This is a genomic window from Cytobacillus firmus, assembly GCF_023657595.1.
Classification (GTDB): Bacteria; Bacillota; Bacilli; order Bacillales; family Cytobacillaceae; genus Cytobacillus; species Cytobacillus firmus_B.
Genome location: NZ_CP098323.1, coordinates 4,835,895 through 4,951,237, shown reverse-complemented (window position 1 = coordinate 4,951,237; position 115,343 = coordinate 4,835,895). Strand labels below are relative to the sequence as shown.

Below are 115,343 nucleotides of genomic sequence, written 5' to 3'. Positions count from 1 at the left end.
TTTGAAGTTTGTGATCATTTATGTTCTTCTCATCCTGGTAGCGATGCAGATTATCGGAGTCTACTTTGTCAGGCAGCTGGAATCGACCTTACAGGAAAATTTCAAAGATGCCATTCAGGAGAGGGTTAATCTTCTTAGCTATTATGTGGAGGAACAGATGACCAAGGTAAGGCTTCCCGATGAGGAGGCCCCGTCCCAGGAGGAAGATATCAGAAGGCTATTAAGTGATTACAATTCGGCGGATATATCCGAAGTCCGTGTGGTTGATGAATCACTGAAAATTCTTGGCACCTCCGACCCCGATAATCAGGGGGTTGTCGGAGGAAGGTCTACCGATAACCTGATCAAGATGGCCATCGCCACCAAACAGCCGGTAACGGAGGATCTGGTTGACCAGGGACAGCGGATATGGGTTCTCGTCACCCCTATTAAAAATAATAATGGGGAAGTCAACGGGGCCATCTATCTGGTTGCTAAAATAGAAAACATCTATGAACAGATGAGAGAGATAAATAATATTTTTACATCCGGAATCGCTATTGCGTTAGCCATCACAGCGATCCTGGGAATACTCCTTGCCCAGACGGTAACACGCCCGATTTCCGATATGCGGAAACAGGCGCTGGCCATGGCAAAAGGGAACTTCTCCCGCAAGGTTAAAGTTTATGGGTATGACGAAATTGGCCAGCTGGCCATTACGTTTAACAGCTTAACAAAGAAGCTTCAGGAAGCTCACGCCACAACGGAAGGCGAACGGCGGAAATTATCCTCTGTTCTTTCCTATATGACGGATGGGGTCATCGCAACCGACCGCAAAGGGCGTGTCATTCTCATTAATGAGCCTGCAGCAAAAATGCTGAATGTTTCACGTGAAACGGTCCTGTCTTCACCAATTGTATCCCTTTTAGGACTTGAAGAGGATTATACCTTTGAAGAGCTGTTAGACGAGCAGGATTCAGTCATCCTGGATTATAGCAGCAAAACGAAAACGCTGATTCTCCGTGCGAATTTCTCGGTTATCCAAAAAGAAACCGGGTTTGTAAACGGCTTAATCACCGTTTTGCATGATATCACCGAGCAGGAGAAAATTGATATGGAACGCCGCGAATTTGTGGCAAATGTATCTCATGAACTTAGAACCCCGCTCACGACGATGAGAAGCTATCTGGAAGCTCTGGCGGATGGCGCCTGGAAAGATGAGGAGATTGCCCCGAACTTCCTGGATGTTACCCAAAATGAAACAGAGCGGATGATCCGCCTGGTTAATGATCTGCTGCAGCTTTCTAAAATGGACAGCAAGGATTACCGTTTAAGCAAGGACTGGATTGATTTCATTTTCTTCTATAATAGAATTATAGACCGTTTTGAAATGACGAAGCAGCAGAATGTTACGTTTGAAAGAAGGCTTCCTGACCATTCGGCTTTTGTGGAAATAGATGAAGACAAGCTCACCCAGGTACTGGACAACATCATCTCGAATGCACTGAAATACTCTCCGGAGGGCGGAAAGGTGACGTTTGGCATTGAGGAAAAAGATGAATTCATTATCGTCAGCGTTTCTGACCAGGGTGTGGGGATACCAAAAGAAAATATTGAGCAGATTTTTGAGCGTTTTTACCGGGTGGATAAAGCCCGGACAAGAAAGCTTGGCGGAACAGGCCTCGGTTTGGCCATTGCGAAAGAAATGGTGGAGGCTCATGGGGGAAAAATTTGGGCAGCGAGTACAGAAGGGAAAGGGACAACGATTTCATTCAGCCTTCCATATGTTCGCTCGGAAGAGGATGATTGGGAATGAGATATGAAAATATAAAATCCATCATACTGACCATTCTAGTCGTGACAAGTGTCCTCCTGACCTGGAATCTCTGGACCTACCAGCCGACTTTTGAGCGAATTGAAAAAGAAGCAAACACCATTCAGGAAGTAACAATCGCGGAGAAAAAAGAAATAAATCAGATTGTAAGACCGGACACCCTTTTATTCCATCTTGGGGAAAAACAGACCTTGGGGACAGTCAGCCCTGATGAGATTGATAAAGTAATAAAGGAAATCAGCGATTGGAATTTTGCTGACTTTGAAAATATTACAGAGGAAGCAGGCATCCTTCCTTCGTTTGTTCATAACGAAGGAAAAGCGGTTCTGGCATTTCCGGATTCTGTTCCGATTGACTTATACAAATCCGTCATCAAAATTGGCGATAAAGATCCAGCTGATTTTCAATTTGATCATATTGTCATTGATACCAGGCAAACGGATAAAAAGGAAGGAATTGTAGATTTTGTCTCATTGGATAACCGGCAGGTTTATCGTAGCCATGTGCCTGTTTCCTTTATTCAGAATTTCAAAAGCCAATACTTCAATCTGTCGGAGTATAACCCGGAATACAAAGCCTATCTTGCTTATAAGCCATCTGATAAAAGAACCATCTACCTGCCCGCACAGGATACCAAAATGCCAAGATATCAATATCTCGAGAAAAAATTGGACTCTGAACAATACAAAAATGCTTTGTTCAGTGATCCGAGTGTCGTGCAGAAAAGCTTTCAGCAATCAGAGGATGAATATAATGATACCTTAAGCCTGCTGAGGGTGAATTCTGATAAAAATACCCTTCGTTATATTAAACCGGCTGCCGGTGATAATCCGGCTTTTCCGTCAGGTGACCTCCTGAAAAGGAGCATTGACTACATTAACGGACATTCGGGATGGACAGATAATTACCAATTTGCCGAAATAGATGAAGTGAACCATCGGGTTGTATTCCGGATGTATGAATCTTCAGGCTATCCTATTTTCAGCGATGATCCGAAACTGTCTGAGATCCGCCAGATTTGGGGGCAAAATGAAATTTATGAGTATGTTCGAAGCAGCTTCCAGCTTGGTCTGAGTACGGAAACGCCAACAGAAGTATCTCTCAGTTCCGGAAATCGCGTAATGGAGTACCTGTTGGCCCTGGACGGATTCGATCCTGAATTGCTGGAGGATGTAAGACTGGGGTATCAGATGATGCTGGTCAAGGAAGCGCAGACCACCTTCATCCGTCTGGAGCCTTCCTGGTTTTACCGTTATGAAGGAACGTGGAAGAGCATTTCGCTTGATGAGACAGGGGGCATGAATAATGGATTGGAGTAAGATCAAAACAATCTTTATTTTAACCTTCCTGGTGCTGGATATTTACTTGATGTACGAGTTTTTCAAATTAAAGGAAGCCAGTGAATTTGAACCGGTCGCCCAGGCATCCCTGGAAAAACAGCTTAAGAGTGCCGAGATCACATTTGAGTCGCCCCTTCCGAAAAGCAACCCGAAAGACCGTTACCTGAGGGCTAAGCCGGTGGAATTTGATATTGAAAATCTTGAGGGTGTGAAAGATACAAAGCTTGAAGGCCAGGAGATCACGATTTCAGAAGGAACCACCTTGAATTCCATTTTGGATGAGCCGATCAAGATCAGTGACAAGTTCAATCCATCCGAATTATCCGCTTTTATCAAAAACAGGGTGTTATTCGGGGATCAGTACCGCTTCTGGGACAAGCCTGAGGACAGCAATAAAATTACGTATTATCAGGAATTCGAAGACAAGATGTTTTATAAGAATTTAAATGGCGAGCTCACATTTTATTTGAATGATGAAAATAAAATCGTCTCTTATACACAGACGCTCCTGGAAAAGATTGAGTCGAAGGAAGAGAGCGAAAAAGTCATTCAGCCGATAAAGGCTGTTGAGACCCTTTATAAGAATGGCTCGCTTCTGCCTAAATCAAAAATTACAAATGTAGAGCTGGGGTATTTTACCTTCGTGCATTTGAGTTCTTCACAACTATTGACGCCTGCCTGGCGATTTGTTATTAATGGCGAGGAGAATTTATTTGTGGATGCCTTTGAAGGCAAAATTATTCAGCTGAACAACGAAGAGAAAAAAATAGTGGAGTGAGGAGAACATGTCTTTACAATTCAGCGTTCTCGCGAGCGGCAGTACTGGGAATGCGATCTTTGTCGAGACGGAGGAACATTCCTTTCTGGTAGATGCCGGTTTAAGCGGGAAGCAAATGGAAGGATTATTTCAGCATATTGGCCGGGACATCGGCAAGCTTTCAGGCATATTGGTGACCCATGAGCATAGCGACCATATCAAGGGTGTCGGGATTCTTGCCCGCAAGTATAACCTCCCGATCTATGCCAATGAAAAAACATGGCTGGCCATGGACGGGCTGATTGGGCAAGTCCCGGTTGACCAAAAATTCCATTTTGATATGGAAGCGGTGAAAACATTCGGATCCCTGGATATTCAATCCTTCGGGGTGTCCCATGATGCAGCCGACCCGATGTTTTATGTGTTCCATCATAACGGGAAAAAGCTTGTCCTGATTACCGATACAGGCTATGTCAGCGACCGCATGAAAGGCCTGATTTCCAATGCAGAGGCATATGTATTTGAAAGCAACCATGATGTCCAGATGCTTCGCATGGGCCGCTACCCGTGGAATATTAAAAGAAGGATCTTAAGCGATGTCGGCCATGTATCCAATGAGGATGCAGCGCTGGCGATGAGTGAAGTGGCCGGCGACCGGACGAAAAGCTTTTATCTTGCCCATTTAAGCCAGGATAACAATATTAAGGACCTGGCAAGAATGTCTGTTGCCCAGACACTGGAAAGCCGAGGAATCATTGTCGGCGAACAATTTGACCTTTTTGATACCGATCCGAAGGTCCCGACGATTTTAACAGCCGTTTAAACGTAAATCATAAGAGGAATACACAGAGAGACAGCTGTCTTTCGTGTATTCCTCTTTTTCTTCTTGAGGAAATTTTAATAAAGTATGAACAAAGTCGTAAGATTGCGTCAGCGAGTGCGTTTTTGTTAGATTTCTAAAAACAGAAGAGTATAATATTGGGTATAAAGGAAGACTAAGTTTTAGCATTTATATTAAAAACAGCCGTTTTTTTGCAAAAGAAAGAAAGGATGGGTGCAGTTTGGGCTATTATGATCAAGATCATCAGAACCGTTATAAAGGGCAAAAAGGCAACAAGGGCGGATACTTTCTTGCCAGTCTTGTTGGCATCATACTAGGGGCCATTCTGGTCGTGGTTGCAGTCCCAAAGCTGGCTGACTACGACGTGCTCCCTTATACGGTTGAACCGGATGAAAAGCTGCAGGACGAAGCAGCCGGGGACAATAATGCCAGGACTCAGAATGTCTCACTTGATGTGACAACCGATGTAACCAAGGCGGTCGACAAAGCCGGGGATGCGGTTGTAAGCATTACGAACATCCAGACAGCCGGCTTCTGGTCCAATGAAGGAAACGGCAGTGCCGGACAGCCGGCCGGAACAGGGTCAGGCGTTATTTATAAGAAGGAAGGAAATACAGCCTTCATCGTCACAAACCATCATGTGGTCGAAGGTGCTCAGGAATTGGAAGTAAGCCTGGAGGATGGCACCAAGCTGCCGGCAAGACTGGTAGGCAGCGATATTTGGACGGATCTTGCCGTGCTTGAAGTAGAAGGAAAGGAAATCAAAACGGTAGCCGAATTCGGCGATTCAGACAAGCTGAAGCCAGGCGAGCCTGTCATTGCCATCGGAAACCCTCTTGGCCAGTTCTCCGGTTCTGTCACACAGGGAATCATCTCTGGATTGGAGCGTGCCATACCGGTTGATATTGACCAGAATGGGACAGTAGACTGGCAGGCAGAAGTTCTGCAGACAGATGCCGCGATCAACCCGGGTAACAGCGGCGGAGCGCTGGTTAATATCAGCGGGCAGCTTATTGGCATCAACTCCATGAAAATTGCTGAGAGTGCGGTAGAAGGAATTGGATTGGCGATTCCAATTAACTACGCAAGACCAGTCATTGATGACCTGGAAAAGTTCGGAGAAGTAAAACGTCCGTATATGGGCGTGCAGCTGGCATCTGTTAATGAGATTCCTGGCTACTACCAGCAGGAAGCACTGAAACTGCCGAAGGATGTAAAATCAGGTGTGGCTATCACATCTGTAGAACCGAACTCTCCAGCAGCACAGGCAGGACTGAAGGAAATGGATGTCATTGTCGAGATGGATGGACAGGAAATCAAAGACATCATCGAATTGCGCCAGCATCTGTATACCAAGAAATCAGTGGGCGACCAAATGAAAATTAAGTTTTACCGCGACGGCAAAACCCAGGAAGTAACGATGAAGCTGAGCGGCGAGACATTTTAATGAAATGGGAAAGCGATAATCGCTTTCCTGTTTTTTATTGTTTTGTTAGTATGAGATGTGGATAACTTAAATACATAACCAAATATAAAAATTATCCACAGATCGGATAAAAAAACAGGCGGCCAGCCTAAAAAGGAGTTAGCTGAAAATGATTTACTGCTGTGACGAACACGTTGATCTGGCAATAGATATAGTGGTGGATGAGTACGAAACATTCCCACAATTAACAAAACTTGAAGGTGATAAAAAGTTATCAACAACCTGTGAATATTGTCAAAATACCGCAATATATGTTGTAGCGAACGAATGATCTCATACAACATGTGGATGAAAAATGTGGACATGTGGATAACTTCTGTGGATATCTTGTTTGTAAAGTGAGGACATGCTGTGAATATCTCAATCATAACGGTTGGAAAGCTAAAAGAAAAATACTTGAAGCAGGGAATTGACGAATATCTAAAAAGACTGTCGGCCTACGCAAAATTGGACATCATCGAAGTCCCCGACGAAAAAGCCCCCGAAGAACTAAGCGAAACGGAAATGATTCAGGTCAAGCAAAAAGAGGGTGAGCGGATCCTGGCGAAGATCCATCCGGATGCCCATGTCATTGCATTAGCTATTGAAGGGAAGATGAAATCATCGGAAGAGCTCGCTGATACTCTTGATAAACTGGCTACATACGGAAAGAGCAAGATTGCGTTTGTAATAGGTGGATCTCTTGGGCTGAGCCAGGAGGTTTTGCAGCGTGCGGATGAGAAGCTGTCTTTTTCGAAGATGACGTTTCCGCATCAGTTGATGAAGCTGATCTTGCTGGAGCAGATTTATCGGGCTTTTCGGATTAATCGGGGTGAACCGTACCATAAATAAATGAGGTTTCTTTGACTAAACTTTCTTATTATTAATCATCTATCTTTAAATAGATGGTTTTTTTTTTACAAAAAATATCCATTTAATTAAAGCGTTAAGAAAGGGAAAGGTTCTCCTTTTGTAGAAATTAGTATTAGTAAATATGTAACTTAGAAAAAGAATTTGGCTTAGCAGGGAATACATCTCTTCAATTATCTATGTACAATGGATAATGAAAAAATGAAGTGCCCGTATATAAACTTATTTAAAAGATAAGAGATATAATTCATAAGTAAAGCAAATTTAATAGATTTAAAAAATAGATATTTCTAGAGGTGTCAAGAATGAGCATTGGAGAGAAGGATATTAAGAAATTATGGGGATTAGCTGCTGGAAGATGCTCTTTTCCAACCTGTGGTGTAGATTGTATCCCGTACTTAGATGAAGATAGTCCGACAATCATAGGTGAGATGGCACATATAATTGCTAAGAAACCTGGTGGACCTAGAGGTGTACCTGGTGGTGGCAAAGATAGTTATGAGAATCTAATTCTATTGTGTCCCACACACCATACTATTATAGATAAAGCACCTGCTGGAGTATACCCAGTTGAGTTGATTAAAGAATGGAAAAGAAAACATGAAGAGAAAGTTAATAATTTCATGTGCACCATTAGGTATTCAAGTATCAATGATGTGGCAAAAGCAATAAAAAGAATATTAATAAAGAACCAAAAGGTATGGGAAGAATTTGGTCCTGAGTCAAATAGAGCAAAAGAAAATCCGCTTAGCAATATCAGTAATTACTGGGATCTTATAAAATTATCAGTAATAGTACCAAATAATAAAAAAATTATTTCTTTAATTGAAGCACATGAGGATATATTTGAATTTGATGAATATGCAGTTTGTGTTGATTTTATTGTGCATGCTGAATTATTTGAGAAAAGTTGTTATACCGTAATAGAAAACACCAAAAGATTTCCACAGAAATTTACAGAGGTGATAGATAGGTATGTCTATGAGAAATAATTGGAATGTGCCATATAGCTCAATTAGCTGGTTTTATAAAGTACTGAAGAATCATACAAAGGTCGTTAGTGTTTCACGAGAGCAGGACATATTGTTTACTATTTCTGACGATGAAGATAGAACTTATAAGATTTTACTACTTAACGAATATAGAATGGGATCGGCAGCTGTTTTGAAGTCAATTGAAGAGTTTGGAATCATAGATTTTATAGTATTTGGAGGTAATTGGAATGCTGCTACCAGTGACGCATATAAGGTGGCCAAAGAAAATAATATTGCGCTTTTTGACTATTCTGGAATTTTAGGTGCACTTAATATGCAGGATCCTAAGGGGTATAAACAAAATGGACAGAGAAAAAATTCAGCTAAGCCTAAGGACGGTACCTGAAGATATAGATATTTATATTTTTGGTTCCTATTTATTTTCGGAATATCCGAAAGATGTTGATTTAATAGTAATTTACAATTCGAATATTTATAATGGAAAGAACATTTTTGATAAGTGTTTGAATTTAATTATTCAGCTTGAGACAAAAAGTGGATTGCCGGTTGATGTTACATATTTATCAATCATAGAAGAAAATGAAATTGGATTTTTGAAAATTGTAAATGCAATGCCTATAAAAGATGTTTTCTATATTCCAATTGAAACTAACGGTAAAACTTCACGCCAGATGATAAAATAATCAGAGAAAGATTTGGTTGTCGTAAAATATCAAAAACAATTGATATTTACGGACATGGTCAACCCTCTGCTGATAAGGAAGGCTGGTTAGAGGATAAATACGTTAAACATCTAATAAATATGCTACCTCTCATTAGATTACTAATAAATTTACTTTAGTGAGGTAGCATTGTTATTAAGCTCATTAAGCTATACATCGAGTTATTCTAGTTAAATCATTCATTCCCTATCATAAAAATATTTTAATTATTTTCTTAATGCAGATGCATAAACATCATTTAACATTGTTATCACAAGATTAAATAAACTCAACAGTCCCAAAAATAGAATGTTAATATAAAGTATTTTAACCAATTCCATATATTCTTGTTTAAGCGGTAGTTTAATATAGGGACCAAATAGAGATAGTAACCCTGTTATTAAAAACAATAAAGCTGTAAAAACAAAAGGACCTAAGAAGTCTATCAATGCCTGACCTGCTACACCTTCACTATTTTCATGATTTGCTAACCTTTTTAAATCTTCTTCATTAAATGCATTTTTCCCGGCAACAAATAAAGCTAGAGTTAATGTTAACCCTGTTGATGAGACTGAAAAATAAGTTCCAATTTGAAAAGACGAAAAGTCAATAAAATCAAAATAAAGAAACCCACCTAGTGTTATTAAAAGAAAAGTAATCCATAACAATATAAGGTAGATTGGCATTAGGTTTTTTTTTGATTTCCAAATCACCTTTAATGGATTATTGTAGAAATTCCCCTTCATAGGATTACTCTCCCTTCTTATGAAGTTTCATCAATTTGCCTTAATGTTTTAATCTTTTTATATATATTTTTTCCTTTAGCTGTTAGAGATTTTAAGTAACCCTGTTTCGCTTCGTTTTCTAACATTTCCTGGATAGGCTCCTTTTTTAATGGTCTACCATCCGCCCCTATAAGCTTATAATCAGCTTCCTTTGCTTCCGCATTTTTTAAGATATTATACCTATCCAACGGTGGATTTCCGTTTGGATAAACTATAGTGTAGCTTATTTCAGTGTATTCTCCATCCAAAGATATTGATTCATAAATAGGATTAATATTAATTTTCCCTATATGCTTGTTAGCAGACCTACTCCCATTAACAAGTTCCACCAAAGCAGTTATATAATTCTGCGCTGCTGTTTCAGATGAGCTTTTGACTAGTACGTGTTCAGTGTGAGGATTATAATAAGCGATCAAATCCAATGAGTTTATCACATTATCTTGTCGATGCTTTTCTAGGTATAACTTTATTTTATAAAATTTCCTCAGGTGTGTAATTCCTGTCCCTACTTTACTGTCTGATTCAATATTTGCATATATATCTACTTCTTCATCTGAAATTAATTCAAATGCCTTCATTATCCCGGGATATTTTTTTTCTAAAGACCTTCTTTTATTCATACATGTCTCATTTAAATCCAAAAAGTCTTTAGAGTAATGAATATCATGATTTTTTTTATACTGCAATAGAACTTGTTTATGGAATTCAAATAATTCAACAGTTTTTTCTTCTAGGTCTATAAATAATTTTTGAAAGGTTTGTTCATCGGTTTTATCTGGAATTAATTCATATAAACCATTACTTTCCTTAACCTGTAATACATTCTGAAAAGCTAACGGTATCATTTCAAAAAGTAAATATTTAACTTCATTGCTTTTTCTATAATTTAATAGAATATCAGGTTGAATGTTTATTTTAAAAACAAAATAACCCACATCAGCTCTCTCCCTTTTGGTCCTTCCGGTATTAACCTAACAACAAAAGATTCCGAATAGAAAATATCTAGTATTTAGTATATAGTGGCTTTTATACTGATAATTGTAATTATTATACAATAAAAATATATAATTGTGACCAATATAAGGAAGTATCCAATTAAAATGAAATAATGAAATCCTTCTAGAACTTAATTTAGGGAAGCAGATTTAAAGTGCCGGGGGTCAGGTACCATTTTTAGTAAGAAACCCTAAGAGGACAATTATTGCTAGATAAGAATGAACATATGTGGTGTATGGATTCTTTCTAAGTGCGCCATTAATATAACCGCCAATATGTTTGACGTGAATGTCATTTTAAACAATGCAAAGTGTTATTGAACACTAGTAGATAATTTCTTTAATTAAGTTTTCAACAATATCCATTTCCTTATAAATGGTGGTTAGCAAATTTCCTAAAGATGTACATGTTAGTGTTTCTACCATAATTTCGAAATAGTTTTCACCCAATGAAGAGTTGATCTCCTCAGAAAGCTTATAATGAAACAGATTATTTCTGAAAGTATTGCCATTAAATATTCTTTTATGTGTCTCTATTACTGCGGTAATTGTTTCGTGTTGTTCTTCTAGCTCTTCTAAGTAGCTCGAGCTAAAAGCGAAATCTATTGCTTGGACGGAGTAATAGTAAATCAATAATTGAATTCTGTATTTCAGTGGATGTTCGTCTATTAGTAAATCTAAAATATTGAGGGCAAAATTTAATTGACATTGCATATTCAGTAAATATAATGAAACTCGTTTATCGATAACGTTGTTAAAAATATTTCTGTGTTTTTCTTCGCTATAGATGTAATCTTGGGGAAGTAGGTCTTCACTATTTATATTAGTAATGTAATCTTCTTGCTTCAGATATGGTCGAGTTTTTCCTTCTAACACAGAATTAAACCCGTTTATGTACATTGCAGCCTGCATACTAAATTTCAATGCATCTTTCCCAACTTCCCTTACAGTTGAATTAAATGGTTTAATATATAAATTCATTTGACTGCTGTTGGCATACGGTTTGTTTTTGTAATAGAAAACACCTAAATCGTCTTGACCGAATGCTTTTACATATGCTAGTTGTTCTTCAGTATAATCTTTTATTAACTCATCATGAAATTTTTTTGTTTCACTATCTAGCATCTTTATTGAAGTTCTTAGGTTTCTTTTATCAGTAAGTAATTTCGAACTTGCTCTTATTTTTTTGATAAGCGTCGTAAAACTTTTTCCATTTATATCTTCAAATTTACTAGAGAGTACAACAGTATCTTGGGTTTGAAAAAGACTGTCAATGCCATCACATATCATTGACAAATACGGCAATAATGAAATTGAAATATTCGATTGAATATCTTCAGGTAAGTTTATTAATCGATAAATCATTTTTTTACTCTCGTATACTTCACTGATTAACTGGCTTCTGGAGACTTGCAATAAATCCATATATAACACCTCGATTAATATCAAGCTTGTTTATTCTCTTATGTTATCACTGGCTCTTTAGTCCGCAAATGGTGGCTCATTTTATCCGCTTCAATGGTTTAAAACTATGCTCTCATGGATCAATTCACCGCATAATCAAAAGAGGTTGAAATACTTGTTTAGTTATTTTGGTAAATTAAATCTTACTAAAAAACAAGAACAAAAAAATTAAGCTATAGTAATTAATATTACAGAAACACTTTCTAGATACACAGGGAAACACATCACATTATCAACATAAAAAAGTGCCCAACCCAAATGTTATAAAGGGAAAAGGCACTTTTCCTATTTTTCAATTCATCTATCTAATAATCCCCCTGATCCTCAGCCACTCTCAATACTCTTCCAGGCGAAACATCATTATAAGTCCTTGCTCGCTGCAGCCGTTCTTCAAAGTAAGCATTCAACTCAGGATCGGTACAAAATACAAAACAGCCTTTTTGCCCTCTGGTCATAAGTGTCCGGTAAGTATTGCGTATAATTTGATCAGCAACTGCTTGAGCTTTTTCCGAATCTTTTTTGGCAAGGGTTTTGATGCCCTTTAAGGACTGGTCCGTCTTGGCACGTTTTGTGTAATCAGTGATTACCTGGCAATTTTCATATCGCAAGTCGGGCCCAACGATGACTCCGGCATAATCGAATTCTAATCCTTGGGATGTGTGAATGCACCCTGCTTCATTTACTGAACTTGGATCAATAGCCCAAATGCTATCTGAAAGATTCCAGCTTATTTCAAAAGCATGTTCAGGAATGATGATATCTTTATGCTTTGTATCATGACGGCCTGCTGTTGGCCATTCCCAGCAGTACCCTGCCAGCAATCTGGACTTATTATTGATCTGATTAAGTCTCTCAATTTCTTTTAGCATTTCATGCGGGTTATTGTAGATCCGAAAGTCATAATCGACTCCATAAAAATGAGAGTTCGCTGTTTCTGTAATTTGGAGAACATCATCCAGCCATGATATGTAGGCATCTGAGCCATCACAGCGGAATTGTGACGTCAATTGGCCAGTAATTAATTCTGCCCTTGCTTCCTCTGCAAATTTCTTGATTAAATCGATGCTCCCGATATCTTTCATTGTTACCCTTTGGTTCTCATCGATGAAAAATAATGTGAATTTGGCAGCGCTGATTAGTTCCTTAACCTGATTTTCTCCCTGATTTCCGTAAAACCCCGACTTTTCATTTAAACGGTGGGCCTCATCGACAATAATGACATCAAATTCATTTAAAGTGGATTCTGTAAAGCTGCCGGAGCCCTTAAATAGGTTATCAATTTCTGTTTTGCGAATGGTGCCTTTCAATTTAGAGGCATACACATCTCTGGGGGCAGAGTTTTTGGAAACATATAGTGTCATAAGCCCCTGGTTTATTAAGTTGACCAGCAGGTTAATAGCCATTACCGATTTCCCTGTGCCAGGACCACCTTCGATTACCATCACTTGCTTCTTGTCATTTTTGACACATTCCAGGGCGAGATGAAGTGCTTCTTCATAAAATACCTTTTGCTCATCAATCATCAGAAACTCTTCATTGCCTTTTAACATGCTTGTCAGGGAATCCTGCAAAGATTTAGAGGGGCGAATCCGGCCATACTCAATTTGGTAGATGAGCTGATGATGGTCGCCTTTTTTTACATATTTCTTTATGAAGTCCCTTAGATTTTGGATTTCACCTTTTGTGAATACCGGTGCTTTTTTGAGATGCTCCTCGTAGTGGGCATCTATTAGAGGATCATCTTCCATTTTCCTATAATTATGCAGATAAGCGCACGGTTCCAGCTGTATTTGCTTTTCTTGGACATTTTCGTTGAAATCTTTAATGAGTGCTGCATAGGACCAGGCCTGATAGGATGGGTGAGGCAGTGTATTCATCCTTCCGCCAACGAATGTCTTCACGACGCCATCCTGTGAGGTTATTTTCTCAACCTCCGACCATTGTTTAAGCTCTACAATGACTACATGGTCTTGCTCCCCATCACTGCCGGCCACTATGAAGTCTACTCTCTTTGATGTATTAGGAATTTTAAACTCGATGGCCACACTGGCATCATGAGGGATTTCCCGGTCCTGCATGACATTGCACATTCTCTGCAGAGAATTTTCCCATGAGACAATCTCCTGCTTTGATGTACGTCCCACTTTCTCCTGGTAGGATTGGTAAAGGCGTTCAACCAGCAGTTCATTAATTACATCGGATATGAATTCTGTTTTGGTAGCTTCATATATGATCATAGCCGGCTCCTTACATTTATTTATTGATTGGGTACTTTATTGCGTTTTTCTCCATCTTTTTAAAGACTTCTTCTTCTAAGTCTATATCCATTTTATCAGCCAGCTGCAGCAGATAGATAAGGACATCTGCCATCTCTTCTTTAATGTTTTCAGGTGATGATTCTAAGGCCTCTTCACTGCTTTTCCATTGAAAGTTTTCAAGAAGCTCATTGGCCTCAAGAGAAATGGAAATAGCCAAATCCTTCTCATTATGATAAGGCAGCCAGCCTCTCTCATCCCGAAAATGTGTGATTTTCTCTATCATTTTTTTCATAAAAGAACCTCCGGACACATATTATTACATTTACTATTTTATCATTATGGTTCTGATGAGCGGCGAAAGAAGCCTCTTTTAAAAGCACTTGTTACACTATTTCATGCCAAAATTCCTATTCAACTAAATGCCAGAGTCCATTAAGATGGAAATAGAAGAAAATGGAATTTATAATGCGGAGCTGATTCTGTTGAAGGTTTTAGAAGCAGATTCCTTGCTTGCAGGAATCGACGAGACGAGCAATCATTTTTAGAAATCATAGAAGAAAGAGATAGTAACAGTTAATTGAAATTTTATAACAGAGGTTCCACAAAGAGCACATTAAACTATTAGATTCCCTGATTGGCTAAATCTCAGTCAGGGTTTTTTAAACATAGGGACGGTTCTTTTGTTTCCCTGATTCATGACGCATCAGGTCACGCGTTATTTATTAAGAAAGAAAACTGAATACGAGAACCGTCCCTTTGTTTTTTGTTTCCATGATTTCTTCCCTGGATGGCTGCACCGGAATTTAAGAGCCTCCCATGTGATACCAAATGCATTCATATCAGCGGCTGACTATTGATTTGGCTAATCCCATAATAGTGTACTTACCCTAACTGGCGTTTAAATGCTTTAATGGCGAAGAAGTAAGCGATGACCATGATGCCGATGCACCAGGAAAGTGCAATCCAGATATCGCTGCCAACAGACCCTTCATACAAGAGGGTACGAATCGCATTCACGATTGAAGTCACGGGCTGGTTCTCAGCAAACGCACGAACAATTTTGGGCATGGTTTCGGTAGGGACAAAAGCCGAACTGATAAACGGCAGGAAAATCAGCGGGTACGAGTAGGCTGTCGCCCCTTCCATAGATTTCGCTTTCAATCCAGGAATGACTGCAATCCACGTCAGTGCTAGCGTAAACAGCCCGAGTATCCCGGCTACGGTAAGCCAATCCAGAATATCAGCGCTAGAACGGAAGCCCATCAGGAGGGCAACAAGGATAACCACCACGACAGTAAGGGCATTGGAAACAAGCGAAGTCAACACGTGAGCCCACAATACCGATGAACGCTTGATAGGCATGGTAATGAAACGAGCCATCAGCCCGCTCTTTACATCGTTAAACAGCCGCAATGTAGTGTAAGCGACGCCGGATGCGATAGCCATCAGCAGGATTCCCGGCAATAAATAATTGACGTAGTTGTCAGTGCCCGTTTCTATGGAGCCGCCAAATACATAAACAAACAGCAGCATCATCATAATCGGCATAATTGCCACCGTGATAATTGTATCCGGGCTGCGCATAATGTTGCGCATTAAACGCCCCAGTAATACCCCTGTCTTGTTTTTCATTTACATTTCCTCCTTTTTGCCGATGATAGCGAGGAAAATTTCCTCCAATGTCGGCTGCTTCTCGATATACTCCACTTTCGCTGGCGGGAACATCTCTTTAAGTTCGGAAAGGGTACCGGTTGTAATGATTTTTCCGCCATGCAAGATGGCGATACGGTCCGCCAGTTGTTCGGCTTCCTCCAGGTACTGGGTCGTCAGCAAGATGGTCGTGCCGCTTCCAGCAAGTTCCTTTATGGTATTCCAGACTTCAATCCGCGCTTCGGGGTCAAGTCCTGTCGTCGGTTCATCGAGAAAAATAACGGCTGGCGTCCCGATCAGGCTCATGGCAATGTCAATCCGGCGCTTCATCCCGCCGGAATATTGGTCCGCCCGGCGGTTGGCCGCATCGGTAAGGCTGAATTTTGCAAGCAGATTGTCGGCGACTTGAGCGGGATTGGAAACTCCGCGAAGCTTGGCGATCATCATCAGATTTTCTCTTCCTGTAAGCATGCCGTCTAAGGCTGCAAATTGTCCTGTCAGGCTGATGCTCTGGCGAACATGATCCGGATGACGCTGGGAGTCAAAGCCGCAAATAGCTGCTTCGCCGCCATCGGGCTTCATCAGCGTCGAGAGGATGTTGACCGTCGTTGTCTTGCCTGCTCCATTTGAGCCCAGCAGTGCGAAAATTTCGCCACGCCGCACCTCAAAATCCACCCCCTTTAAGACTTCCTTGTCTTTATAGGATTTTTTTAACCCTTTTACAGAAATCGCTGCATTACTCATACTTTTTTCCTCCTTATAAAAGTGATGGAGCTTGATTGCCTAAAATACCGGCTACTTAGTCTGACTGATAATCTGTATTACTTAGTACTGGAGTAAAAATATAACTGAATAGTGAAGGTGGCACATTCATACTTGTAACCAGCTATTCAGTCGGACTATCTATTGAAGTTGCCTTTTTTCAAATCGATCTCATTCAAATCTTCACGATACTTGCCGGCAAAGTTATTAGCGTTTGCCACTGGTTCGCAGGCAAAGGACGTCAAGTCGAACCTGGTGCTGTCCAGGAGCTGTCTGTCTTCTGCCGCACTTGCTTCGAACAACTCAATTTATTCGTATCTGTTTAATGGAAGGAGGAAAGAGATGACATGCTTATTAAATTCCTTCTATTTTTTCATAGCCTTATCGACTTTTTGATTGATCGATTCTTGATAGAGATCAGCATAAGTTTTTGAGTCTTCAATAAGTGCATCGCAGAAAGCAGCAACGTCTGTTCCTGTGACTTCAAGCACACCTTTTTCAGCTTCTGCTCCTTCTTCAAAGAAGCTGAGAATGTCAGAAAGCAGTCCGATACCATTGTTTAGCTCAACAGGACCGACTTTGAAGAGATATTTTTGGATCTCTTTATAGACAATTTGGTAATCTTGTGGAAGCGCTTTGACACGTGAAACATGGGCTTTCCATTCTTTTTTGCCTTCAATGACTTTTTTGATGCTCATTTCAGTCCTCCTAATTTTTTTGCGACGTTCTTGTTGAGTTGGTCACGCCATTTATCTCTATAAGATTTTGCGCCTTCGTTACCAACAAGGGCTTCACAGAAGCCGTTGATATCATCTCCTAGTACTTCTTCGATGCTCTGGCCGTCTGCTGCTGTAACTTCAAGCAATTCAAGAGTACTGTCAAGGATGGGCATCAGATTACGGCCGGTGAAATCTCCGTGAATCCAGAGTTTAATTTTAATTTCTTGCCAAGCAGTTTGATATTCAGCTGGCAAGACTTTTGCTCGTGCTTCAAAATCTTTCATGGCTTTAGTTATATCGCTGCCGGTTATTTTTTCTAAAAAGTTCATTGTAGTCTCCTTTAAGATACTAAGCTATTCAGTACAGTTGTATTATTTAATCGCATCGTTGAGTTTTTGCCGTTGCTTATCAACCCATGATTTTGCATCACTGGCAAGATCATCACAGAAGGCTGCTACATCATTGCCAGTAACTTCTTTAACGGGCTTGCCATCGGCTGCGGCTTCTTCAAGAAGGTCGATGATGTGATTAAAGACGAATTTTGTTTCTTGCCAATCCACCACGCTGCCAGTGTTCCAGAGATATTTTTGCATTGCTTTGTAGGCTATGCAGTAGTCTTCTGGTAAGGATTTTGCACGGTTTTCCATTTCACGCCATGCTTTCTTTTCGCTAAAATCGCCAAAGATTTTTTCAAAAATACTCATCATATTACTTCTCCTTTTGATTTTATTTTTGTTTTGAGTTCGTTAATTTTGCTTGAGACGAAATCCCATTTTTTCCAAAAAGTTTCAAGGTGCTCTTGACCTGCTGCGTTAAGTGTGTAAAATTTTCTCGGCGGTCCCATAGTGGATGGCTTTTTCTCGATGTTCACTAGATTGTTTTTCTCAAGTCGCATGGTGATTGTATAAACTGTGCCTTCAACCACATCAGTGAATCCAAGTTCCCGCAGCTGTTGCGTGATTTCATAGCCATAAGTTTCCCCGCGGCTGATGATCTCAAGCACACAACCCTCAAGCACCCCTTTCAGCATTTCTGTGATGTTTTCCAAATTTTTCATCTCCATTTTACCGGTATTCTGTGTTACTTATTACTAGTATATAGTATGACTAAATAGCTGAATTGTCAATAAAACTTTTCGTCAAAAAAGCCCATTTTTATGAGTACAATGAACACCAGTACCACTCCATTGCTTCCCGAAAGCACTAAATAACTATACTCTGCATACAAAAAGGCCGCCAAGGGTAAACCCAATATAAAAAGGATGACAGATATGGCTTTCGACTACGACTTGGACTTTGATAACATAGATTTCCGCAAGAATCCTGAACTGTATAGGGTTGGCAGGGGAGAACAGGGGGTGCTGCTGGTGGAGCCTTATAAGAGCGAGATCCTGGAGCATTGGCGATTTAAGACTCCGGAAATTGCTGAGGAGTCATCCGATAAAATCTATCAGATGTTTCTCAATTATAAGGAGCAAGAAGATTTTGTCGGGATGGACATGGCGAGGAAATTTCTGCAGATGGGGTATACAAGAGCCCGCCGCTATACGAATTACAAAGGCGGGAAGAAATATGATGAGAATGGCAAGGTAAACGAAAGGCAGAATGATCCGGTGAAGGCAGAATCGGCGTCCATCTTTATGGAGAAATGGAAGCTCGCGCGGGAGGATCAGGATTATCTTAAGCGAAAAAAAGAGCATCAGAAGAAATATGGCTGAAGCAGCATGCACTTTGCACTCAGCATAAAGGATACATGAACCTGAACAACAGAGTCTTTGTTTTAAGGGGAAGATAATCATGAAAGTCTATACGATTGGACATTATAACCATTCGATCGAACAATTTTTAAAGCTGCTGGGAGCAGCTGAAATTAACTTTGTGGCAGATGTCCGGGCATTTCCTGCAAGCCGCAGGAATTCACACTTTAAAAAAGAAAATATGGCCCAGTGGCTGAAAGAAGCGGGGATTCATTATCGCCATTTTCCCGGTCTTGGCGGGAGAAGGAGAATGTCTGGCCAGGTAGGGGAGCAATTGAACGAAGGATGGAATAACCGTTCGTTTCACAATTATGCAGATTATACACTGACGGATGATTTTCAGTATGCTTTGGAACAGCTGAAGGAACAGGCCGCAGAAACGACGCTTGTCTATATGTGTTCAGAATATCATCCGGCAAGATGCCATCGCCTTCTCATCAGCAACTGGCTGAAGGCAAATGGATGGGATGTGCACCATCTCATTCCTGATGCTAAGGGAAATCCGAAGATCATTCCTCATGAATTGGGGAAGTGGGGAGCCATGCCAATCATTGAAGAAGATGGAACTGTCGTTTATCCGAAACTTTAATAATGGGAAAGGATATGTAGTGATAGCCGGAACCATGCCTGAACACAAACAGTACATTCGCGGGCTATCTATTAAAAATGCTTATGTGATTGTCGCTGTTTAATAGATTTTAGGCTGGAGTTAATGAAAACATGGGCAGGTTAGGATTCAGGCATTATCCAGACGATTTCACGAATACGAACAAAAAATGTAGAATCGTATTCTTGAATGACAACATGATCAGGCTTAGCATCAACAACCATTCCGCTGACTGAACCGCGTGTGGTATCAAGGACGGCTCTTTTTCCTTTTAAACTGCGCAGCGCTTCATAAACAAAGGGTTCTATGGCAATCACTTGCATAGGGCCATTCTGTGTTGTTTGCGGATTTACTCGGTAGGCATACATAGGGTCCATTCTCTTCCCTCCAAAGTATAGTGCTGTTTTATCTAATCAATCTATGCCAGTATAGCTTGACGCGTTCGGAACATAGGGACGGTTCTTTTGTTTCCCCTTTTTGAAACAGCTGCTGTATTGTGGATGCTTTTTAATTTGCAGTAGTTTTCACCTATATGGTTTCAATAAAATGGTATAATTTACAGTGAAATTATAATTTTTATATAAAGAATCTGCAGATTTTAAATAGAGAAACAGGAGTGGTTGAATTGAATTCAATGCTGCAAATGGGTGGAAATACAGTGTTAAGTTCCCCAAAAGGTTATGTGACCGTTAGCTACGATATGTCTCATTTGATCGATATTTCCTTAACTGCTTTCCTTTTATCGGATTCAGATAAGGTGCAAGGAGACAGCGGGATTATTTTTTATAATCAGCCAAAGAGTCCTTCTGGTGCAGCAGCCCTATTGCCGGCTGAAACTAAAGGAACTAGAAAAGTACATACTATTCAATTTGATATGAGTAAAGTCCCTGCAGGCATTCATAAAATAGCCATTACTCTGACAGAGGATAATCACATGGGGTTCTCGAATGTAAAGAATTTGAAAGCCGAGATATGTACGGGTCAAACCACTATTGAGTTAACTCCATCGAGTTTTACAAAGGAAAATGGGATTGTGGTTTTAGAATTATATGTTAGGAATGGTCAGATAAAGGCAAAATCAATCTGGCGCGGATTTGAATCCGGACTTGAAGGGTTATGTAAAAATTACGGTGTGGAAGTGGATTCCACTGAGGAAAATAAGCCTGCTGAAACTAAGGCCATTCAGTCTCTTCCTGCTGCTGCCGAAAACAAACAAATTCAAAACACGATCACCCTTGAAAAGGTGAAGGGCACAATCAGTCTCGACAAAGGTCAAAAGCCGGTGATCATTGAAAAAACACCACAGATTACCGCCACGGTATCCTGGAAAACGGGAACGGATTATGATATTTATGCTCTGGTTTATACAAAGGATGGCAGGCAGATCGATGTCGCCATGTTTGGTGCAAGCGGCACACCTCCACTTAGAAGTTTTGCAAACGGAGCAGTTGAACATATGGGGGATGTTAGAAGAGATTACAGTTCAACGAAGACAGAAGTAATTAAATTGAGGCTGAATAATGACATCCTGGCAGTCGTGCCTGTCGTTTACTCTGCCCAGTCTAATGGAACGGGTTCCTTCTACAGATACAAAGTGTCCATGAGTATAGATAATCACAGCGGCACCTCCGTTACGATCTCAGCTAAAAATGCCAATAATGATGACCGCATTTATACCTGTGTGCCCGGAATTCTCCATAATACGCCAGATGGAGTAATCATTAGTCCACTGGAGCTGTACAGTTCACCGGATTCTGAGTATAGACCTAAACTCAGAATGGGGCCTTCCAATATGGTAGAGGTTGTAATGGATGCAGGTCCCAGAAATGATTACAAATAAAAGAAGAGATATGATTCACAGAAATACTTAAAACTGGATTAGGGAGGATAACTAATTATGAAAAAATATTAATTATGAATGCTTTTTTATTCAGTGTAATAATCATTTTTTTTCTTTATAAGAATAAAAACAAACACAATAATATGTCCATTATGGTTGTATTACTTATCCTCCTTTCCGGTATATTTTCTGTAACAGCATATCTTATAAAATCCAACTATTCTATAATACTATACACTCTGCAATGGATATCCTTGCTGGTTGCTGTAATGTTACAACTTAGGGTAAAGAATTCTAAAGAGAAACTCCATAAGTAATATTAGAAAGGTGCCCGTCCCCAACCGGTCAGGCACCTTTTGGCTTTTTGTTAGAATTCATGATAATCTGCCAAAGAGAAATCAATTGCAGCGCTTGGAGTCCTCCAGAAACATATGAATCAAGTTTCCGCACTTATTATATGGGCTATGGCTATTTATATGGGATATCAACTGTATTCATTATTAAGTTATCATGAACTTTAGGAAGCTTTACCATAAATGCAAAGTGAATCGTATCATAAGCAGGTACGGTTTTTTTGAAACCCGATTAGTTACATGGTGGTCCCTTTTTGTGTTTCATATCAGTTAGAACAAGATTATACTAATTTGTAATATGCTATATAAAAGGGGGTCATAAAGTGAGGCAACTTAAAACACTCTGCTCTTATTCTTTTTTATTATTGCGAGGCATACAAAAGTCCTTATAATCATCTGTATAGGTAATAAATTTACAACTTTTAATGAGTTTTTTGTCGTTTATTTTCCATGTATGATATTCCGGGTTTGCTCTTCTTACGTACACTAGGTGATATCGGTCAGTCGAATATATTTTAAATCCATGTTTCACGCAATCGTTGCAAAACTTTACGTCCTCATTATTTGAGATGTTCCGAAACCTAACCTTATCGAAAACATTTCTTTTTACAATTTTTTTCCACCGCATACCCAATCTACAAACTGGTTTTCTTGATTTAGATTTCTGAGGTAAAGGGCTTTGCAGCTTTCGAAATAGACATAATGTGTTTTTTTCCCAATAATATCAGCATCGGTATAGTTAAATGCCAGCATCATATTGTTTAGATAAAGAGGAGCATAATAATCGTCGTCGTCAAAGATAGCAATAAAGTCACATTGCGTTTGATCGATTGCAAAATTCAGGCATTGGCCTAAGGATAAATTCTTTGGAAGTTGATAAATAAATATATTTGGATCATCACTTGCTTTTCTTCTCCATTGGGCCAAATCCATGTCATCCTTGTTTAAAATAATGATCAGCTCTTTTTCAGACCAAGTTTGATTCCAGTAGTTTCTGAATATATTATTCATATAAATTGGCTTATTAGTACAAGTGATAATCGATACCCCTTTCGCCTTTTTGGCCGTATTGGTAAATAGGGAACTTTGCATTTCATTCTGTCCTTTCTTTTGAGTAGGAATTCGAGATATGATCAGCTATTCGGATGGCCAATGCAACTGTGGTAAGAGTAGGGTTTGAAGCACCAATCGAGGAGAGTATGCTATTATCGGCTACGTAAAGGCCGGTACTACCATGGATTTGACCATAACGGTTCGTTGCAGATTGTGAGGGATCATTCCCTATACGACATGATCCTGATTCGTGGTAATCCTCTCCAGGCTCCATAACATGTATCTGAGCTTTTCCATTCTCGTGGACTAATCTTGCTCCCAGAACATTGAAAACCTGATGTAACGCCTCATTCATTTGGCGAATAATCTCCATGTCCTTGACAGAATAGGAAAAATTAATCTTTACTTTCGGCATACCGTATTCGTCTACACTTAGCGGGTCTAATGTTAGATAATTATCAAAGAGGGATTCAACTTTCCCGAAACCGACTACATTTATCAATCGTTTATTTATATATATTTGAAATTGGTAAGGGGTTTCGTCTGTCTGCGGTATTAAAATACAAATATTCTCTGAAATGTTCCCAAACTTTTTGCTAATAAATTCTCCTTTTGCCTTAATAAAAGAATGATTTGTTAAAAAGTGCCCAATTGTATTCCCTGGGATTTTTGAATGAAGCAAGAGGCGCGGGGTTTCCAGAGACCCAGCGGCCAATACGATTGTTTTTGTGCTCTTAGTACATGTATTTTTTTGTTGTGATCTCCTACTTTTAGACCTACTGGTTTTCCATTTTCCATAAGCAACTGTAACGCTCGAGCCTTTACCGCGAAATCAAAGGGGTGTTGTTTCCAAGCATTTTTTAAGAAGCATAATGAACTAAAGGTTTTCCCATGTGAAGTCGCACTAGGAATCGGCCTTGCTTCATGAAACCCTTTTGAATGAAGGTGTCGAAGTATGGATTGTAAGTGTAATGAATTTATTGAAGATGCCTGACGAATCTGCATGATATCTTCGGCAATCTGGTAATAGGTGTCTATTTCTTGTTCGGATATTGGCCAATTTATGAACTCGGATGCGTGCATTCTGGGAGTAACTGCTCCCCAAAATAACGTTCTTCCACCCACAGCGAAAACCTGCTCCGCCCCCAAAAACTGAGGAAGGCGCTGTCCGATAGGATTGGAAACTTCACTATAGTGTTTTTTCCATTTTTTACTTAATTTAGGGATGTTATGGATATGCGTGGGCAATAATAGATCACCAGATTCAATGACACCAATACTCTTCCGATTTTTCCGCCACTTTTCGCATAATCTCCAAAGAACAGCTCCTCCTCCGGCTCCTGTACCTACAACCAAAACATCGTAATTTTTCTCTTCCATATGTTCTAAAGATAGGAAAGGGATAGAAAAAGGATTTGATAATCCTCTTACCACTAATAATACCTCCATTCACCCTAATCATCTTGATAAAGCCGTTAATTCCCATTTCTTCAAGTTACTTTGCTTTTATTTTTAATATAAGCCCAACATCAATAATGTGTGATTCTAGATGGTTAAGTTCCATAATATGTTCCATAGTAACACCGTATTTTTGAGAGATTTCAAATAATGTATCACCTTTTTTTACAATGTATAATTTGTATTTTTGTTTTAGCAGTTCTGGATAATGGACTATCTTTCCGCCTTCATTAGATTTAATGTTATTGTTTAAAATCCCGTGGTCAATCAATACTTCTATTATTTTTTCAGCTCGGTGCTGATAAGTGTCATTTATCAGTGATTGTTTTGCCTGGGTTCTGATTTGTTCTCTTTTTTTATTATTTTTTAAATAGTATTTAATTAGTTTTACGGTTTTCCCAGGAGATGACGAAACGACTAAATCATGCTTATGTTTAAATTTACTTCTAACTGCAGGAGTATCAGAGGTAATCAAAAAACCTTCTGAACCAAGAATTTCATAAGTGCGTTGTGTTAATTGATCTATACAGTTTTGGAGCCCGAGTACGATTTTTGCTGAACTATAAACCTTGTGGGCTTCTCTATAATCCAAATATCCGTGTATCCAATCATCAGGAATTTTTTTCCCTAATAGATCCCCCATAGAATCCCAATTATCGCCCCAAAAGTCTACACGGATATTACTTTCAAGAAGAGGAGAGATTAGCGTTTGTATTGAAGAAAGACGAAAGGAGTCGGGGTGCTTTAAAAGAAAGTCGGGATACGCATTGGCTACAACAGCTACATCACAACGGTATTTTTTAAAGGGCTTTACACGATGATGGACACTTTTGTGATAAGCAAAATCTAAATGAGCTGATTTGAAACCTTGTTTATTATATAACTTGCAAATTGACGGAGTAACCGTGAATACGAAGTCTGGTTTCATTCTTTTTATTAATGGAATAGAAAATTTGTTTGTGTGCAATGGATCTTCCGTTGCCCAATAAACAAGAGGTATTTTTTTTTGTTTTACAACATCATGAATCCATATTTGCTTATTTTTTGAATGTTCTGTTGTCCATCCCATAGATATAATAAGATCTGGTTTGAATTGCTCTATCATTTCTTGAATATTTCCCTTAGTTAGTGATCCCGAGATCATGACAGTATGGCCTGCATCCATAAAGCCATTTGGCAATCCAAATATCCACATCGGATGACTCTCAAGGAACAGAATCCTCATGGTGATTCACTCCAATCACAAGTTTAACTTGTATTATTCTACGAATTACTTGAAATTTTGGCACGGCATAAATCTATAAGTGATAATGAGTTTATTTAAAGTACTAAATATCATTGTGAGAGGATTAAAATAGGAGTAGGGAAGGAGTTAGAGAGTAGACATTAATAGAATTCTTTGAGGACCTGCAAAATGCATTTTAATTCGAGCCGTAAGAGTGGGAAAGGTTAACCCGGGCCATAACGAACGGCAGTATGGAAGAAATCAATATTAGTTCCCTTTATTTACAGATTCTGTTAATTAGTTTTGGTGAACCGTATCATAAATAAAAAATGTTTATGCGAAAAAAATAACAGCACCCTCCAATATGATGGAGAGGTGCTGTTATTGTGAATGCCTAAATGTATTTGTTTGTATCATTGGCTGTTTTTGCTCTTCCCAGTGAACTCAATTTCTAACCTTAATACTCCCTTTTAATAACAAAAAACGACCCCCGAATAGTCCCCGCCAGTTTAGATTTCCGCCTGGCAAACTTAAACTTCCCTTCTAACTCCTTTGGTACTTCTATCCCCTCAGAAAGCTTAAAACCAACAGCGCGTTTTTTAGGGTCATCGACGGTATACATGACGTTGACACTAAGGCCATTCTCATAGAAAACGTAAGCCCATTTGATATTCTCCACTTGAAAACGCGACGTCTCTAAAGGTTTGGCTGCAAACTCTATATCACGTTCTTCTTTCAAAATATGGTTCACATAATTAAGGGTCTCCTGGCTTTTGCTGGCCGGTACAACCGTAAATTCATGCTTATATTTGTTCATGAAGTAACGGGCTTCATTCGCTCGTAAACCAGCAAGTGCTTCCGCTGCTGGTGAAGACTCTAAACCAGCAGCAGACACATTTTTAAAATTGACCAAATAGGACATTTAAATCCCGCCTTTTATCTCCTTATTTCCTAACAACAGGAATCCACATCTCGCCGAATACCATTCCATTTCGCTGCCCCATTTCAACAGAGGCATTGGGCCCGCCGACATAAGCGTAATCCGTTGCTTCCGGCAGTGCTTGGCCAAAGGCAATCCCTGTAAGCATATTGCTCAATTCCTCAGATGTTCCGGCTTCCCCTTTCACAATGAGGTATTCTCCTTCAGGAAACTGAATCAATCTGGTTGCATCCGGCAGAGATGCCTCTGTCATGACGCCTGCATAATGCATCATCTTGTTATTTACGGCTTCGTTTACGACAAAAATATAATCATTTGTGGCTACAGCCTTTAATTTGTCCAGCCTTCCATCCTGTTTGACTGCCTCCCAGAAGTCTGCTTTTTCCTGATTTATGCCTGCATAATCTGTGTAATCACTCTTCAATTCAGTACCAATGCCTAATACGGTAAAGCTTTCTTTTTCTTCCAGAGTATAATTTGCCATTTTCAAAACCATCCTTTTTTTTTAATCATTTCAAATGATTTGCCCATTTGATAAGTTTATAATAACGTTAAATCATGTCAAAAAATGATACTGTTTAGGGAGGACGCAATGAAAAAAGTGGAACGGATTAATGTGATGATGCGGTATATCAACAACCGCGCCCACTTTACTATCTCTGAAATCATGCGGGAATTTAACATTTCCCGTTCAACAGCGATTCGGGATATTCGTGAAATAGAAGCCATGGGGATGCCGCTTGTCGCTGAGGTCGGAAGGGATGGCGGGTATTTTGTCATGAACAATTCCGTCCTGCCCACTGTCCGCTTTACCGATAATGAGATCAAAGCTCTGTTTATCGCCTTTATGGCTACAAGAAATCTGCAGCTCCCCTATCTAAAGAGCCGTCAGTCTTTAGCTGAAAAATTGCTCGGCCTGATATCGGAAGCCCAGCAGGAAGATCTGGTTCTTTTAAATCAAATCCTGCTGTTTGAAGGTACCAACCCTAATAATCCCGATTTGCTTGATCTGTCAGACCTCCCCCATCCGATGCTGGAAAAACTCATTGAATCTCTTATTTTGGATCGCTATTTATGGATTTCCGTAAGAGAAGAGAAGGAAATAAGGTCTTATTCCATTTATCTTTTGCACCTTTATCGTGAAAAAAGCATTTGGAAGGTTGAAGCCTTTGACTTAAAGGAAGAAAAGAGACAAATTTTCCCGGTGGATAATCTCATCGGTGTCGAACCGTATCCTGTGAAAAAAAGAACAAGCAGGAAAAATATTTTAGAGAAACTAAGCATGAAGGACGAGGCTATCAATCTTGTCTTAGAACTCGGTCCGCAGGCGATTGCCCAGTTCAAAAAATACCATCCTATTAAGGCTTCTATTGCGTATACAAATCCTTACCAGACCACAGCCATTCTAAGAACTTTTATCAATGTAAATAATTCAGAAGAGCTGACTGAAATAATCAATTGGCTGCTTTTCCTGGGTGAGGATATCAATGTCAGGGAAATGCCTGAAGAAGTTTTAGAAGGCCTGCAGGAGAGATTAAGATTATTCCGTCCATAAGAAGATAACTGTGTATCTAAATAGAAAAGGATGATGCTTTCTTAATAGCATCACCCTTTTTCATTTTTATATTACTCCCTGTGCGACCATGGCATCGGCTACTTTTATAAATCCTGCAATATTAGCGCCTGCCACCAGATTGCCTGGATAGCCAAAATCCTCGGCAGCTTTGACGCTGCTCCGGTATATATTCGTCATAATTTGCTGCAGTTTTTCATCCACTTCTTCAAATGTCCAAGATAATCTTGAGCTGTTTTGGGCCATTTCTAATGCGGAAACGGCAACACCGCCTGCATTTGCCGCTTTTGCCGGGCCAAAGAGAACGCTGTTTCTCAGAAACTCATTGATGGCCCCGGATGTGCATGGCATATTTGCTCCTTCACCAATGGCTTTAACTCCATTGGCAACAAGGATTTCTGCTGCTGCCTCATCAATTTCATTTTGTGTCGCACACGGCAGAGCGATGTCACAGGGGATGGACCAGATGCCGGAGCATCCCTCAAAGTATTGGGCATGGGGATGTTCCTTCACATATTCCCGGATCCTTTCCCTCTCAACTTCCTTCAGCTTTTTTACTGTATCAAGGCTGATGCCGTTTGGATCATAAATATAGCCGTCAGAATCGCTGCAGGCCACAACCTTCGCGCCTAACTGTGCAGCTTTTTCAATCGCATAGGTAGAGACATTTCCTGAACCGGAAACAACGACAGTGCTTCCTTTTAAGGAAAGGCCTATTTCCTTCAGCATTTCCTGTACAAAGTAAACCGTACCGTAACCTGTCGCTTCAGTGCGGGTTAAGCTTCCGCCATACCCGATTCCTTTCCCTGTCAGAACTCCAGCTTCATAGCCTCCACGGATTCTCTTATACTGTCCAAACAGATAGCCTATTTCCCTGGCGCCGACTCCGATATCTCCGGCAGGAACGTCTACATCCGGCCCGATATGCCTGCTTAGTTCCAGCATGAAGCTTTGGGTGAATCTCATAATTTCCCCATCAGATTTCCCTTTGGGATCAAAATCGGCTCCGCCTTTTCCTCCTCCAATCGGCAGGCCTGTAAGGGCATTTTTAAAAATTTGTTCAAAGCCCAGAAATTTGATGATGCTGGCATTTACAGAAGGATGGAATCGTAAGCCGCCCTTGTAGGGACCGATTGCGCTATTGAATTGTACCCGGAAGCCGCGATTCACCTGTACTTTTCCCTGATCATCCACCCAGGGGACTCTAAAGGTGATCACTCTTTCAGGTTCTGCTATTCTTTCAAGAATACTTTGCTCCATGTATACGGGGTTTTTCTCAAATACTGGAACGAGTGAATCAAACACTTCTTTAACAACCTGATGAAATTCACTTTCATTAGAATTGCGCTTTTTAACTGTTTCGAATACCGCCTGAACATAATCCACCGCCTGTATTCGCTTCTCATTAATTTCTGTTATTGCAGTCATGCTGCCAATGGACCTCCCTTAATTTAAAATTAAATCCCTCAATAATTTCCAACTATTCAAAAATTGTATGATTCTCTCATTTTATAGTTGTGAATCAATCTAAACAATATGAAAATTAGATAATATTGATGCCAAAATTAGATGTATGGCGGAAGGGAGGAAAAAATCACATGGAATTAAGACAGATTAAATACTTTATTGAAGTGGCGAAAAGAGAACATGTAACCGATGCGGCTTTAGCTTTACATGTGGCACAATCTGCGGTGAGCAGACAGATTTTTAACCTTGAATCAGAGCTGGGGGTCAGTTTGTTTATCCGTGAAGGAAGGAACGTGAAATTGACGCCGATCGGCAAACTATTTTTAGAACAGATGGAAGAAGCCATAAAGGTAATCGATAATGCCAAACGGCAAGTCAAAGAGTATCTGGATCCGGAGCATGGCAGAATACGTTTCGGCTTTCCAAGCAGTCTGGCACTTTATACGCTGCCTTCCATCATATCTGCTTTCCGCGGGCGCTATCCTCATGTGAAGTTTGAACTGAAACAGAGCGCTTATCATGATTTAATCATCGGAGTGGCGGAAGGAGAAATCGATATGGCTTTGATTGGCCCTCTCCCTAAGAAAGAGAAAAAGGTTAAAGGGGATATTTTATTCACCGAGAAAATGGTCGCTTTGGTTCCTGCTGCTCACCCTTTAGCAGACAAATCTTTATTGAATCTGAATCACCTGAAAGATGAATCCTTTATCTTGTTTCCTAAGGGGTATGTCTTGCGTGAATTATTCGATGATGCTTGCAGTCAGCATGGCTTTCAGCCTAAAGTGTCATTTGAAGGCGATGATATTGACACGATTAAAGGTTTGGTCTCAGCAGGTCTGGGGCTGACGCTTATTCCGGAATCTACATTGGTTGACAGCCTGCCGCGTTCCACAGTAAGGCTGCCTGTCATGCCACAGATTACCCGTGCAGTAGGAATCATTATTCCAAGTGAACGCCAGCTGCTGCCCACGGAGAAATTATTCCATCAATTTATTCGTGATTTCTTTGCCGTTTTAGACCAATTTCAAAACTGACAAAGTCATAACAGGTGACTTTATCACGCCGGAGACCAGATTTCCTTAGGGGAATTTGAAAGGCTCTGCCACCTGAGAACCTTTTTCATATCATTCATATATATTTTTGGTCTTCACTTGGAGGATTTCCCTGCTGATTTAGCGAATTTGACTTCGATAGTGAAATGGGAGGCATGTCCCTGGAAAAAGGCTGGGGGAGCTGCCTTTTCAAATAGGAGGGGGGCTTATATGATTGATTTTAGAGAGATAGACCGTCACAATTTCTTCGATATCATTGATTTGCGTGTAGCAGAAGAGCAGAAGGCGTTTGTGGCGCCGAATGTGTTTTCGCTGGCGCAGGCTAAGGCGTTTCCGGAGTGTGAGTGTTTAGCGATTTATCATGATGATGTGTTAGTGGGTTTTACGATGTACTGCATGGATGATGACGATAAGGAATATTGGATTTACCGCCTGATGGTTGATGAGAAGCATCAGTCAAAAGGGTATGGGAAAGCAGCCATGAAGAAGCTGATTGAGCAGATTAAACAGGATCAGGCGCATAAGGTGATTTATTTGAGTTTTGAGCCTGAGAACAGCATGGCGAAAAGGCTGTATGAAAAACTGGGATTTGAAGCCGACGGCCGGGTGATTGATGGTGAAATCGTATATAAACTGGCGTATTAATCAAAAGAGCTCCTGCTGAGGGAGCTCTTATTCATGGAGGTGAACCCATTGCTTAAAAAGAACAGCAAATGGATTGCAGTCTTCTTAATCCTAATTCTTTTGATTGCCGGCATGCTTGATCTTAAGTATCAAGGGCTATTTTATCAGCTGCTGCCGGAGTCCATTCAATCAAAACTGACAGGTGTCTGATTCTCAGGCACTTTTGTTCAACGCCGGAAAAGGCCTGTCCCCAGTTCATTAAAAGCAATGGCAGCCAGTATAATGGCCGTGCCCAGCCACTGCATCGGGGTTACCGTTTCTGACAGGATAATGCTGGCTGACAGGATGGCGATTGGCAATTCAATGGAGGTTAGTATATTGGCAATTCCTCCTGAAACCAAAGGTGCACCAGCCGCGAAAAAAAGCGGTGGAAGGACTGCGCCAAAGAGCGAAACCCCGACGGCAATCGTCAGCAGATTTTCCTCCAAAGGCAGAACAGACGGGATATCACGCATGAACAGGATCAGCACCAGAATGGCTGATCCCGTCACCATCAATGAACTCCTTATCCAGGGATCCACATTCACAGCGACCTTGCCGCTGAAGAAGATGAAACCGGCATAAGTGATCGCGGAGAGGATTCCTAAAATAAAACCTTTAACCGGAAGGCCCTGTATGTCGCCATTTACAATATTAGAAGCGAAAAAGACCCCGATTAATATCAAAATGATCGAAAGCACGGTGACAGGCGCCGGTTTTATTTTGCTGAAGGCCCATTCTAAAAGGATTCCGATCCAGACAAACTGGAACATTAAAATGATGGCCAATGATGCAGGAAGATACTGCATGGAGCCATAATAGAAAATGCTGGTTAAGCCGACAAAGCAGCCGGTCATCATGATTTGCAGCATGTTTATCGTATGGAGCCCTTTGAAACTGGAGCGTTTTATCAATGTGAAAGACCATAGCAAAATGAAGGAAATAACCATCTGCGCAATCGTAATCTGTCCCAGAGAGTAGCCATAACGAAACCCCAACTTTGCAAAAATCGGTGTAAATCCGAAAAAGGAAGCACCGAGCAGTATATATAAAATTCCTTTATTGATTTTCAATTTGAAACCTCCTTGATGCAAACGTAAAAAAGGTGCTACACATGTATCACCTTTTTTAGCTTTATTGTGACATTAAACTGCCAGATGTCTGGTTTCCGCCTCTTTCTTCCCTTCCAATCTCCGATAAATAAACGCAAGCAGCGCCGCAGGGACCGTACATACCACCATTCCAATAAACGCGTATCGTGGTTCCACTTCATAAAGATACCCGCCGAAAATGGTAAAAAGGGCTGTGCTCCAGCTGAGGGCGAGTGCTGAGTAGACCCCTTGAGTAATGGGCACCTGTTCGTGAGGAACATATTTAATTAAATATTTCATGAAGGCGTAATGTGCCATGGCAAAAGAGAAGGCATGCAATATCTGGCTAATGCTGAACACAATGACATGCGGGAAGGCAAATACGAGTACCCAGCGGGCTGTGGAGCCCAATGCTGCCAATGCCAGTAATGAACCGATTGAAAACTTCCGGAAAGTCCGGTCCGCAATGAAAAAGAAAAGAATTTCTGCAATCACGCCTATATTAATAATGGCGCCGATTAAATATTTTGGTGCTTGAATTTCCTGTAAGTAAATATAACCATAATTGTAATAGGAAGCATGCGCTGCCTGCAGCAGAATCACAATGATGAGCACAAGGCCGAAGTGTCTGATGCTGAATAATTTCCTTATGGCTCCTTTGGTCTGGCCGGTTTTCGGCTTTTCAGATAGTACTGAAGGTGTATTCATGAAACCGAGACAAAGGACTACAAGCATGCCGAGTAATAATGCCCAGAAAATGGCCTCATCTCCGAACCCTCCTGTAAAGAAGGTCAGAATCATACCGGACACAACGAATCCGATTGAACCCCAGGAGCGGCTTTTTCCGTAATCTTTTAATTGTTTGTTTTGGACAAGAATGCCCGCAGCACTATCCAGTGCAGGCATCAGTGCCGGATAAAAGAAATGCAATAGCAGCGTTACCAGCAGCAGGCTGGCAAAAGAGTCGGCCGGAATATAGCAGAGAATGGCGATCAGGGTACCGGCTGACATCCCGTTCAGCAGGGTTCTGCTGCTGAATTTTCCTGATAAATAGGGAAAAGCAAAAAGTGTGGCAAGTCCCCGTACCGCCAGGCCCAAGCTCATGATCAAACTTGCCTGTGAAACCGTCATTCCTTTTATATGGATCATCCACCCTGTCCAATAAGGCAGGAAAATGCCCCAGGTCATAAAAAAGCTGAAAAACTGCCTGCTCATCCAGCTTTGTGTCTTCATAAAAATCCCTCCGATATTTGCATGATATCAGGAAGCTTCGTACAATAATATGAGATATCTCATATTTTGGGGTGGATGATGGAAACATACAAAGGAAAAAAAAGACAGCATTACCTGGAGAAGCACTCCATATCGCATTTATTTTCTTTTCCGATTGAAGAGTTTGTGGAAGTACGCGAATATAAGCGGGATGAATGGATTATTCGCGAGGGCATGAGACCGGATTATTTGTATTATGTCATCGAAGGTAAAGCCAAAATCTTTGTAACGTATCAAAATGGCAAGGTTTCTTTGATTAATTTTATTAATGCCCATGATTACATCGGGGAAATGGAGCTTTTACATGAAGTGTACTATACAAAGGGAATACAAGCCTCCACGAAAACGATCTGTTATGCGATTCCTTTGCATCACTATCGCAAAAGATTGCTTGAAGATACGACCTTTCTCCGGGAATTAACCAAGTTTTTAAGTGTGAAAGCGACGAAAATGGCTGAAAAGTATTCACAGAGCCTTTCCTTTCCGCTTGAAAACCGTCTGGCGGATTTCATTCTGCAAACCGCTGATGGAGAGGTCTATAAGGAAAAACATGTGGCAGTCTGTGATTTTTTAGGGGTATCTTATCGCCACTTATTGCATGTTCTTGTGCAGTTTTGCGACAAAGGGTACTTGCAGAAGGAAGGGCGCCAATATCGCATCCGGCAGACAGATGAACTGCACCGGCTTGCTGATGTGCTGAAGAATGAGTAAGGGGCAGGCTGGCTGTGCAAATGCCACATGGAAATAGCCAAGCGGCATTTGCATAAGCTCTCAAGAACGTGAGTGAACCTTTTCCCCTTGAACCCAGACTTCCCGAATATGCTCCGGACGGACAAGATACATGATTTTTTGGAAAATATCATCTAACGCTTCATTTTCTGTGAAGATCGGCAGGCTTGCCCCCGGCACTTTCGTATCGACAATTTGAACGTCCCATGCATAGTTCTCCTGAATTCGCCCAATTGGCAGACTCAAGCTTTCTCCGCCGCCTGCTGTAGCCAGGTAAAAGGCTTCATGGATGGAAATCCGTGAAGCCGGTACACCACGTTCCCCGGCAGGAAGATCCGGATTTACTCCGTCTTCCAGCATTCTGGAAGAGACAACAGCCTGTTTGGCATTATCATATAGACTTGGAGTCGCGCCAGCTGAAATATCCGTCCCCAGCCCAATATCAATACCCTTGCCCATAAAGCGCTTGATCGGAATCACGCTATTGGCGAAGTAGGCATTAGATAATGGGCAGTGGCTGATTGCAGTGCCTGTACTTGCAAACAGCTCTGCATCATGGTCATCCAGGAAATTGCAGTGAGCCATCACCGATTTTTCGCCTAATAATCCGAAATCATGCAGGGCAGCCGCATCATGCTTGCTGAAACGTTCCTGTACATAGCTGTGGGCCCAGTCACTTTCACTGCAGTGGGATTGTACATGTGTATCATACTTGGCAGCCAGTTCGCCCAGGCCTTTTAATGCTTCATCTGAACAGCTTGGAATGAAGCGCGGTGTAACAACAGGATACACGCCTTGTTTAACCGTTTTGGCCAGCTCCTTCACGGCTAAAATAAACTCCTCCGTATCGGCTAGTGCTGTTATCGCATCTGCATCCCGATAATAGTCCGGATTTTGTTCAGGATCATCCATGACGACTTTTCCCACTAAGCCCCTCTGCCCTTTTTCAGCACATATTTCCGCTAATAATAAACTGGCCTCTTTATGGACGGTTGCAAAGTAGAGAACCGTCGTGGTTCCATTTGCGAGCAGTGTATTGACGAGATCTTCATAAACCTTCTTGGCAAAAGCCAGATCTGCATATTTGGACTCTAATGGAAATGTGTATGTGTGGAGCCAGTCATAGAGGGGAATATCCAAAGCTGTCCCTGATTGAGCCCATTGCGGCGCATGGACATGCAGGTCCACAAAACCAGGCAGGAAATATTGCCCGTCTGCTAAGCGGTGAAAGTTCTCCTGTCCCTCATAGGCAGCCAGCAGGGATTGGTAGTCCTCATGCTCAGGACCCGCCATTTTTTCAATCATCCCATTTGAATTCACGAAAAATAAGTAATCCTTTAAAATATTTATTTTCTTAGGAGAATAACTGGAAAAAGCCGTTCCATGAAAAATATACGTATATTTACTCATAAACACCTTCCTAACGTTCGTGTTTTGTGCTACTATAGTCATTGTAAAGGAAAGAGTAATCTCAGTCTAGCAGAAAAGTATTCTAAAAAATCTTGTTGTCATTTATAGAAAAGTTATTGTAAGATAATTTCAATCAAAAAATTTAATAGTGTTTTTCATATAATCGTAGGGATATGGCCTACAAGTTTCTACCCGTTTACCGTAAATAAACCGACTATGAAAGGCAGGAACAGGATTTGACGCAGACTCACTCGGGATTCGTCTGTTCTTTCCGTACTTCGATTTTTTAAGCTCGAAGTATATGCTTTTTTACGTTTGGGGTAGAGCATATACTTTGGGCTTTTTTCTATTGGGCTGTTTAAGAAACAGAAATTATATGGATACCATAACACCAACAGGGGGTTCTTATGATGGATGCAAGGGCTGAAAAACGAGAAACAAACAGCAGTAAAGCGGGAAAAGAGGTTTCAGTTGGACAATCCATTTTTCTGGGACTGCAGCAAGTATTGGCGATGGATCTGTTCATTCCGCCGATGATTTTAGCTGGATTATTGTCCTTTTCCGTTCCGGATAGTGCACTGTTAATACAAATGACCTTTATTGCTTGCGGTATTGCCACAATCATTCAAGCAGGATTTGCCATGAAGCTTCCAGTCATGCAAGGGCCATCCTTTGTACCGCTTAGTGCCCTGGCAGCCATCGGCACAACATCTGGCATCGGGGCGATGATTGGCAGTTTGATCCCCGGAGCCTTGCTTGTTGCCTTACTGGGCTACCCGATGAAAGTTTTCAGCAAGGCCGTCAGGAAATTCATCCCTCCGATTGTAGCGGGGACGGTAATTGTCGTTGTAGGGCTTTCATTAATGCCGAGTGCAATCAATTCCATCTACTCGGCACCAGGGAACTTTGGAGAAAATATATTCGTTGCGGCTGTGACAGCGGCTGTGCTGATTTTCTGCATGTATATTGGCGAGAAGTCCCAATCAAAACTGAAGTACATTAAAATCGTATCGGTTATTTTATCACTGGGTATTGGATCAATTGCTGCTTCATTCTTTGGCCTGGTCGACTTCTCATCGCTGGGTAAGTCGGCGTGGATCCAGATGCCAAGCCTCTTTGCCTTTGGAGCTCCAGAATTTGATCTGCATGCGATTCTGATTATGGCAGCCATCTATTTTATTGTCACAATCGAAACAACTGGCACATGGTTTACGGTTAGTAAGGTGACAGGAGAAAATCTGGATGATAAACGCTTAAATGGCGGGGCATTTGGAGAAGGGCTGGGCTGTTTCATCGGTTCCTTCTTTGGGGGGACACCCGTAACAGGCTACTCTTCCAATGCCGGCATCATTGCCATTACAGGGGTGAAAAGCCGCAGGCCGATTATCGCAGGCGGTGTGATCATGATTATCCTGGGCATGATGCCGAAGCTGATGAATTTGATTGCATGCATTCCAGGGGTTGTCATTAACAGTGTGTTTGCCATTTTATGCGTTGTCATCACGATGAATGGATTTAAAGTGATTAAAGAAGTGGCTTTTACCGAACGGAATATGCTTGTGATCGGTGTCCCGATTATGCTTGCCCTGTTTGCCGTGCTGATGCCTGCTGATGTGTTAAAAGGGCTGCCTGATATTGCAACCTATTTTGTCTCATCAGGTACAGCAATTGGAGCGATTACAGCGCTGGTTCTCAATCTGGTTCTTCCGCAGAAGCTTGAAGATCGTGTGAAAACAAATGAAGTGACAGTACAAGCCAATTAATAACATGAAAGTGAGTGTCGACTATGCAGCAAGATCGATTATGGAATGAATGGCATCCAGTATGCAAAGCAGAGGAAGTATTGGAGGATCCCAAACAGGTATTTGTCCTTGGGGAACGGGTCGTTATTTTCCGCAATGAAAAAGGGGTTCACGCATTTAAGGATCTTTGTATCCATCGGGGTGCCGCCCTTTCCCTTGGAAAGGTGAAGAACGGAAATCTGGTCTGCGCCTATCATGCCTGGGAATACGATTGTACAGGTGCCTGTGAGAAGATTCCTGCCCTGCCGAGCGGCAGAGCCATCCCAAAGAAAGCAAGAGCAACCGTTTACCATTGTGAGGAGTATCTGGGGCTGATCTGGGTTAACTTAGGGGAAGATCCGGCGCCGCTTGTTTCATTTCCTGAATATAGCATGGAGGGGTACCGGACTGCGATTTGCGGCCCGTATGAGGTAAAAGCAAATGCCCCAAGAATTATTGAAAATTTCCTGGATGTTTCGCATCTTATGTTTGTGCATGAAGGACTGCTTGGCGATGAGGATCATGCCGAGGTTGTCGACTACAAAGTTGAATTTGCTGATAATCGTTTGATTACCAGTAAAATTCCGGTCTACCAGCCGAACCCTGATGGACGCTCCAAAGGCGGATATGCTAACTATGTGTATGAAATCCTCAACCCAACTACCGCCCGTTTTACTAAAACAACGGAAGGGTCGGATGATGAGCTGACGATTCTGCTTGCTGTCAATCAAGAGGATCACGAGAAGGCCAAGGCATTTATGCTGTTGACAAGAAACTATGATCTGGACATGCCGGATGAGCCTTTTATTGAATTCCAGGATACGATTTTTTATCAGGATTTAGATATCGTCCAAAGCCAAAAGCCGGAACTTCTTCCGCTGGACTTGCAGGCTGAGCTGCACCTTAAGTCAGACGCCCTTACCATCGCCTATCGCAAATGGCTAAATGAGCTGGGTGTGGAGAATGGCACAAACCCCATTCAGGATGAAGTCCGGAAAAAAGTATTAGTGAAATAGTGATCAGTGCCAGCTCCCCGTTTTACTGCAGTTTACAGGGGGCTGGCACTTCTTATGCACTCCTTTTTTATAAGAAATTTTTGAGGAAAGACTTGCGCAAAAACAATAGCACTGATATATTTTATATGTGAAGTATTTCACAAATAGTTATATCAATATTTTTTTATATAAGTATGTGAATTAATTCACGTAAATGAATCCACTCAAATAAAATGAAATGAATAGGGTTTTTTGTGAAATCATGTGAAATTATTCACAAATAATTATTGGAGGAACTCATTATGAATCTAACATTAGGAAACAAAGTTGTATTAGTAGGAAATGGCGCTGTTGGATCAAGCTATGCTTATGCCTTATTAAATCAGGGCCTATGTGATGAGTTAATCATTATTGATGTAAATGAGGAGAAAGCAAAAGGAGATGTCATGGATTTAAACCACGGCATTGCCTATGCTCCATCAGCTATGACGATTAGATTTGGTTCTTATGAGGATTGTAAGGATGCCGCTCTCGTAGTGGTCTGTGCAGGGGCAGCACAAAAACCTGGGGAAACCCGCCTGGATCTCGTGAATAAAAACGTTAAGATCTTCAAATCCATTGTAGAGAGCATTATGGACTCTGGATTTAATGGGATTTTCTTAGTTGCAGCAAATCCAGTTGATATCTTATCTTATGCAACCTGGAAATTCTCCGGCTTGCCTAAAGAAAGAGTCATCGGATCTGGAACCATACTGGATTCTGCCAGGTTCCGCTATTTATTGGGGAAAGAATTTGATACAGCAGCCGTAAGTGTTCATGGATATATTATCGGTGAACATGGCGACTCCCAATTCCCGGTATGGAGCTTCGCTAATATTGCCGGAACACCGGTAGCAGAGAGGTTAACAGAGGAAAGAAAAGAAGAAATCGCTGTTCATGTCCGGGATGCTGCATATGAAATCATTAACGCAAAAGGTGCTACCTACTATGGAATTGCGATGGGGCTGGTCAGAATAACAAAAGCCATCTTACGGAATGAGAACGTGGTATTGCCGGTTGGAGCATTGTTAGAAGGAGAATATGGCCACAGTGATGTGTTTGTCGGGATTCCGTCTCTTATCACAAGAAACGGTGTGAAGAATATTGTTGAGCTGTCATTGACCGAGGATGAGAAAAGGAAGCTGGCTAAATCTGTTCAAACCTTAAAAGACATCCAAAATTCAGCATTATGACGAGTTGACATCTTAGATCCAAAGGAGCAGATCATATGTTAGTGGAAACATTCAATCCTTTTCATAACCTGGCTATTTCATCCCTGGTGGCAGCCATCCCGATCCTTTTATTTCTGCTTTGCCTGACGGTATTAAAAATGAAGGGCATTCATGCAGCGCTAGTAAACTTAGCTGTCACTTTTTTCATTGTGCTAGTCATCTTTAATTTGCCATTCGGAGAAGCGGCAGGAAGTGTTATTCAAGGTGCTACATCGGGAATTTGGCCAATTGGCTGGATTATTGTCATGGCTGTTTGGCTATATAAAATTTCGGTGGCATCAGGCAAGTTTGATATTTTGCGCGGAAGCATCGCAGGAATTTCCCAGGACCAGCGCATTCAATTTCTTCTGATCGGATTTTGCTTCAATGCCTTTCTCGAAGGAGCTGCCGGCTTCGGCGTACCGATTGCCATTTGTGCTGTGCTGTTAGTGTCACTGGGCTTCAAGCCTTTACAGGCAGCCATGCTCTGTCTCATCGCAAACGGTGCTTCAGGCGCCTTTGGTGCGATTGGAATACCGGTCGGCATTGTCGATACGTTTGGAATTCCAGGGGTTACTTCCATGGATGTCTCAATCATGACAGCTCTGACACTCCCGATTATTAACTTTACCATTCCCTTTTTATTAATATGGCTCATTGACGGGTTTAAAGGAATTAAGGAAATATTACCGGCCATCCTGATCACTGCAGGGGTTTATACCGTTACGCAAGCAATCATTACACTATTTATAGGTCCGGAGCTTGCTGATATTATTCCTTCCTTATTAGCGATGGGTGTATTAGCTTTATTCCTGAAAAAGTGGAAACCAAAGAACATCTTTTTGCTCAATGGGAAAGAGTGCCAAGTTGAACAGCATTCATTAGGTGAAGTAGTTAAAGCATGGTCACCTTTTTATCTATTGACCCTATTTATTTTAATATGGAGCTTCTCGGCATTTAAAGGGCTGTTTACTGAAGGGGGCTTGCTTGAATTCACAGTCATCAATTTCGGTATACCAGGATCTTCTCTAAGTGTCAGCATCAGTTTAATCGGTGCTACTGGAACAGCGATCTTGCTGGCCGGCCTAACGACAATAGCAACGACAAAAGGCATCAGTATGGGTAAAGGCTTCAGCCTCCTCAAAAAGACTGTTTCTGAGTTCTGGATTCCTATTATTATGATTTGCGCCATTATCGGAATTTCAAAGCTCATGACTAACAGTGGAATGACCGTTACTCTGGGGGAAGCCGTTGCGACAACCGGAAAAATATTTCCGCTGCTGTCACCGCTCTTAGGCTGGATTGGGGTGTTCATGACAGGATCTGTCGTGAACAACAACACGCTATTTGCCCCCATCCAGGCGACAGCTGGTAATGTGATCGGAACCAGCTCCTCCTTATTGCTTTCTGCCAATACGGCAGGAGGCGTGATGGCAAAGCTCATCTCTCCTCAGTCCATCGCCATTGCCACAGCAGCGGTTGGCGAGACAGGAAAAGAAGCCGATTTAACGAAAATGACATTGAAATACAGCTTTGGATTGCTGGTGTTTGTTTGTATTTGGACCTTGATATTGTCTTTATTTTTCTAATTTCCTCATAACAAAAGAGACAGGCTCTGCTGTTGCTTGTCTCTTTTCTCTTATTTGAAAGCCTCAAACCTGCCTTCACCAGCTTTCAGGCATAAACAGAAATCAGCCGCTTTTTACTTATCCATAACCATTGCTTATTCCTTCTTTCCGGATTATAGTGTATACGAAGGATAAGCTATTACAAAACCTATAAATATCAGAAAGGTTTATATAAAGGAGAAGACGAATATGCTAGCAGCAAAGAACAGCTACAGAATCGAAAAAGATTTTCTAGGCTCTAAGGAAGTTCCGGCGGATGCTTATTATGGCGTTCAGACGCTTCGTGCGGTTGAGAACTTTCCGATTACAGGCTACCGGATCCATCCGGAGTTAATCAAGGCAATGGCCATCGTAAAAAAAGCAGCGGCCATGGCGAATATGGAAGTTAAGCGCCTTTACTCAGGAATCGGAGACCCGATCGTACAGGCTGCGGATGAAATGATTGAAGGACTTTGGCATGATCAGGTGATTGTGGACCCAATCCAGGGCGGTGCCGGAACGTCCATTAATATGAATATTAATGAAATCCTTGCGAACCGTGCGATTGAAATCATGGGCCATGAAAAGGGCGATTATTCTCATTGCAGCCCTAATACCCATGTTAATATGTCGCAGTCGACGAATGATGCTTTTCCGACAGCTATGCACATCTCAGTGTTAAATCTGCTGGATCAATTAATCCTGACAATGGAAAATATGCACTCTGTTTTCCTTGAAAAATCAAAGGAATTCAGCCATGTGATTAAAATGGGACGGACTCATCTGCAGGATGCTGTTCCAATCAGGCTTGGCCAGGAATTTGAAGCCTACAGCCGCGTTATTGCACGCGACATCAAGCGCATTCAGCAATCCAAACAGCACTTATATGAATTGAACATGGGGGCAACAGCAGTCGGTACGGGGCTGAATGCCATCCCGAAATACATTGACTTAGTGGTGAAGCATATTGCCGACATCAGCGGCCTGCCATTTAAAGGGGCAGAACATCTTGTTGATGCCACTCAGAATACCGATTCTTATACAGAAGTCTCCGGAGCACTGAAAATCTGCATGATCAATATGTCCAAAATCGCAAATGACCTTCGTTTAATGGCGTCTGGTCCAAGAGCGGGTCTTGGCGAAATCTCACTGCCGGCAAGACAGCCGGGCTCATCCATTATGCCTGGTAAAGTAAACCCTGTTCTTCCGGAACTGATCAATCAGGTTGCCTTCCAGGTCATCGGGAACGACAACACCATCTCTCTTGCTTCAGAAGCGGGACAGCTGGAATTGAACGTCATGGAGCCAGTCCTGATCTTTAACCTTCTGCAATCGATCAGCATTATGAACAATGCGTTCAATACGTTTACAGAGCATTGTGTAAAAGGAATCGAAGCCAATGAAGAAAGAATGAAGGACTACGTTGAAAAGAGTGTCGGCATCATTACTGCCGTCAACCCTCACCTTGGCTATGAAGTCGTATCCAGAATCGCCAGAGAAGCGATTTTAACAGGCCGTTCCATCAGGGAACTGTGCCTGAAATATGATGTTCTGACAGAAGAAGAACTCGATTTAATCCTCGATCCATATGAAATGACGGATCCTGGCATTGCAGGCGCTGCACTGCTTGAAAGAGATTAAGGTAAACAAAAAACGCTTGTCCCCAATTGAGGGGCAAGCGTTTTTCTTATTTATTCATTCCAATTAGTATGGAAAGTTCCTTCCATATCTGTCCGCTCATACGTATGGGCACCGAAGTAATCACGCTGGGCCTGCAGCAGGCTGGCATTTGATCTTCCATTCCGGTAGCTGTCGTAATAGGAAAGAGAGGAGCTTAAGCATGGCAATGCGATGCCGGATTGAATGCCTTCGCAGACAATTTTGCGCAACCCCGTCTGGTAGTCTCTGATCCTTTCGGCAAAGTAAGGGGAGACAAGGAGGTTAGCCAGGTTTGGCTGCTCCTGGTAGGCTTCACTGATGACATTCAAAAATTCCGCGCGAATGATGCAGCCGTCGCGGAAAATCAGAGCGATATCCTTTAAAGGCAGATTCCAGTCATTTTGCTCGGATGACATTTTATATTGTGTAAATCCTTGTGCATAGGCACACACTTTCCCCATATATAAAGCCTGTCTGATGTATTCAATCCAGACGTCTTTTTCAAGGGTTATCTGATCCTTCTCAGGACCTGTTAAAAGGGTTTCTGCAGCCACACGCTCATCCTTCAAAGCAGAAATATAGCGTGCGAATAAAGATTCTGTAATGATTGAGGTTGGGATCCCATTATCGATCGCCTGGAGGCTGGTCCATTTTCCGGTTCCTTTTTGCCCGGCTTTATCAAGGATGACATCGATTTGCGGCAGCCCTGTGCGCTCGTCTTTTTTCCTTAAAATAGCTGCTGTGATCTCAATTAAATAGCTCTTCAGCTCGCCTTGATTCCATGTTTCAAAGATATCTGCAATTTCCTCAACAGATAATCCCAGCTTTTCTCTTAAGAATATATAGGCCTCAGCAATCAGCTGCATATCTGCATACTCGATGCCGTTATGTACCATTTTGACAAAGTGGCCTGCTCCTTTAGGTCCGATGTAGACACAGCAAGGCATCCCGTCAACCTTTGCAGCGATCTTCGTAAGAATCGGAGCCGCTTTTTCATAGACGTCCTGATCTCCTCCAGGCATGATGGAAGGCCCTGTTAATGCTCCCACTTCACCGCCTGAAATGCCGATACCCAGATAGCCGATTCCTTTTGCTTTCAGATCATCATATCTTTTTTCCGTATCTTTGAAATGGGAGTTGCCCCCGTCCATGATAACGTCGCCCTCTTCAAGGAAGGGGATTAAGCTTGCGATAACAGAATCAATAGCTTTCCCGGCAGTCACCATTAAAAAGATCTTTCTTGGTGTTTCTAGAGACTGGACAAAATCCTCTACTTCGAAATAAGGGCTTATGGCTTGCCCTTCCAGCTTTTGTACCAGCTGATCAGTCAAATCCCTGGTGTAATTATATACAGCTACCTTCTCGCCATTATTGGCCATATTTAAAGCGATATTGCTCCCCATTACTCCGAGACCAATAACACCAATTGTATTTTGCATAGTTCCTGCTCCTTCATTCAGATTAATAGGCAATGAAACCCTCTTATGAAGTAGGGTTTCATTGCCTTAAAGTGTTTATACAAATAAGCTTAACAATAAAATAAATCCTAATCCAGCCACAGATATTATTGTTTCAAGCAATGTCCATGTTGCAAACGTTTCCTTCATGCTCAAACCGAAATATTCTTTGAACATCCAGAAGCCGGCATCATTGACGTGAGAAGCGATTAAGCTTCCCGCACCTGTTGCAAGCACTACTAGGGCAAGATTCACATCCGTTTGGCCCAGCAGCGGAATGACTAAACCTGCTGTCGTTAATGCGGCCACTGTGGCAGATCCTAATGAAATCCTGAGGATTGCCGCGATAATCCATGCCAATAAAATCGGAGACAGGCTTGTCCCTTTGAAAAGCTCGGCCACATAGTCACCGACACCGCCATCAATTAATACCTGTTTGAAGGCGCCGCCTCCACCGATAATCAAAAGCATCATCCCGATATGGGTGATGGCCGTTGTGCAGGAATCCATCACATTTTTGATTGGAATTTTCCTTGCCAATCCCATGGTATAGATGGCAACCAATAAGGAGATCAGCATCGAAGTGCCCGCATCTCCAATAAAGCGGATGGCAGCAAGCAGGCTATTATCTTCAAATCCCATTGTTTTTTGAAGCAATGTAATAATCGTTGCGATTGACATTAAAATAACAGGAAGCAAAGCCGTAAATACACTGATTCCAAAAGCTGGTGTGTCTTCAAGCTTAAAGGTTTTCTGCTCTCCCAGAGAAGCGATGTTTCCGCTTTTTGTGAATGAATCCGGAACGAGCTTTTTAGCGATTTTCGTAAAAACCGGTCCAGCTAAAATAACGGTTGGAATCGCAATAATGAAACCATAAAGCAATACTTCCCCAATGTTTGCACCGTATTCACCCGCAATAACTGTTGGACCCGGGTGAGGCGGCAGGAATCCATGTGTGACAGATAAAGCCGCTGTCATCGGGATACCAAGATACAAAATAGAAATCTTTAATTCTCTTGAAATAGCAAATACGATCGGAATTAATAGAACAAGTCCCACTTCAAAGAATAAGGCAACACCGATAATGAAGGATGCAGCCACTACTGCCCACTGAATATTCTTTTCGCCGAATTTATTGACAAGAGTCATGGCAATTCGCTGGGCGCCGCCAGAGTCGGCGATCAGCTTGCCCAGCATGGCGCCAAGTCCGAAGATGAGTGCCAGGTGGCCAAGTGTTCCGCCTAATCCGGCTTCGATGGTTTTGACAATTTGGTCGAGCGGCATTCCGAGTGCCAGCGCAACACCAAATGAAACGATAATCAATGAAATAAAGGTATTTAATTTTAAGCCCATTATCAGAATTAATAAGGCAACGATTCCAATTGCAACTATTAACAGCGGCATTGTCATTTCCCCCTAGTCATGTTGAATTAATTTTCTTTGATAGTTTGCGATCGAAGTATATTCATCTTCCAGCGCTCTTGATAATTGGATGAAGATTGGCAGCAATTGTCTGTATTCTCTTGCAGCCTCTTCCTTAGGTATATGCTTGTACGTATCGCCCACCATGCCCGAAACGGCATCAAAGGAGTCGATTTTTCCTGTGGCATACAATCCTAAAATACAGGCGCCGAGACAGGAGCTTTCATAGCTTTCCGGTATGACGACTTCCGATTCAAAAATATCGGACATCATTTGCCGCCAAACCTCAGATCTGGCGAAGCCTCCTGTTGCCTGAATCCGGGTTACCGGGCCGTCCATGCATTCCACTAATGCCAGGTATACGGTGTACAGATTATAAATGACTCCTTCAAGCGCTGCCCGGATCATATGCTCCTTCTTATGGGACATCGTTAATCCGAAGAAAGATCCGCGCACATCCGGGTTCCATAAAGGAGCGCGTTCACCTGCGAGATATGGATGGAACAGCAGGCCATCAGCGCCTGGTCTGACACGTTCAGCGATTTTTGTTAAAACCTCGTAAGGATCAATGCCTAATCTCTTGGCTGTTTCGATTTCGGATGAGGCAAATTCATCCCGGATCCAGCGGAGGACCATTCCTCCATTGTTCACCGGTCCGCCAATCACCCAATGATTTTCTGTTAAGGCATAACAGAAAATTCTCCCTTTTTCATCGGTCTGAGGCTTATCAATAATGGTCCGTATTGCACCGCTTGTCCCGATGGTGATGGCGATCTCGCCTTTTCTGATCGCATTCACACCCAGGTTCGAAAGCACTCCATCACTTGCGCCGATCACAAAAGGTGTCTTCGGATCGATGCCCATTTGTTTGGCTAAAATAGGATGGCAGTTTTGGAACATCTTTGTCGTAGGAACGAGATTGGACAGCTGAGAGCGGTTGATGCCCGCAATCGCTAATGCCTCTTCATCCCAGTCCAATGTCTTGAGATTCATCATGCCCATGCAGGAAGCAAGTGAATAATCGACAGCATATTCATCAAAAAGCTTTTTGAAAATATATTCTTTAATTCCGATATATTTTTTTGTCCTGCCGGCGATCTCCGGACGCTCCTTCACAAGCCAGGTGATCTTGCTTAAGGGGGACATCGGATGGATCGGTGTTCCGGTCCGTTTATAGACCTCATGACCATTCCAGTCTTTTTTAATTTTGCGTGCCCATGCTTCGCTGCGGTTATCGGCCCAGGTAATAACGGGTGTAAGCGGCAGGTCATTCTCGTCCATCGCAATCACACTGTGCATCGCACTGCTGAAGGACACAAAGGACAGCTCTTTATCATGATGGTTTTTCATAATATTCGCTATGGCTTGAACGACAGCAGAGAAAATCTCATCAGGATCCTGTTCTGCTGTGGAGATATCAGGTGTGTACAGCGGATATCCGATGTTCTCCTGCTGAATTACATCTCCTTTTTCACTGAATAACACGGCTTTTGTACTGGTGGTTCCAATATCAATCCCTAACATATAGCTAGTCATCTTGTTGTTTAACCCCTTTTGACAGCATTTGCTGTGACCTCCATAAATCGTCCACTTTCCCTTGAACATCATCAAAATTTTCGTGCAGCGACTGAATCATGAGGTCTCTGTCTTTTGTTTTAATGGCATCAATATATAGTTCATGATTTTTTACAATCCGATCAAGGTCTTCATAATTTTCCTTAAAGCGCACGCGCATGGATAAAAGAATGAATCCTTCCATCACGGGCTTTAAATTATTCCAGATCAGCTGGATATAAGAATGGCCAATAGATCCGATGATAATTTCGTGGAACATAAGATCCTGATACGCAAACTCATCAGCATCCCGATACTTGACAGCCACCTTCATCATTTCCAGCACCTTGCTGAGCTCCATGGCCAATTCATTTGTGTCCATGCTGATAAGACGTTCAAACACGAATGTCTCAATCATGAGACGGACATCGTAAATTTCTTCTATTTCTTTTTCGGTTAACCCGGCAACAACCGCACCCGTTCTTTCCAGGCGGATAATATTTTCAGATGCCAGTGTCCGTAAGGCTTCACGAATCGGTGAACGGCTCACGGAAAAATCAGCGGCCAATTTATTTTCAGAAAGCGTGGTACCGCTTTCAATCAAACCGGCAATAATGCGCATCCTAAGCTCATACGCGACACGGTCGCCAGAGGAAGCCTTAGACAGCCATTTTTGCGGATATAGAAATTCATCAGAATCCTTCATGACATCACCTTTGTAAAATGACATTTTGAGTATACGTGTATACTTGTATACAAGTATTATAATCCAATTAAAATAAAATGCAAACGCTTTAATTCTTATTTGATTGGATTTATTGTTTAAATTTGGGTTTGATTGCGGGTGTGTGGTGGAGCTGGGGGTGGGTGCACTTTGATGAAGGGGCAACTTCGGACACAGAAAGGTAAAATCGAGGATCCAGAGTCAGAACCTGGCTCAACTTCGGACACAGAAAGGTAAAATCGAGGATCTAGAGTCAGAACCCGGCCCAACTTCGGACACAAAAAGGAGAAATCCAGTATCCAGAGTCAGAACCCGGCCCAACTTCGGACACAAAAAGGAGAAATCCAGTATCCAGAGTCAGAACCCGGCCCAACTTCGGACACAGAGAGTAGAAATCGGGGATCTAGAGTCAGAACCTAGGCCAACTTCGGACACAGAAAGGCAAGATCGAGGATCCAGAGTCAGAACCCGGCCCAACTTCGGACACAGAGAGTAGAAATCCGGGACCCAGAGTCAGAACCTAGGCCAACTTCGGACACAGAAAGGTAAAATCGAGGATCCAGAGTCAGAACCTAGGCCAACTTCGGACACAAAAAGGTAGAATCGAGGATCTAGAGTCAGAACCTGGCCCAACTTCGGACACAGAAAGGTAGAATCGAGGATCTAGAGTCAGAACCCGGCCCAACTTCGGACACAGAAACGTAAAATCCGGGACCCAGAGTCAGAACCTAGGCCAACTTCGGACACAAAAAGGTAGAATCGAGGATCTAGAGTCAGAACCTGGCCCAACTTCGGACACAGAGAGTAGAAATCGGTGATCTAGAGTCAGAAACTAGGCCAACTTCGGACACAGAAAGGCAGAATCGAGGATCTAGAGTCAGAACCTGGCCCAACTTCGGACACAGAAAGGTAAAATCGAGAACCCAGAGTCAGAACCCGGCCCAACTTCGGACACAGAAAGGTAAAATCGAGGATCCAGAGTCAGAACCTGGCCCAACTTCGGACACAAAGACTGGAAATCGGGGATCTAGAGTCAGAACCCGGCCCAACTTCGGACACAGAGAGTAGAAATCCGGGATCTAGAGTCAGAACCTAGGCCCAACTTCGGACACAGAAGGTAAAATCGAGGACCCAGAGTCAGAATCCGGCCCAACTTCGGACACAGAGAGTAGAAATCGGGGATCTGGAGTCAGAACCTGGCCCAACTTCGGACACAGAAAGGTAAAATCGAGGATCCAGAGTCAGAACCTAGGCCAACTTCGGACACAAAAAGGTAGAATCGAGGATCTAGAGTCAGAATCCGGCCCAACTTCGGACACAAAAAGGAGAAATCCAGTATCCAGAGTTAGAACCTGGCCCAACTTCGGACACAGAGAGTAGAAATCCGGGACCCAGAGTCAGAACCCGGCCCAACTTCGGACACAGAGAGTAGAAATCGGGGATCTAGAGTCAGAACCCGGCCCAACTTCGGACACAGAGAGTAGAAATCGGGGATCTAGAGTCAGAACCTAGGCCAACTTCGGACACAGAAAGGCAAGATCGAGGATCCAGAGTCAGAACCCGGCCCAACTTCGGACACAGAGAGTAGAAATCCGGGACCCAGAGTCAGAACCTAGGCCAACTTCGGACACAGAAAGGTAAAATCGAGGATCCAGAGTCAGAACCTAGGCCAACTTCGGACACAAAAAGGTAGAATCGAGGATCTAGAGTCAGAACCTAGGCCCAACTTCGGACACAGAAGGTAAAATCGAGGACCCAGAGTCAGAATCCGGCCCAACTTCGGACACAGAGAGTAGAAATCGGGGATCTGGAGTCAGAACCCGGGTACACCACCGGACATAAGAACCCGAACCAGTCCCACCTCCTCCCATCAACAGCACTCACTCATAATAGGTATTACTGGTGCTGCCGCGCGCTGTAAAGTATTTCTTTAATACCCTGGAGTAAGTTCGTTTGCTTATATTGGCATTACACCATTCATATATACTTTGGGACGTCAGCTTTCGCTCGGGAAAGAGAAGTTTGAACTCTTTTATATTGCGCAAAATACCCTGATCCATTTTTTCATGCCCACCGCATTTTTCGCATACCAGATTCCTGTATACAGGACTGAGAAGAGAATGACAGTTCAGGCAATACATCCCTTTTTTCAGCTGGTCAAAGTGATAGTCAGGCAAAATGGTATAAGGATTTTTGGTTTGATGGAGTGACAGTAATTGCTGGGCCAGTTTTCTGTGACCCTCATTCAGTTTGGACGGGGTATGATTCAAGTCTTTCAGGAATCGGTTTATTTGGGTTGGCAGGAAAATGGGCTGGTCCATGGGGGCTTGGTATAAGGTGAATTCAGGGTTGATAAAAATAACGGAGGCTTCAACGGGAATGGTTTGCTTGAGGATTTGAAGCAGCTGGCGGAATAGGGCGGCACTTCTCTTTAATTGGTATACAGGATTCTTATATTCCCGGCCGGTATTTGCGGCATATAGCTTGTCAGATTCCAAGTGCCAGTCTCCCTGGAAATTTTTTATTTCTATTAGATGAATCGTTCTTTCTGAAATGATCAAGGTATCAATTTGAAAATAGGAGTTGTTCACTTCCAGTAACAAATCATGAATCACCAGCCTTTCTTCGGTCAGTTTTTCTGTCAGAAGGTCAAATTTCACCTCTCCTTCATAGCCTTTTTCAAGGTTTGCCCAATGCTGCTTTTCTTTTTCGGTTAGCTCCATTCGGGTGTTCAAATATCTCATAGACCATAATTCATCCGACGGAAATCTTCTTTTTAATAACATTTTCCACTTCCTTTCTTTACCTCTAAATCTATTTTAAGATAAATCCCAAAAATTACAAATGATATTCCAAGGCTTTCTTCCCATTTGCCGATTTCCATGAAGCAGGAAACATAAAGATCAAATAAAGGAATACAATTCCAATGTTACTGGAAAAATGGGAGGGGTTCATTTGGATAAGATTCTTTTAAAAAGAAATCCAGATATAAATATCAACATCATCCTGGTAGACGGAGTAAGAGTATGGCAATAAAGACAGCCGAACGATTGATGAAAATGCGCAGAATCTGTGGTTATGGCGCTGCGATAGCGGTGACTCCTTATTTGCTGATCAAAATCGCCTGGACGTTTGGCTTCTTTCTTCCGACTGAGCAAATGGGCGAAGCCAGCTGGCGGGGGATTAATGCAGCTACAGCGGTTATCGCTGCGGTCGGCATCCTGCTGGCAATGGCGTTCTGCAGGCCTTGGGGTGAACGGCTGCCCGCCTGGCTGGTGGCCCTGCCCGTGTGGCTGGGTACCGGTCTTCTAGTTCCCCTGCTGCTGCTGGCGCCTGTCCTTGGCCCGGCGGCCATGGCTCAGGATCAGGAGGCAGGTGCCGCCGGCTTCTGGATTTACGAGCAAATCTTCGTTATGGTCTCTCTTGTCGGAGTCGGGATTTGCCTTCCACTGGCTTTGGCAGGATATGCCAAGGAGCGGTGGCCTGAGGCGCTTGGCGGTCCGATCGACTGCGGGGAAGTGCCGGGACACACTCGGCAGCTGCAGACCGCATTGGGGAGGATCACTGCGGCAGGCTGCATGATTCTCGGTGCCATAAAGATATTTTGGGCGGCAGGCGGAACCCTTGGCATCAACCCGGATATGCTGGAATCCCGTGATTTGTGGTGGCACCTTCTGAGCTTGAGTACCGGCGGGTGGGCCTTAGTCGGTTCTTGGGGACTCCTCGTGCTGATCACCCGCCGCGGGTCGCGAAGGTTTCTGCCTCCCATGGCATCTGCATGGATTTCGTCTGGCATGCTGTTTTCATATAATTTATTTTCTATTATTCGCCCGGATTTTCAATCCAGTCCGGAGTACCCGCTAGCACGAGTACTGACCACGGAGATGGGTATTATACTGGGCGTCATGATGGGGATGATTATTCTACTGGTTCTGCATGACCGCAGGCAGGCAATGATTAGAAAGGAGTCTTAGGGAGAACATAGTTGTGCTGGGGTTTTCGCATCCCAAAACCCCGCCCTCTTTCTAATTTGTCTAAAATAGTATATAATTATCAGATAATGCTAGCTATATTACCTTATCAATCATTATAATAGAATAGAATGTGTATTTTGTGTGACGGAAAAGGCGCGTCCTTGGGTGATGTCTTTCTAGTGGTGATGCCTGAGCAAAGCGCCTGCAGTTTTTGGCAAATTTCTGGGATAAGGAAGGGTTTAAAATGAGCAGCGTACAGAACAAAACAGACGTTATCTTAATTGGTGCCGGAATCATGAGCGCGACTTTGGGGTCTTTACTGAAAGAGTTAGCACCTGAATGGGAAATCAAAGTGTTTGAGAAGCTCGCCAGCGCAGGAGAAGAAAGCTCTAACGAATGGAATAATGCAGGGACGGGACATGCTGCATTGTGCGAGCTTAACTATACATCTGAAAAATCCGATGGATCAATAGATATCACTAAAGCAATTAATGTAAATGAACAATTTCAGCTTTCCAGACAGTTTTGGTCTTATCTTGTAGAAAACAGCCTGATTACCAATCCGCAGGACTTTATTATGCCAATCCCTCATATGAGCTTTGTTCAGGGGGAAAAGAATGTTTCGTTTTTGAAAAAACGTTTGGAAGCGCTGTCAGCTAATCCGCTTTTTCAGGGCATGGAATTTTCCGATGATCCTGAGAAACTGAAGGAATGGATTCCAGTGATGATGGAAGGCCGTACATCGGATGAGCCGATTGCAGCCACAAAAATCGACTCTGGGACGGATGTCAATTTCGGTGCATTAACGCGCATGCTGTTTGACCATTTAAAGAGCAAAAATGTCGATGTCCATTATAAGCACAGCGTTGAGGATTTGAAGCGTGCCGGCGATGGATCATGGAATGTAAAAGTGCGGAATATGGAAAGCGGCACAATCGAAAACCATCAGGCAAAGTTCGTCTTTATCGGCGGTGGCGGCGGAAGCCTGCATCTGCTGCAGAAGACGGGCATCCCTGAGTCGAAGCATATTGGCGGATTCCCGGTAAGCGGACTGTTCCTGGTCTGCAACGATCCGGAAATCGTCGAGAAGCACCATGCAAAGGTGTACGGAAAAGCCAAAGTGGGTGCTCCTCCAATGTCCGTGCCGCATCTGGATACAAGATTCATTGATAACAAGAAATCCCTGCTGTTCGGCCCGTTTGCCGGATTTTCACCGAAATTCCTTAAAACAGGCTCCAATATGGACCTGATCAAGTCTGTTAAACCGAACAATGTCATTACCATGCTGGCTGCAGGTGCAAAGGAAATGGCGCTGACAAAATATCTGATTCAGCAGGTTATGCTGTCCCATGAACAGCGCGTTGAAGAACTGCGTGAGTTCATTCCAAACGCAAAGAGCGAAGACTGGAGTGTCGTAGTGGCCGGCCAGCGTGTGCAGGTCATCAAGGATACACCTGCCGGAAAAGGAACCCTGCAATTCGGTACAGAAGTAGTCAGTGCGTCTGACGGCTCGGTTGCTGCCCTGCTCGGAGCTTCACCGGGTGCTTCAACAGCCGTTAATGTCATGCTTGAAGTATTGCAGAAGTGCTTCCCTGAGCAAATGGACGAATGGCATTTTAAAATTAAGAAAATGATTCCGTCCTACGGTATGTCACTATCTGAAAACCCTAAGCTGTTCCGTGAGATTCACGAATCTACAGCGCAGGTGCTTGGTCTCAGCGAAAAGGAAAAACAGCAGGAGCTTGCTTATAACTGATTATTATAGGAACCCTCTGGCCGAATTCGGTTTGAGGGTTCTTTTTTTAGGATAAAAAAGCATCATTTTAACTTCGATAACAGTCTAGCTCCAGCGCCTTCCCCGTCGAGGTCACAAGCCAATCCTATGAATAGGCTTTTAAAAGCGATGCTGTCAGTCAGCCTTTTAAAAGCTGCGGTGAGGATGTTTCACATGAAACAACAGAAGTAGAAGCGGGTGCCGGAACAGAAGCAACCAATATTGAAAAGGAAGTTAGCGCATAAGCTCTGACCAGGGAGTTTCTCAAACCGCAGCTGCAGCTGATTCTCTTCTTTTTCGTTACGAGTGTCATCCATAGTAGAGAGTACAATAAACCGGATAGTGGGAAGCTTTTTGAAAGCGTACCAGCCTCAATGGCTGGGTTTTTTGCTGTAAAAGCACGTGTATGGCCCCTGCAACCCCTGCGTGCACCATCCTGCAACCATTCCTATCTTTACTTTTGATCCAAAAAATTACCATAATGAGATGATCGATTTAGAGAAAGGTGATTGTGATTATGATTTTTGCCGAAAAGCTTAAGAAGGAGAGGAAAGTGAAAGGATGGTCACAGGAGGAACTGGCTGAAAAGCTGTATGTGAGCCGCCAGTCTGTTTCTAAATGGGAGAATGGCCAGAATTATCCCAGCATTGAAATCATTATTAAACTGAGTGATCTGTTTGGGGTTACAATTGATGAATTATTAAGGAGTGACGGGGAATTGACAGAAAAGGTAATAAAGGACAGCAGACAATTAGCTTATCCAAGATTGAAAGTATTTTTTGATTGTTTATTTCTGATAGGATCCGCTATGCTAATCATTAAACTAAGCATTTTAGGACTTAATCATTTTACTGAACTAGAGATCCCTCTTCGTGGATCGTTTTTCTGGAATTTCGGTCCTTTATTCTTAATGCTGGGCGGTGCAATTTTCTCTGACACATTAAAAAAGAAATATAAAAGTGAGTAACGAACCCTGCATTCTTGTGCATGGATTGTCGGGTTCATACCAGCAGCTCCTGCTATTCTTTAGATACAAGGAGGTCATCAATATGGATTTGCTGCAAAATATGAATCGGGCGATGAATTATATCGAAGAGCATTTAGCGGAAGAGGTTGATTTCAAAGAAGCGGCTAAGCTTTCTTATTGCTCGGAGTACCATTTTAAACGAATGTTTTCCTTTCTGGCCGGAGTATCGCTTTCCGAGTACATCCGCAGAAGACGGCTGACTTTGGCTGCCTTTGATCTGAAGGACCAGAGTGCTAAGGTCATTGAGGTAGCCATGAAATATGGGTACAGCTCGCCTGATTCGTTTACCAGAGCGTTCCAGCAGCTTCATGGCATCACTCCATCAGAAGCAAGAAGCCATGGCCACGCCCTTAAGGCTTATCCGCCGATGACCTTCCATCTATCTATTAAGGGAGGAACTGAAATGAACTATCGCATTGAAGAAAAAGAGGCGTTTCGAATTGTGGGCTTAAAGAAGCGGGTGCCGATTATTTTTAACGGAGTGAATCCGGAGATTGCCGCCATGTGGAAGAGCCTGAATGAAGAAAAGATTATGAAGCTCAAGAGTTTATCTGACACAGAGCCATTCGGCCTGATCAGTGCATCAGCCAATTTTTCTGAAGGAAGAATGGAAGAAAAGGGTGAGCTTGACCATTATATCGGGGCTGCCACTACAAAGGAATGCCCTGCGGGGATGGCATCACTTGAAATTCCGGCCACATCATGGGCAGTATTTGAAGCAGTTGGGCCGTTTCCGGAGACGCTTCAGAATGTATGGGGACGTATTTACTCAGAATGGTTCCCATCCTCTTCCTATCAGCAGATTGAAGGGCCGGAAATTCTCTGGAATGAAAGCAAAGATACGGCTTCACCGGCATTCCGCAGTGAAATCTGGATTCCGGTTGCAAAAAAATAGGACTCCTTAGCCTTAGCTAGTGGAGTCCCGCTTATTATTCCCTCAGGCGATCCGGCAATCCCTGGATTGAGGACACAACGACATCCAGTTTGGCTTCGATCCGGTTCAGCAGGAAAAGCGTGACCACAATCGGGAAGCCGAGTTCGCTGATCAGGGTGACCATCTGTTCCATCATGTATGCTCCTTTCTATTCATCTATAAAAGAGGCCGGGTTCCAAAGAATCCGGCCTCTTATCCTTACATTAATTCATAATCTGTGACATTGCGCTCTACTAATCTGGCGCCTTTAGCAGCAACAAGGTCACTGCCATTGCCGTCAAATGCGTTGGCCGCGATGATCTGTTCCATCACTGCCTTCACAGCTGCCGGATCAATTGGCTCCTTCGGGCTGTCGACCGATAGCTTGGTTTCCTTGCCCAATTCTGTTTCAAATGTCATCTCAAGTGATTTAGCCATGTTTTTCACCTCCTGTTTTTTTTATCTTTCTCAGACATTAGCCTAAGATATCGAAGCTGTCGTTTCTGTTCAGCTCAGTCAGCGGGTAGCTTGATAATCCAGCGATTGCCTGTCCCACAGTGAAAAGCTGGTCCGCTGTAGCGGATTGCTTCACGCCGCTGTAGGTTTTTGATTTGTAAACCGGTTTTCCCTGCCCGTTAAGGCCTGTTTCAAAAACCAGGCGAAGCTTTGAATCAATGATGATTGCCTGTGCCATCTCGAACACCTCCTTTCACCTTCTATATATACTTTGGAGGGGGAAAAGGACAGGGTAAATTTTCAAAGGCATCAATTTTTTTATAAAAGAAATTTAGTGAGAAGTCATTTTCTTCTGCCGGAAACCCCATTTCATGCAATTCTTCAAAGTATTTTTCTTCGAATTTCTTATTCAGAATTCCATAGAAATAAGCGACGGGCTTAGCAATGACACTGGTTTTCATTTTCCTGATCAGCTGTTTAAAGGAATGGATGGCTGTTTCTTGAATAGTGTTCAACTCACAATTATTTTTATAGGCTGCAATGACAGCCATTCTCCAAAACTCCTCTATATGCTTGGCTTCCGGAAAAAAGTATTTTGCTGTGCTGCTAAATGATTGTGGTACACGGTCACTAGTAAAAGTGTGATCAAGGATGGTTTCGTTACGTTTAGTTATCTTTTGATTTTTATTAGTTTTAGAAAGATTGATAGTTTTATTAGGGGGGTCCATTATTTCCTGCTTAGGTGGTTCACTCTTGGGAAAACGATTAAAAACATATAAGTTGCTGGACTGGGAACCGTTTTTTCTCTCTGTTTCATGCACGGAAAAAATACCGAGGTTTGCGGCCTTGGCAATCATTCTTTTAAAAGTAGAGCGGGAAATCCCATTGCCGTTATATTCTTCGTGGATGGCTTTTAACACCGTCCCGATTTTGGTATTGGATACTCCCGGGACTTTCGCAGCAAAACGAACCAGCCTCTTTAAACCAGCCATTTCACCCTTTGAAAACTTGTCTTTATGCACCGCAAGCCACATTTCCAAATGGGCATTAAACTCCTGAAGATCTTTAAACTGAGAAAACTGTTCAAACTGGTCCACACTGCCTGATTTCAAATTCATTAAACTGCACCACCCTTTCACCTTCTATATATGGATGAAGGGGTCAGAAGGATAGGGTGGTTTTGGGAGAGATGTGACAGAAATGTGGAAATCTATCTCCCCGCAGCCTGCGGCGGCTGTTCAAGCCATTTTTGCTTTATGGCAATCATCAGGCCTTTTCCGTAATAAAGGGACATATTTTTGCTGATGCCAAGCAGTTTCATGATGATATCTGATCTTAGGCTGGAGGTCATGGCCTGGCTGATCATGGTGAAGCAGAAGATTCCGATACAGGTGTTCACAAAGAACAGCATCATTTTCTCTGAAAAAGGAGGAATATCCACGTCAAAGTTGGTAAACTCTTTAGCAGAGGAAACCGGAATATTTTCCTTGTCCATTACTTCCTGAAGGGATCGCAGCACGTCCTCGATCAAAGCCCTTCCTTTGCTGAAATGATCCCTCATTTCCTTTCTTTGTGAAATATGACTGAAGCTCGCAAAGATCTTTTTCGAGAATTGTGCCCTATGAATTAATCTTGATAGATTCGCAATTTCAGGGGCATTAAGCGCACGGGATCCGCCCTTAAACCCATTAAGGTATTGAATGCTCCGGGCAAAATCAATCCGGTCATCAAGCTTGATTTTGGGCGGTTTTGGGTAAATGCCCTTGGATAACATCAAATCCACAATTTCATTTTGAATCTTTAACGTGAACTTAAGTGTGATCTCAAAATAATCCCGGATATCTTTACGGGTGCTTTCACCCAGGGCGCTTGGATATGTATTCAATGAAAGCTGGGTAATATCATGGCAAAAAAATAAAATAAAATGGTCGGAGAATACTTTTCCGGCATTTATATTTATATCCTCATCCGTGAAACCGATGGGCACAGACATGCTCTCTTTATGAAAAAAATCCTGAAGCTGCTTTAGGTTTTTCCCGGACTGATGCAGCAGCCTGCCAACAATCTTTCTGACTTTGCGATCCTGTGCTGTTTGTAAAAAATAGGTAAAAAACTGCATCTCCATGCTGTTTTTTAAATAAGATGACCAAATATTCGAGACTTCAGAGACCGTCAGCTCTTTAGAACGCACTGCCATCACTCCTTTTAGTCAAATTAGTGATATAAAAATACCTTCATGGTTCCTTTGCTGTCCATGGTAGCTAACAAAACATTATTAATTTCTGTCTGATAGAAACGTTCTAAATGGGCGATTAGCCATCTTTCGTCCTTTTGTATGGTTTGCAGCACTTTTTTATCCACTTTGCCTTCCTTAATAATGGTTCTTGGCATATCGAATGGTTCTGCATCTCTTTGCAGGAAAGCAGGTGTAATAGGTTCATATTTAGGATCCAAAAAGAAGGAAATGCTTCCGTTTGCTTCCCATAGAGCAAGCGCCACCTTTTTTACATCTTCTACTTTTTTCTCGCGTAATTCCTCCAGAAGCACATCAATGGAAATCCTTGCTTTATTTAAGCCCTTATAGATGATTTCTCCATTCTGTACGAGGGGTATGGGCTTGCTGTTTACCATCCTTCTAACCGCTGGCCATTTCAGGATGCTGAATAAACTGATCAGGTAAAGAACGACAAGTACAATGGTTGTAACAATTGAACCCTTTAGTCCCAGCTCCTCGTCTGATAAGGGATGGGCAATAATATTGCCAATCACTAAAGCCATTACTAAATCCAGGAGTCTTAATTGGGAAATGGCACGCTGCCCCAGCACTTTGGCGACAATGACTAAGAAGAAATAAGCGATGACAGCCCTAAGTCCCCACTCCATAGCAGAAAGTGAGTGCTGACTCTGTAAAAAATCCATCTTTGGCACATCCTTTTATCTGCGTAAAAAGTAAAGTGCAGCTTTATACAAGTGTTTTCCTATCCAGCTGCAAATATTCAAAAGGAAGGAAGCTTTGTAAATGATTAACAGTACATATATGATTTGTCTTTTTGAAACACTAAGCGAAAGGAGGTTATCTATATGAAAAAATTCTTATTAATGCTTTTTCTATCTCTATCCTTCGTAACGGTAACGGGCTGCGGAAACGATGAAAAGCCTGAGGAAGACGAACAGGTTGAAGATGTGGAAGAAGAGGATGAAATAGGCGACGGCGAAGTGGATGATGAGTAATTAAGCTGGTTGGGTTTGGGAAGAGGGTGCTTGGGATCTGAACCCGGGGCAGGTTCAGACACAAAAGACGGGAAAGCGCGAGTCAGAGTCCGAACCCGGGTCAACTTCGGACACAAAAGGCAGGAAAGCGCCAGTTAAAGTCCGAACCTGGTGCAACTTCGGACACAAAAGACGGGAAAGTGCCAGTTAGAGTCCGAACCTGGTGCAACTTCGGACACAAAAGACGGGAAAGCGCCAGTTAGAGTCCGAACCTGGGACAACTTCGGACACAAAAAGCAGTGGAGCGCGAGTCAGAGTCCGAACCTGGGACAACTTCGGACACAAAAAGCAGTGGAGCGCCAGCTAGAGTCCGAACCTGGGTCAACTTCGGACACAAAAAGTAGTGGAGCGCCAGTTAGAGTCCAAACCTGGGTAAACTTCGGACACAAAAAGCAGTGGAGCGCGAGTCAGAGTCCGAACCTGGGACAACTTCGGACACAAAAAGCAGTGGAGCGCCATCTAGAGTCCGAACCCGGGTCAACTTCGGACACAAAAAGCAGTGGAGCGCGAGTCAGAGTCCGAACCCGGGTCAACTTCGGACACAAAAAGTAGTGGAGCGCCATCTAGAGTCCAAACCTGGGACAACTTCGGACACAAAAAGCAGTGGAGCGCCAGCTAGAGTCCGAACCTGGGACAACTTCGGACACAAAAAGCAGTGGAGCGCCATCTAGAGTCCGAACCCGGGTCAACTTCGGACACAAAAAGCAGTGGAGCGTCATCTAGAGTCCGAACCCGGGTCAACTTCGGACACAAAAGGCAGGAAAGCGCTAGCTAGAGTCCGAACCTGGGTCAACTTCGGACACAAAAGGCAGGAAAGCGCCATCTAGAGTCCGAACCTGGGTCAACTTCGGACACAAAAAGCAGGAAAGCGCGAGTTAGAGTCTGAACCTGGGTCAACTTCAGACACAAAACACAGAAAACCGCCAGTCAGAGTCAGAACCCGCCCTTGTCCAAAACCAGCCAAAGCCCCAATCACTTAACAGATTGGGGCTATTTCTATGCGGATGGTAAACACAACACAACAATCTTATACGGCGTAGTCTGGGCAGGTATGCTTTTCGTTGACGGACCATAGGTCACAACCAGGTCCCTGTTGGCGGGGCTGCCGGTAAAGGCCTGCCCATTGGTCAGCACCATCCGGGTATACGGTGAGATGTTTAATTGCAGCTGTCCATCGCTGCTGATTAGCTGGCTATTAAAGAAGTCCGTTTTCACATTTTGTTGAGAAGTATGTTTTACCATCACCAGCGCCCGGTATTGAGGAGGATATATCAGCGGAACAGGAGCATTGCCGTCATAATATCCAGTAATGATGTCCCCTGTAGACAGCATGGTCTGGTCTAAAACATAAGTGGAAGGGGATACGATGAAATTAACCGTTCCTCCCATTCCGTTATCAGCAGAAATCATCTTAAGGCAGCCTTCGGCGTTAAAATCAGAGATTTGCACGATAGTACCCGTGAAATATTGAAAATTGGTCATCTTCTTCCTCCGTTCTTTAAAATAAAGCCTCGGATGTAACCAATATATTAAAACAGCCTACTTTACGTTCCTTTGTAAATTTACAAAACATTACTTTTTATCCAATCTTTACATTGGCTTTACATTCGGTCTGTATAATTTCTTTATAGGTCCTTAGTATGATATTTTGGGGGTTTTGAAGAAATGAAGAAGCAGCTGGACAACTTTGCGGCAGCCTGCAGCCATAGGCTGAACCTGGGCAAAAGATTATTGGTATTGTTTTTTACCTTGCTGCTGCTATCGATATCGGCAGTCGGAGTTAGTTCCTATCTTAAAACAAAGGACATGGCAATCAAAACAATTGAGGATAGATTGGCAAGAGAAGCAGAACTAATGGGATACATAGCGGAAAACTTAAAGTTTGTGTATGTCAGTGATGATGCATACTTTAAGCAGCAGCTCGAGGCCAGTGTCCGTGCTCAGCAGAAAAAGCTGCACTCGGATGGGATAGATTCCGATTTTTTCTATCTTGCAGATAATAGGTTGAAGCCTTTTAAGGTCAGCAGCAAAAAGGATGCCGCTTTTTCAAGAGATGTGATCAATAAGATCAGCGCAATGAAAAATGGCGTCTTACATATTGAGATGAACGGGACAGATTATACAGCAGCCTTTCAGGAGATGAAGGAAATCAGCGGCGTCTATGTAGTTCTCATCCCGGCAAAGGCGTATATGTCTGATGTGCATGCGATCGGTTATTTTATGATTGCAGCGATTGTGGTCAGTTTATTGTCTGCTTCAGCCATTATCAGCCTTTTTGTCAGAAAAATAACGAAGCCTTTAAACCTTTTAAGAAACACCATGCGGGAGGTCCGGGAAGGAAACCTGCAAAATCCGCTTGAAATTCATACAGAAATTCCTGAAATTGCTTCTCTGCAGAAAAGTTATAACAGCATGATCGAACAAATGAGGAGCCTGCTGCGGGAGCTGACCGGCTCAACGAGGGAGCTGGAGAGTACGGGCAATGAGCTGAAAGGGTCTTCCTTCGGTGCTCTTGAAAGTGGGCAGCAGCTGGAATCAGCCATTCACCTTGTGAAGTTGGGGGCAGAGCAAACAGCAGCCAGTTCTGAAAAAAGTGCGGCCAGTTTCAAAGAAATGAAAGATAGGTTTGAAGATATGTTTCTGCATATGCAGAGTGTCCACCGCAGCTCGGAGGTTATGAATGATTCTGCCTTGCGCGGAGGGAACAGCATCACTGATTTAATCGCTGCCATCCATTCCTTTGGGTCAAAGTTTGAAAAATTGACCCTGACAATAAAAGAGGTTAAAGACCATTCCTTATCGATTACAAATCTTGTCGGAATGGTAAAAGGGATTGCTGAACAAACAAGGCTGTTATCCTTAAATGCTTCCATTGAGGCTGCCCGTGCAGGAGAGGCAGGGAAAGGCTTTGCCGTGGTTGCAGGAGAAGTCCGGAAACTGGCAGAGCAATCTGCAGGTGCTGCAGAAAATATCACTCAGGGAATAAGAAGTATGGAGAATATAACTCTCAGAGCTTCAGAGGAATTTGACCGGCTCCACACGGAGATCAAAGGCAATCTTGAGATGGCAGGACAATCCAAACTATCATTGAACGAGCTGATGAATGAGATTTCTAATGTAAGCGGCAAACTCCAAACCATGCAAACGGAGCTGAAAGGCCTGGAAGAAACGCTGCCGCAGCTTGAACAGGGTGCTGAACAGTTCTCCTCTGTTTCACAGGAAACATTGGCCAGTGCAGAAGAAATGCTTGCTGCCAGCGTCATTCAAACAGGACAAATGGAGAAAACGGATAAAATTGGGGTGAAACTCAATACTCTGGCAAGATCGTTGTCTGAAATGACAAGTCATTATAGGACATAGGAATTACGAAAAGCATAAGGAGAGACTCGCTGATCCTCCAAAGCTGCGCTGGCTGGCTGTGAAAGTCAATTAAAAAAGTGAACCAGGCATTAACTGCCTGGTTCACACAAGAGCTTCATTAATTCCTCATTATTTTAATCCATAAGCCTTGATAATCTCCTGAGTTACACGATTGCCTGCATCATCCCATGCACTGGCACGCAGGGAGACAGAGGCTCCCTTCTTATTTGGATGCTTGATTTCGGCAGACCAGCCGTTTCCTTTAGCTGCTAATTTTGCCGCTTCCCATGTCTTTCCTTCATCAAAGGACACTTCAAGGCTGGCTCCTTTTATTTTTCCATTTTCAGGAGCATCGGCTATTTGAACAGCTGATAAATCAAGCTTAATCTTCTTACCGGCCGTGGAGTTGCCGGCCATGTCCGTATCCACTTTATAATCAAGAGAAATCAGCGGAAGTGCAGTCTGATATTCTCCCTGCTGCTGGGACCAGAATGTCCACTCTGTATGTGTACGGACTGATGTATTCCAGCGTTCTGCATCGCGGGCTGCATCACTTACAAGTTTGTACTGGGTTTTCTCTGCCGGAAATTCATTAAATAGGTAGAGAGCCTGGCCCTTTCCTTCTCTAACCAGTGTATCCCCCTGATATAGCTTTAATGTCTGATCACCAGGGTAATTCATGTCGGCGCCTGTATGGCCAGCTCCTGAGTCAGCCCAGGCAGGAACATTTAATATCAGATTATTGCCTGAACGATATGGAGCCCAAAAGCCAGCACCAAAACGAGGGCGGACTACTGGTGAAAACCACTCTTCATTCAGCGTTTGACCTGGTTTGTATTCCACTTTTGGCTGTCTTACTTCCCACTGGGCATCAAGAACACCAGCCTGATGGTACCAGGATGTGCCTTTTTGCGCTGATACCCACTCTGTTCTGGCGGATGGGAGTGACAGTCTTTGCAGGAAGCCAACACCGGCAAAGCTGTGCTCGAGGATATCGTAGCGGAACTCGGCACCCGGTGCAGGGCGATCTGATTTATATTCAGAGTTGATTTTGACAAGGTCTTGCGTTTTTGGCGAATAGTTCACTTTTTGAGGAACTGCGTGATGATGCATATCCACCAGGTCATATAAGTAGTCCGAATCAGGAGTACCCTCGACGTTTAAGGTCAATCCGCCGGCCTTGGCCGCTTCGATCAGTTCCTGTCCTTCATTTCCGCTGACTCCGGCCACAGAAAGAGGGCTATCGGAAAGTGAAAAATCTTCATTTTCTACTCCTGTCCATTCACTAAGCTCCTGCGGTCTGTCATTAACAGTAATTAATAGCTTTGCTCCTGCTGCCAGAGCTGCTGCAGCACGTTCTGATCCTGTTAATTCATCACTGCGCAGGACAATGGCGGCTTTGCCTTTAACATCAAGTTTTTCATAATCCTCCGGTGATCCATTTCCAGCATAGACAGCTTCCAGATTGTACTTCCCGTTCATAAGAGTGCTGCCAGCCTGCGGAATATCATCTAATTCTTTGCCCTTGAAACCAATGGTCAATAGTGGTTCTGCCAGGCGCCAGCGCGTAGCTTGCGTGAATTCACCAGTGTCTACTTTCTCAGTAGGGGCAGCGTACATTTTATCTGCCACTGCCGGCATGATGTAAATGTCATTCACCTGGTTTCCATCAATGCTGCGGTAGTATTCCATTTTTCGATAATGAGCTTCTGTCTTTTTTGGAACATCCACTGTAATTTCATTAGCCTCTCGCGCATCCAGCATAACGGTCTGCGGTCCATCCAAATGAATTTCCGGGTCACCGACAAGCGCTACTCCAGCATGATCTGTATCTGTATCAACATCCATCATCGACATAACCGAGTACGTTCCTTCCGGCAGCCGCAGCTCCTTCGTGCCATCCACTGACATAAACTGCGGTTCGCCAGTTGGTCCCAAAAGGTAGAAGTAGGCAGTGGCGGCTTCCCCATCCCGGTCGATTGCCTTAATGGTCAGCGGGTATCTTTCATCTTCTTTGATCATGCCCAGTGAAGTATGGACAATGCTCTCTCCCTCTGATGAAGCGCTAATGTGCCCCTGATATCGGGTGCCAAAATCACCGATATTTGGGTCAAGTGTAACGGTGACATCCTTACTTCCTTTTGCTGGAACAGTCACTTTTTCAGCTGATAGCTTTACCATTCCAGAAGGTGCAGCGGTGTCATTGGCATCTTTGACAGACACTGACAGATCCAATGTTACATCCTGATCAGCATCATTGGTATACGTAATGGTCTTTTCAGCCGGACCATCATTCTCATGAGGCCAGTCATAGAAGCCAAAGTCCAGAGACCCCGTTGCCCTTATATGGCCAAGTGCGGCCACAGCATCCAGACGGCCTGTACCGCCTTCAAAAGGCTTAATGTGTTCAAGCTTTTTGGTCGTGCTCATCAGAGCTTCCTTAAGCTGTTCCCCGGTCCAGTCCGGGTGGCGCTGAGCGAGAAGGGCTGCAGCGCCAGCAACATGAGGTGTGGCCATTGAGGTGCCATTCATGCTCATGTATGAGCCGCTTCCCTGGTTCGTATATTGAGAACGCGCTGCCAGGATTCCAACTCCGGGAGCAGTAAGATCAGGCTTTAATCCTGAGCTTCCAAAGCTGGGCCCTTTAGACGAGAACCAGGCAAGATTGTCGGACTTGTCCACTGCGCCAACAGTTAGAGCGTCCTCAGCAGCTCCTGGTGATCCGATTCCTTCACTGCCAGTGTTCCCGGCAGCAATAACAAACAGGGACCCTGTTTCTTTACTGAGATTGTTAACAGCTTGAGCCATTGGGTCTGTTCCATCGCTTGGTTCAGAACTGCCCAGGCTCATATTGACGACTTTTGCATTTTCAGCAGCCCATTCCATTCCGTCGATAATCCATGAATCCTGGCCAAAGCCTTCATCACTAAGTACTTTTCCTACAAGGAGACGTGCGCCAGGTGCCACACCCTTATTCCGTCCTTCTGATGCTTCCCCGGTACCAAGTACTGTGGAAGCCACATGTGTTCCGTGTGCATGTCTGTCGGTTACTTCCTCTCCTGGCACAAAGCTTACTGCCTCATCCAACTGACCTGAAATGTCCGGATGCCCAGAATCAATCCCGGTATCCAGAACAGCCACCTTTACACCAGTTCCGTCATAGCCGGATTCCCAGGCTGCAGGGGCTCCAATCTGCGGGACACTCTGTTCAAGAGATGCTTCGACACGGCCATCCAGCCAGATTTTTTCAATGCCTGGAGCCAGTGCAGCCTTCGTTTTTTTAGCAGTCATGCTGGTGATTTCTGACCAAAATTCCTTTGTTTCTTTCTTATCAGCGGAGACTGCAACACTATCTATACTTTCAAGTACATGGGTTTTCTTTGAGCCTTTTGGGGCTTTAATAGCAGCAGCTGAACGGCCCTTGGACTCGGAATATTGAATGATGACAGGCAATTCCTTCTGATTCTCGTCATCATAGCCATCTTTGATTAAAGCTGTGATATTGAACAAATCCTGATCCAAAAATCCGGAAGCCAGGTAAGGCATAGCCTTGTCTGGAATGACATACGTTTCCTTGTTGGCAGTTAAAATGCGTGCACCACTGGCGGAAGGGTCAGCTGGTTCAACATGAATAATATTCTTTCCATCTGCGAATTCAGTTACAGTTACGACATCACCTGTAATAAGAGTGATGACATGCTTGCCTTTACTTGCTTTGGCATTCATCCCTTGCAGATCAGCTATGGACGCTTTGCCATCAGCCCCTTTCAGGATGCCTTTCCCGGAATCATCCGCCGAAGCCTGCAGGGGCGGAACAGCCAGCATAGCCGCAGCCATGGCAGCGGTTAAATACTTTTTAAACCTGAAATCTCCCATTCGTGTCCATTCTCCTCTTCCAAAGTATGTTGGTGGATTCATAGATTGTAAGACTTTCTATTAAAAAGTATAAAGAAGATAAAACATTCTGTTAATTGGGGTAATTAGAAGGGTACATAAGGGGCAAAAAACCAGACAAAGGTATTAAAAATCTCTTGATTATGGGTATATTTGGATGGTTTGTAGGCACTTATAACAATAAAATTTGGGGTTATTTTAAGAAGGGGGCAAAAGTGGACTCTCATTTACTACAATAAATCTTATTCAGAAAATAAGGGGAGTCTTTCATGTTAGCTGGAGAAATAATTAAATTTCACCGCCAAAGGGCAGGTCTTACACAAGAGGATCTCGGCAAGGGCATTTGTTCGGTTACACATGTGAGTAAGATCGAGCGTGGGGTGACGCCGTATTCCTCTGAAATTATCCAGATGTTTTCAGAACGTCTGAACCTCGATATTGATCAGGAAATCAACCGGTTTGCCAATCTGGGAGAGCGGCTTCAGCACTGGCACAAGACGATCATCATGCAAAATATGAAGGAAGCAGAGAAAATTAAAAAAGAGCTTGAGGGCATTCCCATCAGCCTTTCTTCCAGCCATGCCGCCTTTTATGAATTGCTTCTTGCCCGATTGCACTTAAAAAAACTGGAATTGGAACAGGCGGAAGGGATTTTGATTCATATACAGAATGACTATCCTAATCTTCAAGCCTATGAGCAAAATATGCTTAAGCATGCCTGGGGAATCTATTATATCTTAAGATACCGGGATTCAAAGGCCGGGAATTATCACAAAGCGATTGAATTTTTGAAGGATATAAACATGGAGGAATACGGGAATCACGAATACTATTACCACTTGGCGGCCGCCTATTATTGGACCAATTCTAAGATAGCGGCTTATGCCTATGCAAATAAGGCTCTTGTACACTTCAGGGAAACGGATAACTACATCGGTGCGATTACGGCAGAGTCCCTTATGCTCGCACAGGAGGGCAATGATTTACAGGCGGATTTCAACGAGCTGGAGAAATCTTATCAGAGATTAATCCGTAATTGTGACCTGCTGAATTTGCCTAATAAAAAGTCTTTGCTGTTAAACAACTTAGGCTATGAGTATTGGAGAAGGAAGGAATACCGGAAGGCGCAAACAGTATTAGAGGAGGCCCTTGGCCTGGTGGCTAAGCCATCTGCTCTGTATCTTCAGAGGCTGCAAAATTATATTAATGCCTGTCTGGAAGGGAAGCTATTGCGAAAAGCAGTGCTGCTGAAAAGAGCCCGCGAAGGAATGTCTATGACAAAGAATTTGGAGAACAGGTTTTACAAAATCATATTCAAGCTCCTTATTCTGCGGATTGAAGAACAGAGTGAGCAATATTACAGATATATAGAACACGAGGCACTTCCTTATTTCCTTTCAATCAGCAATGCTATGTTTACCAACCGGTTTGGCAAGCAATTGTACCAATATTATGTGGAGACGGAGCAATATGAGAAGGCTGTTCAGGTTTCAAATATCTTTATAGAATCGATTGCGTGTGAATGACCTCGTTAAAAAAGAAAAGCCATGACCCATTCAAACAGGTTCATGGCTTTTGGCTTTGTTTCTTAGTTAACGCCTACAGAAGTATAGGCATCCATAACGGCTTGCGTCTCTGCAGATGGAGCACCATTTTTATCCGGATACAGATCACGTGCAGCGCTGATGGCTGCTTCCCTCATATCATGGAATCCGGAAGAAGGTGTTAGATACAGAGTGAGTGCACGGTAATAGATTTTTTCTGTTTTTGACGTGCCTATGCCCTTTATGGTTATGTCATTGTTTGTGCCGCCCTGACTGATTAAGTAGGCTGCCTTGTTGTTAATTCCGCTGTTGATATGAACGCCGCCTTTATCCTCTGTACCCAGATAGCGGTCATCATAATGATCCGGATAGTGTCCTGAAGGCATTAAGCTTGTCTTTTTAGAAGCTGGATCACTCATGGAGCGAAGCCCGCCGTCACCTGGAATATTCGGGGTAGTGATATCTTCTCCCAGCTCCCATTCCACTTCTTTGGTCGTATAAATCTCTGCCAAATTCCCCAGGATATCGGCTAATGATTCATTGATTGCTCCAGATTCACCTTCGTAAACGAGGTCAGCTGTGTGTTCAATCACACCGTGAGTCATTTCGTGTCCGGCTACATCCAGTCCGCCTGAAAGTGAGCTGAATTTAATGCCGTCCCCGTCCCCGTACATCATTTGAACTCCATTCCAGGCTGCGTTATTCCACTTTGTGCCTATGTGAGCGGTGCTGATTAATTTCATTCCATTATTATCCAAGCTGTTTCGCTTATGAATAATTTGATAGTATCGGTTTACTTTATCCGAGTTGTAGTGTGCTGAAATGGCAGCAGGATCATGGAAAAAGTTGCTTCCGCTTTTTGTTGTTACTTCATATCCTGTAAATCCGAATAAGACACTGCCCAGGTTAAATAAAAGCGGATCAAAAGCTTTAGCGTTAAATGTGGCCATTGGAACCGATGTAGTCGACCAAACAGAAGGTCCATACAGATAGCTCGTTCCTGTCTCCATATCTTTTGCCGCATTAAATGACAGCAGATTGCCATGCACATCCAGGCCTCTTCCCGTAATCGGGGTAAGTGTCTCTTCATCGACCGTGTGGATTTTATTGAAACTTTCAATGACTTCTCCACTCGTTGCATCTACAAAGTAATGGAAGTAGCCAGGCTCCGGAAAGGAAGTGGAGGCTTTAACCAGATAAGCGAGATAGTATTTTCCTTTATGCGGGTAAATCAATAATTGGGATTTTACACCATCATAATTTTTTACTTCACCGATCTGTGATTCAACCTGTCCCTTTACAATGCTGACCGCTTCATCTTCTGAAATGGATGCCTCAGTTGGAATAATGGAGCGGGCCAGGTTTTGAGTGACTTTGCCAAGAGAAGCATATACGTTATGGCTGGAGTCCAGTGCAACAGTTTGTCCAGAACCGTAAATAGGGATTCCTTTATATTGCTCAACAGTACGCACATGGTATGTACCTGTTTCAGAATCTTCCTGTTCGCTCACAATTTTAAATTGCTCCCCGGGATCTGCAAGCTTCACTGTTGGGGCCTGAACCTGTGATTGCAGATACGCTTTTACCACTTCATGCTTGCTTAATCCTTCTGCCTGGAATAGCACAGTTGCCGTGTTAGCTGTCTCTGCAGCTAATGCGGATGATGTTGGCAAAAGCCCTCCAAATGCTACAGATAAGGCTAGTACAGCTGGTATGGTTCCTTTCCTACTTATCTTTTTCTTTTGACTCTTCTTTTTCATAAAACCCTCTCCTTCAACCAAGTTTATAAAGTGTGACAATTCGTATTATTAAGAAAATTATTGGTGAAATCAATCTATTTCAGGAAATCTGGTATTGGTTTAATTTTTCATAGATTTATCGTGCCTGTTAACAAAAAAAACCGAAAATGGACAAATATCGACACGTTTTTAACCAGTAATTAACCCAATTTAAAACTTCTGAAAATTTTGTATAATGAGTCCCAGATGGACAGGAAGGAGGAGCCCAATTGAAAAAGTCCATGCCAAAGCGAATCATTCTTCCATGCTTATGCTGCTTGTCTTTTTATGCCGGGCATCTGGTTGTCGGGGAAACAGAAGCTTTATTTTCAAGCCAGGCAGAAATGGAGCCAATTACGATAACTTCTGCATTCGTCTTTCCGGAAACGATTCAAAATCTCCAGAACCATGCCGACGGGATCGCCGGCAGCATGAGACAGAACTATAAGCGGGCCATGGAGATTTCCTGGAATACAGAGTCGCAGCAGGAATTACAAGAAAGACTGCATCAGCTGGCAGAATTGGAAGGGCAGCTAAAGAAACAAATGGACAGGCTGGACAGTATTGCTGATGAGCTGTACGCATACGAACAGCAGGCCAAAAGCAGCCATACCGGGGATCCTTCTTTCGCTTATATTCATGAAGGATATCAGCATGCTGATCTATTGCTGAGTGAAGTAATGGCAGAAGTTGATATTCAGAGGATAAAAGAGGCAGGCAGCGCCATCCGGCAGAGGATGAATGAGTTAGATGAGGAAGAAAAGGCTCGGGCAGCAGACAAGCCAGTTGAACAGGACTCGCCTTCTGATTCAGGCGCAGAATTAAGCCAGGAAAAACCTGTTGAAATGGAGGAAGAAAAGGATCAGAACACAACTCTTGATGAGTCTCTGCCTGGCGTGCACGCACCAGGCAATCAAGATACTTCAGAAGAAGCATCCATAGAGAATAAAGACCAGGAGCTGGTGAGCGATGAAGAAAAAACTCTTGAAAATAGTGAGTAATATAACGGTAGCTCTTTTCATGCTAGGAATTGGCCTGATTGCATTTGTGGTTCTTTCATCCAGAATTTCAGGAGGGGAGCCATCGCTGCTTGGGCATCAGTTCAAAGCGGTTCTCTCAGGATCCATGGAGCCAACCTTTCAAACAGGTTCGGTGATTGCAATTAAATTAAGTGATAACCAATCTTCATATAAAAAAGGGGATGTTATAACTTTCCGCATGGAAGAGAAGTTAATTACCCATAGAATTACCGGGGTACAGGAACACAATGGACAAGCAGCATTCAAGACTAAAGGAGATAACAACGATGGTGAAGATCCATGGACTGTGTATCCTCATAATGTGGTTGGCAAGTATTACGGTTTTTCCATACCATACGCCGGGTATGCGCTGAATTTTGCGAGTTCAAAGACAGGATCTGCCCTTTTATTGATTGTGCCGGGAGTATTGTTATTAATTTCCGCCATCAGCACTATTATTGGAGCAAAAAGGGAGATTGAATCAAGTCAAGCATAAGTGGTTAGATCTCCTATGTATCTGCAAACGTACATAAGAGTTTAATAAATTATCTATTACTAAACTAGGGGGAATGTAAGGATGAGTTTTACAAAGAAGATCAGTCAGGGTGTTTTGAGTGCAGCAATGGGGCTGTCATTAATCGGCGGGGGAACCTTTGCCTATTTTAGTGATACAGTTGACACGCAGAATACGTTTGCTTCGGGAACATTGGATTTAGGAATGAACCCAAGCGCGGTTGTGAATATCGACAACATTAAACCAGGCGATGAAGTTTACCGTGAATTTACACTGGAAAACAATGGTACATTAGATATTCATAAAGTCCTTCTGAACACCCATTACAATGTGGCTGATGCAAAAGGGGATAATACAGATGACTTTGCCAAACATATTAAAGTAACGATTATGTACAATACAAGCAGTGCAACAAACGCTGTTGTAGAAACAACTCTGTATGAGCTGCAAAGCCAGCAGCCGGACCTGACGGAACTTAATATATCGGGCAATCCGAAACCGGACGGCATTCCAGCTGGTGAAAAGGAAAAAATCTTTGTTCTGTTTGAGTTTGTGGACAATGGACAAGACCAAAACCAGTTCCAGGGTGATACGCTCGAAGTCAATTGGACATTTAATGCGGAGCAGACTGCCGGCACCTACAACGATGATACGGATGAGAGCAGCAACTAATTTTAAACGGGCAGGACTGGCGGAAGCACCGCCAGTCCTGTTTTACTCATCAAAAACCCCTTCATAAATCCTTTTCAAATTATCACGAAGCTTCTCAACAGGAATGAACCGGGCTTCCCTTAATACTTCTCTTCCATCCAGATATAAGGCAATCACAGGAACTGTAAAGGCCATCAGATACCCGGCAATTTCGGTTACCTTGCCTGCATTCACAAGCCGTGCTTCGATACGGGGGTAATCCTTTAACACTTCCTCAACCTGAGGAAGCAGGCCATGACAGACACTTCAGCTGTCATGCAGCACGTAAATAAGGCCGAGCTCCGTGCTTTGGATAAACTGCTGCACCTCTTCCATCGCTGTCAGCTCTTTCATTGTCATCCTCCTCTTGCTGGCATTTTTTTCATTATATAATAGGATTTCCAGAACCACTCCTAGAATACCTTATGGGAAAAGGAGTGGTTAGATTGGCAAATTTATGGGAAGAAAAGTTTTCTCAAGAAGGCTATTTATATGGCGAAGAGCCCAACGAATTTATCAGGGAGCAGGCGTGGCGGCTTGAAGGGCGCAAACGTATTGTTGCCTTTGCCGAGGGGGAGGGCCGAAATGCTGTATTCCTTGCCAGGCAGGGGCATGATGTAACAGCATGGGATTATACGCAAAGCGGGTTGGACAAAACAAAGCAGCTGGCTGAGCGCCATCAAGTCAGAGTGGAAACAGGGCAGAAGGACCTGATTCATGATTCTGTGCCATCCGAAGAATATGACGCTTCCATAATGGTTTTCGGCCATTTTCTGAAAAAAGACCAAAAAACCGTTTTCGATAAGCTGGTTTCCGTTGTCAAGCCGGGTGGAATTGTCATGCTTGAGGTTTATTCAGAGGATCAGCTCAGCTATGGTACAGGCGGGCCAAAAAGTGTCGACATGGTCTATCATCCTGCAGATATTCTTCAATGGATTCAGGGTTATAAGGTCCTTCATTTCTTTTATGGCGAACAGGAGAGAGTGGAAGGAAAAGGCCATACAGGAACGGGACACGTCATCCAGGTGATCCTGAAAAAGTAGAAAAAGGAGGCAAAATGAGCCTCCTTTTTTAAGGTGTAATCGAACGGGTTCTGTTCACCTTGGCAGAATACACACGATACATTATGAATGCCAAACCGGAAAGCAGGATTCCCGTCAGGTACGGAGCACCGATGCTGATGGTGAACAGCCATCCTCCGAGCGGCGGGCCGATAATGCGTCCCAGGGAATCGAATGATGACAGCAGGCCAGTCGTGCTGCCGTGTCCAGTTTGAGATGTCTTTGTCAGCAGGGAAGAAACACTCGGACGGATAAATCCGTTCCCTATGCCGAAAATCGTCAGGAAAATCGCCGCAGTCGTAAAACTGTCAACCAGGAGAATCAGTCCAAAGCCAATGGCGGAGACGATGATCCCCAGCTGAATCACAGCCCCTTCTCCATACTTTTTCGTCATTCGTCCTACCAGACCGCCCTGCACAAGGGCTCCTCCAAATCCCATAATCATAAAAATATAGCCCAGCTCAACGGTGCCAAGACCTGCTTTTTCAGCCGCAAAATAAGCGAAGGTTGCTTCCAGTCCTGCCAGTGACAGTGAAACAAACAGCTGAAGGATAAACAAAATGCCAGTGTTTCCTCTTAAAGCGGTCATCAGACCCGGACGCTTAGCTGTTCCCTGGCTGCGCTGCTCCGGTGACAGAGACTCCTTCAGCACAAGCATGACAAGGAAGAATGTGATAAACGAAGAAGTTCCTGCCGCGTAGAAAGGAAGGTTCAAACTTTCCCGGGAAAAGATGCCGCCTATCGCAGGGCCGAAAATAAAGCCTAAGCCCACTGCAGCACCAATGATGCCCATCCCTTTTCCGCGGTCTTCTTCAGATGTAATATCCGCTACATAAGCCATGACCGTCGGCATATTGGCAGACGACAGAAAGCCGCCGATAATTCTGGCTGCAAACAGCATCCACAGCTCAGTGGACAGGGCCATCATGAAAAAAGACAATCCAAGGCCAAAAATTCCGATCATAATGACAGGCTTGCGTCCGATTTTATCGGAAACGCGCCCCCACATAGGCGCAAACAGCAGCTGCATCAGCGAATATACGGCCATTAACAGGCCCAGTTCAGTGGGTGATGCCCCTAATTCCTCCGCATAAAAGGGGATGACAGGAATAATGATTCCAAACCCAACCATCACAAGAAACATAACGGCGAATAAAAGAGGCAGTGCTTTTTTAGTATTCAACATGTTCACTCCAGTTAAAGTCAAATTCCATCTAAGTATTATGATTATAACAAAAACATTCCCCTACTTTCACCTTAGGGATTGGACAGGTAAATAAGTTCTATTTATTATCCAATTTTAAAAATATATTGAAATATCAAAATAATATAAACTATGATAAACTTGTACATTTTTACAGTTAAGAGAGGGGGAAATGGAATGGAAAAGAAATTAGAAAAGAAAGTCCTGATTGCAAGCCTGATCGGAAGTTCCATCGAATGGTTTGATTATTTTTTATACGGAACGGTTGCTGCACTTGTATTTAATCAAATGTTTTTTCACAGTGATGATCCGGCTGTCGGCTTGATGCTGGCGTATGCCTCTTTCGCACTTGCTTTCTTCATCCGTCCGCTGGGCGGGGTTATTTTCAGCCACATAGGGGATAAAATCGGCAGAAAGAAGACACTTGTCCTCACATTATCCCTTATGGGCGGTGCAACAGTCCTCATGGGCTTTTTGCCTACCTACGATAATATAGGCGCGGCAGCACCGATTCTGCTGATTCTTTTACGCTTAATACAAGGAATTGGACTTGGAGGAGAATGGGGCGGTGCACTGCTGCTTGCTGTTGAATATGCTCCAAAAAATCGGCGCGGCTTTTTTGGAAGCATTCCGCAAATGGGTGTCACTATCGGAATGCTCCTCGGAACACTCGCTTTATCTATTATGACATTATTGCCGGAGGAAGCTTTTTTATCATGGGGATGGCGCGTACCGTTCATTCTAAGTGCCCTGCTTGTCTTTTTTGGCTTATGGATCCGCAAAGGCATTGATGAGACTCCATCCTTTAAAAAGGCCCAGGAAAAAGGGGAAATTGCCAAGATTCCATTTGTGGAAACGATGCGCAGCCATTGGAAGGAAGTATTGATTGCAGTCGGTGCAAAAGTGGTCGAGACCGCACCATTTTATATCTTCGGGACCTTTATTGTTTCCTATGCGACAACACAGCTTGGCTTCTCGCGTACGGTTACATTGAATGCCGTTACGATTGCAACGGTTATTACTACTATTTTGATCCCGATTATGGGAAAACTGTCTGACAAAATTGGCCGAAAAAAGCTTTATGTCGGCGGAACGGTCCTGATGATGCTTTATGCCTTTCCGTACTTCTGGCTTCTTCACCAGGGTTCGGCCGTTCTGCTGGTTGTGGCCACGATATTGGGTCTCGGCATCATCTGGGCACCAATCACCGCTGTACTTGGAACGATGTTTTCTGAAATATTTAAGTCGAATGTCCGCTATACCGGCATCACCCTGGGCTATCAAATAGGGGCAGCGCTGGCAGGAGGAACAGCTCCTCTTGTGGCAACAGCCCTGCTGAATGCCTATGATAATTCCTATGTTCCTGTAGCCTTATACATCATGCTTGCTGCCGCCATATCTTTAATTGCGATTTCATCCGTCCGCGACCGCAGCAATCAGGACCTGGATTCTGATCTCCCAGGAGATGATGCTTTCCATACAGGCTTCGGACAAACCAATCATAAAGCTTAGAAAGGTAGAGTTCATGCTTTTATTATCTGAAAAAGAAATCAAATCCATCTATACGATGGAATCAGCCATTAAAGATCTTGAAAACGCACTGGTACATAATCAGGAAGGGAAAATCCAGAATCCGCATAGAACCGTGCTTGATTTTCCGGAGAAAAAAGCTTCAGCCCTTTATATGCCGAGTGCCCTGCCGCCAATCGGAAAAACGGCTGTGAAGGTGGTCACCATTTTTCCTGAGAACCCTGCGGTCGGCAAAAAAACCACTCAGGGAGTCATATTATTAAGTGATACGGAAACAGGGGAACACCTGGCATGCATGAATGCCTCGTACCTGACAAGGCTCCGGACCGGGGCGGTGAGCGGAATTGCCACTAAGCATCTCGCGAAAAAATCGGCAAGAACTGTGGCCGTAATTGGCTGCGGGGCAATGGCTGAAGAACAGCTTCAGGCTGTTTTGGAGGTTCGCGAAATAGAGGGAATTTTCCTTTACAACCGGACGGCTGCAAAGGCACATGAGTTTGCTGACAAGTTTAAGGAGTTTAATTGTGGGGTGACTATCCTGGAAAATGCGGATGAAGCTGTTTCCCGGGCGGATATTGTCATCTGCAGCACCCGCTCGGAAAAGCCTGTGTTCTCTGGAAAGGCCCTCCAGCAGGGGACGCATATAAACGGGGTAGGCTCCTATCTTCCGCATATGCAGGAAGTTGACGCAGAGACGCTGCTGCGAAGTTCTAAAATCGTCGTGGACACCATAGAAGGAGTCAAAGATGAAGCCGGTGATTTTATTGTTCCTGCCGCCGAAGGCATCTGGAGCTTTTCGGACCTGCATGGCGAAATCGGACCATTATCATCCGGAATGATTGCTGGCCGAGAAAACGATGAAGAGATTACCTTTTTCAAATCAGTCGGGATTGCCTATTTTGACCTCGCTGTGGCAGCAGCGGTTTATGAAAAAGCAATTCTTGAAGGCGTCGGAACGAAGGTGGATCTGTAAAAAGGTGAATAGTGCCTGAAGCTTTGGAAAATCTATAGCTATACTTCTAAATTAAAGGAGAGATAGAGATGCCAAAGCAGCCGAATAAAGTAACAGAAGAACAGCAAATCGTATCAGCCCAAAACCAGGCTGACCAATTCAAAAAAGGAATGGACACCGAATTTGCTCTTGAAGAAAACGTCCAGGATGCGGCAGCCAAAAGCCAGCAGTATCAGGCACAAAACCAGCAGCCAACCTATGAACCGAATAAGCCGTTTTAATGAAACTGCATGATGGGTGTTGCGCCTGTCATGCAGTTTTTAGTTTAAAACACTCGTCCAGGAACCAAAAAAACTACCCCTCTTTTTGAACCTTTCCCCAAACTCTTGTAGAATAAGTGGCAAACCAGATCGCAAAAAGGAGTCATTATGAAAAGTCATATCGTAATTGGTGCAGGAATTCTGGGAGCTTCTGCTGCCTACCATTTGGCTAAGGCAGGTGCTAAAGTCACCGTTATCGACCGCAAAGATCCGGGGCAGGCAACCGATGCAGCGGCCGGAATTATATGCCCCTGGCTGTCCCAGCGGCGGAATAAGGCGTGGTATGCGCTCGCCAAAGGGGGAGCGGCCTATTATCAGAAACTGATCAGGGAGCTTGAAAAAGACGGCGAGACAGAGACCGGCTATCAGCAGGCAGGAGCCGTCAGCCTTCATACCGATCCTGCAAAGCTGGAAAATATGGAAGAACGGGCCATGAAAAGGCGCGGAGATGCTCCTGAAATGGGGGAGATTACACATCTGTCTCCGGAACAGACATCCCAGCTGTTTCCCCCATTGGCTAAGGAATATGCCTCTGTCCATGTAAGCGGTGCGGCGCGCGTCAATGGCCGCGCACTGAGGGATGCGCTGCTGCGGGCAGCTGAAAAGCATGGTGCGGAAGTGGTGCAGGGCTCTGCAGAACTTGTGTGCCAGGGAGATGAGATTACAGCTGTTAAAGCCAGCGGAAAGCAATATGAAGCGGAAAGTGTGATTGCAGCGGCCGGAGCGTGGGCAGCAGAGCTTTTTGAGCCGCTTGGAATCCAACTGGATGTGAAGCCGCAAAAAGCGCAAATCGTCCATCTTCAGCTTGAAGGGGAAGATACCGCGGGCTGGCCGGTTGTCATGCCTCCAAACAATCAATACATTCTGGCTTTTGAGGGAGGACGCATCGTCATTGGCGCCACCCATGAAGATGACATGTGGTACGATTTAAGAGTAACTGCAGGCGGTCTGAATGATATTTTTGAAAAAGCTTTAGCAATCGCCCCGGGATTATCGGATGGAACGTTTACAGAAGCACGGGTGGGATTCCGTCCCTATACACCCGGATTTCTGCCCATAATAGGCCAAATTCCGGGTCTCAAAGGTCTTTACATAGCAAATGGGCTTGGAGCCTCAGGGCTCACTGCAGGGCCGTTTCTGGGCGCCCAGCTGGCCAGGCTTGCTCTCGGACAGGAGGTTGATATTGACCTGAGCCTCTATGATCCGGCTGGCGCGGTAAAAAAATGATAGGATCTCAAGGTGCCTGTTTTAGCAGCAGGCACTTATTTTTTTGTTTCTGATAAGTTAATAAATCGCTTTATTTCGGGTATACACTAATGAAAGTGATGTTTCATTAGGAGGCTGAATCATGAAGTGGAAAGGCAGAAGAGCGAGTTCGAACGTGGAAGACCGGAGAGGCATGGGAGGCGGGGGGAAAACCCTGATCGGCGGCGGCCTTGGCGGAATTATTATAGTATTGTTATTTACCTTCCTCGGGGGTGATCCGGGTGAGCTGTTAGGCAATATGGCCGGATCAGATTCTGGTACATCTGTGCCATATGAAGAGTCAGAGCATGAAAAAGAGCTTGCTGATTTTGTCTCAGTTGTGCTGGCGGATACAGAAGAGGTCTGGACGGAACTATTCGAAGAGCAGGGTCTGCAGTATAAAGAGCCAACCCTTGTTTTATACTCAGGCAGCGTACAGTCTGCCTGCGGGGCAGCTTCCTCTTCAGTGGGACCCTTCTATTGCCCGGGCGACCAAAAACTGTATATCGATTTAAGCTTTTACGATGAACTGCAAAGGAAATTCCAGGCACCAGGAGATTTTGCCATGGCTTATGTTATCGCCCATGAGGTTGGGCACCATGTGCAGACACTTCTGGGGACAACCGAAGAAATCATGCCGCTCCGCCAGAAAATGAGTGAAGAGAAATTTAATAAATATCTCGTCCGGTTTGAATTGCAGGCCGACTATTATTCAGGCGTTTGGGCTCACCATGCCCAGGGAATGGGATATTTAGAGGAAGGCGATCTGGAAGAGGCCCTTAATGCAGCCACGGCAGTAGGGGACGACACTCTTCAAAAACGCGCGCAGGGCTATGTCGTGCCGGAAAGCTTTACACATGGCACGTCAGAGCAAAGGAAGTCATGGTTTCACAAAGGATTCCAGAACGGAACCATCAAAGGCGGAGATACGTTTAAGCAAAGCAGTTTTTGATGTGAAAGGAGCGGATTGAATGAATAGCGGGATTCAAACCATTCTGCTGAAAGATGATGGGCAAATACCCAACAATCAAGGTCTCCCGGTCATCATATACAAGGCAGTTTTTAAGGAACAGCCCGGCGAAATTGAGGCTGCTTTCAACAGACACCAATGGACAGGAAGCTGGACGGGCGGAGTGTATGATTACCACCATTATCACTCCAACACTCACGAAGTACTGGGGGTCAAAGCGGGACAGGCAACCGTCCTTATCGGTGGCGATCAGGGCGAACGCCTCGAAATCAGCCAGGGCGACATCATTCTCCTTCCTGCAGGCACAGGGCATAAGAAGATTGAAAGCAGCCCGGACTTCGAAGTCGTGGGTGCCTATCCCGGCGGGACAAGCCCGAATATGAAGAAAAGAGACCCATCAGACCGTGTACAGGCACTTGAAGAAATTAAAAATGTCCCGATTCCGCAGATGGACCCTGTTTATGGTGAAGAGGGGCCGATGCTTGCGGAATGGAGAGGCTGATGGCAGCGGTTTACCGGCCAATCTGAAGCATTTACCGGTCTAAATAGAGGATTTACCGGCCGATTTTAAGAAAATACCGGCCAAATTGGCGAATTTACCGGCCAAACATATTTCGGGAAACAAGCACAAAAAAAGCCAGAAGAGCTTGACTCTTCTGGCTTTTCCTTTTCCAAAATTAACGTACACCCTTCATAAATCCTTGAATCTTAGGACTCAATAAGAATAAGATGATGGATAGCAGGATCGCTACTGCACCAATTACTCCGAAATACGTCATTTCCGTTTCAGGTGTGTAGAATTTAACAATCTGTGCATTGATTGCCTGTGCTGCCGCATTTGATAGGAACCAAAGGCTCATCGTTTGTGCGGAGAACGCAGCAGGCGCTAATTTGGTTGTGGCTGAAAGTCCAACAGGTGATAAGCAAAGCTCTCCAAGAACAACAATGAAGTAGCTAAGAACCAGCCATAATGGGCTTACTAGAGAATCTGTTCCGCCAAGGTAAGCAGGAAGCAGAATCACAATGAAAGATAAACCGGCAAACAATAGACCCAGTGAGAATTTCTGCGGCACTGAAGGCTGGCGGTCGCCAAGCTTCACCCACAGCCACGCAAATACTGGCGCGAAGAAAATAATAAATAATGGGTTAAGAGACTGGAACCATGCCGGTGATATATCAAGTCCCATAAACTCAAGCTGTGTACGCTTGTCCGCATAATTCGCAAGAATTGTTGAGCCCTGCTCCTGGATCGCCCAGAACATAACAGATGCAATGAATAATGGAATATACGCAATGATGCGTGAACGTTCCACTTCGGTTGTCTTCGGGCTGCGATACATCATCGTAAAGTAAATAATCGGGAGGCCGATACCCAGAATACCAACAAGTGCAATAAAGGAATCAAATGTTAAAAGACCAGTTGGGATGCCGACAGCAACTAAAATCGCAATAATAACAGCACCCAGGCCGATTCTTGTATAAACTGTTTTCTTTTCATTTGCAGATAATGGATTAGAAATATAAGTTCCTGCTAATCCAAGATTTTTCTTTTTCGTAAAGATAAACACCAATAAGCCAAAGAACATACCAACGGCTGCAATGGCGAAACCAAGATGGAAATTATATTTCATTCCAACTGTTCCGACAATTAACGGCGCAAGGAATCCGCCAAGGTTGATGCCCATATAGAAAATACTGAAACCGGCATCGCGGCGGTTATCTTCAGGACTGTAAATGTCCCCAACGACGCTCGATACATTCGGCTTCAATAAACCAGTACCTAAAACAATCAAAACCATGGAAACAAAGAACATAGCCAGGCTTCCAGGAATGGAAAGGGCAATATGGCCGAGCATGATTAAAATTCCGCCATAGAATACCGCTCTGGATGTTCCAAGTAATCTGTCAGCTATCCATCCGCCGATGATTCCTGACATATACACCAATGACCCATAAATGGACATGATTGCTAAAGCTGTTGGCTCATCGAGGCCTAATCCGCCTTTTGAAACCTCGTAGTACATATAGAAAACAAGGATTGCTCTCATTCCATAGTAAGAAAAGCGCTCCCAAAATTCGGTGAAGAAAAGTGTGAACAAGCCTTTAGGATGTCCGAAGAAACCTTTTTGAGGCACACTTTCAACAATTTTCTGCCTATTAAAATCTGACATGTTTCATCCTCCTTTTAGCTATTCTATGATATCTTTCATAGCTGCTAATTGTCAAAAAAAATTTTATGTAACGATGGTTATTATTGGCTTCAAAGGAGGAATAAATAGATTTTCTCAGAGAATTCATTCAAAGTTTATTTTTTCAGAATAATGATAGTATTATTAATTTTATAAAAAACAAATGTATTATACCCAAAAAAAAGCCGCCCAAACCGGCGGCTGCGAATATCTTATGCGTTTGTCAGAACTGCTTCTGGAGGTCTGTGCGGATAGGCAGGCTCTTCCCTGCTGGATAGCCTGTTTTTACCCATTTCCTTGGACTGGAGAAGGAGTTGATCTGCATAAACATAAGCTTTTTCAATAGAAAGCAGATCGTTCACTGTATAGTAAAAAAGGCCAAATGATGCAGTGTAGGAAATAGAAATGGACTCCTCTTTAAAATCAGCTTGAAAAGGGCTGTTTTCAACGCCTTTGCGAATTTTCTGAGCTAAATTCAGGCACTCTTCATATGTTCTGAATCTCATAATAATCGTAAACTCTTCTCCTCCGCTCCTGAATAAGTAATCATCTTTGGAGAGGTAGCTTTTTAAAGTATCGGCAAAGTGCCTGATTGCCTGGTCGCCAACCGCGTGATTATAGCTGTCATTTATCCTTTTGAATTTGTCAATGTCAGCTACAACTATACCAAGGCTTTCACCTGATTGATTAAGCTCCGTCATCTTTTTATCCATATAGGCACGGTTAAACACACCAGTCAGAAAGTCAGTATAGGCCATTTGCTCAAACTTATCACGCTCGATTTTATTCTGCAGCATCTGTGATTTCGACAGAAACGAGCGGCTCACAAGGTAGTTAAGGATAAACAGGCTTATGAGCATTTCCCATTTTCCCTCCTTCAGGAATAACAGCAAAAGGCCGTTCGTGAAGGCAATCTTCCCCATATCCAGCACACTTCTTGTTTTGATAAAGTCAATCGCTTCTACCTTCGTTTTAATATCTCCTGTCAGTTTAAAAACAGTAATCAGGAATAGATCCGAAAGCAATGAGGTTACGGTGATCAGCATCAGCATGACAACCCAAAAACCGAATGGCACACCCTTAAAGAGGGGAGATAACAAATGGAACAAATAGAACGCAATGGAGTTGCTCATCACAAAGGAACCAATATTATAGAAAGTATGGAAAAATTCATCAGGATCCTCTGTTTTTGTATGCTTTTTATAAAAATAGACGCAAAAACGGTAGATGACTTCAAAAATCAACAGACCTAATGGCCCTGTAAACAGTCCAATGGAAAGACTGTAATTAATCCCATAATCGATCGATGTATTTCCATTTCTGCTGATAATCCGCAAATGATAATACAGGCATGCAAACAGCAGGTATATACCCAGCGCTTTTATATATACAGAGCTCTCGACACTGATTCCCTCTGAGAAAACAGCAGTGCACACGGAAATGATAAAAAGCGAAACCATAAATATTCTGGAGCCTTGCATCTTTCTGAACTCCTTTTCCTATTGTTATACTCCTATTTTATAGGAGTTTTTACCAAGAAAGTAGATTAATTTAGTATATTTTCTAAATTTTTTAATATTATCCAATTCAGTTGCTTTTCACTTAGAGAAGATAAGGATATTATTTTATCTCATAAACTATCAAATTTTAAGAAAAACACCAAGGGAATCTGTTTGTAAACAAATTTGATTACATGTATACAATAATGTTTACAAATGTATTCAAAAATGTAAACAAGTATACAAATCGGTGTGCATGTTGGTATATAAGGATGTGTGCACTTTTGTTTACATGTATACGGAAAGTGTATACAATGAAGGTAGATGTTTACATTTTGTTTACGTTTTTACGCTTTGATTACTTTTTGTTTCCTCGCATTGATTAATCTCTCAATCTGAATTACTCTTAAAATAGCAGCTCTATATTATGGAGAATGAAAGGATTGAATGATTTGACGAATTCACGAATTGCAGCAGTTGACGTAGGAAACGATTCTATTAAAGCAATCTTTGGGAAATTGGATTCAGAATTAAACATACCGAATGTAATAGCGAGAGATGTTGAGGACCGGCCGGTTATCGGGATTGAAGAACTTGACAGCAAAAATCCGCTTGAAGGCATACATATTAGAGTTCACTCCCCTGCCCTGAAGGAAAACAATACGATTTACCGTGTAGGTCACCTGGCAACAAAAAGCGATAATGCTACTGAACTGGATCCAGGCAGCAGCAAATCCGAAGAAGATCAGACATTGGTTATGCTTTTCACTGCTTTGGCACTGGATGCTGTACAAAACGGCGGTTCCACTGGCTTTAAAAAGTCAGGTAATGTGATCGATGCAAACTACACACTGGGCACAGGACTTCCGCTTCGTGAAGTAAAGGAAGGCAAGGATGCGGGTTACCGTTCCAAGCTGCTGGGCTCTGTCCATCAGGTTGAGTTCCTTGTAACACCGAAGTACCAGGGGCAAAAAGTTAATATCAAGTTTGAAGAAATCAAGGTTTATCCTGAAGGATTTGCTGCTTATATCAACCTTGTAATGGATAATAACTTAAACATCATTAATAAGGATTTAATTGATAAGCGTATTTTAATCCAGGATATCGGCGGATTATCTACGGATATCGCTGTCATTAAAAACCGCAATGTAGATGATGATAAAGCGCAGGGCTTCAACCTTGGCGTGTCTGAAGCGCTTGAATCCATCCGTGAAGAGATCCGTTCGAAGCATGGTGTTGAGCTCGACAGCCGCACAGATGTCGTGGAAATCATCACGAAGAAAAATGACCGCAATCATATTATGGTTAAGGGAAGCCGCACAAGCGTGCATGATATTACAGACCGTATCCTGCTTGACCTGGCGAAGAAGCAGTACCGCCTGCTCCGCAACGTGTGGCAGAAAAACTCCCAGACGGAGATCTGCTACTTCGTCGGCGGCGGTTCTATTGTTCTAAAAGATTATCTGAAGACATTAAATAATAATCTGGATGGCTATAACATTGACTTCTTCGAGGATGAAAAGGAAAGCATCTGGATGATGGCAAATGCTTATTACAAGCTGATCTCTGATTTTTCAAGAAGAACGAATAAAGATAAGGCAGACCAGGATAAGAAACCTGTAAAAGCCAACTAGGGTGATTTTTCATGAGTAAAGCTTCCTCTTCTGAAATTAAGAGAGGACAATCCATATCCTTTCGTGTACCATCTGACACACCTGATCATATTCTGAAGCATCTGCAAAAGCTCAAGGAAACCGAAAAGCGGAATTTTTCGAGCAAAATGGCCGAGTTTGTGATGCAGGGAGTCAGCAGTTCACAATCAAAAGACCGGGAAACCATCACCATTCCCCTTCCAAAGGGGCTAAGCAAGGTTCAGCGCGACTGGCTAAAGCATGAGCACTCAGAAGCCTTGCTCGGCAGCATCATTTATCAGCTGATTACGGACCCGGTGCGGGCAACATCCCTGCTGGCGTCCTTGAACAGCCGCTCTTCTGATATAGATGAAGCTCTATATCTGCAGGAGGAGCCGAGGCCTGCTGTGAATGAGTATGATTCGGCAGCCGCGGCTTTAGAGGAAGACCAGGTATCTGAAGATGATCTGACGGATATTGAAGATGATCTGCTTGACTTTGATTGGGACAAGGCTAAACAGGAACAGCAAGAAGAAACTGAAGAGGAAAGCGAAGAAGATCTGGATACTCTTCTTGGCGGCTTTCTTGCACATATGAATAAATAAGTTCGAGGGGAGTTTCAGTGATGAGACTCCCCTTTTTTGCAGTTGAGCAGGGTCTGCTTTTGGAAAAAAACAGTGTTAAATTCTGTGATAGATACCGCTTATTCGATAGAACCGGAAAGCTTCAGATTATTCGATAAAACCAGAAAGAAGCAGCGTCAAAGCCCTGGTTGGATGCCGCTTATTCGATAAAATTAGAAAGAAGTAGCGTCAAAGCCCTGGATAGATACCGCTTATTCGATAAAACCAAAAAGAAGCTGCATCAAAATCCCGAATAGATACCTCTTATTCGATAAAACCAGAAAGAAGCTGCATCAAAGCTCCCGATAGATACCACTTCTCCGCCAAAATACGAAAAAAGTAGTCACAAACCCCGAATTTTACCAACAAACGAAGTTCCCACACCACAATCAGCCCCCCCCTACCCTGTAACAAAGCAAACCATTTTAATAATGAAGTGTATTTGGAAACCGAATTTCTGGGTAGTTTACATGTATAGCCTTTTTTGGCACGAAAAGGAGGAGTTATTTTTGAATTATGATTGTCTGATTGTTGGAGGAGGGATTGCGGGACTGCAGGCTGCCATTCAGCTGGGCAGGTATAAGCATAAGGTGCTGGTGCTGGATTCCGATGATGGGCGTTCCACGATATGCCAAAATTATCATAATATCTTAGGCTATCCTGATGGTGTAAGCGGCCCGGAGCTTCGTGAGCTTGGGAAAAAACACGCCGAAAGCCTTGGAGTGGAGTTTGTTCATGAAAAAGTGGAGCAGGCTGAAAAGGCTGAAGGAGGATTTGTCGTTTCAGCAGAAAGCGGCAATAAATATTCCGGCAAACGGATTTTGCTGGCAACGGGAGTCATGGACCGGATGCCGCCATTCCCGGAACTGATGCCTTGTCTTGGCATATCGGTCTATGTCTGTCCAGACTGTGATGGATATGAGGTGAAGGATAAACGCACCATTGTGCTTGGCTCTGGAAATGCCGGTGCGAATATGGCCTTAACCTTGTCTTACTGGACAAATGACCTTGTTTTTATCAACCATGAAAAAAAGGTGCCAGATCAGGAATTTTTAGAGAAAATGAGAGAGGAAAATATTGAATATGTGGAAGAAACAATAGGTAAAGTGCTTGCAGATGATGACAAATTTAAAGGTGTAAGGCTGGAAAACGGCAAAGAAATTACAGGGGATAGAGGATTTATTGCATTTGGCGGAAATGAGATAAAATCCGGCCTGGCAAAGCAGCTAGGTGCAGAGCGGCTTGAAAATAAGCATCTCCTGACAGATCCGCGCTCGAAAATGACCAGTGTCCAAAATGTTTGGGCAGCAGGCGATGTGGCAGCCCACTCGGAACAAGTAACCATTGCGATGGGAGAGGGTGCACAGGCTGCGATCTGGATCCATAAATCGCTTCTGCAGGATAAAAATTAAGGGATTTAGGTTTTGTCGCCGAAATAAAAGGGTATATATTGGTTTATTTCTGTACACTTTTCTCATATAATAGCCTATAAGCTTTAAATAGAGAAAGGTGTTTGCATTGAATAAAGAAAGCTTGGATCTTGTTGTTCATGAATTGCTGAAGAGGTCGGGGAGTCAGGCGGACATTAAATTAGAGAAACATTTTCCGGGAAATCGTATAGCTGGCGGAAAATACAGCATGGGAACACATACAGTAACCCTTTATGCAGAAGAGATTAAGAACCAATGCCAGCAGCTGTTTGCTTCTGCTGATCGTTTTTTAGATTATTTTGCCGTTGTGTTTGCTCATGAGTTAGGCCATGCAGAAGATGCGGAGCTGGAGCAATTGGCAAGCCATCTTGATGCCTGCACAACAGAGCAGGAACGCCGGCTCACAGCATTGAAAATTGAGGAAAATGCCTGGGCATTTGCTGAAAAGCTCTTGCCGGACATGGATAAGGCATTCATGCAGAACATTATTTATCATTCATTAAAACCATACCGGGATCAGCTTCAAATGGAGCCTGCCTGACAATATTGGAAGCCGCAGCTGGGAGTGCTGCGGCTTCGTTTTTAGGCTGCTTTCCTAGATTAATTGGGCAGATTAGCTATTTTACTTCCTCTATTTGCTGGTATTGTTCGGAGATAATGAGATTATCTTCAAATAGAACATATGGATGAGTTTCCATCAAAATAGTCCTGAGGAAATCTGGCATTTTCTCTCCTTCATACGCACAAATTAATGGGAAAGAAAGTGTATTAACAGCTTCGTCTACTATTTTCTCAAAGTCCTCAATCAAATGAAGCGGATCTTTCATACTGGACCACTCCACATGTGCCCACGATCGAAATGAGATTTTCTTTTCAACATACGGTTGTACCATTTTAGTAAAATACTCAGTGATTGCAGGAGGATGGTAGCTACCACTTGAATAATAAAAATCGTAGTTGTTTACAAAATGAACAAATTTCAATTTTTCCTCATTTAACCGTCTGCTCAGTTCTTTTTGTATAATTGGGTAGACACGGTCATTTTCTATAAGAATAATGTAATCCCCTGCCATAACGCCATTTTGGATAAAGCTTACCACCTGTTCAATGTATTGCTTCATTCCATTATAGGAATACAGCACATGAACACTCTTTTGTTCCTCAAACAACTGGTTCATTTTGCTATTCAAGTGATCTCACCCCTACTTTCCTTTATTTATTTTATTTTCCCTTTCATCTCAAAGGGAGGGAAATCCGTGTTCCATTCTTTAACCATAACACATTATATTGGCAACACTTTAATTTTGTATGATATTGAGAAGGGCTTTATACTCGCGCAGTTATTCTGAACACTTGAATAACTGGAATTATTGAGAACCTTTACCAGTGATGTTCGTAATATAGTTAGGAGGTGGATGTCCTTAAAAGGGCTTTTATCAACAAAACCATCCTTACTTTCTGCATATGGACAATAGTTCTGAGTAATCCTTTTTGTTTCTGCTGTTTATTTACTTTGTGAATTAATGTACTTAAACATAAAGGTGCTTTAGCTGAATAAGAAATCTTCTATTAACAGAGAAAACCCGCTAATATGCAAGTTTTCTTTTTCTATAAATCCTAATTTAATTAGGGTATTGAAAAATTGAATTGTAAGCGTTACACTTACTGTAGTAGTATGCACATGCATTAAGCAGGCAGCTTTTTTTATGCCGCTTAATGCAAACGTTTGCGCACCAAACGAAGATTATAGAAAAGAAATTTATATATAATGAGGGTGTTAACATGAAAAAGGTATGGTGGAAAGAAGCAGTTGGATATCAAATTTATCCCCGCAGTTTCCAGGATTCAAACGGAGATGGAATTGGCGATCTTCAGGGAATTATTCAGAGGCTGGATTATATTAAAGGGTTAGGCATTGATGTCATCTGGATTTGCCCAATGTACAAATCCCCTAATGATGATAATGGATACGATATTTCAGACTACCAGGATATCATGGAGGATTTCGGTTCGATGGAGGATTTCAATCAGCTGATGGATGAGGTCCATAAGCGCGATATGAAGCTGATTCTGGATCTTGTGCTGAACCATACAAGTGATGAGCATCCTTGGTTTATTGAGTCCCGTGAGTCCAAAGAGAACCCGAAAAGAGACTGGTATATTTGGAGAGACGGAAAGAATGGCAAGGAGCCAAATAACTGGGAAAGTATTTTCGGCGGATCGGCATGGGAATACGATGAGAAGACAGAGCAGTATTATCTTCATGTTTTTTCCACCAAGCAGCCTGATTTGAACTGGGAAAATAAAGAGGTCCGCGAAGCTTTATATGCTACGGTGAACTGGTGGCTGGATAAAGGAATCGACGGCTTCCGGATTGATGCCATCAGCCATATCAAAAAGCGTGCAGGCTTGCCTGATATGCCGAACCCAAAGAAGAAAAAGTATGTATCTTCCTTCGATATGCATATGAACCAGGAAGGCATTCACGAGTACTTAAAAGAATTTAAAGACCGCACCTATGCGAACTATGATGTGATGACAGTCGGCGAGGCAAACGGTGTTACAGTGGATGAAGCTGATCTTTGGGTCGGGGAAGAGCAGGGTAAGATGGATATGATTTTCCAATTTGAGCACCTTGGTCTTTGGGACGCGGAAACAAACCCTGAGGTTGATATTGTCGAGCTGAAAAAAGTTCTGACCCGCTGGCAGAAAGGCCTGGAAGCGGATGGGTGGAACGCGTTATTCATCGAGAACCACGATAAGCCGCGTGTCGTTTCCACATGGGGAAATGATAAGGAATACTGGCAGCAAAGCGCAACAGCTATGGGTGCCATGTACTTCCTGATGCAGGGAACGCCGTTTATTTATCAGGGACAGGAAATCGGCATGACTAATGTCCAATTCCCTTCCATTGACGACTATGATGACGTAGCAGTGAAGAACCTGTACCGCCTGAAGAAAGAGGAAGGCATGTCCCATCAGGATATTATGGACATCATCTGGGCTTCTTCCCGTGATAACAGCCGTACGCCAATGCAGTGGTCCTCTAAAGAAAACGCAGGATTCACTAAAGCCCAGCCTTGGATGAAGGTGAATCCGAACTATAAGGAGATCAATGTGGAGATCCAATCGCAGGACGGGGACTCTATCCTTTCTTTCTATAAAAAGATGATTCGGCTGAAAAAAGAAAATGAAGTCTTCACTTATGGCCAATATGATTTGCTTCTTGAAGACGACCAGCAAATCTATGCCTATACCCGTACATCTGATGATGACAAGGTAGTTGTGATTACAAACCTTTCAACAGAGGAAGCCTCTTTTGAAGCAGATGATAAGCTTTCCTATGAACAGCTTTTATTGAATAACTATCCGGTTGAAAAACATGGTGATATGGATTCATTTACGCTTAAGCCATATGAAGCCCGTGTGTACCGATTGAAATAATTTCTATTAGCAGGATTCTCTTTTGGGGAATCCTGCTATTCTTTTGCCTCTGCCTTTTTGAAACTGGCCAAAAATGCTAAAATGAGGAAAATAACCACTGGAGGCGCAGGCAATGGCAAAGGGTAAAACAAATGCGATGCGTATGCTCGATGCTCAAAAGGTAGTTTATGAATTGATTACATATGACAGCCAGGACGGGAAGATTGATGGTGTTTCGGTTGCAGAAAAAATCGGCAAAGACCCTAAAGCTGTCTATAAAACATTAGTCGCCCAGGGCGTCACAAAGCAGGTCTTCGTGTTCATCATTCCTGTGACAGAAGAGCTCGACCTGAAAAAAGCCGCGAAAGCTGCCGGCGAAAAAAAAGTGGAAATGATCCCGGTCAAAGATATCCAGAAGCTCACCGGCTACATACGCGGTGGCTGCTCCCCGGTCGGAATGAAAAAGCAATATCCCTCTTTCATCGACGCAAAGGCACAAGAGCTTGAGCTGATCATAGTCAGCGGCGGCAAAATCGGCATGCAGATAGAGCTCAAAGTGGATGACCTGCAGAAGGCCATTGGGGCTGAACTGGCGGATTTAATCAAATAATTGAAGCAAGAGTGCTGAATCACCACGATTCAGCACTCTTTTTTTCATAGGCTTTCACCCATCCGGCTCCCTTTGCATACTGTAAGGTGAAAATGCATTTCGAAAGGAAGTGTAGGAGTGGCTGGGAAAATATTAAAATACTTCGCCGGCGGGAATACAGCCCGGGGATTCCACAATTTATTCGAATCGAACCTGGCAGGGCTTGACCGCCTTTATATTTTAAAAGGCGGACCGGGAACAGGCAAATCATCCCTGATGAAAGCTATCGGGAAGGAACTGTCTGAAAAAGGCTATGACCTGGAATATATTTATTGCTCATCTGACAGTCAATCACTCGATGGCGTCATCATTCCTTCTTTAAAAGCAGGCATTGTCGATGGAACAGCGCCGCATGTGATCGAACCGAAAGCACCAGGCGCGGTCGAAGAATATATCAATCTTGGTGACGCCTGGGATTCAAGGGCACTGGCTGCATGTAAAGAAGAAATTACCGTACTGTCGGGCCAGATCAGCAATTCCTTTGCAACAGCTTATGACACGTTTGCCGAAGCACTGAGGGTTCATGATGAATGGGAAAAAATCTATATAGAAAATATGAATTTCCAGAAGGCAGATGAACTGACGAAAAAGCTGATTTCCACCTTCTATGGAAATATGAAACTAAATAAGACTCCATGTGTAAAGCATCGTTATTTAGGGGCAGCCACTCCAATCGGAGCGGTAGATTTTGTGCCGAATCTTACAGAGGATATTCAAAAAAGATACTTCATAAAAGGGCGTCCGGGTTCCGGCAAGTCCACCATGCTGAAGAAACTGGCAAAGGAAGCTGAAAGCCGTGGATTTGATATTGAAATCTATCATTGCGGGTTTGATCCGCACAGCCTGGATATGATCATTGTGCGTGAGCTAGGCCTCGCTATCTTTGACAGCACAGCTCCGCATGAATATTTTCCGAATCGTGATGGCGATGAAATCGTAGATATGTATGAAATAACGATCAACTCAGGCACAGATGAAATTTACGCTGAACAGCTAAAGGATATCAGCACCCGTTATAAAAATAAAATGACCGAAGCCATATCCTATCTGGCACGGGCAAAAACCCAGCGGGACACGCTGGAAAAAATCTATGTCAACTGCATGGACTTTTCAGTGGTTGACCGGATTAAAGAGCAGGTCCGCTCTGAATTGCTGCTGATTGCAGAGAAAGTCTAAATCCCGAAAGGAGTATCAAAATGGATTATATGAACTATCCGTTTTATCCATATATGTATGAGCAAAATGAACATGGACGCATTTTTCCGGGCGGGGGATCAGGAGGAGGCTTCGGCATCCCTGGTTTTCCAGGCGGCGGATTCAACATTCCGGGGTTTCCGCCAGGAGGAGGGTTCGGACCACCAGGACCGCCACCGGGTGGACCGGGCGGCGGATTTGGACCTCCGGGTGGTGGAGGAGGCCCTGGAGGACAGGAGGGACCGCCATCGGCTCCGCCGCCAAACTTCACCCCTCAAATGCAGCAGGTCAGCACGTTCGCTGTTGATCCTGGTGCCATTAGAGGCTGCTTATTCCGCAATACCTATGTATGGCTGCAAAACGGAAACAGCTTCTGGTTCTACCCGACCTTTGTCGGCAGGACCTCTGTTGCCGGCTGGCGCTGGAGAAACTGGCGCTGGACGTATTACGGAACAGACTTGAGGAGAATTCGTTCCTTTCAATGCTTTTAACAATACAAAAGAGGTATCCCGCATAAGGATACCTCTTTTCGTATGTTAAAAAAGAAGATGCGCAGCCAGCACAATCACTGGCAATGTAATCAGTGTTCGCTGTATAAAGATAATAACAAGATCCCAGAAGGTTACAGGTATCTTGGAGCCCAGCAGAAGTCCGCCAACCTCTGACATATAAATCAGCTGGGTAACAGATACTGCGGCGACAATAAAGCGGGTCATCTCGCTTTCAATGCTTGCCCCGATCACGGAAGGCAGGAACATATCGGCAAAACCGACTACAAGTGTTTCAGAAGCTGCTCTTGCTTCGGGCACCTGCATCAATTCAAGCAATGGAATGAACGGCATTCCCAGATACGTGAAAACCGGCGTGTATTCGGCAACGATCAGAGCCAAGGTTCCCAAAGCCATGACAATTGGGGCAACACCCATCCACATATCCAGAATGTTCTTGGCGCCATCCTGGAAGAAGGCTTTCAGGCTTTGATTAGTGCGTGCTTTATCTAATGCCTGCTTAAGCCCCCAGCTGAATGGAGTGTGTCCTTCAGGAATGCTCTCATCAAGCTCCGCTTCCTGTCCGTTATAATACGTATCAGGCTTTTTGGCCAGAGGCCAGATTCTCGGACTGATGATGGCGCAGATGAATCCTGCCGCTGTAATGGTCAGATAAAAAGGCACAAACATATGGCCTAGATTCACCTGCGAAATCACCACAAGGCTGAAGGTAATGGATACGACAGAAAAGGTCGTTCCGATAATGGCGGCTTCCCTTTTCGTATAATAGCCTTCTTCATACTGCTTGCTGGTCAAAAGAACACCAATCGTGCCATCGCCAAGCCAGGAAGCTACACAGTCAATTGAAGACCTTCCAGGCAGCCTGAATACCGGACGCATGATTTTTGTTAAAAGCGATCCAAAGAATTCAAGCAATCCGAAATTCAATAGCAAAGGCAGGAAAAGCCCTGCAAATAAAAAGACTGAGAAAAGGATTGGCAGAAGGTCATTTAAGAGCAGACCTCCTGTGTTTTCAGACCAGACCTGTTCTGGCCCTATTTGAAATAGGGTGATAACAGCAAAAACAGCGCCGATAAATCTCGCTGCAGCCCAGATGTAGGGAACATCAAATAAGTTCTTGAAAAAAGAGCTATTCTCGATAAAAGCAGGCTTGGCGAGCTTCGCCAGCAATGTACCCAAGAATGTAATCACAATAATAAAGGTCATAATTTCAGGAAGATAATCTGTAAGCAAGTTTTGGATCCATCCTGAAAAAATAGCGATGGGAATCGTAATATCTCCCTGATATTTGATCGGAACCATGAATAAGCTGATTCCAATTAAGGACGGTATGAGAAATTTTATCAGATCGGAAGAAGAATGCTTCTTTCTGGATGCGTCAATCAATTTATTCACCTTTTTCTTATATTTATAAACCACATGTTATTTTAATTCATTACCCCTGAAAAAGCCAACCCTTTCTCTTAAATTCCACCGTTTTCCTTCTTTTTAAACTTCTTATTTTTTCGCTCCCATATTATGTTAAAATATGAAATAATCAAAAAAATCAAAAAGCGGGTGTGCGGATGTTCAGGTTTCGTTTATATTGGACCTTCACAAAGAAGGCCTTTCTGCGATCAGCCGTTTATCGGTTTGATGTATGGTCACGGCTCGGCTCAAACCTTATTTTTCTGCTGATGTGGGGTTCGATTTGGACTGCACTATATGCCGGAAGGGAAGAAGCAGGCGGTGTCAGCTTTGAGTCCATGCTGACGTATATTGTGGTCAGCCAATTTTTAACGGGAGTAAATGGGGCGGGCACTCCGCTGTGGGAAATCCAGGAGAAGGTCCGGACAGGAGATATTTCCCTGGAATTAATGAGGCCGTTTGATGTGCCGCTCCGCTACCTTTTTGCCGACTTTGGCAGTGTGGCCTTTTACATACTGACAGCGCTGCTCCCTTTATATACGGTCATGTTCATTTTTATGGATTTGACATTGCCTTCAGGATGGGAGAATTGGGTGTTATTTATCATATCCGCTTTTATTGGATTCCTGATCCGCTATTGCATTGAAATGTCCTTCGGGCTGCTTTCCTTTTTCCTCGTTGAAACGGGCGGCATTGTCGATGTCTTTTACTTCGCGATGTCCCTTCTGTCCGGATCCGTCATCCCGCTGTGGTTTTTCCCGGGCTGGCTGGAAACGATGGCTCTTTACCTGCCGTTTCAGGGAATCTATTACATACCAAATGCGATTTTTATAGGCAAAATCTCAGGAAGTGAGATCCTGCTTTCCCTGGGTGTCCAATTATTCTGGGCGGCAGCCAGTTATCTGCTGTTAAGGTTTGTCTGGAATCGAGCATCCCAAAAAGTAGTGGTACAGGGGGGATAGAGTGTGAGTGTTGTAAAATATTTCGATCTGTATTTCAAGCTCATCTCAGCAGGTGTGAGGGCACAGCTGCAGTACCGGTTTGCTTTTGTCATGAGGATTGTGGGCCTCATTACATCCTATACAGGCACCGCTCTCACGATGTGGATCATGCTTTACCAGTTTCAGGAACTCGGCTCATGGACCTTTTACGAGATGCTGTTTCTATTTGCAGTCGCTGTTTTATCCTGGGGGTTCTGCATCATTCTCTTTTTCCATTTCAGGGGATTGGACACCTACATTTTAAACGGCACGTTTGACCGCTTCCTTGTCAGGCCAATCAATCCTTTTTTTCATTTCATGGCAATGAAATTTGATGTCGCCTCTTTTGGGCAGTTTATCTTCAGCATCGGCATTTTTATTTTGGTCAGCTTTAGGCTGCAGCTGGATTGGACAGTTGGGAAAAGTTTGTTTCTGCTGTTATCTGTGGTGGGAGGCATCCTTATCCAGGGCGGACTGCTTGTTATGATTTCTGCCCTCGCATTCTGGACGACGAAATCGGAGCAATTTTACTGGGTGGCCATGTTTCCTGCCCGAAATCTGACGAATTATCCTTTGGTCATTTATCCGAAAGCCGTCCAATGGTTTACGGCCTTTGTGATTCCATTCGGCTTTGTGAACTATTTTCCCGCGGCTGTGCTCCTTGAAAAAGAAACACCCTTTTTCCCGGAGAATATCGGGTATTACTCGCCGCTTGTCGGCATCGTCTTTTTTTCCATCGCTTATTCGATCTGGATGCTGGGTTTAAAGCGATATAAAAGTACAGGTTCATAGGAGGGCTGGAAATGCCGATTATAGAGGTTGAACATCTAATGAAGGACTTTATGATTGCCAAGCGGGAGACAGGCTTCCTGGGCGCTGTGAAGAGTCTGGTAAAAAGAGAACATATTAAAAAAGAAGCTGTGAAGGACATCAGCTTTTCGATCAATGAAGGGGAAATGGTCGGCTATATCGGGCCGAACGGAGCCGGAAAGTCCACCACCATCAAAATGCTGACGGGCATTCTTGTTCCAACCTCCGGAAGTGTGAAGGTAAATGGCATCATACCCTATGAGAACAGACAGGAAAATGCCAAGAATATCGGAGTGGTTTTCGGCCAGAGAACGCAGCTCTGGTGGGATCTGCCTACTATCGAATCGTTTGAGCTGCTGAAGGAAATCTATCAGGTTCCGGATAAGCGGTATAAGGAAAATATGGACACCTTCACCGAGATATTGGGGCTGGATGAATTCCTGAACACACCGGTCCGCCAGCTCTCCTTAGGGCAAAGGATGAGGGCTGACATTGCCGCATCCCTGCTGCATGACCCGCCCATTCTGTTTCTGGATGAGCCGACGATTGGCCTGGATGTCGTCGCAAAGGAAAAGATGAGGACTTTTATAAAAGAGATTAATAAGGAGCGCTGCATAACCGTCATTTTAACCACCCATGATATGGAGGATATTGAAAAGCTCTGTGAGCGGATGATCCTCATCGACCATGGGCAGAAGGTGTATGACGGGGAAATCACAGTTGTCAAAGAGCGTTTCGGAAAAACGAGGACACTCATCGTGGACCTGGAGGAATCTTCACGCAGCCTTAAGCTTAGAGGCGGTGAGGTGTTTAAAGAAGAAGCAAGCCGCTTCTGGATCCGGTTTAACCGGGATGAAGTGTCAGCTTCAGGACTGATTGCCCAAATTACCGAAACGCATAATATCAAGGATCTGACAGTGGAAGAGCCCGCAATCGAATCGATCATCAGCCGCATTTATCAGGAGGGCTATCAGGACCTGCCGGAGACGGTAAAAGTGTAGTCTCATAGAAAAATAGGCTTGGCCGATATATCAATATTTTCTGAAAAATAGATATACTATATAGAGGTGATCACATTGATTCTATATTTGCTGGGCTTTTGTGCAGTATTGCTGGGAACAGGCATGTTTGTGGACTGGTGGCATAAAAAGCATGGAATTGACGATTTTTACCCTGAGGAAAATGAAAAGCATGTATCTGAGTCAGAGAGAGCCTACATGGAGTCCTATATGCATAACATGAAAAATGATCATCATAATGGAATATAAGCCTCCCGATGAGGCTGCTGCTCATAATAGAAGAGCATGGCGGGTGCCATGCTCTTTTCCTTTTAGAAAAGTAAGAAGCCCATTGAAATAATCACGCCGCTGACCAGAAGAGTCAGCACGCAGAATCCCATGATGTCTTTCGCTTTTAACCCCGCAATGGCGAGTGCCGGCAGCGCCCAGAAAGGCTGAATGAGGTTGGTCCAGGCATCACCCCATGCAACCGCCATGGCTGTCTTAGGGATGGAAGCCCCCATTGATTGAGCCGCTTCAAGCATAATCGGAGCCTGAACAGCCCACTGTCCTCCCCCTGAAGGAACGAAGAAGTTCACAAGCCCCGCACTTAAAAACGCGAAGAAATGAAACGTGTAATCATTTGAAATGCTGACAAATGCTTCGGACATCACCGCAGCAAGCCCTGAGGCAGTCATCATCCCCATGATTCCGGCATAAAACGGGAACTGGATAATGATGCCGCTAGCTCCTTTTACCGCATTCAGGACAGCTTCGAGGAACTGTTTTGGCGTTCCGTGGAAAAGAATGCCCAGGAACAGGAACAGGAAATTTACGATATCAAGATTAAGATTAAAGCCCTTTGTGGCGAAATAATAAAATAAGAACACAAGTCCTAGAATCCCGGCCAGCAGGGAAAGGATGCGGCTGTTTTCCAGGCGTTCAGCAGGTGTCATCGCCTCTTTTTCGAGTGCAGCTGCCTGTACGTCTTCTTGAAGGAGCGCAGGATCAACAACAATTGTTTCCTCTTTCGATGGCATCATAAAGCGGTTTACAAAAGGCAAAACCAATAATAGGGCGACAACAATAAAGATATTGAACCCTGCGAAAATAGTCTGGTCAGTAGAGATAACGCCAATCATATCCTCAGAAAAGTGACCCGGCGTAGCAATCGTCAATGGGATCGAGCCGGAAATCCCCCCATGCCAGACAACGAACCCTCCGTAAGCGCTTGCAATCAACAGGCGATAATCCACATTTTTCACTTTTTTGGCAAGCTCTTTTGCAAACAAGGCACCGATTACAAGGCCGAAACCCCAGTTAATTAAGCTTGCAACCATCGACACGAATGACACAATCAGGATGGCCTGGCCGGGTGATTTGGCCAATGATGCCAGGGCGCCCAATCCCTTTTTAAAAATATTGCTGCTGGCTAATACATGTCCTGTGACTAATACCAGCACCATCTGCATGGAAAAAGTCAAAAGGCCCCAAAACCCATTTCCCCAATGCTGAACCATCTGATATGGCCCATTATCTGTAAAAATCAAGCCTAATCCAAAAACCGCAAAAGTTAGGATAATGACAAATAAAAATGGATCCGGCAAGTACCGCTGCATAATGCGGTTAAAAAATGATACAAGTACCCTCATGCTGCAACCCCCTTAAAAATTTTTCTCGAACCTAATATAATTTCTGTAGAATTCAGTTTATTCCTTCTTTTCTGAAATAATTCTTGCCTAAAATGCTCTTGCCCTTTAAATTTGGAGAGTAAATAGTGAAAAGGGGATTGGGATATGGACATTAAAATAGTGAAAGCTGCAATCAGGGATCGGGACATCGTAAGGAACATGTATGCGCTCTATTTGCATGATTTAACAAAATACACAGATGCCTTGCATGTAAACGATGTAGGCACCTTCGAATTTGATGCATTTTCATTAATCTGGGACAAGGAAGGCATTGAACCTTATCTTATTAAGGCTGATGGCAAACTGGCGGGGTTCCTGCTGCTTTTGAAGGCCCCTTTTTTAACAAAAGCAGACTACTGCATCAATGACTTTTTCCTGTACAACTCATTCCGGGGGAAAAAAGTGGGGCAGGCAGCTGTAGGACAGCTTTTTAGTGACTATAAGGGTACGTGGTATATCGAGCAATTAAAACGAAACAAGCCTGCCGTCCGCTTTTGGGAAAAGGTGTATCGGGATTATGAGCTTGAGGTTCAGGAGACTTTGAGGATGGAAGATGGAGAAGAGGTTGTGGGGCAGTTTGTGAAGGTGGAATAGATCGAATCTGGAACGACTTTGGACACAGGAAGGGGAAAAGCAGGAGTTAGAGTCCGAAGCTGGTGCGGCTTCGGACAGAGAAAGGGGAAATCGCGGATCCAGAGTCCGAACTTGGTGCAACTTCGGACACAAAAAGCGAAAATCGGCGCTCCAGAGTCAGAACCTGGATCAACTTCGGACACAAAAAGAGAAAATCAGCGGCTTAGAGTCAGAACCCGGATCAACTTCGGACACAAAAAGAGAAAATCAGCGGTTTAGAGTCAGAACCCGGATCAACTTCGGACACAAAAAGGGAAAATGAGCGGTTCAGAGTCAGAACCCGGTGCAACTTCGGACACAAAAAGCGAAAATCGGCGCTCGAGAGTCAGAACCCGGATCAACTTCGGACACAAAAAGAGAAAATAAGCGGTTTAGAGTCAGAACCCGGATCAACTTGGGACACAAAGAGAGAAAATGAGGGGTTCAGAGTCAGAACCCGGTTCAACTTCGGACACAAAAAGAGAAAATAAGCTGTCTAGAGTCAGAACCCGGATCAACTTCGGACACAAAAAGAGAAAATGGGCGCTCCAGAGTCAGAACCGGGTCCAACTTCGGACACAAAAAGAGAAAATCAGCGGCTTAGAGTCAGAACCCGGGTCCAACTTCGGACACAAAAAGAGAAAATGGGCGTCTTAGAGTCAGAACCCGGATCAACTTCGGACACAAAAAGAGAAAATGGGCGTCTTAGAGTCAGAACCCGGATCAACTTCGGACACAAAAAGAGAAAATCGACGCTCCAGAGTCAGAACCCAGCCCAGCTTCGGACACAAAAAGAATAATTCCGTGCCCCAGAGTCCGAACCGCCAGCTCCCCAAACCTCCGCTAATAAAAACAAAAAAACAGACCTCCTCCCAGAGGTCTGCCCGGTTATTTTTTCTGCCTGACAGGTATCGTTTCCCTGCGCAGCATTTTCAATAGCGATATGCACATAAAAATCAGGATAATGGTGAATGGAAGCGCCGATACCAGCGAGGCTGTCTGCAGGCCTTCGAGTCCGCTGCTTAACAGCAGGACCGCGGCAATGGCTCCCATTAGCAAGCCCCAGACAATCCGCGGGAATAGCGGAGGTTTCAGGGTGCCGTTAGCGGTCATAACGCCCAGGATATACGTTGCCGAGTCAGCTGATGTAATTAAGAATGTCAAAATCAGCAGAATGGACAGCACTGAAACCAAAAAGCTGAAAGGCAATTGGTTATAGGTCTGGAATAACGCAGAAGTCACATCATTGTTAACGGCCTCTGCAATCTGTGTGCCGCCGAATAAATCAAAGTGCAGCGCTGTGCCGCCAAATACGGCAATCCACACAAGTGCGATTAACGGAGGAACAATCAGGACGCCGACAACAAATTCGCGGATCGTTCTCCCCCGGGAAACACGGGCAATAAAGGCTCCGACAAAAGGGGACCAGGCAATGGCCCATGCCCAGTAAAAAATCGTCCAGTCGCGGATCCATGTGCCTCCCTTGTAGGGGGTCAAGCGCAGGCTTAACTTAATAAAACTTGAGATATAGTCGCCGATCCCAAGTGTAAAAGTATTTAAAATAAACACAGTCGGGCCGGTAACCAGTACAAAAATCATCAAAGCAAGTGCCAGTCCGAGATTGATGTTGCTCAAGTATTTGATTCCTTTATCAAGGCCTGTCGAGGAGGACAGCAGAAACAAAGAAGTCATTACCGCAATAATCAGAATTTGAGTCATAGTGCTCTGCTCTATGCCGAATACTGCGTCAAGCCCGCCGTTAATCTGCAGAATTCCCAGTCCAAGCGAGGTCGCAACCCCCATGACTGTGGCAATAACAGCCAGGATATCAATGACCTTTTTCAGCAGGACAGGATCTTTTTTCTTGCTGAACAAAGGAGTTAAAGTGGTAGAGATCAGTCCGTTTTCTCTCCTTCTGAATTGGAAATACCCCATGGCCAGTCCCACGATCGTAAACACTGACCATTGGCTGACTCCCCAGTGGAAAAACGAGTAGCCCATCGCCTCGCGTGCGGCTTCTGCTGTTAAAGGATCCATGCCTTCCCTTGGCGGAGTGAAATAATGGCTCATAGGCTCGGCAATTCCCCAGAAAACCAATCCAATCCCAAACCCTGCACTGAATAACATCCCAATCCATGTGAAAAATGGATAATCCGCTTTATCTTCATCATTCCCAAGCTTGAGGCGGCCATATTTGCTGATAGCCAGAAAGATACAGAATAAGACAAAAAACAAGACCGAAATTAAGTAAAACCAGCCAAATGCGTATGTAGTAAAATCGAAAGCTTTTGTTGCAGCACTGGCGAACAGATCAGGAGCCAGGGCCCCCAGTAATACTAAGAATGTTATAACTACGGCTGAAACCCAAAATACACTGTTTATACTGCCGGATTTATCATTCAATAAAATCCCCCCTTGATATGTAAATCACATTTGTATTTTGGTCTTCTTTTCTGTCTAATCATTCATTGGGATTTGTAAAATGCAGGTAAAATGGGATTAAATAGAAGAGGAAAAGCTGTCCGAAAACGGAGAAAGCAACAAATCTCTACCATACCTTACCCTTAACATGATGACATAAACCCGTTTTGATGTAAAAAGGAGTGCTCATATGGATATCCAATTATTAACCGAGCTTTTTGAAGGAAACCGGGATACAGAAAAAGCGATTCCCATGCAAAACTATATGAAAAACCGCTTTTCCTTCCTGGGAATCAAGGCACCTGAAAGAAGAGCCCTGTTAAAGGAATACTTCAATCAAACAGGCCTGCTGAAGCAGGCGTTTAATCCGGCATTTGTGGAGGCCTTATGGGACATGGAGGAGCGTGAATACCAGGCTGCCGCCCTTGACTACATAGGGAAATTCACCAGGAAACTGGACAAGAGCCATCTGGCATTAGTCGAAAAGCTGATTACATCAAAATCCTGGTGGGATACTGTTGACATGCTTGCCGCCCATGCAGTGGGCGCCATCGCGGCCAAAAACCCGGAAATCATCCCCGGAAAAATAGAGGGATGGGCGACCAGCGAAAACATGTGGCTCCGCAGAACTGCTATTCTATTTCAGCTGAAATACAAAGCCAGCACAGACGAAGAGCTGCTATACCGCTACATCCTCCTAAACAATGACAGTAAAGAATTCTTCATCCAAAAAGCTATCGGCTGGGCTCTCAGGGAATACTCGAAAACAAATCCAGAGTCAGTAAAAAAGTTTATTGAATCAAACACACTTGCAAAATTGAGCATCAGGGAAGGGAGCAAGTATGTAGGCTAAGAAGAGCAATTATTTAAAATAACCCTAAGAACATGATAGAATGGCAAATAAGTTTTTCAGAAAAATACTACAGCCAGAAGGTGAATCTAATGATCAAATGCATTGCCAGTGATATGGACGGAACGCTTTTAACCGCCACACAGAAAATAACGCCTGAAAATTTAGAAGCTATTAAAGCCGCACAGGAAAAAGGAGTTGAAGTGGTCATCGCGACAGGGCGCTCCTACTTCGAAGCAAGCTTCGTCCTCGATGAAGCCGGCATTTCCTGCCCGATAATTTGCGCAAATGGGGCAGAAGTAAGAGCCTCAGATGGGAAGGTCGTGTCCTCCAGCCCGCTCGATAAGGTCCTGGCCAAAAAAGCAGCCTATATCCTTGTTCAGAACAATGTTTATTTCGAGGTATACACCAACCAGGGTACATATACCATTGATGAAGACCGCGGTGTGTCCATTATTGTCGACATCTTTTTAAGCGGAAATCCGGAAGCGGATATTGATGAAGTGACCAAAGCGGCGGAAGAGCGCTTTACAAAAGGGCTTGTCCATAAAGTGAACAGCTATGATGAGCTTTTCAACAGTGACGAGCATCAAATTTACAAGCTGCTGGCCTTCTCGTTTGAACCGGATTTTCTCGTCTCCGCGAAAGAAGATCTGCTGAAGCTTGAAGGCATGGCCGTAAGTTCATCAGGGGATGAGAATTTGGAGCTGACAAGTGTAAGCGCCCAAAAGGGAATTGCCCTTGAGGCTTTTGTAAAAGAAAAAGGAATCTCGCTTTTGGAAACCATGGCCATTGGCGATAATTATAATGATTTGTCCATGTTCAAACGCGCAGGAAGATCGGTTGCCATGGGAAATGCCGATGACATCATTAAAGCACAGTGCGATGTGGTAACATCCGCAAATGAAGACAGCGGTGTTGCCAAGGCAATCTGGGAAGTCCTGAAGTAGAATTTCAAGGGAGGCTGAAGGCTGGATGAAAAAGGTGTTAGGTTTAGGGCTGCTCGTTTTGGGCCTGCTGGCCGGGTGTTCTAGTGCAGGAGAGAATGATAACGGGAAGCAAATCGAGGATCAGGAGGCCAGCCTTCCTGCCGGTGCAGAGCCGGAAATACTGGCAGATGAGCTCGATATTCCCTGGTCCATTGCCAAAACGGGCGAAACCTTTTACATGACCGAAAGACAAGGAAGCATTGTGAAGGTCGAGGACGGCAAGAAAGAACGCCAGAAGGTGGAGCTTGCAAAAAAGCTTTCTACCGCCTCTGAAGCCGGCTTGCTGGGCTTTGTGCTGGCACCAGATTATCCACAATCAAACGAAGCGTACGCCTATTACACCTATGAAAACACCACAGGACAGTTTAACCGAATTGTCATTCTCAAGCATCTGGATGGAACCTGGAAAGAGGACAAGCTTTTGCTTGATAAAATCCCAAGCGGTCAGTACCATCATGGCGGCCGGCTTGAAATAGGCCCTGATGGAAAGCTTTATGCGACTGCAGGCGATGCTGCGACCGATCCTGAAATTGCCCAGAATGTGAATTCCCTCGGAGGAAAGATCCTAAGAATGAATCTGGACGGCAGCGTACCTGCTGATAATCCGTTCAGCGGATCTTATGTCTATAGCTACGGCCACCGCAATCCGCAGGGACTTGCATGGGCTGAGGATGGGACTTTGTATGAAAGTGAACACGGCCCATCAGCCAATGACGAAATCAATAGGATCCTTCCAGGAAAAAATTACGGCTGGCCCGTCATAAAAGGCACCGAGAAGAAAGAAGGCATGGAATCGCCGCTGTTTACCTCCGGTGATGACGAAACCTGGGCTCCGTCCGGGATGGCCTATTATAAGGGCAAGCTTTACACCGCCGCCTTAAGAGGCAGTGCTGTTCTGGAGTTTGATCTGGAAACGAAGAATGTCAGGAAGATTGTGTCTAATTTAGGCAGAATCCGCGACGTCTTCATTGAAGGGGATGTGCTTTATTTTATCAGCAACAATACAGACGGACGAGGCAATCCGCTTGAGAAGGATGACAAGATTTATAAAATTCAGCTTTCGGAAATATAAGAAGCCTGGCAGCAGTGCCAGGCTTCAGTTTTTAGCTGAAAGTCCATGCATAATGAATTGAATGGTCAGCTCGATTTCTTTTTCATCATCCCAGTCGGCTTCAGGCAAAATTAAATACCTCGCGATAAGAAAGCCGAATATCGACGTAAAAGTCATTCGGACGGCACTGTAGGGAGGGATATCAATAATTTGCCCTTTTTTCTGATAGTATTCAGCCAAACTGGCAAAACGATCGAATACCTTCATGGCAATATGCTCTTTAAACTGTTCCTTGAGTTCGGGGTGGAACGGAATTTCCTGGATCAGGATCTTGATAAGAGGCATATTGTTTTTAAGGAACTCGATCCGGTTTTCCATCATGGCTCTTAAAAAATCTTCAAAGTGTTCATATTCATGATTGATGACTTTATATAAATCTTTAATAACGAATGGAGCAATCAGCTTTGCCATCATCGGCGAAACGATCCCCATCAGCAAATCCTTTTTGGTTTTATAGTGCCTGAAGATGGTTCCTTCGGCTACTCCTGCCTTCTTGGCGATTTCGCTTGTCGAAGTGGCGGCATAGCCCTTTTCAGAAAACGATTCAATCGCAGCCATGATAATTTTCTTCTGCTTCTCCGTAAGCTTTTCTTCTTCCTGAAATAACTCTTCTAAAATGGAATCCTGCTCTGGCATGGTAAACTCCTTTATACGTGCAAAATCTATAGCTTTATTATAAAGGAATGAAATTATAAAAAGAAATTTTATATTTTCCGGTACCTTCTTAAAGCAGCGATATTCAGAACCATAAAGAGCAGGGAGAAAGCGAGCAGCATCAGCAGATCTTTATAAATCATATCCCATCCAAAGCCTCTTACCATTACATTTCGTAATGCTTCAGCCGCGTAATATAAAGGTGTGAAAGGGCCGACCCAGCTGAGCCACTCTGAAATGGTCTCAAGATTGAACAGCCCCGAGAAAAAGATCTGCGGAACCACAATAAGCGGAATGAATTGAATCATCTGCAGCTCATTGTTGGCAAACGAAGACAGCAGGATTCCCAGAGTCAATGCTGTCAGCGAAAGGAGCAATGTGATCAGAAGGACATAGCCAAAAGAGCCTTCCATCAGCATGCCGAGTACATAGATCGCATACCAGGCGATGATGGCAGCCTGGATCATCGTGAAAATTCCAAATCCCATGATATATCCCGTAACAATTTCCCACTTCCTGAGCGGACTGGTCAAAAGCCGTTCGAGTGTTCCGGTGGTCCGTTCCCTTAAAAAAGATACGCCGGCAATCAGGAATACAAAGAAAAAGACAAAGAATCCAAGCAGCACCGGTCCGAAATAATCAAACTGCCCCATGTCCTCTGAGCCGAATAAATAATCGGCTTTTACTTCCTGATTCCCGCCATTTGGCTGCAATGGCTTCAATGCACCCTGAACCCATCTCATCACAGCTCCGTTTACACTTGGGTCACTGCCTTCGAGAACCACTGACGGCGGCATTTGATCAAACACCAGATACGCATCCAGTTTCTTGGCTGATAAGTCCTTTTTCGCGAGCTTCTCTGTTTCATAGTGTTCGAGTTTTGCATGTTCCAGGTTAAGCTGAGTCTCTATTTTTTCAGGCAGATCCACGATGCCGACTTTTGGCGTATATTCATCTCCGTTAAACACAAGATGAAGCATGCTCATGACCAGGATCGGAGCAAGGATCAACAGAGCCATCGTCCGTTTATCTCTTACAATCTGGCGCAGTATTCGAATAACCAGTGCTGTAATCCTCATATTAAGCACCTCCATATGCCAGAAAGGCATCTTCAATAGTGGCCGCGCCTGCTTGCTGCATTAATTCTTCGGGTGTCCCGGCTGCAATGAGCTGTCCGTCTCTAATCATGCCCAGCCTGTCGCACTTTCCTGCTTCATCCATGACATGAGTGGTCACCAGGATGGTGGTCCCTTTCTCCTTCAGGCGTTTAAAAGATTCCCAGATGCTTTTTCTGAGGACGGGATCAATTCCAACAGTAGGTTCATCGAGAATGAGGAGACCGGGACTATGCAGAAGGGAAATGGCAAGGGAAAGTCTTCTCTTCATACCCCCTGAATAGTCGGAAACCATTTTATGAATGTGGTCTGTTAATGAAACCAATTCCATAACCTCATCCATCCGCTGCCTTTTTTCCTTGCCGCTTAACCCATACAGCGCTGCAAAGAAATCCAGATTTTCCTTTGCTGTTAAGTCGGTGTACAGAGCATCGGATTGGGCCATGTAGCCGATTCGTTTGATCAGGTCCAGTCTGGGCATTTTTTCGCTGAAAATATAATTTTCACCCTGTGCGGGCTCCTCCAGGCCTGCCAGCTGTTTAACAAGCGTCGTCTTTCCTGCTCCGGATGGGCCGAGCAGGCCGAAAATCTCACCTTCATAAATTTCAAGGCTGATGTCTTTTAGAACTTGCTGCTTTCCGTAATTTTTAGATACATGTTGAATGGAAACGATTGGACTATTCATTTGTTCACTCCTTTTTAAAAAGTGAGTAATCACTCACTATAATCATAAATGAACCACTAACTATTTGTAAAGTGAGTAATCACTCATCTTGTTTAAGCGTGCTAATATTCTGCATGAGAGGATCGTTTTGTGAGTTAAGTCACTTCATTCCAATCCGTACTTAGCTAGAATATTTCTTAAGAATGGTAAAAGCGGGGGATGGGAATGGAATATGAAAAGCAGGATCATAGGCCGTTAATCAACGAATTTTTAGGCAAGATTGAGATTTTTAAAGAGCTCCCCATTGAATCTCTAGAGCGGATCGATAATCGAATTATTAAGAAAGCTTATTTAAAAGGCGAAAGAATTATGTCTGAATATGAGGTTGCCAAAGGAGTTTACTTTGTGCACTCCGGTATTGTGAAGCTGACGAAGCAGGATGAACATGGAAATGAACTGATTGTCTGCATTAAGAAAAAGGGCGAGATTTTTGCTGAAGCCAACCTCTTTAACCAGGAGGGCTATACGTATCCGGCGACAGGTACAATGGTACAGGATGGTGAAATCTATTTTCTGAATACTGATGAACTGGAGCAGGAGCTTCTGTATTCACCGGAAATGGCCGTACAGATTATCCGCTATATGAGTGAATCTCTGCGTGATATGACCTCCATTATGAGGGATATTGCGCTGCTTGATGTGTATACGAAAACAGTCCGGACTTTGGAAAGGCTCGCGGAGAAGTTCGGCGCCAACTACTGCAACCGGATGCACCTTGAGCTCCCCATAACCGTCCAGGAATTCTCCACCCTTGTTGGAACGTCCCGGGAAAGTGTCAGCCGTGTTTTTTCCAGGCTGAAAAAGGAAGGAATCATCGAAATTACAGGCAGGAAAATCGTTATTGTGGACTGGTGTAAATTTTGCTCCCTTTACCGCCAGAAGCTGTAGGGAACCGTCTTTACTCCAGCCTGCTTTTTTGTTATATAATAGAGTCATAGACTTATGATTCTGAGGTGCAAAGCATGGCTGATTTTCGTTCGAGTGAGATTATCAATAAACCTGTACATGAAGTATTTGATTATATGATTAAGATGGAAAATGTCCCTGAGCTTATGCCGTTTGTCGTGAAAGTGGAAAAACAGACCGAGGGTGAGACCGGTAAAGGAACAAAGTTTGTTGAAACACGCATGGTCAGAGGGAAAAAGATCATCGCGGATGTTGAAATCATTGATTTTGAACAGGACAGAACCTATACCACCCGCAGCAATGCCAATGGACTGATTACCGAATATAAATATAATTTTCATGAAATAGAAGAAGGAACCCAGGTGGAGATGGAAGCAACCGTCAAAACCAGCGGGCTTGTTGCCAGATTGACGAAGCGTTTTATCGTGAATATTGTGAAGCGGGAAGACGGAAGCCAGCTTCAGTATTTGAAGGAAATGATGGAGAAGTAATAAAAAGGGAGCGAGAGGCTCCCTTTTTATATTTTATAAGTCCAAAAGCGCTCTTTATACATTCTTGCCAGTACTTCCGGATCCTGATTTTTAATGCTTTCTTCCATGTTCGCTGCCATCAGCTGTGTCTGGGAGGCATGAGCCTTGATGGCTGCGATTTTCCGGTCGATAACCGCACTTACATCATTGACCACATCAGCCTGGCCGATTTCTTCCTCACAGTTATTGGAGAATGCAACACAGTGAACCTTCGGACGCTTGTCAGCAGGCAGCTCTTTTACCGCACGGATGACGGCGGCTCCTGTCGCGTCATGGTCGGGGTGCACAGCGTATCCAGGGTAGAACGTGATAATGAGGGAAGGGTTCGTCTCGCCGATGATGGCTCCAAGCCTATTCGCAAGCATTTCCTCATCTTCAAATTCGACGGTTTTATCCCGGTACCCCAGCATTCTTAAATCCTGAATGCCCAGAACCCTGGCTGCTTCCTCCAGCTCTTCTTTGCGGATTTTCGGCAGGGTTTCTCTGGTGGCGAAAGGGGGATTTCCCATATTGCGCCCCATTTCTCCAAGCGTCAGGCATGCGTAGGTGACAGGTGTGCCATTATCGATATGTAAGGAAATCGTTCCTGATACGCCAAATGCTTCATCATCCGGATGAGGGAAGATGACGAGTACATGTCTTTCCTTTTCCATCATGGTCGTGCTCCTTTCCTTTCATGTCCTTTATTCAAAAGGAGTTTCACTAATTTGCAGGGCGACTGCCAGCTTGCCGCTGAAATCATGGCCGGCTAAAAGGAGCCTGTTTTCTTCATCCACTTCAAAGTGGGTAATTCCTTCAGCATACACCCAGCCAAAATTCATTTTCAATCCAACCCGGTAAGGGCCCTTGCCGGTGACCTTTCCATGTTCATAAACCAATTGGGCATTGCGGATGTAGGCGCCTGAAGAAAAGAAGGTTTCATCAAAATGGGAAGCGTATGCCCCATTCGTTGTTTCCAGATGAATAAAGACCTCTTTCCCGGCAAGGCGGTCGATCTCTTTTTGCACATGTTCCTTTACTGCTGGTTCCATTTTATAGTCCCCCTTTCATATTATCTTTCTGTTTATCTTACTAAAAAAAGGAATGAAAAGCGAAAAAGTAATCTCATCGTGGACCGCTAAATTAATATTGCGAGAATTTATTTTTATCTGCTAAACCGCCCATAGCCAAAAGAACAGAGCCCGCCCGGACTCTGTTCCCTCATTTTTATTCTGATTCAGTACGGCCTGCGCCATATTTGCGGTATGCACCCGGCATGGTCGGGCCAACATACTCATTTAGTTGGAAGCCATGGTTGATGGCCGCAGTAATGAAGTCCTTTGCGGTTTGAACCGCTTCTTTAACAGACTTGCCTTTTGCCATTTCTGCTGTGATGGCAGAAGAGTAGGTGCAGCCTGCACCATGAGTGTAAGTCGTTTCAACGCGTTCGCTCTCATAAAGAGTGAACTCTTGTCCATCATAGAGAAGGTCGACGGCTTTTTCGTGCTGAAGCTTGCTGCCGCCCTTGATTAATACATACTTCGCGCCAAGTTCATGAATTTTAACAGCCGCTTCTTTCATGTCTTCAACCGTCTTGATCGGACCGGTTTTAGCCAGCTGCCATGCTTCAAACAGGTTTGGTGTTACCACTGTTGCAAGCGGGACAAGCAAATCTCTTAATGCTTCGTTCAATTCTGGATGAATCGGCTCATCTTCGCCCTTGCAGACCATGACCGGGTCGATTATAACGTGATCCAGGCTATTTTCCTTAATGGTCTTTGCGGCAATTTTAATCACTTCTTCAGAACCGAGCATACCTGTCTTCATTGCATCGATTCCTGTCGAGATAATCGTTTCGATCTGTGTTTCCAGTATATCTGTAGAAATCGGGAACACATTGTGGCTCCAGTTATTTTTAGGATCCATCGTTACGATCGTAGTCAGCGCAGTCATCCCGTAAACGCCAAGCTCCTGGAATGTCTTCAGGTCAGCCTGGATGCCGGCGCCGCCGCTCGTATCCGAACCTGCGATGGTCATTACTTTTTTCATTGTCATATGCCTAATTCCTCCTTGCTGATATCTTTTACTAATTATAACAATAATTGAAAAAGGGAAAAACTATAACGGACCGATTAGTTGATTTCTCAGCATTAAGTTGTCCGCTATTGTTTTCAAAAATACAAAAGAGGTCAATGAAACAAAAAAGGAGCTATTCCTCAAAGAAGAATAACTCCAGGTCAGTCTTTTAATTTGGCTGTTTTCGCAAAGTTTGTTGCTATTTATATTATATTTACTGAGTTGATTGTAGTGGAAGGTGCGAGACTCCTACGGGAGTAGCGGGACAGGTGAGACCCCACAGACGCGCAGCGTCGAGGAGGCTCACCGCCCGCCCCGTGGAAAGCGAGCATCCTGGAGCGGAAATCAACGGACAACATTGATAAGCGAAAAACAACAATTTATACGAAAAGAGCCTTAATTTACAACTTCTACATCGCTTTTCTTCACGAATCCTAGACGATGGTTGTAAAAAATCTGATAGTATTCATCATTTCCCTTTACAACCTTATTTGTAGCCGGGTCATTATAATACTTCGCATGATAGTAATCGGACTGAATTGGCGCTGTTGCTGTATAGATTTGGCCAGCCGGCATCTGGTATAGAACCTGTGCTTTTCCTCTTGCCCATTCCGCAATTCCGGCCTCATCGTAAGCTGCGTCGTCAGGATAGGCGGCACCATATACAGGTATGGAATCAAGCCCTTCTTTTGGCGTGATGAGGGTCCCGCTGCCTGGGACGCTATTTTTATTGTTCGGATTATAGAACCAGGCTTTTTGGCCGGCGTAGTAAATAGCTGTCCAATCGCCTTCCTGCCCGGCTTTATAGAAACTCTGACCAATCGCAGCTTTATTGCCCCAGTCATTAATATTTTTTGTGCTGGTGCCGCCAGGATGAAGCAGGGGATCACTGACCAATGGCGCCTCAAAGCTGGGTTCGCTGTATAAATGAATCAGGCTTGAAGACTCAGGTTCCTGTTTAATTCCTCTGTACGTAAAGTCTGGCTGATTTGTATTGAAATTTGGGCGGATTGTGACGATATTACTGTCTTTGTCTCCGCTGCTTGGATTAATGGAAGCTCCAAGAAGGTCGAAAAAGTGTCCCCAATCCCAATAAGCGCCCGGATCCCAGTGCATGCTCCTATGTTTTGCTGCTGTTAAGCCAGGTATCTCATCATGGCCGATAATGTGCTGTCTGTCCAAAGGAATGTTAAATCGTTCTGAAAGGTATCTTACAAGTTTTGCGGTAGAGCGATACATTTGCTCACTGTACCAGTCAGCGCCTTCTGCAGCATATCCTTCATGCTCCAATCCGATCGAATGCATATTAAAATACCAGTTTCCTGCATGCCATGGCACATCTTCAGGACGTACCATCTGGGTGATTTTTCCGGTCTCTGAATCTATGACATAGTGTGCACTAACGTAGGACGGATTCTGGAAGTGGCTGATGGCGGATTCAGCCGTGCCCTCAATATCATGAATAATAATATAGCGAATATCTAAATCGTCCTTTGGCCGATTGGCGATATCGTAGTTGCCGTAATTACTTGTGCTGCTCGAAAATTGCTTATAAGCAGCAGGAATGAAAGTGCAATCAAGGCCATTTGGACAGTCGGTATTTGTGTATTTGGTGTTTCGAAGAGGGATAGTGCCAGCTGTAGCCTTATTTGGTGTAATTTCCTTGGCGTTTAATACGACTCTTTGTCCATCAAGGTTTTTTCTGGCAGCACCCTGCTGAATGGTCTCAAAGACTTGATCTGCAAAGTCCTTAGCAATGGCTTCCTGATCTGTTCCGCTGTATTTAACGACGGCACCGTACCAGTCTGCTGCATCGGAAGGGAGTTCCCCTGTCGTTTGGCGTGCAAACTCTGCTAAAAGAGCTGCCCCGCCCCGGATATTTTGTTCAGGGTCTTTTTTTAAGGCTTCCGGATCTTCATTTAGAAGATTTGCGGCTGTTTTAAGCATGCTATTTTCATTATCCGAAGCCGCAATGATTCCGTCGTCATGCTTGCCCCTGGCGCTCATGTCGGCTGGTAAGTCTGCAAGATTCATAATGCCATAGCCTCCGACCTCACTATGGCCTTCATGGTGCTCCCAGCGTGACTGGTTATAAGCGACGGCGAGAAGGACAGATTCAGGTACTCCAAATTCCTTCGCCGCTTTTTCAAAAGCCTTTTGCAGGTGGTGCGCTTCAATGCTGTTTTCTGTTGAGGCTGCAGAAGTTGCGCTTGGTGTAAAGTCAGCGGGGATAGCCAAGAGGCTTGCGGTTAAGGTCAACGTTAAAATGGCTGATGATAGCTTTTTAAATCTCAATGTATTCCCTCCCGTATTTAGAAATATAGGGGGTTCTTTCTAATAGCTGAAGGGTTATACCTGCACATTACATGTTAAATGATTCCATCGGTTTATAGGTTTTTCTAAAAAAAGGTAATTGGTAGCAGGAAAGAGATGAGAAGAAAGTAGGGGGAGGGGTACAAAGCTATCCGGACATAAATTGAATGTGAGCGCACTTAAATGACTTTTGACAGGAAAAAAACAGTCTAACAGGAAGAATAAAGTCTTTACTGTTGGCCGGAAAACAGAAAAGCCGGCTCAAAAATGGATTGAGCCGGCTTTCTGCAGGCAATCTGCAATGGCATATGTAAAGTTCCTTCAGGAAAGGGTAAATTTATACCCGATTCCCCTGACTGTTTGGATAAAGGGGTAATCAGAGTGCTCAGCTATTTTTTCGCGCAGATTTTTAATATGGACATCCACGGTCCTTTCATTAATTGCCTTTTCAGCCTTCTTGTAGATGGCATTGATCAGCTGCTCTCTTGAAAATACCTGATCTGGCTGAGTCATGAATACATAGAGAAGTTTATATTCAAAATGGGTTAAATCTAATATAGCATCCTGATATTTGGCTATTCCTTTGATAGGTTTTAGCGTTAGGCCCTTATAGCTGATTTTGCTGCATCTGTTTGCGGTCCTTCTTAAAACCGTTTCAATTCTGACAGTCAGTTCTTCCAGACTGAAGGGTTTACCCATATAATCATCAGCACCCAGCTTAAGGCCCTCAATGCGATCCTTTTCCGATCGGCTGGCAGTCAGCATGATGATAGGAACATTGCTGTCCAGCTCATTGCGAAGCCAAAGGCAAATCTCTTTGCCATTTATGCCGGGAAGCATGATATCAAGTATGATGAAGCAGGGGTCATGCGTTAAATATTGTTCCTTTGCCTCGTATCCGTCTGAAGCTTCCAAAACCTCAAATCCTTCTCTTGATAGAGCCATTTTGATCAGCTTTCTAATCCGCTCTTCATCATCCACAACCAGGATTGTTTTCCCTCTTAATGGAAGACCGCTCAATGATATCGCCATCCTTTATTCAAGCTAAGTGTATTATTCAGGAAAAGGCTCAGGTGAAAATGGAATAAAGCCCGGTAGTTGGCCGGGCCTCCAATATTACTTTTTCTCCTTATTTTTCTCCTTATTGCCTGCGAGTGTTTCATAAGCGGCATCATCAGGAGCATCACCCTTAGGCCAATCATAAATTTTATCAGGAAAATCAGGCCGGTCATGTGAATTAATGTAGGCAGCAAGGTTCATGGCTTCTTCATCTGTCAGGGTACCTTGAGAATAGCCGCCAGCTTCCATTTTCGGCATATAGGCTTGAATAAAGCCTGCTGCTGTCCGCAGCCGTGCCATACCGGCTCCTATATTATAGGAATTTTCTCCCCAAAGTGCCAGACTGCCAGCATCGCCATTTTCCCCATGGCAACTGATGCAGGCTTTATTGTAGATCTCTCTGCCTGCTTCAATGTCAACATTATCGATATCGGCCTTGGATCTTTCTAATTTTGCCCAGGGCCTTTCTGTTGTTCCATCGGGCACATTTTGTGAGATATATTCATAGAAAGCGACCATTGCCTTCATCTCCTGGGATTCCTCAGGCAGAGGCTTGCCATTCATACTTCTCCTAAAGCACCCGTTAATCCGCTCTTCAAGTGTTACTTCCCTGCCTGCCCGCGGGTTGTATTGCGGATAAGTCTTTGAAATGCCTACCAGATCAAGGGGAGCTTCATAGCCTCCGCCAGCATGGCAGCTGGCACAGCTAAGGTTATTGCCTGAATAGCCATCAAGGGCGGTCGCTGTCTCTGTCACATATTTATAGCCAAGTTTAATGACTTCTCCTTCTTCACCCTCAGGGAGATCCTCCATACTTGGAGGAGAATAAGGGTGCTTTTCTGCTTCCTCTGATGCCGGCTGGATGGCTGTTTCAGCGGCTTGGTTCTTTTCCTTGCCAGAAATGACAAGATACGTAAGGCCAATGCCTAAGATTAAAGACGATATAATTGCTATAACGGAGTAAGTGAAAACTTTATTCATTTTCCTGCCTTCCTCTCTTTAAACTCTTTATTTACCAATATTTGATTATGGTTTTAGTATAGAGAATGATTGTTAAGAATTGGTTAAGAAGCCATCTCTGGCTGTTTGAACAATTTGTGACGACACCATTTTGCCATACCTA

The 115,343-nt window shown here is 43.6% G+C and carries 112 protein-coding genes and 1 riboswitch (1 of these 113 only partly in view); of the genes, 58 read left to right on the top strand and 54 right to left on the bottom strand.

What is annotated here, in order from left to right; all coding sequences use genetic code 11:
• The 10 genes from walK to NAF01_RS24705 all read left to right on the top strand — a co-directional run.
• Positions 1 to 1,795, top strand: partial view of a cell wall metabolism sensor histidine kinase WalK gene (gene walK, locus NAF01_RS24750; RefSeq protein ID WP_048010221.1) — the 3' portion only. It extends 32 nt beyond the left edge of the window; only the last 1,795 of its 1,827 coding nucleotides appear in the window; the start codon falls outside the window, past its left edge; it ends in the stop codon at positions 1,793 to 1,795.
• Positions 1,792 to 3,132 (top strand): YycH family regulatory protein, encoded by a 1,341-nt coding sequence (locus tag NAF01_RS24745; protein WP_197217287.1) that lies wholly within the window; start codon positions 1,792 to 1,794, stop codon positions 3,130 to 3,132. Before walK ends, NAF01_RS24745 begins: the two co-directional genes overlap by 4 nt.
• Positions 3,119 to 3,931 carry a two-component system regulatory protein YycI gene (locus NAF01_RS24740; RefSeq protein WP_250801486.1) on the top strand — a complete coding sequence of 271 codons (813 nt, stop codon included), beginning with the start codon at positions 3,119 to 3,121 and terminating at the stop codon, positions 3,929 to 3,931. The genes NAF01_RS24745 and NAF01_RS24740 overlap by 14 nt, the downstream gene beginning before the upstream one ends.
• A 7-nt stretch (positions 3,932 to 3,938) precedes the next feature.
• Positions 3,939 to 4,733 carry an MBL fold metallo-hydrolase gene (locus tag NAF01_RS24735; protein WP_061793147.1) on the top strand — a complete coding sequence of 265 codons (795 nt, stop codon included), beginning with the start codon at positions 3,939 to 3,941 and terminating at the stop codon, positions 4,731 to 4,733.
• 238 nt (positions 4,734 to 4,971) lie between these two features.
• Complete coding sequence (locus NAF01_RS24730; RefSeq protein ID WP_226618917.1) at positions 4,972 to 6,198, top strand: S1C family serine protease; 1,227 nt, start codon at positions 4,972 to 4,974, stop codon at positions 6,196 to 6,198.
• 148 nt (positions 6,199 to 6,346) lie between these two features.
• The gene (locus NAF01_RS24725) at positions 6,347 to 6,508 is read left to right on the top strand and encodes a CxxH/CxxC protein (protein WP_064503402.1); all 162 of its coding nucleotides are present in this window, start codon (positions 6,347 to 6,349) and stop codon (positions 6,506 to 6,508) included.
• Positions 6,509 to 6,588: 80 nt separating this feature from the next.
• Entirely contained in the window at positions 6,589 to 7,068 is a 480-nt protein-coding gene (gene rlmH, locus NAF01_RS24720; RefSeq protein ID WP_226618916.1) for a 23S rRNA (pseudouridine(1915)-N(3))-methyltransferase RlmH, read from the top strand.
• Positions 7,069 to 7,391: 323 nt separating this feature from the next.
• Positions 7,392 to 8,078: an HNH endonuclease gene (locus tag NAF01_RS24715; RefSeq protein ID WP_250801481.1), complete on the top strand. Its 687-nt coding sequence runs from the start codon at positions 7,392 to 7,394 to the stop codon at positions 8,076 to 8,078.
• A gap of 91 nt (positions 8,079 to 8,169) precedes the next feature.
• On the top strand, positions 8,170 to 8,466 hold the full coding sequence (locus NAF01_RS24710) for a hypothetical protein (protein ID WP_250801479.1): 297 nt from the start codon (positions 8,170 to 8,172) through the stop codon (positions 8,464 to 8,466).
• Entirely contained in the window at positions 8,423 to 8,764 is a 342-nt protein-coding gene (locus NAF01_RS24705; RefSeq protein ID WP_250801475.1) for a nucleotidyltransferase domain-containing protein, read from the top strand. The genes NAF01_RS24710 and NAF01_RS24705 overlap by 44 nt, the downstream gene beginning before the upstream one ends.
• A 245-nt stretch (positions 8,765 to 9,009) precedes the next feature.
• Here the strand turns inward: NAF01_RS24705 and NAF01_RS24700 are convergent, their stop codons facing one another.
• The 12 genes from NAF01_RS24700 to NAF01_RS24645 all read right to left on the bottom strand — a co-directional run bounded on the left by NAF01_RS24700 (position 9,010) and on the right by NAF01_RS24645 (position 18,463).
• Entirely contained in the window at positions 9,010 to 9,528 is a 519-nt protein-coding gene (locus NAF01_RS24700) for a hypothetical protein (protein WP_227888347.1), read from the bottom strand.
• A gap of 17 nt (positions 9,529 to 9,545) precedes the next feature.
• Positions 9,546 to 10,502: a hypothetical protein gene (locus tag NAF01_RS24695; RefSeq protein ID WP_250801474.1), complete on the bottom strand. Its 957-nt coding sequence runs from the start codon at positions 10,500 to 10,502 to the stop codon at positions 9,546 to 9,548.
• A 384-nt stretch (positions 10,503 to 10,886) separates the two neighbouring features.
• Positions 10,887 to 11,987: a hypothetical protein gene (locus NAF01_RS24690; RefSeq protein ID WP_250801472.1), complete on the bottom strand. Its 1,101-nt coding sequence runs from the start codon at positions 11,985 to 11,987 to the stop codon at positions 10,887 to 10,889.
• A gap of 344 nt (positions 11,988 to 12,331) precedes the next feature.
• Entirely contained in the window at positions 12,332 to 14,263 is a 1,932-nt protein-coding gene (locus tag NAF01_RS24685) for a DUF2075 domain-containing protein (RefSeq protein WP_250801470.1), read from the bottom strand.
• Between the two features lie 16 nt (positions 14,264 to 14,279).
• A complete protein-coding gene (locus NAF01_RS24680) occupies positions 14,280 to 14,576 on the bottom strand; it encodes a nucleotide pyrophosphohydrolase (RefSeq protein WP_250801469.1) in 297 nt (98 codons plus the stop codon).
• Positions 14,577 to 15,166: 590 nt separating this feature from the next.
• Positions 15,167 to 15,916 carry an ABC transporter permease gene (locus tag NAF01_RS24675; protein WP_250801464.1) on the bottom strand — a complete coding sequence of 250 codons (750 nt, stop codon included), beginning with the start codon at positions 15,914 to 15,916 and terminating at the stop codon, positions 15,167 to 15,169.
• Positions 15,917 to 16,678 carry an ABC transporter ATP-binding protein gene (locus NAF01_RS24670; RefSeq protein ID WP_250801463.1) on the bottom strand — a complete coding sequence of 254 codons (762 nt, stop codon included), beginning with the start codon at positions 16,676 to 16,678 and terminating at the stop codon, positions 15,917 to 15,919.
• A 155-nt stretch (positions 16,679 to 16,833) separates the two neighbouring features.
• Positions 16,834 to 16,998, bottom strand: a complete 165-nt coding sequence (locus NAF01_RS24665) for a hypothetical protein (protein WP_413227252.1) — start codon at positions 16,996 to 16,998, stop codon at positions 16,834 to 16,836.
• Between the two features lie 63 nt (positions 16,999 to 17,061).
• The gene (locus NAF01_RS24660; protein ID WP_226618908.1) at positions 17,062 to 17,394 is read right to left on the bottom strand and encodes a DUF1048 domain-containing protein; all 333 of its coding nucleotides are present in this window, start codon (positions 17,392 to 17,394) and stop codon (positions 17,062 to 17,064) included.
• Positions 17,391 to 17,744 (bottom strand): DUF1048 domain-containing protein, encoded by a 354-nt coding sequence (locus NAF01_RS24655; protein ID WP_226618906.1) that lies wholly within the window; start codon positions 17,742 to 17,744, stop codon positions 17,391 to 17,393. Before NAF01_RS24655 ends, NAF01_RS24660 begins: the two co-directional genes overlap by 4 nt.
• Positions 17,745 to 17,786: 42 nt before the next feature.
• On the bottom strand, positions 17,787 to 18,122 hold the full coding sequence (locus NAF01_RS24650) for a DUF1048 domain-containing protein (protein WP_319003796.1): 336 nt from the start codon (positions 18,120 to 18,122) through the stop codon (positions 17,787 to 17,789).
• The gene (locus NAF01_RS24645; RefSeq protein WP_163140337.1) at positions 18,119 to 18,463 is read right to left on the bottom strand and encodes a PadR family transcriptional regulator; all 345 of its coding nucleotides are present in this window, start codon (positions 18,461 to 18,463) and stop codon (positions 18,119 to 18,121) included. The genes NAF01_RS24650 and NAF01_RS24645 overlap by 4 nt, the downstream gene beginning before the upstream one ends.
• A 222-nt stretch (positions 18,464 to 18,685) precedes the next feature.
• Here NAF01_RS24645 and NAF01_RS24640 point away from each other — a divergent pair, with 222 nt between their 5' ends.
• Positions 18,686 to 19,132, top strand: a complete 447-nt coding sequence (locus tag NAF01_RS24640) for a DUF4385 domain-containing protein (RefSeq protein ID WP_226618904.1) — start codon at positions 18,686 to 18,688, stop codon at positions 19,130 to 19,132.
• Positions 19,133 to 19,211: 79 nt separating this feature from the next.
• Positions 19,212 to 19,760, top strand: coding sequence for a DUF488 domain-containing protein (locus NAF01_RS24635; RefSeq protein ID WP_197217325.1), 549 nt, complete (start codon positions 19,212 to 19,214; stop codon positions 19,758 to 19,760).
• A gap of 140 nt (positions 19,761 to 19,900) precedes the next feature.
• Here NAF01_RS24635 and NAF01_RS24630 read toward each other — a convergent pair whose 3' ends face one another.
• Positions 19,901 to 20,155 carry a YuzF family protein gene (locus NAF01_RS24630; RefSeq protein WP_082138999.1) on the bottom strand — a complete coding sequence of 85 codons (255 nt, stop codon included), beginning with the start codon at positions 20,153 to 20,155 and terminating at the stop codon, positions 19,901 to 19,903.
• A gap of 248 nt (positions 20,156 to 20,403) precedes the next feature.
• On the opposite strand from NAF01_RS24630, the gene NAF01_RS24625 reads away from it, so the two are divergent.
• Positions 20,404 to 21,618: a TerD family protein gene (locus NAF01_RS24625; RefSeq protein WP_226618900.1), complete on the top strand. Its 1,215-nt coding sequence runs from the start codon at positions 20,404 to 20,406 to the stop codon at positions 21,616 to 21,618.
• Between the two features lie 959 nt (positions 21,619 to 22,577).
• Here the strand turns inward: NAF01_RS24625 and NAF01_RS24620 are convergent.
• From NAF01_RS24620 to NAF01_RS24595, 6 genes are all read right to left on the bottom strand, one after another.
• Positions 22,578 to 23,063 carry a glycosyltransferase gene (locus tag NAF01_RS24620; RefSeq protein ID WP_250801462.1) on the bottom strand — a complete coding sequence of 162 codons (486 nt, stop codon included), beginning with the start codon at positions 23,061 to 23,063 and terminating at the stop codon, positions 22,578 to 22,580.
• A gap of 1 nt (position 23,064) precedes the next feature.
• On the bottom strand, positions 23,065 to 23,526 hold the full coding sequence (locus NAF01_RS24615) for a GMC oxidoreductase (RefSeq protein WP_284709514.1): 462 nt from the start codon (positions 23,524 to 23,526) through the stop codon (positions 23,065 to 23,067).
• A 134-nt stretch (positions 23,527 to 23,660) separates the two neighbouring features.
• Positions 23,661 to 24,458, bottom strand: a complete 798-nt coding sequence (locus NAF01_RS24610) for a hypothetical protein (RefSeq protein ID WP_250801458.1) — start codon at positions 24,456 to 24,458, stop codon at positions 23,661 to 23,663.
• 61 nt (positions 24,459 to 24,519) lie between these two features.
• The gene (locus NAF01_RS24605; RefSeq protein ID WP_250801456.1) at positions 24,520 to 25,707 is read right to left on the bottom strand and encodes a DUF3880 domain-containing protein; all 1,188 of its coding nucleotides are present in this window, start codon (positions 25,705 to 25,707) and stop codon (positions 24,520 to 24,522) included.
• Between the two features lie 457 nt (positions 25,708 to 26,164).
• Positions 26,165 to 26,629, bottom strand: a complete 465-nt coding sequence (locus tag NAF01_RS24600) for a phage tail protein (RefSeq protein WP_226618895.1) — start codon at positions 26,627 to 26,629, stop codon at positions 26,165 to 26,167.
• Between the two features lie 22 nt (positions 26,630 to 26,651).
• Positions 26,652 to 27,131, bottom strand: coding sequence for a GyrI-like domain-containing protein (locus tag NAF01_RS24595; protein ID WP_226618894.1), 480 nt, complete (start codon positions 27,129 to 27,131; stop codon positions 26,652 to 26,654).
• 108 nt (positions 27,132 to 27,239) lie between these two features.
• Between NAF01_RS24595 and NAF01_RS24590 the strand changes: the two genes are divergently transcribed.
• Positions 27,240 to 28,202, top strand: coding sequence for a helix-turn-helix transcriptional regulator (locus NAF01_RS24590; RefSeq protein ID WP_226618892.1), 963 nt, complete (start codon positions 27,240 to 27,242; stop codon positions 28,200 to 28,202).
• A 66-nt stretch (positions 28,203 to 28,268) separates the two neighbouring features.
• Here NAF01_RS24590 and gdhA read toward each other — a convergent pair whose 3' ends face one another.
• Complete coding sequence (gdhA, locus tag NAF01_RS24585) at positions 28,269 to 29,648, bottom strand: NADP-specific glutamate dehydrogenase (protein ID WP_250801455.1); 1,380 nt, start codon at positions 29,646 to 29,648, stop codon at positions 28,269 to 28,271.
• A gap of 170 nt (positions 29,649 to 29,818) precedes the next feature.
• On the opposite strand from gdhA, the gene NAF01_RS24580 reads away from it, so the two are divergent.
• The 3 genes from NAF01_RS24580 to NAF01_RS24570 all read left to right on the top strand — a co-directional run bounded on the left by NAF01_RS24580 (position 29,819) and on the right by NAF01_RS24570 (position 31,573).
• A complete protein-coding gene (locus tag NAF01_RS24580; protein WP_250801453.1) occupies positions 29,819 to 30,721 on the top strand; it encodes a glutamate biosynthesis transcriptional regulator GltC in 903 nt (300 codons plus the stop codon).
• 228 nt (positions 30,722 to 30,949) lie between these two features.
• The gene (locus NAF01_RS24575; protein ID WP_250801448.1) at positions 30,950 to 31,384 is read left to right on the top strand and encodes a GNAT family N-acetyltransferase; all 435 of its coding nucleotides are present in this window, start codon (positions 30,950 to 30,952) and stop codon (positions 31,382 to 31,384) included.
• A 33-nt stretch (positions 31,385 to 31,417) separates the two neighbouring features.
• Positions 31,418 to 31,573 (top strand): hypothetical protein, encoded by a 156-nt coding sequence (locus NAF01_RS24570; protein ID WP_226618889.1) that lies wholly within the window; start codon positions 31,418 to 31,420, stop codon positions 31,571 to 31,573.
• 17 nt (positions 31,574 to 31,590) lie between these two features.
• Here the strand turns inward: NAF01_RS24570 and NAF01_RS24565 are convergent, their stop codons facing one another.
• Together NAF01_RS24565 and NAF01_RS24560 are read right to left on the bottom strand one after the other, a co-directional pair.
• Positions 31,591 to 32,475: an EamA family transporter gene (locus tag NAF01_RS24565; protein ID WP_250801447.1), complete on the bottom strand. Its 885-nt coding sequence runs from the start codon at positions 32,473 to 32,475 to the stop codon at positions 31,591 to 31,593.
• A gap of 72 nt (positions 32,476 to 32,547) precedes the next feature.
• Positions 32,548 to 33,726 (bottom strand): MFS transporter, encoded by a 1,179-nt coding sequence (locus NAF01_RS24560; protein WP_250801446.1) that lies wholly within the window; start codon positions 33,724 to 33,726, stop codon positions 32,548 to 32,550.
• A 78-nt stretch (positions 33,727 to 33,804) separates the two neighbouring features.
• On the opposite strand from NAF01_RS24560, the gene yeiL reads away from it, so the two are divergent.
• Entirely contained in the window at positions 33,805 to 34,476 is a 672-nt protein-coding gene (yeiL, locus tag NAF01_RS24555) for a transcriptional regulator YeiL (protein WP_250802535.1), read from the top strand.
• Positions 34,477 to 34,536: 60 nt separating this feature from the next.
• On the opposite strand, the gene guaD is transcribed toward yeiL, so the two are convergent.
• Positions 34,537 to 35,904, bottom strand: a complete 1,368-nt coding sequence (gene guaD / locus NAF01_RS24550; RefSeq protein ID WP_250801445.1) for a guanine deaminase — start codon at positions 35,902 to 35,904, stop codon at positions 34,537 to 34,539.
• A 135-nt stretch (positions 35,905 to 36,039) separates the two neighbouring features.
• Positions 36,040 to 36,141, top strand: a riboswitch (purine riboswitch).
• A gap of 170 nt (positions 36,142 to 36,311) precedes the next feature.
• On the opposite strand from guaD, the gene NAF01_RS24545 reads away from it, so the two are divergent.
• From NAF01_RS24545 to aspA, 5 genes are all read left to right on the top strand, one after another.
• The gene (locus NAF01_RS24545) at positions 36,312 to 37,667 is read left to right on the top strand and encodes a nucleobase:cation symporter-2 family protein (protein WP_250801443.1); all 1,356 of its coding nucleotides are present in this window, start codon (positions 36,312 to 36,314) and stop codon (positions 37,665 to 37,667) included.
• A gap of 23 nt (positions 37,668 to 37,690) precedes the next feature.
• Entirely contained in the window at positions 37,691 to 38,701 is a 1,011-nt protein-coding gene (locus NAF01_RS24540; RefSeq protein WP_226618880.1) for an aromatic ring-hydroxylating dioxygenase subunit alpha, read from the top strand.
• 281 nt (positions 38,702 to 38,982) lie between these two features.
• Positions 38,983 to 39,912, top strand: coding sequence for an L-lactate dehydrogenase (locus NAF01_RS24535; RefSeq protein WP_226618878.1), 930 nt, complete (start codon positions 38,983 to 38,985; stop codon positions 39,910 to 39,912).
• Positions 39,913 to 39,947: 35 nt separating this feature from the next.
• Positions 39,948 to 41,519, top strand: coding sequence for an L-lactate permease (locus NAF01_RS24530; RefSeq protein WP_226618876.1), 1,572 nt, complete (start codon positions 39,948 to 39,950; stop codon positions 41,517 to 41,519).
• Between the two features lie 228 nt (positions 41,520 to 41,747).
• On the top strand, positions 41,748 to 43,178 hold the full coding sequence (gene aspA, locus NAF01_RS24525; RefSeq protein WP_226618874.1) for an aspartate ammonia-lyase: 1,431 nt from the start codon (positions 41,748 to 41,750) through the stop codon (positions 43,176 to 43,178).
• A 50-nt stretch (positions 43,179 to 43,228) separates the two neighbouring features.
• On the opposite strand, the gene gnd is transcribed toward aspA, so the two are convergent.
• The 5 genes from gnd to NAF01_RS24500 all read right to left on the bottom strand — a co-directional run bounded on the left by gnd (position 43,229) and on the right by NAF01_RS24500 (position 51,139).
• Positions 43,229 to 44,635: a decarboxylating NADP(+)-dependent phosphogluconate dehydrogenase gene (gene gnd / locus NAF01_RS24520; RefSeq protein ID WP_197217364.1), complete on the bottom strand. Its 1,407-nt coding sequence runs from the start codon at positions 44,633 to 44,635 to the stop codon at positions 43,229 to 43,231.
• A gap of 75 nt (positions 44,636 to 44,710) precedes the next feature.
• Positions 44,711 to 46,057: a GntP family permease gene (locus tag NAF01_RS24515; RefSeq protein WP_226618871.1), complete on the bottom strand. Its 1,347-nt coding sequence runs from the start codon at positions 46,055 to 46,057 to the stop codon at positions 44,711 to 44,713.
• A gap of 12 nt (positions 46,058 to 46,069) precedes the next feature.
• On the bottom strand, positions 46,070 to 47,611 hold the full coding sequence (gene gntK / locus NAF01_RS24510; protein ID WP_226618869.1) for a gluconokinase: 1,542 nt from the start codon (positions 47,609 to 47,611) through the stop codon (positions 46,070 to 46,072).
• A complete protein-coding gene (locus NAF01_RS24505; RefSeq protein ID WP_250801436.1) occupies positions 47,604 to 48,335 on the bottom strand; it encodes a GntR family transcriptional regulator in 732 nt (243 codons plus the stop codon). Before NAF01_RS24505 ends, gntK begins: the two co-directional genes overlap by 8 nt.
• 1,898 nt (positions 48,336 to 50,233) lie before the next feature.
• Positions 50,234 to 51,139: a nuclease-related domain-containing protein gene (locus tag NAF01_RS24500; RefSeq protein WP_197248976.1), complete on the bottom strand. Its 906-nt coding sequence runs from the start codon at positions 51,137 to 51,139 to the stop codon at positions 50,234 to 50,236.
• Positions 51,140 to 51,379: 240 nt separating this feature from the next.
• Here NAF01_RS24500 and NAF01_RS24495 point away from each other — a divergent pair, with 240 nt between their 5' ends.
• From NAF01_RS24495 to NAF01_RS24480, 4 genes are all read left to right on the top strand, one after another.
• Positions 51,380 to 52,327: a hypothetical protein gene (locus NAF01_RS24495; RefSeq protein WP_226618860.1), complete on the top strand. Its 948-nt coding sequence runs from the start codon at positions 51,380 to 51,382 to the stop codon at positions 52,325 to 52,327.
• Between the two features lie 244 nt (positions 52,328 to 52,571).
• A complete protein-coding gene (locus NAF01_RS24490) occupies positions 52,572 to 54,083 on the top strand; it encodes a malate:quinone oxidoreductase (protein WP_048010262.1) in 1,512 nt (503 codons plus the stop codon).
• A 535-nt stretch (positions 54,084 to 54,618) separates the two neighbouring features.
• Positions 54,619 to 55,068, top strand: coding sequence for a helix-turn-helix domain-containing protein (locus tag NAF01_RS24485; protein WP_250801435.1), 450 nt, complete (start codon positions 54,619 to 54,621; stop codon positions 55,066 to 55,068).
• 82 nt (positions 55,069 to 55,150) lie between these two features.
• The gene (locus tag NAF01_RS24480) at positions 55,151 to 56,023 is read left to right on the top strand and encodes an AraC family transcriptional regulator (protein WP_048010264.1); all 873 of its coding nucleotides are present in this window, start codon (positions 55,151 to 55,153) and stop codon (positions 56,021 to 56,023) included.
• A 34-nt stretch (positions 56,024 to 56,057) separates the two neighbouring features.
• Here NAF01_RS24480 and NAF01_RS24475 read toward each other — a convergent pair whose 3' ends face one another.
• From NAF01_RS24475 to NAF01_RS24450, 6 genes are all read right to left on the bottom strand, one after another.
• A complete protein-coding gene (locus tag NAF01_RS24475) occupies positions 56,058 to 56,195 on the bottom strand; it encodes a YvrJ family protein (protein ID WP_048010265.1) in 138 nt (45 codons plus the stop codon).
• Positions 56,196 to 56,260: 65 nt separating this feature from the next.
• Complete coding sequence (locus NAF01_RS24470) at positions 56,261 to 56,479, bottom strand: DUF2922 domain-containing protein (RefSeq protein WP_250801433.1); 219 nt, start codon at positions 56,477 to 56,479, stop codon at positions 56,261 to 56,263.
• A 37-nt stretch (positions 56,480 to 56,516) separates the two neighbouring features.
• Positions 56,517 to 56,735: a DUF1659 domain-containing protein gene (locus NAF01_RS24465; RefSeq protein WP_048010267.1), complete on the bottom strand. Its 219-nt coding sequence runs from the start codon at positions 56,733 to 56,735 to the stop codon at positions 56,517 to 56,519.
• Positions 56,736 to 56,757: 22 nt separating this feature from the next.
• Entirely contained in the window at positions 56,758 to 57,615 is an 858-nt protein-coding gene (locus NAF01_RS24460; protein WP_250801428.1) for a hypothetical protein, read from the bottom strand.
• A 92-nt stretch (positions 57,616 to 57,707) separates the two neighbouring features.
• On the bottom strand, positions 57,708 to 58,694 hold the full coding sequence (locus NAF01_RS24455; RefSeq protein WP_250801427.1) for a DUF3231 family protein: 987 nt from the start codon (positions 58,692 to 58,694) through the stop codon (positions 57,708 to 57,710).
• 17 nt (positions 58,695 to 58,711) lie between these two features.
• A complete protein-coding gene (locus NAF01_RS24450; protein ID WP_048010272.1) occupies positions 58,712 to 59,416 on the bottom strand; it encodes a DUF421 domain-containing protein in 705 nt (234 codons plus the stop codon).
• A 162-nt stretch (positions 59,417 to 59,578) separates the two neighbouring features.
• Here NAF01_RS24450 and NAF01_RS24445 point away from each other — a divergent pair, with 162 nt between their 5' ends.
• Positions 59,579 to 59,728 (top strand): hypothetical protein, encoded by a 150-nt coding sequence (locus tag NAF01_RS24445; protein ID WP_250801425.1) that lies wholly within the window; start codon positions 59,579 to 59,581, stop codon positions 59,726 to 59,728.
• 1,035 nt (positions 59,729 to 60,763) lie between these two features.
• Here NAF01_RS24445 and NAF01_RS24440 read toward each other — a convergent pair.
• Positions 60,764 to 61,249 carry a hypothetical protein gene (locus NAF01_RS24440; RefSeq protein WP_197217396.1) on the bottom strand — a complete coding sequence of 162 codons (486 nt, stop codon included), beginning with the start codon at positions 61,247 to 61,249 and terminating at the stop codon, positions 60,764 to 60,766.
• 183 nt (positions 61,250 to 61,432) lie between these two features.
• Between NAF01_RS24440 and NAF01_RS24435 the strand changes: the two genes are divergently transcribed.
• A complete protein-coding gene (locus tag NAF01_RS24435) occupies positions 61,433 to 63,127 on the top strand; it encodes a methyl-accepting chemotaxis protein (protein WP_250801423.1) in 1,695 nt (564 codons plus the stop codon).
• Between the two features lie 129 nt (positions 63,128 to 63,256).
• Here NAF01_RS24435 and NAF01_RS24430 read toward each other — a convergent pair whose 3' ends face one another.
• Positions 63,257 to 67,003, bottom strand: a complete 3,747-nt coding sequence (locus NAF01_RS24430; RefSeq protein ID WP_250801422.1) for a S8 family serine peptidase — start codon at positions 67,001 to 67,003, stop codon at positions 63,257 to 63,259.
• A gap of 287 nt (positions 67,004 to 67,290) precedes the next feature.
• On the opposite strand from NAF01_RS24430, the gene NAF01_RS24425 reads away from it, so the two are divergent.
• Positions 67,291 to 68,547, top strand: coding sequence for a helix-turn-helix domain-containing protein (locus tag NAF01_RS24425; protein WP_250801420.1), 1,257 nt, complete (start codon positions 67,291 to 67,293; stop codon positions 68,545 to 68,547).
• 62 nt (positions 68,548 to 68,609) lie between these two features.
• Here NAF01_RS24425 and NAF01_RS24420 read toward each other — a convergent pair whose 3' ends face one another.
• Positions 68,610 to 70,325: a M4 family metallopeptidase gene (locus NAF01_RS24420; protein ID WP_226618848.1), complete on the bottom strand. Its 1,716-nt coding sequence runs from the start codon at positions 70,323 to 70,325 to the stop codon at positions 68,610 to 68,612.
• A 248-nt stretch (positions 70,326 to 70,573) separates the two neighbouring features.
• On the opposite strand from NAF01_RS24420, the gene NAF01_RS24415 reads away from it, so the two are divergent.
• From NAF01_RS24415 to NAF01_RS24405, 3 genes are all read left to right on the top strand, one after another.
• The gene (locus NAF01_RS24415; RefSeq protein ID WP_250801419.1) at positions 70,574 to 71,344 is read left to right on the top strand and encodes a DUF4047 domain-containing protein; all 771 of its coding nucleotides are present in this window, start codon (positions 70,574 to 70,576) and stop codon (positions 71,342 to 71,344) included.
• Positions 71,313 to 71,858, top strand: coding sequence for a signal peptidase I SipW (gene sipW, locus NAF01_RS24410; RefSeq protein ID WP_197248994.1), 546 nt, complete (start codon positions 71,313 to 71,315; stop codon positions 71,856 to 71,858). The genes NAF01_RS24415 and sipW overlap by 32 nt, the downstream gene beginning before the upstream one ends.
• Before the next feature lie 81 nt (positions 71,859 to 71,939).
• Positions 71,940 to 72,548 carry a TasA family protein gene (locus NAF01_RS24405; RefSeq protein WP_197248995.1) on the top strand — a complete coding sequence of 203 codons (609 nt, stop codon included), beginning with the start codon at positions 71,940 to 71,942 and terminating at the stop codon, positions 72,546 to 72,548.
• Positions 72,549 to 72,590: 42 nt separating this feature from the next.
• On the opposite strand, the gene NAF01_RS24400 is transcribed toward NAF01_RS24405, so the two are convergent.
• Positions 72,591 to 72,797 (bottom strand): thioredoxin domain-containing protein, encoded by a 207-nt coding sequence (locus NAF01_RS24400; RefSeq protein ID WP_222500695.1) that lies wholly within the window; start codon positions 72,795 to 72,797, stop codon positions 72,591 to 72,593.
• A gap of 215 nt (positions 72,798 to 73,012) precedes the next feature.
• Between NAF01_RS24400 and NAF01_RS24395 the strand changes: the two genes are divergently transcribed.
• Positions 73,013 to 73,609, top strand: a complete 597-nt coding sequence (locus tag NAF01_RS24395; RefSeq protein ID WP_222500697.1) for a class I SAM-dependent methyltransferase — start codon at positions 73,013 to 73,015, stop codon at positions 73,607 to 73,609.
• 28 nt (positions 73,610 to 73,637) lie between these two features.
• On the opposite strand, the gene NAF01_RS24390 is transcribed toward NAF01_RS24395, so the two are convergent.
• On the bottom strand, positions 73,638 to 74,810 hold the full coding sequence (locus NAF01_RS24390; RefSeq protein WP_163145261.1) for an MFS transporter: 1,173 nt from the start codon (positions 74,808 to 74,810) through the stop codon (positions 73,638 to 73,640).
• Between the two features lie 198 nt (positions 74,811 to 75,008).
• On the opposite strand from NAF01_RS24390, the gene NAF01_RS24385 reads away from it, so the two are divergent.
• The 6 genes from NAF01_RS24385 (at position 75,009) to NAF01_RS24360 (ending at position 80,350) form a co-directional block, all read left to right on the top strand.
• Positions 75,009 to 76,343: an MFS transporter gene (locus NAF01_RS24385; protein WP_250801418.1), complete on the top strand. Its 1,335-nt coding sequence runs from the start codon at positions 75,009 to 75,011 to the stop codon at positions 76,341 to 76,343.
• A 13-nt stretch (positions 76,344 to 76,356) separates the two neighbouring features.
• Positions 76,357 to 77,334, top strand: coding sequence for an ornithine cyclodeaminase family protein (locus tag NAF01_RS24380; RefSeq protein WP_197249002.1), 978 nt, complete (start codon positions 76,357 to 76,359; stop codon positions 77,332 to 77,334).
• A 68-nt stretch (positions 77,335 to 77,402) separates the two neighbouring features.
• Entirely contained in the window at positions 77,403 to 77,594 is a 192-nt protein-coding gene (locus NAF01_RS24375) for a hypothetical protein (protein ID WP_048011171.1), read from the top strand.
• Between the two features lie 147 nt (positions 77,595 to 77,741).
• Complete coding sequence (locus NAF01_RS24370; RefSeq protein ID WP_250801416.1) at positions 77,742 to 78,860, top strand: NAD(P)/FAD-dependent oxidoreductase; 1,119 nt, start codon at positions 77,742 to 77,744, stop codon at positions 78,858 to 78,860.
• 121 nt (positions 78,861 to 78,981) lie between these two features.
• On the top strand, positions 78,982 to 79,830 hold the full coding sequence (gene ypfJ, locus NAF01_RS24365; RefSeq protein WP_227888375.1) for a KPN_02809 family neutral zinc metallopeptidase: 849 nt from the start codon (positions 78,982 to 78,984) through the stop codon (positions 79,828 to 79,830).
• A gap of 19 nt (positions 79,831 to 79,849) precedes the next feature.
• Positions 79,850 to 80,350, top strand: a complete 501-nt coding sequence (locus NAF01_RS24360) for a cupin domain-containing protein (RefSeq protein WP_250801415.1) — start codon at positions 79,850 to 79,852, stop codon at positions 80,348 to 80,350.
• 175 nt (positions 80,351 to 80,525) lie between these two features.
• Here the strand turns inward: NAF01_RS24360 and NAF01_RS24355 are convergent, their stop codons facing one another.
• Both NAF01_RS24355 and NAF01_RS24350 read right to left on the bottom strand, forming a co-directional pair.
• Positions 80,526 to 82,019, bottom strand: a complete 1,494-nt coding sequence (locus NAF01_RS24355; protein ID WP_197217444.1) for a peptide MFS transporter — start codon at positions 82,017 to 82,019, stop codon at positions 80,526 to 80,528.
• Positions 82,020 to 82,249: 230 nt separating this feature from the next.
• On the bottom strand, positions 82,250 to 83,518 hold the full coding sequence (locus NAF01_RS24350; RefSeq protein WP_250801414.1) for a GGDEF domain-containing protein: 1,269 nt from the start codon (positions 83,516 to 83,518) through the stop codon (positions 82,250 to 82,252).
• A gap of 470 nt (positions 83,519 to 83,988) precedes the next feature.
• On the opposite strand from NAF01_RS24350, the gene NAF01_RS24345 reads away from it, so the two are divergent.
• The 4 genes from NAF01_RS24345 (at position 83,989) to NAF01_RS24330 (ending at position 87,761) form a co-directional block, all read left to right on the top strand.
• Positions 83,989 to 85,170: a ParM/StbA family protein gene (locus NAF01_RS24345; protein WP_152539667.1), complete on the top strand. Its 1,182-nt coding sequence runs from the start codon at positions 83,989 to 83,991 to the stop codon at positions 85,168 to 85,170.
• 11 nt (positions 85,171 to 85,181) lie between these two features.
• The gene (locus NAF01_RS24340; protein WP_048011164.1) at positions 85,182 to 85,772 is read left to right on the top strand and encodes a hypothetical protein; all 591 of its coding nucleotides are present in this window, start codon (positions 85,182 to 85,184) and stop codon (positions 85,770 to 85,772) included.
• Positions 85,773 to 86,299: 527 nt separating this feature from the next.
• Positions 86,300 to 87,202, top strand: coding sequence for an NAD(P)/FAD-dependent oxidoreductase (locus tag NAF01_RS24335; protein WP_250801413.1), 903 nt, complete (start codon positions 86,300 to 86,302; stop codon positions 87,200 to 87,202).
• A 97-nt stretch (positions 87,203 to 87,299) separates the two neighbouring features.
• Entirely contained in the window at positions 87,300 to 87,761 is a 462-nt protein-coding gene (locus NAF01_RS24330) for a hypothetical protein (RefSeq protein ID WP_226618789.1), read from the top strand.
• Between the two features lie 76 nt (positions 87,762 to 87,837).
• Here the strand turns inward: NAF01_RS24330 and NAF01_RS24325 are convergent, their stop codons facing one another.
• Positions 87,838 to 88,410, bottom strand: a complete 573-nt coding sequence (locus NAF01_RS24325; RefSeq protein ID WP_250801411.1) for an MEDS domain-containing protein — start codon at positions 88,408 to 88,410, stop codon at positions 87,838 to 87,840.
• 592 nt (positions 88,411 to 89,002) lie between these two features.
• On the opposite strand from NAF01_RS24325, the gene NAF01_RS24320 reads away from it, so the two are divergent.
• The 4 genes from NAF01_RS24320 (at position 89,003) to NAF01_RS24305 (ending at position 92,977) form a co-directional block, all read left to right on the top strand.
• Entirely contained in the window at positions 89,003 to 90,664 is a 1,662-nt protein-coding gene (locus NAF01_RS24320; RefSeq protein ID WP_197217452.1) for a glycoside hydrolase family 13 protein, read from the top strand.
• 112 nt (positions 90,665 to 90,776) lie between these two features.
• Complete coding sequence (gene ybaK, locus NAF01_RS24315; RefSeq protein WP_197249019.1) at positions 90,777 to 91,253, top strand: Cys-tRNA(Pro) deacylase; 477 nt, start codon at positions 90,777 to 90,779, stop codon at positions 91,251 to 91,253.
• A 117-nt stretch (positions 91,254 to 91,370) separates the two neighbouring features.
• Positions 91,371 to 92,468, top strand: coding sequence for a PRK06851 family protein (locus NAF01_RS24310; RefSeq protein ID WP_226618786.1), 1,098 nt, complete (start codon positions 91,371 to 91,373; stop codon positions 92,466 to 92,468).
• A 20-nt stretch (positions 92,469 to 92,488) separates the two neighbouring features.
• A complete protein-coding gene (locus NAF01_RS24305; RefSeq protein WP_048009490.1) occupies positions 92,489 to 92,977 on the top strand; it encodes a hypothetical protein in 489 nt (162 codons plus the stop codon).
• 45 nt (positions 92,978 to 93,022) lie between these two features.
• Here the strand turns inward: NAF01_RS24305 and NAF01_RS24300 are convergent, their stop codons facing one another.
• A complete protein-coding gene (locus tag NAF01_RS24300; RefSeq protein ID WP_250802534.1) occupies positions 93,023 to 94,297 on the bottom strand; it encodes a YjiH family protein in 1,275 nt (424 codons plus the stop codon).
• 263 nt (positions 94,298 to 94,560) lie between these two features.
• Between NAF01_RS24300 and NAF01_RS24295 the strand changes: the two genes are divergently transcribed.
• From NAF01_RS24295 to NAF01_RS24280, 4 genes are all read left to right on the top strand, one after another.
• Positions 94,561 to 95,364, top strand: coding sequence for an ABC transporter permease (locus NAF01_RS24295; RefSeq protein ID WP_226618785.1), 804 nt, complete (start codon positions 94,561 to 94,563; stop codon positions 95,362 to 95,364).
• A 3-nt stretch (positions 95,365 to 95,367) separates the two neighbouring features.
• A complete protein-coding gene (locus NAF01_RS24290) occupies positions 95,368 to 96,174 on the top strand; it encodes an ABC transporter permease (RefSeq protein WP_163144920.1) in 807 nt (268 codons plus the stop codon).
• An 11-nt stretch (positions 96,175 to 96,185) separates the two neighbouring features.
• Complete coding sequence (locus NAF01_RS24285) at positions 96,186 to 97,193, top strand: ABC transporter ATP-binding protein (RefSeq protein WP_250801410.1); 1,008 nt, start codon at positions 96,186 to 96,188, stop codon at positions 97,191 to 97,193.
• Between the two features lie 66 nt (positions 97,194 to 97,259).
• On the top strand, positions 97,260 to 97,460 hold the full coding sequence (locus NAF01_RS24280) for a hypothetical protein (protein WP_226618782.1): 201 nt from the start codon (positions 97,260 to 97,262) through the stop codon (positions 97,458 to 97,460).
• A gap of 62 nt (positions 97,461 to 97,522) precedes the next feature.
• Here the strand turns inward: NAF01_RS24280 and NAF01_RS24275 are convergent, their stop codons facing one another.
• The gene (locus NAF01_RS24275) at positions 97,523 to 98,842 is read right to left on the bottom strand and encodes a short-chain fatty acid transporter (RefSeq protein ID WP_250801408.1); all 1,320 of its coding nucleotides are present in this window, start codon (positions 98,840 to 98,842) and stop codon (positions 97,523 to 97,525) included.
• A 144-nt stretch (positions 98,843 to 98,986) separates the two neighbouring features.
• Here NAF01_RS24275 and NAF01_RS24270 point away from each other — a divergent pair, with 144 nt between their 5' ends.
• Positions 98,987 to 99,475 (top strand): GNAT family N-acetyltransferase, encoded by a 489-nt coding sequence (locus tag NAF01_RS24270; protein WP_226618780.1) that lies wholly within the window; start codon positions 98,987 to 98,989, stop codon positions 99,473 to 99,475.
• Positions 99,476 to 100,381: 906 nt separating this feature from the next.
• On the opposite strand, the gene NAF01_RS24265 is transcribed toward NAF01_RS24270, so the two are convergent.
• Positions 100,382 to 101,896 carry a BCCT family transporter gene (locus NAF01_RS24265; RefSeq protein ID WP_250801407.1) on the bottom strand — a complete coding sequence of 505 codons (1,515 nt, stop codon included), beginning with the start codon at positions 101,894 to 101,896 and terminating at the stop codon, positions 100,382 to 100,384.
• A 208-nt stretch (positions 101,897 to 102,104) separates the two neighbouring features.
• Between NAF01_RS24265 and NAF01_RS24260 the strand changes: the two genes are divergently transcribed.
• The 3 genes from NAF01_RS24260 to NAF01_RS24250 all read left to right on the top strand — a co-directional run bounded on the left by NAF01_RS24260 (position 102,105) and on the right by NAF01_RS24250 (position 104,825).
• On the top strand, positions 102,105 to 102,767 hold the full coding sequence (locus NAF01_RS24260; protein ID WP_250801404.1) for a DNA alkylation repair protein: 663 nt from the start codon (positions 102,105 to 102,107) through the stop codon (positions 102,765 to 102,767).
• 89 nt (positions 102,768 to 102,856) lie between these two features.
• The gene (locus NAF01_RS24255; RefSeq protein ID WP_250801402.1) at positions 102,857 to 103,714 is read left to right on the top strand and encodes an HAD family hydrolase; all 858 of its coding nucleotides are present in this window, start codon (positions 102,857 to 102,859) and stop codon (positions 103,712 to 103,714) included.
• A 25-nt stretch (positions 103,715 to 103,739) separates the two neighbouring features.
• On the top strand, positions 103,740 to 104,825 hold the full coding sequence (locus NAF01_RS24250; RefSeq protein ID WP_250801401.1) for a PQQ-dependent sugar dehydrogenase: 1,086 nt from the start codon (positions 103,740 to 103,742) through the stop codon (positions 104,823 to 104,825).
• A gap of 24 nt (positions 104,826 to 104,849) precedes the next feature.
• Here NAF01_RS24250 and NAF01_RS24245 read toward each other — a convergent pair whose 3' ends face one another.
• The 3 genes from NAF01_RS24245 to NAF01_RS24235 all read right to left on the bottom strand — a co-directional run bounded on the left by NAF01_RS24245 (position 104,850) and on the right by NAF01_RS24235 (position 107,318).
• Positions 104,850 to 105,500, bottom strand: coding sequence for a TetR/AcrR family transcriptional regulator (locus NAF01_RS24245; RefSeq protein ID WP_035328111.1), 651 nt, complete (start codon positions 105,498 to 105,500; stop codon positions 104,850 to 104,852).
• A 68-nt stretch (positions 105,501 to 105,568) separates the two neighbouring features.
• The gene (locus NAF01_RS24240; RefSeq protein WP_048009479.1) at positions 105,569 to 106,597 is read right to left on the bottom strand and encodes an ABC transporter permease; all 1,029 of its coding nucleotides are present in this window, start codon (positions 106,595 to 106,597) and stop codon (positions 105,569 to 105,571) included.
• Position 106,598: 1 nt separating this feature from the next.
• Entirely contained in the window at positions 106,599 to 107,318 is a 720-nt protein-coding gene (locus tag NAF01_RS24235) for an ABC transporter ATP-binding protein (protein ID WP_250801399.1), read from the bottom strand.
• 204 nt (positions 107,319 to 107,522) lie between these two features.
• Here NAF01_RS24235 and NAF01_RS24230 point away from each other — a divergent pair, with 204 nt between their 5' ends.
• A complete protein-coding gene (locus NAF01_RS24230) occupies positions 107,523 to 108,245 on the top strand; it encodes a Crp/Fnr family transcriptional regulator (RefSeq protein ID WP_250801398.1) in 723 nt (240 codons plus the stop codon).
• Positions 108,246 to 108,319: 74 nt separating this feature from the next.
• On the top strand, positions 108,320 to 108,754 hold the full coding sequence (locus tag NAF01_RS24225; protein WP_248350086.1) for an SRPBCC family protein: 435 nt from the start codon (positions 108,320 to 108,322) through the stop codon (positions 108,752 to 108,754).
• Between the two features lie 26 nt (positions 108,755 to 108,780).
• On the opposite strand, the gene bshB2 is transcribed toward NAF01_RS24225, so the two are convergent.
• The 6 genes from bshB2 to NAF01_RS24195 all read right to left on the bottom strand — a co-directional run bounded on the left by bshB2 (position 108,781) and on the right by NAF01_RS24195 (position 115,201).
• A complete protein-coding gene (gene bshB2 / locus NAF01_RS24220; RefSeq protein WP_048009502.1) occupies positions 108,781 to 109,446 on the bottom strand; it encodes a bacillithiol biosynthesis deacetylase BshB2 in 666 nt (221 codons plus the stop codon).
• Positions 109,447 to 109,476: 30 nt separating this feature from the next.
• Complete coding sequence (locus tag NAF01_RS24215) at positions 109,477 to 109,824, bottom strand: YojF family protein (RefSeq protein WP_226618774.1); 348 nt, start codon at positions 109,822 to 109,824, stop codon at positions 109,477 to 109,479.
• Positions 109,825 to 109,999: 175 nt separating this feature from the next.
• The gene (gene pdxK / locus NAF01_RS24210; protein WP_197249035.1) at positions 110,000 to 110,827 is read right to left on the bottom strand and encodes a pyridoxine/pyridoxal/pyridoxamine kinase; all 828 of its coding nucleotides are present in this window, start codon (positions 110,825 to 110,827) and stop codon (positions 110,000 to 110,002) included.
• A 417-nt stretch (positions 110,828 to 111,244) separates the two neighbouring features.
• Positions 111,245 to 113,143, bottom strand: coding sequence for an N-acetylmuramoyl-L-alanine amidase (locus NAF01_RS24205; protein ID WP_250801397.1), 1,899 nt, complete (start codon positions 113,141 to 113,143; stop codon positions 111,245 to 111,247).
• Positions 113,144 to 113,482: 339 nt separating this feature from the next.
• Positions 113,483 to 114,181 (bottom strand): response regulator transcription factor, encoded by a 699-nt coding sequence (locus NAF01_RS24200; RefSeq protein WP_250801395.1) that lies wholly within the window; start codon positions 114,179 to 114,181, stop codon positions 113,483 to 113,485.
• 96 nt (positions 114,182 to 114,277) lie between these two features.
• Positions 114,278 to 115,201, bottom strand: coding sequence for a c-type cytochrome (locus NAF01_RS24195; protein WP_250801394.1), 924 nt, complete (start codon positions 115,199 to 115,201; stop codon positions 114,278 to 114,280).
• Positions 115,202 to 115,343: the final 142 nt, after the last annotated feature.

Bases quoted from the DNA above. Each gene is read 5' to 3' on its own strand.
- yeiL (WP_250802535.1), top strand. From the start codon at position 33,805: ATGGAAACATACAAAGGAAAAAAAAGACAGCATTACCTGGAGAAGCAC.
- NAF01_RS24705 (WP_250801475.1), top strand. From the start codon at position 8,423: ATGGACAGAGAAAAAATTCAGCTAAGCCTAAGGACGGTACCTGAAGAT.
- guaD (WP_250801445.1), bottom strand. From the start codon at position 35,904: ATGAGTAAATATACGTATATTTTTCATGGAACGGCTTTTTCCAGTTAT.
- NAF01_RS24435 (WP_250801423.1), top strand. From the start codon at position 61,433: ATGAAGAAGCAGCTGGACAACTTTGCGGCAGCCTGCAGCCATAGGCTG.
- NAF01_RS24690 (WP_250801472.1), bottom strand. From the start codon at position 11,987: ATGGATTTATTGCAAGTCTCCAGAAGCCAGTTAATCAGTGAAGTATAC.
- NAF01_RS24515 (WP_226618871.1), bottom strand. From the start codon at position 46,057: ATGCCGCTGTTAATAGTTGCAATTGGAATCGTTGCCTTATTAATTCTG.
- NAF01_RS24240 (WP_048009479.1), bottom strand. From the start codon at position 106,597: ATGAGGATTACAGCACTGGTTATTCGAATACTGCGCCAGATTGTAAGA.
- NAF01_RS24495 (WP_226618860.1), top strand. From the start codon at position 51,380: ATGGCAATAAAGACAGCCGAACGATTGATGAAAATGCGCAGAATCTGT.
- NAF01_RS24650 (WP_319003796.1), bottom strand. From the start codon at position 18,122: ATGATGAGTATTTTTGAAAAAATCTTTGGCGATTTTAGCGAAAAGAAA.
- NAF01_RS24575 (WP_250801448.1), top strand. From the start codon at position 30,950: ATGATTGATTTTAGAGAGATAGACCGTCACAATTTCTTCGATATCATT.
- NAF01_RS24450 (WP_048010272.1), bottom strand. From the start codon at position 59,416: ATGGATTTTTTACAGAGTCAGCACTCACTTTCTGCTATGGAGTGGGGA.
- NAF01_RS24460 (WP_250801428.1), bottom strand. From the start codon at position 57,615: ATGAATTTGAAATCAGGCAGTGTGGACCAGTTTGAACAGTTTTCTCAG.
- NAF01_RS24275 (WP_250801408.1), bottom strand. From the start codon at position 98,842: ATGAGGGTACTTGTATCATTTTTTAACCGCATTATGCAGCGGTACTTG.
- sipW (WP_197248994.1), top strand. From the start codon at position 71,313: ATGAAGAAAAAACTCTTGAAAATAGTGAGTAATATAACGGTAGCTCTT.
- NAF01_RS24445 (WP_250801425.1), top strand. From the start codon at position 59,579: ATGAAAAAATTCTTATTAATGCTTTTTCTATCTCTATCCTTCGTAACG.
- NAF01_RS24215 (WP_226618774.1), bottom strand. From the start codon at position 109,824: ATGGAACCAGCAGTAAAGGAACATGTGCAAAAAGAGATCGACCGCCTT.
- NAF01_RS24370 (WP_250801416.1), top strand. From the start codon at position 77,742: ATGAAAAGTCATATCGTAATTGGTGCAGGAATTCTGGGAGCTTCTGCT.
- NAF01_RS24465 (WP_048010267.1), bottom strand. From the start codon at position 56,735: ATGGCACAGGCAATCATCATTGATTCAAAGCTTCGCCTGGTTTTTGAA.
- NAF01_RS24570 (WP_226618889.1), top strand. From the start codon at position 31,418: ATGGAGGTGAACCCATTGCTTAAAAAGAACAGCAAATGGATTGCAGTC.
- ybaK (WP_197249019.1), top strand. From the start codon at position 90,777: ATGGCAAAGGGTAAAACAAATGCGATGCGTATGCTCGATGCTCAAAAG.
- NAF01_RS24250 (WP_250801401.1), top strand. From the start codon at position 103,740: ATGAAAAAGGTGTTAGGTTTAGGGCTGCTCGTTTTGGGCCTGCTGGCC.
- NAF01_RS24620 (WP_250801462.1), bottom strand. From the start codon at position 23,063: ATGCAAAGTTCCCTATTTACCAATACGGCCAAAAAGGCGAAAGGGGTA.
- NAF01_RS24505 (WP_250801436.1), bottom strand. From the start codon at position 48,335: ATGAAGGATTCTGATGAATTTCTATATCCGCAAAAATGGCTGTCTAAG.
- NAF01_RS24285 (WP_250801410.1), top strand. From the start codon at position 96,186: ATGCCGATTATAGAGGTTGAACATCTAATGAAGGACTTTATGATTGCC.
- aspA (WP_226618874.1), top strand. From the start codon at position 41,748: ATGCTAGCAGCAAAGAACAGCTACAGAATCGAAAAAGATTTTCTAGGC.
- NAF01_RS24405 (WP_197248995.1), top strand. From the start codon at position 71,940: ATGAGTTTTACAAAGAAGATCAGTCAGGGTGTTTTGAGTGCAGCAATG.
- NAF01_RS24475 (WP_048010265.1), bottom strand. From the start codon at position 56,195: ATGGAACAGATGGTCACCCTGATCAGCGAACTCGGCTTCCCGATTGTG.
- NAF01_RS24735 (WP_061793147.1), top strand. From the start codon at position 3,939: ATGTCTTTACAATTCAGCGTTCTCGCGAGCGGCAGTACTGGGAATGCG.
- NAF01_RS24230 (WP_250801398.1), top strand. From the start codon at position 107,523: ATGGAATATGAAAAGCAGGATCATAGGCCGTTAATCAACGAATTTTTA.
- NAF01_RS24600 (WP_226618895.1), bottom strand. From the start codon at position 26,629: ATGTCCTATTTGGTCAATTTTAAAAATGTGTCTGCTGCTGGTTTAGAG.
- NAF01_RS24225 (WP_248350086.1), top strand. From the start codon at position 108,320: ATGGCTGATTTTCGTTCGAGTGAGATTATCAATAAACCTGTACATGAA.
- NAF01_RS24635 (WP_197217325.1), top strand. From the start codon at position 19,212: ATGAAAGTCTATACGATTGGACATTATAACCATTCGATCGAACAATTT.
- NAF01_RS24680 (WP_250801469.1), bottom strand. From the start codon at position 14,576: ATGAAAAAAATGATAGAGAAAATCACACATTTTCGGGATGAGAGAGGC.
- NAF01_RS24660 (WP_226618908.1), bottom strand. From the start codon at position 17,394: ATGAGCATCAAAAAAGTCATTGAAGGCAAAAAAGAATGGAAAGCCCAT.
- NAF01_RS24375 (WP_048011171.1), top strand. From the start codon at position 77,403: ATGCCAAAGCAGCCGAATAAAGTAACAGAAGAACAGCAAATCGTATCA.
- NAF01_RS24470 (WP_250801433.1), bottom strand. From the start codon at position 56,479: ATGGCTAAATCACTTGAGATGACATTTGAAACAGAATTGGGCAAGGAA.
- NAF01_RS24605 (WP_250801456.1), bottom strand. From the start codon at position 25,707: ATGAGGATTCTGTTCCTTGAGAGTCATCCGATGTGGATATTTGGATTG.
- NAF01_RS24350 (WP_250801414.1), bottom strand. From the start codon at position 83,518: ATGCAAGGCTCCAGAATATTTATGGTTTCGCTTTTTATCATTTCCGTG.
- NAF01_RS24545 (WP_250801443.1), top strand. From the start codon at position 36,312: ATGATGGATGCAAGGGCTGAAAAACGAGAAACAAACAGCAGTAAAGCG.
- NAF01_RS24675 (WP_250801464.1), bottom strand. From the start codon at position 15,916: ATGAAAAACAAGACAGGGGTATTACTGGGGCGTTTAATGCGCAACATT.
- NAF01_RS24745 (WP_197217287.1), top strand. From the start codon at position 1,792: ATGAGATATGAAAATATAAAATCCATCATACTGACCATTCTAGTCGTG.
- NAF01_RS24455 (WP_250801427.1), bottom strand. From the start codon at position 58,694: ATGGCAGTGCGTTCTAAAGAGCTGACGGTCTCTGAAGTCTCGAATATT.
- NAF01_RS24480 (WP_048010264.1), top strand. From the start codon at position 55,151: ATGGATTTGCTGCAAAATATGAATCGGGCGATGAATTATATCGAAGAG.
- NAF01_RS24725 (WP_064503402.1), top strand. From the start codon at position 6,347: ATGATTTACTGCTGTGACGAACACGTTGATCTGGCAATAGATATAGTG.
- NAF01_RS24535 (WP_226618878.1), top strand. From the start codon at position 38,983: ATGAATCTAACATTAGGAAACAAAGTTGTATTAGTAGGAAATGGCGCT.
- NAF01_RS24420 (WP_226618848.1), bottom strand. From the start codon at position 70,325: ATGAAAAAGAAGAGTCAAAAGAAAAAGATAAGTAGGAAAGGAACCATA.
- bshB2 (WP_048009502.1), bottom strand. From the start codon at position 109,446: ATGGAAAAGGAAAGACATGTACTCGTCATCTTCCCTCATCCGGATGAT.
- NAF01_RS24245 (WP_035328111.1), bottom strand. From the start codon at position 105,500: ATGCCAGAGCAGGATTCCATTTTAGAAGAGTTATTTCAGGAAGAAGAA.
- NAF01_RS24670 (WP_250801463.1), bottom strand. From the start codon at position 16,678: ATGAGTAATGCAGCGATTTCTGTAAAAGGGTTAAAAAAATCCTATAAA.
- NAF01_RS24430 (WP_250801422.1), bottom strand. From the start codon at position 67,003: ATGGGAGATTTCAGGTTTAAAAAGTATTTAACCGCTGCCATGGCTGCG.
- NAF01_RS24540 (WP_226618880.1), top strand. From the start codon at position 37,691: ATGCAGCAAGATCGATTATGGAATGAATGGCATCCAGTATGCAAAGCA.
- NAF01_RS24560 (WP_250801446.1), bottom strand. From the start codon at position 33,726: ATGAAGACACAAAGCTGGATGAGCAGGCAGTTTTTCAGCTTTTTTATG.
- NAF01_RS24300 (WP_250802534.1), bottom strand. From the start codon at position 94,297: ATGGTTCCGATCAAATATCAGGGAGATATTACGATTCCCATCGCTATT.
- NAF01_RS24355 (WP_197217444.1), bottom strand. From the start codon at position 82,019: ATGTCAGATTTTAATAGGCAGAAAATTGTTGAAAGTGTGCCTCAAAAA.
- NAF01_RS24255 (WP_250801402.1), top strand. From the start codon at position 102,857: ATGATCAAATGCATTGCCAGTGATATGGACGGAACGCTTTTAACCGCC.
- gnd (WP_197217364.1), bottom strand. From the start codon at position 44,635: ATGCAAAATACAATTGGTGTTATTGGTCTCGGAGTAATGGGGAGCAAT.
- pdxK (WP_197249035.1), bottom strand. From the start codon at position 110,827: ATGACAATGAAAAAAGTAATGACCATCGCAGGTTCGGATACGAGCGGC.
- NAF01_RS24685 (WP_250801470.1), bottom strand. From the start codon at position 14,263: ATGATCATATATGAAGCTACCAAAACAGAATTCATATCCGATGTAATT.
- NAF01_RS24305 (WP_048009490.1), top strand. From the start codon at position 92,489: ATGGATTATATGAACTATCCGTTTTATCCATATATGTATGAGCAAAAT.
- NAF01_RS24195 (WP_250801394.1), bottom strand. From the start codon at position 115,201: ATGAATAAAGTTTTCACTTACTCCGTTATAGCAATTATATCGTCTTTA.
- NAF01_RS24715 (WP_250801481.1), top strand. From the start codon at position 7,392: ATGAGCATTGGAGAGAAGGATATTAAGAAATTATGGGGATTAGCTGCT.
- NAF01_RS24530 (WP_226618876.1), top strand. From the start codon at position 39,948: ATGTTAGTGGAAACATTCAATCCTTTTCATAACCTGGCTATTTCATCC.
- NAF01_RS24270 (WP_226618780.1), top strand. From the start codon at position 98,987: ATGGACATTAAAATAGTGAAAGCTGCAATCAGGGATCGGGACATCGTA.
- NAF01_RS24385 (WP_250801418.1), top strand. From the start codon at position 75,009: ATGGAAAAGAAATTAGAAAAGAAAGTCCTGATTGCAAGCCTGATCGGA.
- NAF01_RS24655 (WP_226618906.1), bottom strand. From the start codon at position 17,744: ATGAACTTTTTAGAAAAAATAACCGGCAGCGATATAACTAAAGCCATG.
- ypfJ (WP_227888375.1), top strand. From the start codon at position 78,982: ATGAAGTGGAAAGGCAGAAGAGCGAGTTCGAACGTGGAAGACCGGAGA.
- NAF01_RS24740 (WP_250801486.1), top strand. From the start codon at position 3,119: ATGGATTGGAGTAAGATCAAAACAATCTTTATTTTAACCTTCCTGGTG.
- NAF01_RS24580 (WP_250801453.1), top strand. From the start codon at position 29,819: ATGGAATTAAGACAGATTAAATACTTTATTGAAGTGGCGAAAAGAGAA.
- NAF01_RS24595 (WP_226618894.1), bottom strand. From the start codon at position 27,131: ATGGCAAATTATACTCTGGAAGAAAAAGAAAGCTTTACCGTATTAGGC.
- NAF01_RS24640 (WP_226618904.1), top strand. From the start codon at position 18,686: ATGGCTTTCGACTACGACTTGGACTTTGATAACATAGATTTCCGCAAG.
- NAF01_RS24425 (WP_250801420.1), top strand. From the start codon at position 67,291: ATGTTAGCTGGAGAAATAATTAAATTTCACCGCCAAAGGGCAGGTCTT.
- NAF01_RS24500 (WP_197248976.1), bottom strand. From the start codon at position 51,139: ATGTTATTAAAAAGAAGATTTCCGTCGGATGAATTATGGTCTATGAGA.
- NAF01_RS24295 (WP_226618785.1), top strand. From the start codon at position 94,561: ATGTTCAGGTTTCGTTTATATTGGACCTTCACAAAGAAGGCCTTTCTG.
- gntK (WP_226618869.1), bottom strand. From the start codon at position 47,611: ATGACTAGCTATATGTTAGGGATTGATATTGGAACCACCAGTACAAAA.
- NAF01_RS24360 (WP_250801415.1), top strand. From the start codon at position 79,850: ATGAATAGCGGGATTCAAACCATTCTGCTGAAAGATGATGGGCAAATA.
- NAF01_RS24590 (WP_226618892.1), top strand. From the start codon at position 27,240: ATGAAAAAAGTGGAACGGATTAATGTGATGATGCGGTATATCAACAAC.
- NAF01_RS24490 (WP_048010262.1), top strand. From the start codon at position 52,572: ATGAGCAGCGTACAGAACAAAACAGACGTTATCTTAATTGGTGCCGGA.
- NAF01_RS24260 (WP_250801404.1), top strand. From the start codon at position 102,105: ATGGATATCCAATTATTAACCGAGCTTTTTGAAGGAAACCGGGATACA.
- NAF01_RS24320 (WP_197217452.1), top strand. From the start codon at position 89,003: ATGAAAAAGGTATGGTGGAAAGAAGCAGTTGGATATCAAATTTATCCC.
- NAF01_RS24700 (WP_227888347.1), bottom strand. From the start codon at position 9,528: ATGAAGGGGAATTTCTACAATAATCCATTAAAGGTGATTTGGAAATCA.
- NAF01_RS24340 (WP_048011164.1), top strand. From the start codon at position 85,182: ATGAGTAAAGCTTCCTCTTCTGAAATTAAGAGAGGACAATCCATATCC.
- NAF01_RS24485 (WP_250801435.1), top strand. From the start codon at position 54,619: ATGATTTTTGCCGAAAAGCTTAAGAAGGAGAGGAAAGTGAAAGGATGG.
- NAF01_RS24630 (WP_082138999.1), bottom strand. From the start codon at position 20,155: ATGGACCCTATGTATGCCTACCGAGTAAATCCGCAAACAACACAGAAT.
- NAF01_RS24235 (WP_250801399.1), bottom strand. From the start codon at position 107,318: ATGAATAGTCCAATCGTTTCCATTCAACATGTATCTAAAAATTACGGA.
- gdhA (WP_250801455.1), bottom strand. From the start codon at position 29,648: ATGACTGCAATAACAGAAATTAATGAGAAGCGAATACAGGCGGTGGAT.
- NAF01_RS24440 (WP_197217396.1), bottom strand. From the start codon at position 61,249: ATGACCAATTTTCAATATTTCACGGGTACTATCGTGCAAATCTCTGAT.
- NAF01_RS24380 (WP_197249002.1), top strand. From the start codon at position 76,357: ATGCTTTTATTATCTGAAAAAGAAATCAAATCCATCTATACGATGGAA.